This is a genomic window from Archangium gephyra (genome assembly GCF_049060025.1).
Lineage (GTDB): Bacteria > Myxococcota > Myxococcia > Myxococcales > Myxococcaceae > Archangium > Archangium gephyra_A.
Genome location: NZ_JBMEQQ010000002.1, coordinates 3,664,830 through 3,780,172, shown reverse-complemented (window position 1 = coordinate 3,780,172; position 115,343 = coordinate 3,664,830). Strand labels below are relative to the sequence as shown.

Below are 115,343 nucleotides of genomic sequence, written 5' to 3'. Positions count from 1 at the left end.
CGCCTTCATCATCGCCTCCACCTGGTCGTAGTGGACCTCCAGCTCCTGGCGGGTGACGGGCCAGTGCTCATAGCCGCCGGAGGCCCGGTCCTCGCGGACGAAGGTGTGCTCGTCCTTGCGGATGAGCACGTTGGCGTAGAGGAGCGAGCCGCCGCCCAGGCCGCTGGCCACCACGCCCCCCAGCCACCGGAAGGACCAGATGTTGAAGAGCCCGTGGAGGCCCCGGGCCGGGTCCCAGAAGCCGTGGCGGATTTCGCGGGGACTGCGCGGGAAGGATCCCGGCGGGTACACCTTGCCCCGCTCCAGCAGACAGACGCGCAGGCCCGCCTCGGCCAGCCGGTGACACATCACCGAGCCGCCGAAACCGGAGCCGACGATGATGGCGTCGAAGTGCTCGGGCCGAGGGCTCATGCGTAGAGCTCCCAGAGGTTGCCGAGGAAGAACTGGCCGAAGCGCACCAGCGCCTGGGGACCGCCCCGGGGCGAGCGCATGCTGGCCATGAGCGCGAGCAGCTCGCGCACGCCGACCGAGAGCACGCCCACGCTCACCAGCGGACCTCGCTCGTCGTGGCCCTCGTGGAGGGTGGTGTGCAGCCGGGTGGTGTCCGCCCAGAGGTCGGGCCCCGGATCATCCCGGAGGAACTTGGTGCCGGACAGGAACCAGGTGCGGCCCTCGTGCTCGAAGCGGGCGTCGTAGTGCATCAACCGCATGCGCGGGTCGTCCGAGGGCGAGAAGAGCTGGAAGCGGCCCTCGCGGATGGGGAGGCACTTGGAGAAGGGAGGGAAGGAGAGGTGTCCGCCCAACCAGGCCACGTGCTCGGGGTCCATGAGGAAGTCCTCCATGGAGTCGATGCGGATGGTGGCGTGCAGGGACAGCCGGGTGGTGCGGCCGTGACGCGCGGGGTACTCGCGGCCCTGCTTGCCCAGCGCCATGGGGCCGGACAGCGTCTCGTGGAAGAGCAGGTCAGGGGTGAAAGGCATGAGCGGGAGGGCTCCTCTTGGGGCTCGCGGTGGGTCGGGTCCTCTCTTGTTCAGAGTTGGGAAGTGGGGGCTGTGATGAGCGCGGGAAGGGGCCGGGGTGGACGCATGCGGGGGGAGGGCCGCATGCTGGGAGAGCAAGAGCAGGCCGAGGGGCTCGCGGAGCCGTCACAGAGCGCCAGGAGCCTGCTCGTCATGGGGCGTTGGACCCCGAGAGGGCAGGAAGACGATGAACGTGCTGGTCACGGGGGCCACGGGCCTCATTGGAAACGCCATTGCGCGGCGGCTGATGGTGCGGGGACACCAGGTGCGCGCGTTGGTGCGAGACCCGGAGCGGGCCGCGCGGCTGCTCCCGGAGGGCGTGGAATTGGTTCGAGGCGACGTGACGGCGCCGGACTCACTCCCGGCGGCCATGCGGGACGTGGAGTGGCTGTTCCACGCGGCGGGGATGCCCGAGCAGTGGCAGCCGGATGAGCGCATCTTCGACCGGGTGAACCGCCAGGGGACGGTGAACGTGCTCCGGGCCGCGCTCGCCGGGCGGGTGAATCGGGTGGTGTACACCTCGACGATGGATGTCTTCGCCGCGCCCGAAGGGGGCACGCTGGTGGAGACGAACCTGGACCCCGAGCCGAAGCCCACCGCCTACGAGCGCTCGAAGCAGGCCGCGGAGCGGGAGGCCGAGGTCCTCCGGCGCGAGGGGCTCGAGCTGGTCTACGTGAACCCGGGGGCGGTGTACGGGCCGTCCCCCGTGCACGTGGGGCTCAACTCGTTGTTCCTCCAGGTGCTCAACCGGAAGGTGCCGGCCCTGCCGCCCGGGGGGATGCCGGTGGCGTACGTGGACGGCGTGGCGGACGCGCACCTCGCGGCGGCCGAGCGCGGTGTCACGGGGGAACGCTACCTGGTGGCCGACACCCACGTGAGCAATGCGGGGCTTGCGCGGGAGATCCTCCGGGTGGAGGGCGCGGGAGCCCGGGTACCGCCCACCACGCCCGCGGCGGTGATGAAGGTGCTCGCCGCGGTGTCCGCGCCCCTGGCGAGGACGTTTGGCTTCACCCCGCTCATCGCGTCGGGGCAGTTGTCCTTCCTGCTGTGGAACGTGCGCGTGGACGCGAACAAGGCCCAGCGTGAGCTCGGCTTCAACCCCACGCCTCTCGCCGAGGGAGTGGAGAAGACGGTGGCCTTCCTGCGGGAGCAGGGGCTCGTCCAATCCAGACAGACACGGTAGGAATCGAGCGATTCAGGGCAGCTCGCCCGTGCCCGCGAAGGCTTGCATCCACGCGAGCTCGTTCCGGGCGCGGTGCTCGCAGGACTCCTCGCGCAGCCTGGCGATGGGCCAGCGGTCATAGGCCGCCTTCTTCACGGCGTCCTCCCAGTTGCCCAGTTGAATCCAGGCGGCGATGCACTCCTCGCGGGTGGGGACGTGCTGCATCAACTCGGAGCCGGACATCTGGAGCCGCAGCCCCATCTCCAATTCCAGACGGGAGGGTTGCGCGCGCAGGCGTGCGCCCACCTCATACAGCAGCCGTCCCAGCCACCGCAGCTCGTCCTCGGACAGGTGTGCCTTGCTGGCCCTGGCACGATCCAGGAGCCACGTGCCGTGGGAGGTGGCCTGGGCCAGCGAGGTCATCATCCAGGCATGGTGGGCGGGGCCGTACACGACGTCCATATGCCCTTGCATCTCCCGGAAGACCTCCTCGTTGGAGGGCTGCTTCCACTCGCGCAGCGCGACGAGCTTCTCGAGCGCCTCCAGCTCCCGCCGCTCGAAGGGCGCCGAGTACGAGGTGCCCGACAGGAAGGGGATGAGGGCGAGCTGGAGGGTGCGAGGAGCGGGCCCGGCGAGCTGCCCGAGCCGCTCCTCCACCGCCGCGAAGCAGGCCTGGCGCATGGGCGCCGCCTCTTCGAGGGAGAGCAGTTGCTCGCGCATCGCCATGAGCAGGGGAATCGACTGGCAGCCGAGAACCCGCTCGCGCATCCATGGCTCCTTTCCCGCCATCGTGCCTGGGGACACGATTCCCACCGGGAAGAGCCAGTCCTCGCCAGGATGCACCTGGGTGAGCATGGTTGAATTCATGCGATTCCACTCGATGGGGGCGGGGAGCACGGTGCTCTTGCGGAAGTCGGGCTGTCCAAGGGCCTTCCAGGCGTCGAAGAAGGCATGGCGCCAATCGGGCGAGCGGGGCAGGCGCTCGGTGAATTCCAATAACAGACGCGCCTCCGGGGTGTCGCGGAGGGCGGGGGCCGACAGATCTTCCCGCACCACCTTCCACGCGTCCTTTTGCATGTACCAGCAGGCCCTCACCAGCCGGGCTGGCGCGGAGGACGGAAAGGTGTCGAGGGCCAGTTTCGTGAAGGTGCTGGCGCTCGAGTCGCCCGCGAAGGAGTACCAGGCGGCTTCCTGGGCCAGCCGCGCGGCCTCGGCTTCTGGGTCCTCGATTTCCTCCGTGGGGCCCCCCTTCAAGACGCGCCCGCCCTCCACCTCCCACCCGTCCTCCGGCCCCAGTTCCTCCTCGTGCCTGCGCCGCTCGCGCTCGCCAAGCCACCGGACGGTGGTCCAGCCACCGCCTACCGTGGCGGGCACCAGTCCCAGGGCCCAGCGCAACACGCGGCGGCGAGGCCACCGGTGTGTTCCCGCTCCAGTTCCCTCTGGAGGCGTCCCGCTTTCTGGACTCTTTTGTCCGTCCCTGGTCGATGCGCTCATGGAGAAGCCCCATGTACCATGAGTCACCATGCCTCATTGCGCGCGGAGCAGGTTGCCGGGGTGGCTGATGCTCCTGGCCGTACTCCAGGCGGGGTGCCTGTCGGAACTGGACTCGGTGGAGGTGGTGGGGGAGTGCGGCCCGAGGGATCTGACGCCCGAGTGCTGCCTCAAGCAGAACCCCGGCCAGTGGGAGCGTTGCACCGGCTCGTCCGAGATGGCGCGGGTGGCCGAGACGGCGCAGCGCTCCGCTTCCTCGGGCATGAAGGCGGTGGCCGGCGCCACGGCGGCGGTCATGGGGGCGGCGATGAGACCCCAGATCAACTCGGCCGAGCGACGGGGCGTGGCGTTGGCCACGGACCTGCTCGCGAAGGTGGAGAGGGAGATCGAGCGGTGTGTGCGCCGGGCGGACCAGAAGGTCAACGACTACCACTTCAACGGCAGGAGCCCGAGCTGGGAGATCTGCCAGCAGGTGAAGGTGGGGGAGCGGACGACCTGGGCCGCGTACCTGGGGCTCTTCAAGCACGAGGAGTCCTGGCCTTGCCTGCGCGAGGCGTTGGACAAGCTGCTGCCCGAGCGCTACCTGCTGCACCCCCGTTTCCAGCTAGATGATGTGACTGGTTCGTGGAAGTTCTTGAAAGAACAAGAGGTCAAAGAGCTTGTGTCAAAGTACGGTTGGAAAGGGCTGTGGGGCACCATCGAGCCGGACGTCGTTCTCATGGATGCGAAGGGATTCATCGTCCATGTATACGATCTCAAGTTTCCCTGCCCCAAGGCTAATGACGCTCAGTGGGAAAGATACAGGGGAGGTCGTTGGAAGGATGAAACACAAGGCCGTGTCTATGATGATGCCCTTCAAGTGAAACCCAGGCTCGTTTCTCCACGACAGGGAGTAGTACGGAAGGAGTAGGAAGAAATGCCGCCCAAGCGATACCCGAGATTGCGGCACCGCGATTTTCGCGGTGGGCTGGTCACGAGCGATGCCGTGGTCATGTGCTTCTACATGCAGCATCCCAACGAGCGGATAGCACCCGCCGTCATCCGTACCATGGAGCTCTTCCGCGAACGGATACGTCCCTACCAACTCGCCTGGTACTCTGGTGATGGACAAGCCGAGTCACTCGATGACTCCGCATGGGAGGCAATCCGCAAGGAAACGCTGCATCCAGGCCCTGACATGGCCGCCTTCGTACAACTGTGGGAGGACCCCGGCAGGTTCGCTGGATTCCACGTGGACTATAGAGGGCTGGACGTCGTCCCTCTCCCCTGGCCGGACCGGAAGGATGACGTAAGCGTCCTGTACCTGCGCCTGCCCACGGAGTACCTGGAAGAGCAGGGCCCGGAGAGGGTCCGTACTCTGGCCCTCGACCTGGCGGTGGAACTGCCTTTCAACTCGGGATATGTGGATTTCGTCCTCTGCGCGGACACCGGAGAGTTCCATGAAGCCATCGAACTCATCCGGCCGCGCTACCCGGGGGTGCACCTCGCCTCGAACGAGGCGGAGCTGCGCATGAACACCTGGGTGGAGGGCGTGCACTGGATGAACTTCCTCGGGCAGCCGGTGCTCGGGAAGTTAGGCGGTGTGGCGGGGCTGCGTGAGCATCTGTCGCTCCCGGGCATCAGCCTCCAGGAGATGAGCGGGGACCGGGTGCTCATCACGCTCGGCGAGCAGCCGGAAACAGGCGACGTGGAGGCGGGCCAGACGCTCTCCCTCCACCGCGCGCTCGCCCGGCTCCTCGAACCCCATCTCCATCACCGCACAAGGAGGCTGGGCCCCATGCGCCCCGAGGACATGCTCCGCTGGGAGCGCCGCTTCCTGGACTGACGAGCCCCTCGCTCCCTCGTCCCCCTCCAGGCGGCCGGGCACGCCGGGCCTTCCCTGGCCCCCTTCCCGCCGCCAGACCTTGCCGCCCCCCCGAGGAGCCGTTAAAGCGGCGGGGTGCGCTCCCTCTGTCTCCGATGCCTGCGTCCCCAGTCCACGTGCTACTGCGCGCGCGTGCCCCAGGTGGACTCGCGCACGCGGGTCGTCTTCCTGCAGCACCCCCGTGAGCGGCGGGTGGCCATCGGCACGGCCCGCATGGCGCACCTGTCGCTGCCCAACTCCGAGCTTCCACATCGGCGTGGACTTCTCCGGCCATGCCCGGCTCGAGGCGCTCGCCGCCCATCCCGAGCGCGTCGCCGTCCTCTTCCCCGGCGAGGAGGCCATCCCCCTGGAGGAGGCGCGGCTGAACCCTCCCGAGACGCTCATCGTGGTGGACGGCACCTGGCCGCTGGCGCGCAAGCTGGTGAAGACGAACCCGCTGCTGGCCGGGTTGCCGCGCATCGGCTTCGTCCCGCGCCGCCCGAGCAACTACCGCATCCGCGCCGAGCCGGCCGAGCACTGCGTCTCCACCATCGAGGCGGTGGTCGAGGTGCTCGGCGCGCTCGAGGGCCACCAGGAGCGCTTCGACTCCCTGCTGCAACCCTTCGAGTTCATGGTGGACACGCAGCTCGACCGCCAGGAGACCCGGACGGATCCGCCGCGCAAGCGCCTCTACAAGTCCGCGTGGCAGCCGCCCCTGGAGCTGCGCACCATCGCCGAGAACTTCGAGCACCTCGTGCTGCTCTACGCGGAGGCCAACGCCCACCCCGCCGAGCAGGCCCTTCCCTCCGAGCTGGTGCACCTGGTGGCGATGCGCCCGGCCACGGGGGAGTGCTTCGAGGCCGTGCTCGCCCCGCGCCAGCCGCTGGCGCGCAGCACCTCCCTGCACGTGGAAATGCCGGAGGAGCGGTTGCTGGCGGGCGAGCCCGTGGAGTCCGGGCTCGCGCGTTTCCAGGCCTTCCTGCGCCCGGGCGACAAGCTCGCGGTGTGGACGACGTTCGCGTTGGATCTGCTGCGGCGCGACGGCTTCCCGGTGCCCGAGGCGGTGAACGTGCGGCTCGCGTGCGCGCGGGCGCTCAAGAACAAGACGGGCGGGGTGGAGCAGGGGGCGGAGCAGCTCGGCTCGCGGCTTCCCGAGCAGTGGGCCCTGGGGCGCGCCGGGCGGCGCATCGCGGCCCTGGAGGCGGTGGTCCGGGCCCTCGACGAGCGCGGCCGGGCCACCCAACCCCCGCCCCGGCAGCGGATGGCGTCGTAGCCACTCCCGCCGGGCGGAGGACCCCCGCGTCACCCAAGGGGGCGCGGGGGCGGGTACTTCAGGGGATTACGTCGGATCCGGCTTCGGCGTCTTGGGGCCGCTGGCCGGCAGCTTCGGCTTGGCGATGTAGCTCTTGGGCAGCTCGCCGGTGAGCGCGTCGAGGAAGGTCACGATGTGCTTCGTGTCCTCGTCGCTGATCTGCTTGCCGAACTGGTGCTGGGCCATCAGCTTCACGGCCGTCTGCAGATCCTTCACCGAGCCGTCGTGGAAGTAGGGCGCCGTCTTGGCCACGTTGCGCAGGGTGGGGACGCGGAACATCATCCGGTCCGACTCCTGCTTGGTGTGATCGAAGCGGCCCTGGTCCTTGGACTGGTAGGGCAGCACGAGGCCGAGCTTCTGGAGGGAGCCGCCCATGGCGGGGCCGCTGTGGCAGGTCTGGCAGCCCTGATCCATGAACTTCTTGAGGCCCACCTTCTCCGCCTCGGTGAGCGCGTTCTCGTCACCGGTCAGGTACTTGTCGAAGCGCGAGGGCGTGACGAGCTGACGCTCGAAGGCGCCAATGGCCAGACCGAGGTTGTTGTAGGTGACGGGATCGGCCTCGCCCGGGAAGGCCTTCTGGAAGGCCGTGACGTAGCCGGGGATGGACTTGAGCGTCTCGACGACGCGCGCCTCACTGGGCATCGCCATCTCGACGGGGTTGAGGATGGGGCCCTTGGCCTGCTCCTCGAGGTTGGGGGCGCGGCCATCCCAGAACTGCAGGACGTGGCCACCGGCGTTGTACACGGTGGGCGAGTTGCGGCCGCCGAGCTGCTTCTTGTGGCCCGGCGAGAAGGGCTTGCCGTCCACGCCGTACTTGTTCAGGTCGTGGCAGCTATTGCAGGAGAGGTCGTGGTTCTTCGAGAGGCGGTTCTCGAAGTAGAGCATCCGCCCCAGCTCCACCTTCTCCGCGGTGATGGGGTTCTTGGCGTCCTCGAAGCGGGCCGGCAGCGCCTTGAAGACGGTGAGCAGGGCGCGGTCGATGACGGCCTTCTGGACGGCCGGAGACGCGGGGGCGGCCGGAGCGGCCGGCTTGGCCGCCTGCGCGAAGGCAGCGGCGCCCGCGGTCGCGGCGACCAGGACGAGGGGTCGAACGAGGGTCTTGAGTTTCATGGGGTCTGCTCTCTCACTGAGCTTCGCGGCCAGAGAGTGGGGGGAGGCCGGAAGCCAACGGAAAGTAGCAGTCTCGGGGGCTCGGGGGAAACGCGGTGCGGCAGGGTGCCCCGGGGCTGAGCCCTCGGCCGGGCGGGAAGCCGCGTCCCTCGGCCTCGTGGGCGGGGACGCGGCACCGGGGAACTGCTACTCGCCGTAAACGATGGCGCAGTACTTGGCGTAGAAGCCGAGGATGTTCTCGAACCGGTAGTCGATGTGGCTGACGCGGTTGATGTTGGCCTTGCGCGCCGTCTCGTGCACGCCAGCGTCACCCGTGGTGATGATGCCGAGGATGGACGTCACGCAGCCCTCGCCGGACTTCGAGCCCAGCCGGGTCTGCTCATTGATGAAGTTGTTGCCGGTGACGTTGGCGTACAGGGTGGAGAAGCCGATCGCGCCAGGACCGGCGAAGGCGATGCCCGCGCAGCCGGACAGGCCGGTGGTGGCAACGCAGAGGACGGCAACGGCGGACAGCTTGCGCAGCAGGTGCATGTTTCCTCGCTTGAACTGCCTGGGAGTGAAGCGGCACGGCATCTACCCGTGCGCGGAGTGGATGTAAATCCCCTCTAGATGCGCTGGCCGGAACGGAGGGCGGCGCCGACCAGGGGGACGGGGCGTGCGCGCCACGTGGTGGCATCGGAGGAGGGGCGGCCCCCGCGCACCAGGTTCCACAGGCGGGCCACGGCGAAGCACACCGCGAGCAGTGCGAGGCCCACGCCCAGGGCGGGCAGCAGTCCCAGGGTGGGGCCCAGGCGCCCGGCGAGGCCCGCCGTGCCCGCCCAGCCGTAGACGAGCGGCAGGTGCAGCACGTAGACCCAGAGGGACGCTCGGCCCAGGGGAGCCAGCAGGCCGGAGATGACCCGGGGCAGCAGGTTGATGGCGCCCAGCACCAGGAATCCCTGACCCACGCGGAAGGCCACGAGCCACGCGCTGGTGGGGCTCCAGTCCGAGGGCAGCTGGCGCGTGAGCAGCAGCAGTCCCGCGCCGAGCGCCAGCAGGGCCAGGCCCTGGGGCCAGCCGGGCCGCAGCAGCCGCAGCAGGTGGGCCGCGAGCGCGCCGGCGAAGAAGAAGCCCGCCCACGGGAAGAGCGGGAAGCGCGCGCCCGGCATGCCCACCGCCTGCCGCAGCTCCACGGGCCAGCCGGTGGCGGCGCCCCACATCCAGGTGCTCGCCAGGGGGATGCCCACGGCGAGCACGGCGAGGGCCAGGGCCCGCGTCCAGGTACCGCGCGCCATCACCAACACGGCCGCGCCCACCAGCAGGCTCACCGCGATGCTCTGCAGCGCGTCGAAGGCGAAGACGAGCGAGCGCAGCGGCTCGCCCCAGCCGAGCGCATGGGCGGTGTCCCAGCCCGGCCAGTGCACCAGGTAGCCGAGGAAGAGCAGCAGCAGCGCGCGACGCGCCCGGCGGCCGAAGGTCCGGCCCGCGCTCTCCTGGGAGGTGCCGAGCGCGGCCACCACCGCGAAGCCGGCCACCAGCAGGAAGAGGGGAGCGGTGACGCCGCGCAGCTCCCAATAGCGCTGGATCCATTCGTCGGCGCGCAGCTCCGGCGAGAGCAGCGCGTCCAGCGTGTGCCCCAACACCATCGCCACCACGGCCAATCCTCGTGCCCCGTCGAGTCCGGGGTGACGCGAGGAGGGTTTGCGGAGATCGAAGAGGGAAGTACCGGGGCGGGTCACGGATCGTAAGCATACGTGCAAGCGGGCCGCTCGTCTCGAAAACGGCCTCCGGGACGCTGACGCGGGCCCCCAGGGGTGGTGTCATGGCGCGTCATATGACCGTCCGTGAAAACCTCCTGGCCGTGGTGTGTCTGTCGTTGCTCGTGCCTCTCTCCGCCCGGGGCGCGGAGCCCGGGAGGGCCTCCGGGGACGACTGGTTCGGGCAGGACAAGGCGCTGCACTACAGCCTCAGCGTGGGGCTGGCCGGCGCGGGGTACGCCGGTGGGGCGCTGCTCTTCGAGGCCCCCGAGGCACGGTGGCTCTCCGGCGCGGGCGTGGCGCTCGGCGCGGGCGTGGCGAAGGAGATCTACGACGCCGGGCGCGGGACCCACTTCTCCTTCAAGGACCTGACGTGGGACGTGCTGGGGACGGCCACCGGGCTCGGCCTGTCCTGGGCCGTGGACCGGCTCTTCTTCCAGCGCGACGCCGGGGCGCCTGCTTCCCAGGCGGACAGGGCAGGGCTCCCAGGAGGGAGGCGTCCCACCCTGGCCGTGTCGTTGAACGCGGGGGGTCATCCCCAAGGGGGGCGTGGTGATGGTAGGAATGGCGCGGTGGTACTGCTCCTCTTGGGAGGTGGGTGGTGATGATGCGGAATCGGTTCTGGCTCGGCGTCGGATTGGTATCCCTGGGCGCCTTCTCTTCCTCGTGCAGCAAGGAGCCCGCTCCGCCCGAGTCCCCCGCCGCCGCCGCGGCTGCTCCGGCGCCCGCGCCCGCTCCTGCTCCCGAGGAGCCGCCGAAGCCGAGGATGAGCTACGCGAAGCTCCTCTCCTTCTTCCGCCAGCCGGCCTCCGTGAAGGCCGTCAAGGCGGAGGACACCGAGGCGCAGATCGCCCTGGGGCGCCTGCTCTTCTTCGAGAACCGCCTCTCGAAGAACCACGACATCTCCTGCAACAGCTGCCATGACCTGGCCACCTTCGGCGTGGACGGCAAGCCCACCTCCGAGGGCCACAAGGGCCAGAAGGGCACCCGCAACGCGCCCACCGTCTTCCACGCCGCGGGCCACATCGCCCAGTTCTGGGATGGCCGCGCCGCGACGCTCGAGGAGCAGGCCGCCGGTCCGATGATGAACCCGGTGGAGATGGCCATGCCGGACGAGAAGCGCGTGCTGGCCACGCTCAACTCCATCCCTCAGTACGTGAAGGGCTTCAAGCAGTCCTTCCCGGGTGACAAGAAGCCCGTGAACGTGGCCAACGCCGCGCGCGCCATCGCCGCCTTCGAGCGCAAGCTCCTCACCACCGCTCGCTTCGACAAGTTCCTCGCGGGTGACGAGAGCGCCCTCACCGAGCAGGAGCGGCGCGGGTTGGAGCTCTTCGCCGCCTCGGGCTGCACCACGTGCCACAACGGGCCGGCGGTGGGTGGCACCTCCTTCCAGAAGCTGGGCCTCATCGAGGAGTACCCCACCGGGGACAAGGGCCGCTTCGAGGTGACGAAGAACGAGGAGGATCTGCACAAGTTCCGCGTGCCCACCCTGCGCAACGTGGAGAAGACGGGGCCCTGGTTCCACGACGGCTCCGTGACGGAGCTGCCCCAGGCGGTGCGCCTCATGGCCAGGCACCAGCTCGGCATGACCTTCAGCGACGCCGAGGTGGACGACATCGTGGCCTTCCTGAAGAGCCTCACCGGTGAGTTGCCCGGGCCCGAGGTGCTCGCGCCTCCCGAGCTCCCGCCGAGCACGCGCACCACCCCGAAGCCGGATCCGACGTAAAGGCTCGCCTCCCGGCCTGGGGGGCGCTAGGAAGCGCGGCCATGAGAATGCTCTTCTACGCCCACTCCGGGCTGCGCTACCTCGTGCTCCTGTTGGGGCTGGTTGCCGTCGCGTACTTCGCCTTCGGGCTCGCCACGAAGCGGCCCGTGGACAAGTCCGTGCGCATCCTCGGCTCCAGCTTCGCCGGTCTCCTCGACACGCAGATCCTCCTGGGGATTGCCCTGCTGGGCTCGGGCTGGCCCTTCTACCCGGCGCTCTCGGGCCACCTGGTGATGATGGTGCTGGCGGCGGTGCTGGCGCACGTGCTGCTGGTGATGAACCGGAAGCGTCCCAACCCCGGCTACCTGCTGCCGCTCATCGGCGTGGGCGGGGCGCTCGTGCTCGTCATCGGCGGCATCCTGGCCATCGGCCGGAGCCTGGTGGGCACCACCCCCATCGGCGGCTGACGGCTCTCCGGCAGAACGGCTTTCCTTCGTTTCAGCACGAATGTACCGTTCCTTTGTTGGCGGTTGGAGGTTTGACCGTACAGGGGAACTCCGTCATGGCTGAACTCGAGGGGATTGCCGTCGTAGGCATTTCCGGCCGGCATCCCGGTGCGGAGGACGTGAAGTCCTTCTGGGTGGAGCTGGTGGGGGCCGAGTGCTTCGAGCCGGGCTTCTTCGGCCTCCTGTCAGGGAACGCGGAGGGGATGGAGCCGCGGCAGCGGCACGTGCTGGAGCAGTGCTGGGCGGCCCTGGAGGACGCGGGGCTGCCGGGCTCGGCGTCCGGAGGCACGCGGGCCGGGGTGTTCCTGGGGCTGAGTCCCTCCGCCGGTGGTGGCACCGCGGTACTGTCCGCCTGGCTGTCCCGGTTCCCCGCGCTGGAAGGGTCCGCGCTCACCGTGGACGCGGAGTGCACGTCCTCGCAGGCCGCCATCCAGCAGGCGTGTCAGCAGCTACGCGCGGGGCTGGTGGACCTGGCCATCGCGGGCGGGGTCTCCGCCGGGTCCGTTCCCCCCGGGAGCGTGGGCGTGGTGGTGCTCAAGCCCCTGGCGAAGGCGCTCGCCGCGGGAGACCACATCCATGGCGTCATCAGCGCCCGAGGCCGCCGCGAGGTGCACCCCTCGCCCCTCTCCGACGTACCTTCCGCGCCACCGCGGCACCTGCCCGGCAACGCGGTCCTGCTCGAGACGGTGTGGCACGCGGAGGGGCCGCACGAGACTCCCGGCACGCCGGAGCTGCACGGCAACCTGATCGTGCTCGTCAATGAGGAGACGCTCTCCCTGGCCGACGCGGTGCTCGCGCCCTGGCGGGGGACGCGCCCGTTCCTGATCTCCGACCGGGTACCGACGAAGAGCCAGGGCTCCCGGGTGGATGCGATCCTGGACTTCGACAGCCACGAGGCCGGTGTCCGGCTCGGCCAGCAGTTCGACGCCCGGGGCGGGTGGATCGCGGGCATCATCGACCTGTCCGACCTGCGCACCAGCGGCGAGCCGCGAGGCGCCCTGACGGAGCGGGTGGCCGGACGGCTCGGTCTGCTCCAGACGCTGCTGCGGCGCTGCCGGAGCGAGTCCTTCCCCCTGCTGCACGTCACCCGGGGACTCCGGCCCTTCGCCTGGTCTGGTCCGCTCGACGCGGGTGGCGCAGTGATGGCCGCCCTGGTGGGCAAGCTCGGCGCCGAATACTCGAACCTCCAGGCGCGCACGGTGGACGTGGATTGCTCCCTCACCGAGCCCGGCGCGCTGGTGGAGGTGATCCGCCAGGAGCTCGCCACGCGGGATGTCCACGGGGAGGTGCTCCACCGGCTGGGCCGCAGGTACGTGCCGCGGCTGCGTCCGCTCCAGAACCCACCCGGAGCCGTGCCGCGCATCTCCGCCGACAAGGTGTACGTCATCACGGGGGGCGTGCGGGGGATCGGCCTGGAGGTGGCGCGCCATCTCGTCTCCAAGGGCGCACGGCGGCTGGTCCTCATGGGCGTGCAGCCGCTGCCGCCGCGGGAGCAGTGGCCCACGCTCCTGGGCGATCCCCAGACTCCGAAGAACCTGCGCGACCGCCTCGCGCCGCTGCATGCGCTCGAGTCCCAGGGCGTCACCCTGCGCGTCCACACGGGGGCCCTGACCGATGACGCCGCGCTCGACGCGCTCTTCCGGGAGGTCCGCGCCGGCCTGGGCCCCATCGCCGGCTGCTTCCACTCCGCGGGGGTGGTGTTCTTCGAGCCACCCGCCTTCACCAGCAAGCCCCCGGACACCCTGCGCCAGGTGCTGGAGCCCAAGGTGGCCGGCCTGAAGGCCCTGGAGCGGGCGCTCGCTCCGGATGCGCTCGACTTCTTCGTCCTCTTCTCCTCGGTGTCGAGCGTGGTGCCCGCGCTGTCGGTGGGCATCGCGGACTACGCCGCCGCCAACGGCTTCATGAACCTGCTGGCCGAGCAGCGCCGCGCCCAGGGCCGCACCGGCTACCAGTCCATCATCTGGCCCAACTGGAAGGAGGTGGGCATGGGCGAGGTGGGCAGCGTGACCTACCGGGCGCTCGGTTTCACCGCCCACTCCACGGCCGAGGGCCTGGCGATGCTCGACGCGGCCATGGCCTCCGGTTGTGCCGTGCCCCTGCCCGCCCTCGTGGACCCGGACCGGTTCGACGCCGGCTCGTTGCTGCAACTCCGCTCGCGGCCGGCACCTCCTCGCGCCGTGGCCGCCGCGCCGAAGCAGGCCGTCCAGCCCGTGCCCACCGTTCCCGCTCCCGCGGAACCGGTCCAGGTTCCAGCTCCGGTTGCAGTCGCGGCCGTGGCTCCGGCTCCGGCCGCCGCTCCCGCCTCCGTGGCTCCGGACCTGGGGGCCTATGCCCTGGATTGGCTCCGCACGCTCTTCTCCCGGGAGCTCAAGCTGTCCATGCGGCAGTTGGATCCGAACGCGAGCTTCGACTCCTTCGGCGTGGACTCCATCCACATCATCGACCTGATGGTGTTCATGGACCGGTGGCTGGGCATGAAGCTGGACCCGAGCCTGCCCCTCCTCCACCCGACGCTGGCGGAGCTGAGCGGCCATTTCGTGGCCACGTACCCCGGTGCCGTGCGGGCCGCGTTCGAGGCCGAGCATCCGGAGTTCTCCCGTGCGCGTCCGCCAGAGCCAGCGCCCGTTCCCAGGGTGGAGGCCGCACCTCCTCCAGCCCCCGGTGTCTCCTCCGCACCGCGAGCGGTGGCCGTGCCACGTCCGGCCGCCGCCGTGTCCTCCCCGGTGCCGCACGGCCTCGAGCCGATCGCGGTGATCGGCATGGCCTGCCACTTCCCGGGCTCGCCCGGCCTGGAGGCCTACTGGCACACCCTGCGCGAGGGGCACGACCGCATCACCGAGGTGCCCCCGGAGCGCTGGCGCATCGAGGACTTCCATGCCTCCACCCACCAGCCGGGCAGGAGCATCAGCCGGTGGGGCGGCTTCATCGAGGGCATCGAGCTCTTCGACCCGCGGTACTTCGGCATCGCCGAGCAGGACGCGCCGTGCATCGATCCCCTGATGCGCCAGTTCCTGGAGGTCAGCGTGCAGTGCTTCCAGCACGCGGGCTACAACCGGAGCGAGCTGGCCGGCAGGCCGGTGGGTGTGTTCGCCGGGTCGCGGATGAGCAGCTACGCCTCGCGCATGCCGGCGCCGACGCGCCATGGCGTCATCGGCTCGGGGCAGAACTTCATCGCCGCCCACGTGTCCCACTTCTTCGATTTGAAGGGGCCCGGCGTGGTGGTGGACACGGCGTGCTCGTCGTCGCTGATGGCGGTGCACCTGGCCTGTCAGAGCCTGCGCTCGGGTGAGTCCGAGCTGGCGCTCGCCGGTGGGGTCGACATCCTGCTCGACGAGTCCGTCTACCTCACGCTCAGTGAGAGCCGTGCCCTGTCCCGGGACGGGCGGTGCAAGACGTTCGACGAGAAGGCCGACGGCTTCGTGCCGGGGGAGGGCGCCGGGGTGCTCCTGCTCAAGCCCCTGCGCAAGGCCCTGGCGGAAGGAGATCGCGTCTACGGCGTCATCGACGCCACCGCCGTCAACAACGACGGGCACACCATGGGCATCACCACGCCGGATCCCGCGGGCCAGCGCGCCGTCATCCAGGCGGCGCTGCGCGCGAGCGGTGTGGAGCCCCGCACCATCAGCTACGTGGAGGCGCACGGCACGGGGACGATGATCGGCGATCCCATCGAGCTGAGGGCGCTCACCGAGGTCTTCTCCGCGTCCACGGCGCGCACGGGCTTCTGCGCGGTGGGCAGCGTGAAGAGCAACTTCGGGCACCTGTTGAGCGCGGCGGGCATCTCCGGGCTCATCAAGGTGGTGCTCTCGCTGATGCACCGCGAGCTGCCGCCCACGCTGCACTGCCACACCCCCAACCCCCGCTTCCGCTTCGACGCGTCGCCCTTCTTCCCCAACACGCGGCTGCGTCCGTGGGAGCCGCTGGAGGGCGTGCGCCGCGCCGGCCTCAGCTCGTTCGGCTTCGGCGGCACCAACGCGCATGCCCTGCTGAGCGAGGCTCCCGAGGGCCAGACTCCCGTGCGGGCGCCGCTGCCGCCCGTCGTCTTCTCGCGCAAGCGCTACTGGTTGGAGAAGCCCGGGCCGGCCGCGCCTCGCACCCGGCGGCCCCTCATCGCGCTGGAGTTCGACGCCTCCGCGTGAGAGGGGCCCCGAGGGGTGAGCCTCAGCTCCAGGCCACCGGGAACGTGGACAGGCCCCGGAAGCTGAGGTTCATGTTCCAGTCCTCGTGGCTGTTCTTCGGGCGGATGTTGGGGATGCGCCGGAAGAGCACCTCGAAGGCGATGGGGATCTCCATCCGCGCCAGGAAGGCGCCCGGGCACACGTGGTTGCCCGAGCCGAAGCCCAGGTGCGGGTTCTTCTCGCGGTCGAGCAGCAGCTCATCCGCCCGCTCGAAGACGGAGGCGTCGCGGTTGGCGGACACCACCATCGGCATCACGCCCTGGCCCTTCTTGATCAGCTTGCCGCCCAGCTCGATGTCGCACGCGGCGATGCGGGTGGGCGCCTGGGCCGGCGAGGTGTAGCGGTAGAGCTCCTCGGCGGCCTGCCGGTTGATCTCGGGGTTCTTCCTGAGGCGCGCCAACTGCTCCGGGTGCTTGAAGATCGCGAGCAGGCCGGTGCTGATGACGTTCTGCGTGGTGGTGTGGCCGCCCGCGAGCAGCAGCACCATCTGGGCCACCACCTCCTCCAGCGTCAGCTTGTTCTCCTCGCGCCAGGCCTTGACCAGGAAGGAGATGAAGTCCTCGCGGGGCTGGTCGATGCGCGACTGGATGGCCCGGGTGATGTAGTCCGTCATGCCCAGCAGGGCTTCCTGGCCCTTGAGCATGATCTCCAGGTTGTCGATGCGGCCGGTGGCGTGCGCCAGGTCCACGCTCCACTTCTTGAAGGTGGGCAGATCCGCGCGGTCCATGCCGAGGATCTCCACGGAGAAGAGGAGCGCGGGCAGGGCGTAGGCGTAGTCGTTGACGAAGTCCATCTCGCCCTGGTCCTGGACCTGGGTGATCAACCACTCGGCCGTCTGCCGGGCGCGGAGCTGGATGTCCTTGAGGTTCTCCGGGCGGAAGGCCTGGTTGATGAGGCCGCGCAGGCGCTTGTGCTCGGGGTTGTCCTTCATCACCGCCCACATGGAGAAGTGGGTGATGATGGGACGCAGGTGCTGCATGAACTCCTCACGCACCACGAAGGTCTCGCTGCTCTGGCTGGAGAAGCGCGCGGCGTCGCGCAGGCCGGTCTGCACGTCCTCGTAGCGCGTGAGCAGCCAGTGCCGGGTCTCCTCGCTCCAGTAGACGGGCTCCTCCTCGCGCAGCCGCTTGAGGAAGGGGTGGGGGTTGATCTGGAACTCCGGGCTCAGGATGTTGACGTGCAGCTTCTGTCCTTGGCTCATGGTGTGGTGCTCCTGCCGAGGGCCGCGCTCGGCATGGGTGAGGTGGACGGCCGTGAAGGGGTGGCTTCTGCCGGGCGGGGAGGACGGCTACCATGGAGCCTCCGCTCCACACGGTAGGGACTCCAGCCATGACGACGATCATCTTTCCGGGGCAGGGCTCGCAGAAGAGGGGAATGGGCAAGGAGTTGCTCGCGCGCTACCCCGAGCTGGCCGCGCAGGCCGACGCACTGCTGGGCTGGAAGCTGGCGGAGGTCTGCCAGGACGAGCGCCTGGATCAGACGCAGTACACCCAGCCGGTGCTCTTCGTGCTCAACGCGCTCGCATGGCAGGCGAAGCGGGACGAGGGCGCGCGGGAGCCGGACCACGCCGCGGGCCACAGCCTGGGCGAGTACAACGCGCTGCTGGCCGCCGGAGCCTTCGACTTCGCCACGGGGGTCCGCCTGGTGCGCAGGCGCGGAGAGCTGATGGCCCAGGCGCGCGAGGGCGGCATGGCCGCCGTGGTCGGGCTGTCCCCCGAGCGCATCCAGGAGGTGCTCACCCGGATGGGCGTGGACACCGTGGACCTCGCCAATGACAACTCGCCCACCCAGCAGGTGCTGTCCGGCCCCCGGGTGGACCTGGAGCGCGCGGCTCCCGAGCTCAAGGCCGCGGGCGCCAACGTCATCCTCCTCAAGGTGAGCGCCGCCTTCCACTCGCGCTACATGCGCCCCGCGCGCGAGGCCTTCGCGGACTTCCTGCGCGGCTTCTCCTTCGCCCCCCTGCGCTTCCCCGTCATCTCCAACGTGGAGGCCCGGCCCTACGAGCACGGGCGCATCGCCGAGCTGCTCGCCCGGCAGATCGACTCGCCCGTGCGCTGGACGCAGAGCATGCGCTACCTGCTCGGGCTGGGAGAGCAGGAGCTCGTGGAGGTGGGGCACGGCCAGGTGCTGAGCAACCTCCTCAAGCAGATCCGCCAGGCCACGCCCGTGCCCGTGCCTGCTCCGGCGCCTGCTCCCGCGCCGGTGGCGGCCCTGCCGAGCGCTCCACCGCCGCGACCCGCTCCCGCGGCCGAGGTGCGGGGGACCGGCGCCTGGCGCCTGGGCAGCGAGGCCTTCCGGAGTACCTATGGCGTGTACCTCGCCTACTACGCGGGCTCCATGTACAAGGGCATCTCCTCCAAGGAGCTGGTCATCCGCATGGGCCAGGCCGGCCTCATGGGCTTCCTCGGCACCGGCGGCATGCCGCTGGCGCGCGTCGAGGAGGACCTGCTCGCCATCAAGGCCGCGCTGCGCGGCGGCGAGGCCTGGGGGATGAACCTGCTGCACAGCATCGAGCGCCCCGCCCGCGAGGAGGCGCTGGTGGACCTCTACCTGCGCCACGGGGTGCGCAACGTGGAGGCCTCGGCCTACGTGCAGCTCACCCCGGCGCTGGTGCGCTACCGCGTCCAGGGGCTGCGCCGCCTGCCGGATGGCGGCGTCGAGGCTCCCCACCGCATCATCGCCAAGGTCTCCCGGCCCGAGGTGGCCCGCGTCTTCATGAGCCCGCCTCCCCCCGCGCTGCTCGAGGTGCTGGTGCGGGACGGCAAGGTCTCCACCGAGGAGGCCCGGCTGGCGCGGGAGCTTCCCATGGCCGGGGACATCTGCGTGGAGGCCGACTCCGGCGGCCACACGGACCAGGGCGTGGCCAGCACGCTGCTGCCCGCGATGATGAGCCTGCGCGAGCAACTCATGGCGGAGTACGGCTATGCCACGCGCATCCGCGTGGGCGCCGCCGGTGGCATCGGCACGCCCCAGGCTGCCGCGTCCGCCTTCATCATGGGCGCGGACTTCATCGCGACGGGCTCCATCAACCAGTGCACCGTGGAGGCCGCCACCAGCGAGCCCGTGAAGGATCTGCTCGAGACGCTCGACGTGCGGGACGTCGCATACGCGCCCGCGGGCGACATGTTCGAGCTGGGCGCGAAGATCCAGGTGGTGCGCAAGGGGCTCTTCTTCCCGGCCCGCGCCAACCGCCTCTACGCCCTCTACCAGCAGCATGGCTCGCTCGACGAGCTGGACGCGCAGACGCGGCAGCAGCTCCAGGAGAAGTACTTCCACCGCTCCTTCGAGCAGATCTGGGAGGAGACGCGGCGGCACTACCTGCGGGTGGACCCGGAGGTGGTGGAGCGCGCCGAGCGCAACCCCCGCACGAAGATGGCCCTGGTGTTCCGCTGGTACTTCGTCCACACCTCGCGGCTGGCCCTGAGCGGCAGCCGCGAGCAGCGCACGGACTATCAAATCCACTGCGGGTCGGCGCTGGGCTCGTTCAACCAGTGGGTGCGGGGCACGCCCCTGGCCTCGTGGCGCAACCGTCACGTGGACGAGCTCGCCTTCAAGCTCATGGACGCCACGGCCGGGTGGCTGGAGCTGCAGCTCCAGCCCCTGCTGGAGCAGCGGCTCCAGGCCCTGCGCGGGGCGGCGTAGCGGCCACCGCCCCGGGGCCGGAGCCTCACTGGAGGATGGCACCGAAATAGGCATCCAGGCTCTCGGGCGTCTCCAGGGGGAAGCGCGTGGCGATGTAGGCGTCGGGACGGATGAGCACGCAGCCGGCGCCGCGGGCTCCGAGCGCCACGTGGGCCCCGCGGTGTGGATCGCTCCAGGCCTGGCCCAGGCCGTGGGCGTCGAAGCCCGGGGGAATCCTCCCCTCGAAGACGAAGTGGAGGTCCAGCCAGTCCCCGTGGCGCGTGCGTGCGCGGGTACCCAGCGCCCGCATGGCGGCCCCGTCCGGCTGCCCGCCGCTCAGCACCAGGAGCGTGTGGCGCTCCGGCCGCAGCAGCGCGTAGAGCGGGAGGCGCCGCTCCGCGTCCAGGGTGAAGTGGGGCGCGCGATCCCCCGGCAGTGCCAGCGCGTTGCCGAAAGCCCTGCGGGCCGTCCGGACACCGCGGCCATCGAAGGCCGGCTGCACCGCCGGGCTGTGGCGGTAGTGCAGGCCGAGCTGCGAGGTTTTCAGCACGTTGTCCAGGTTCTGCCCGGGCAGGTTCAGCAGCCGCAGCCGCTTCCGGGCCAGGTAGCGGAGGACGGGGTTGGCGCCGAACACCAGCCGGGTGAGCCGGTCGTTCTCCTCGAACATCGAGCGCGCGGCCGCGTGGCGCTCCACGTGGTAGCTGTCCAGCAGCCGCTCGCTCGCCCTGCCCAGCACGCCCAGGCGCAGCTTCCAGGCCAGGTTGAGCGCGTCCACCACGCCCGTGTTGAGGCCCTGCGCGGCGATGGGCGTGTTCACGTGGGCCGCGTCACCCGCGACGAAGACGTTGCCCGCCCGGTAGCTCGTCACCAGGAACTGGCTGGGGTGGTAGTTCGTCAGCCACAGCGGCTCTTCCAGCCGCCAGTCCCCGAAGCCCAGCGGCGTCATGATGCCGCGGAACTCGTCGAGCGTGGGATTCTTCCCCTCGAGGGGAGAGCCGGGCGGGCGCGCGGAGATGAGCCGGTAGTAGCCGCCGCCCAGCGGCAGCACCACGAAGGGGATGCGCTCCAGGATGTAGCCATGGCGCTCGTCGCGGGGCAGCGTCATGTTGGGGATGCGCACGTCCGTCATGATCCAGTTGTCGGAATGCCGCTCGCCGGTGAAGCCGAGCCCGAGCACGGCGCGCACCCGGCTGCGGCCTCCATCGCAGCCCACGAGGAAGCGCGCGCGTAGCTGCTCGCGGGAGCCGTCCGCGCGGACCAGCCCCGCCGTGACACCCGAGGCGTCCTGGTGGAGCTCCTCCAGCCCGGTGGCGCGCTCCACGCGCACCTCCCGCTCCTCCAATACCCGGGCGAGCTCCCGCTCCGTCTGGCCCTGGTGCAGGTGCAGGTAGAAGGGAAACTCGCTCTGGAGCCGGTCGTAGCGCAGCACGGAGGCGCGCTCGGTCCCCACGTTCATGTTCATGCGGCCGGTGGGCACTCCGGCCTGGACGAGCCGCTCCGCCACGCCGAGAAGCTGGAAGAGCTCGAGCGTGCGCGGCTGGAGGGTGATGGCCTTGGACTCGCCGGAGAAGGAGGGGGCCTTGTCGATGAGGCGCACCCGCACGCCCTGCTGGTGGAGCGCGAGCGCGAGGCTGAGCCCCGTGGGGCCCGCGCCCGCGATGAGGACGTCCGTGGAGGGACTCATGCCCGCTCCGCCAGGGCCTTCTCCTTGGGGAGGCCGGACAGGAAGGTGAGCCGCGAGCCCAGGAAGCCCGGCAGGTAGCGCGTCTCCCAGGTGTAGCCCTCGTGGCCGTCCACCTCGCGGATGAGCGCCTCCCACTCCTCGGTGTGGTAGGCCCGCAGGTGCGAGACGATGCCGTCGAAGAAGAAGCACAGCGAGCCGAGCGGGGCCACCGCGCCCAGCAGCGTGCGGCGCAGGCTCAGCGGCCGGATGCCTCCCACGCTGAAGTAGAGGCTGAGCAGCGGCGCCGCGGCGGAGAAGCGCAGGATGGACAGCACATCCCTCTGCACCGGCTCCATGAACACGATGGGCTGCCGCTTGGCCACCGCGTCCGCCAGGATGGCGCGCACCATGGGCGCCTGGAAGTGGTGCACCGCGTTGACGATGAGGCGCAGGCCCGTCATGTGCCCGGGCACGTCCAGCACGTCCACGGACGCGGGCTCGTGCGTCAGGCGCCCGCCGCTCTCCCGCTCCCGCTCCTGGAAGCTCTCGAGCGAGGGGAACTTGTCCGAGAGCACGATGCGGACGTCGTCCCGCCCCATGTGCTGGGAAAGGGCGAGCATGAGCCCCCCATCTCCGGCGCACAGGGCCTGGATGGTCCGCGTCCCCGCCCGCTCCAGCACCTGCGAGATGGCGTCGAAGCCCGCGTCGTACAGCCGGAGCTGGACGGCCATGTGGTGGAGCTGCTCCATGAGCGTCTTGCGGACGGGCGTGGGCAGCCAGGGCATGTCGTTGAATTCGAAGAGGTGTGCGCGGTTCAAGATGCTCTCCAGTTGAAGGAGGGGGGGGGAGGGGGAAGGGCCGCGGCGATGCCCCGCAGCAGCCAGTCGCGGGAGGGGTCCGTGCGCAGGAAGAAGTGGCCGTCCGGCGTCACGTGCTTGTGGAAGGCGCCCGTGGTGAGCGCGCGCCAGGCTTGCGAGCCCTCTTCCGTGACCCGGTCATCCCCGGCACCGTGGAAGACGGTGATGGGGAAGGAGAAGGGCGGCTCGGGCTGGTAGCGGAAGTCCTCCATCAGCTTGAGATCGGCCAGCAGCATGGGCAGCAGGGCGCGTGCGAAGCCAGCGTCCCGGGCCGCCAGCGTCCGGCCTTCTTCCGTGCTCATGAGGATGTCGAGGAGGGGTCCGAGGGGCTCGAGCTTCCCAGGGCCGCGGAATGCCTGGCAGGCCGGCCTCCTGGAAGCGCCGCCGCACCGAAGCCAGGAAGGGCCCGGGGGCGAGGACGGGGGCGTTGGAGCCACCCACCAGCAGGTGCTGGGGCTGGGGCAGGCCGCGGGCCCGCAGCCGGCTCGCGGTGAGGTAGGCGAGCAGGGCGCCGAGGCTGTGCCCGTAGAAGGCGAAGGGTTGATCGAGCCTCGGGACGAGCGCGGCCTCGAGCTGATCCAGCAGCGCCTCGAGCGCGTGGAGGGGCGGCTCGTGGATGCGGCCCTCGCGGCCCGGGAGCTGGACGGGCCAGACCTCGAGGTGCTCGGGCAGCCGCTTCCAATCCAGGTAGAGCGAGGCACCGCCGCCGCCGTAGGGGAAGCAGAACAGGCGCAGGGCGGGCTTCTCGCGGCGCACCACGTGGGCGAACCAGGAGCCCGCGGAGGTGTCCCGGTTCGTCTGCTCCGCGGTGGCCGGGGCTCCCCCCGGGGCGAAGCTCCCGCAGCAGCGAGGTGGCGAGCTCCTCGATGCTGGGGCCCTCGAGCAGCAGCTCGGCGGGGACGTGCACGGAGAGCCGCTCCTGGATGTCCTTGCGCAGGGCCAGGCCGGTGATGGAGTCGAAGCCCAGGTCTCGCAGCGGCACCCCGCGCGGCACCGAGCCCCACTCCATCTCGAGGTGATGGGCCGCGCGCTCGGCCAGGAAGTCCTCCACGTGGGCCCTGTCCGCCGCCGTGCTCCGCCCGGCCAGGGGGCGGTCCTGGGTGGCGGGCGTTGGGGAAGGCGCGGGGGGGCGTTCGTGCAGCAGGGCCTGCTCGAGCGCCTCCACGCGGCTGGCGCTCAGCCGCTGCACCCGGTGCCCCCGGGCCTCGGCCACGAGGTTCCCCTCCGCGTCGAAGAGGCGGAACCCGCCGGAGACCCGGCCGCTCGCGTCCGGCGGCTCGGGGAAGACGACATGGCAGTGGAGCGTGCCGGTTCGCGGTGCCTGGTGGAACTGGAAGTGCTCCCAGCCCACCACCATGAAGCGCATGCGCTCCTCCAGCCATGCGGCCCCCGCTACCGCGAAGAGCTGTGCGCAGGCATCGAGGATTCCCGGGTGGAAGCCCAGCCCCGCCCGCTCTCCCGAGGCGCCGGGGTCATGGCGGAAGCGGGCCAGCGCCTCGCCATCGCGGAAGCGGACCTCCTCCACCCACTTCACACTCTCGCCGAGCCGGAAGGTCAGCGCGGCGAGCCGCCGGTAGAAGGTGTCGCCGTCCCAGACGAGTCCTCCCTCCAGGTGGGGGAGGCCCCGAGGCCCCACCGTCGCGGGCGCCGCCGCCTCCAGCCGGGCCTGTACGTGGAGCGTCCACTGGGCGCGCTTCGGCTCGAGGCCGTGGAGGCTCAGCTTCGAGGTGCCGTCTTCTCCCGGCTCCACCACGAGGCGTACCTCGCGCTCCTCGCCGGGAGCCACGTGCAGGGGGACCAGGTAGCGCACGTCCCTCAGCGCATGGGGCTTCAGGCCCAGGTGCTGGTGCGCGGCGCGGGCCATCAGCTCCTGGTGATGGCCGATGTGGGCGATGCCGTGGTTGTCGGCCAAGTCTGGCAGGCGCGCGTGGCTGAAGCGGTAGGAGAATTCCCGCTCGCGGCGTGGCGAGGCCAGCGGCGTCCCGTCGAACACGCTGTCCGGGGCGCTCCCGGCCTCCTGGGGAGGCCGCAGCCAGTGGGCCTTGCGTTGGAAGGGGTAGGTGGGCAAGGGCCGCTCCGGGCGCGGGTGGCCCTCGGTGAAGCGGCGCCGGTCCGGGGTGAGCCCCAGGGTGTAGAGGCGCGCCACGCAGGTGAGCAGCGCCTCCCACGGTGCCCGCGCCGGGGTGAGGGCGAGCCAGGGGGCCCCGGTGCCGTGAGCCGCTGGAGGCACGGTGTCTCCCAGCATCACCACCACCCGGCGCTCCCGGGCGTCCAGTCCGCTCAGGGCGGCGCTCCACTCTCCGGCCGGAGTCTGGGGCCGCTCCCAGGTGGCGGGAGCCGCCGCGGCCCGGGCGTCGAGGGGCGCTCCGGCACTCGCGCGCAGCAGCCGGAGGCGCGGAGCCGACAGCCGGCCGGGCTCCAGCGTCACGGCGCCCACCAGCCCCTGTCCGTGCAGGACGCAGCGCAGTGCGTCCCGGAGGCTCCATCACCCCGGCCACGTGCGCGGCGGTGAGGAGTCCTTGTCCATCGGCCAGCAGCGCGTCGGGGACGTAGCCCCAGTGCGCCAGCAGCGTGAGCAGCGCATGCCGGGTGCAGAAGGCAGCGGCCGGGCCTCGCACTTCCCGGAGGGACACGCCCAGCAGCTCCGCTGCCACCGAGGCACTCTCGTCGTGGGCCCGTGCGAACACGGGCTCCACCGGGTACAGCGCTTCCTTCAGCGTCGCGAGACCGTCCTCATGGGGGAGCGCGAATGCCAGCCGGGGCGCTCCGCCCTCGACGGTGCCGCGCAGGACGCTCCCATGCTCACGCCCCTCGGCGAGTGCCTCCAGCCCGGCGAGCAGGGTGGGGCGATCCGGGGCCACGAGTGCGGCGCGGTGCTCCAGGTGGCCGCGCTCCGCCATCGCCGCCGCGCACAGGCTGGCCAGGGTGTCTCCGTCCTCCCTCGCGAGGCGCTCCCTCCAGGCCAGGGCCAGCTCCCGGAGCGCGCGCTCGTCCCGGGCGGAGAGCGGCAGCAGGTGGACGGGACGCGAGGCCGTGGTGGTGGGCTCCGGGCTGGAGCGTGGCCTGTGCCGGGGCGCGGGTGCGGCGGGGGGCTCGCCCACGAGGACGTGGACGTTGGTCCCCGAGAAGCCGAACGCGCTCACTCCGGCCAGCCGCCGCTCCGCCACCCAGGGCCCGGTCTCCCTCGGGAGGCGGGCGCGCAGGCGCTCCAGGCGGATGCGCGGGTTGACCTCGCGCAGGTGCACCTGCCCCGGGATGGCCTGGTTCCGCAGGCACAGCACGGTCTTGATGAGGCCGGCGACTCCGGCCGCGGCCTCCAGGTGGCCCAGGTTGGCCTTCACCGCGCCCACCGTGAAGTCCCCCTCGGACGGCCGGCGCTGTCCGTACACCGCGCCGAGCGCCTGCATCTCGATGGGGTCCCCGAGCGCGGTGCCCGTGCCATGCGCCTCCACGAAGGAGACCTGTCCCGGCTCCAGCCGCGCCGACTCCAACGCCTTGCGCAGCAGGGCCTGTTGCGCGAGCCCGTTGGGCACGGTGAGCCCGCTGCTGGCGCCGTCGTGGTTGGCCGCGGAGCCCAGCAGCACGGCGAGCACCGGATCTCCATCGCGCCGCGCGTCCGACAGCCGCTTGAGCACCACCATGCCGCAGCCCTCGGCGCGGCCATAACCATCACCCGAGGCGTCGAAGCTCTTGCAGCGGCCATCCGGGGCCAGGGCACGCAGCCGGCACAGGGAGATGAAGGTGTACGGCGACAGCATCAGGTTGACGCCGCCGGCGAGCGCCACGTCGGACTCGCCGCGCAGCAGGCTGTCACACGCGAGGTGGACGGCCATGAGCGAGGACGAACACGCGGTGTCCACCGTCAGCGCCGGCCCCTGGAGCCCCAGCCGGTGGGCGATCCGTCCCGAGGCGATGTTGGTGGCCACGCCCGTGGCGGTGTAGGCGCCGAACTGCCGCGCGTCCCGGGGCAGCAGCCCGTACTCGGCGCCGCACATGCCCACGAACACGCCCACGGGGCTGCCCGCGAGCCCGTCCGGTGCGAGCCCGGCGCGCTCGAGTGCCTCCCAGGAGACCTCGAGCAGCAGGCGCTGCTGGGGATCCATCTCCGCGGCTTCGCGTGGGGAGATGCCGAAGAAGCGCGCATCGAAGAGGGAGGGCGCCTCCCGCAGGAATCCGGCCTGCCGTACGTACAGGGTGCCGGCCGCCTCGGGATCGGCGTTGTAGAAGGCGTCCATGTCCCAGCGCCCGGGGGGCATGGGGGTGATGGCATCCCCCCCCTGGACGAGGAAGCGCCACAGGGCCTCGGGACTGTCGCAACCACCGGGGAAGCGGCAGGCCATGCCGACGAGGGCGATGGGCTCCCGGACTGGAGCCGTATGGGTGGAGGACACGGCCACGCGCGGCGCCGGGGCCACGGGAGCCTCGGCGACGGGGGCCTCGTCCCGGGCCTCGATGGGGGACTCCACGGCGGGGCCGGAGGAGATGCCGAGCCGCTGGACGATGGTGTCGCGGGTGCCGTGGAACACGACGCGCTGGCTTCCTCCGAGTGCCAGGCCCTGCTCGAAGGTGGCGAGGCCCAGCGAGGTGGGCAGCGGGGTGAGGCCGGCGCGGCGCTCCATGAAGCGAAGCGTCTGGGCATCCACGCGCATGCCGCCCTCGGCCCACAGGGGCCAGTTGAAGGACACCGTGAGGCCGTGCCGCTCGCCGCGTGCCCGCCGGGCCTCGCGCTCGGCGGCGAAGGCATCGAGGAAGGCATTGGCGAAGGCGTAGTCGCTCTGCCCCACGTTGCCGGTGATGGCGGCCGTGGACGAGAACAGGGCGAAGAAGTCCAGCGGCAGGCTGGCGCACGCCTCGTCGAGGTGCAGGGTGCCGTGCACCTTGGGCCCCAGCACCTGGGACATCTGCTCCCACACCTTGGCCACCACGAGCGCGTCGCGCGTCACGCCCGCGGCGTGGATGACGCCGTGGAGCGTGCCCAGGTGCTCGCGAGCCTCGTCCACCACGCGGAAGGCCGCGCCGCGCTCGCTCACGTCGCCGCGCAGGTACACCACCTCCGCACCGGCCGCGCGCAACCGCTCCAGGCGCTGCTGCCGGGCCGCGTCGAGCTCACCCCGCCCGGCCAGGGCGATCCTCGCCTGGAACGTATGGGCCAGATGCTCGGCCAGGAGCAGGCCCAGGCCGCCGGCGCCGCCGGTGATGAGGTAGGCCCCGCCCTTGCGCAGGAGCGAGGGGCCCGGCGTCTCCGTCGCCAGCCCGGTCAGCTCGCGGACGTGCCGGCGGCCCGCGACGTAGCGGACCTCGAGCTCCGTGCTGGCGCTCTCGGCCAGCAGCAGCCGGGCCAGGGTCCCGGGCTCCCGCGCCTGGGTGTCCAGCGCCAGCGTCTGGCAGGAGAGCCGCGGCGTCTCCAGCCCGAGCGCTCGCGCGAAGCCGGCCACGGCGGCATGCCGCGGAGGCTGCAGCCCGTCCACGAGCGGGTAGACGTACCCCAGGCGCACAGAGCCCTCGCCCTTGTGGGCGAGCAGGCCCTGGGCGAGGCCCAGCATGTGCGCGAAGCCCCGGGTGGGTTCCTCTCCCGTGCCCGTGCCGAAGGCTCCCAGGTGGAAGACGTGGCCGGGCTGGAAGCCGCTTCGCGAGAAGGAGGCGAGCAGTTGCTCCACCTGGCGTGCATCCGCTGGATTCAACTCGAAGCCGGAGGCCGTCTCCACGAGGCGCTCACCCAGTTGGACGAGGCGCACCGGCACGTCGAGCCCGCGGGCCTGGAGCAGCTCGCGGAGGGCACGTGCGTGGGCCTCCTCCGCACCGAGCAGCAGGACACCCCGGAGGGCACCTGCTGGCGTCTGGGCGAGCGGAGCCTCCCGCCACGTCTGCCGGGCGAGCACCAGCTCTCCCCTGGACTCCTCGCGGGCCGGCGGGGGCGCCTCTGCCGCACTCTGGAGGGGGAGCCGCTCGAGCAGGAAGGCGGCCAGGGCGTGGAGGTTGGAGTGGTCGAACGCCAGGGTGGGGTAGAGCCTCGAGGCCGAGTGCATCCTCGAGCTGCTCCACGAGCTGCGTGGCCTGCACGGACTCCATGCCCATGTCGAAGAAGCCCTGGTGCGGCTCCGGCTGCATCGAGGGCGGATAGGCGAGGAGGCGGGCGACCTCCTCACCCAGCAGGTGGACGAGGAGGGTGTGCCGCTCGGCCTGGGGGACTTCGGCCAGCCGCTCCCGCATCGTCCGGCCGCGTCCCTCGTCCCGGGTGGGGGAGGGGGTGGGGCTCACCGGCTCGGGCGGCGGTGGAGGCGTGGGCGTGGTTTCAATCCAGAAGCGCTCGCCGGCGAAAGGGTAGGTGGGGAGGTGGATGCGCCGGGGCTGGCGTGCCGGGTAGAGCGCGGACCAGGGCCACGGGGTGCCTTCCACCCAGGCACGGGCGATGGCCTCGTGCCCACCCTTCGTGGCGAGCTCGCGCAGGGTGGACTCCGAGGCCTCCGCGGACGCGGCGGGAGGCCCGGAGAGCGTGCCCGAGAAGAGGCCGTGGGCCGGGAGCGCCGGAGTCCCACCGTCTCGCGCCAGCCACGTGCGCAGCCGCTCACGGCAGGTGTCCAGGTCCCTGGCCACGAAGGCCAGGCGCGCGGGCATGGCCTCGCGGCCCTGCTGCAGTGTGTAGGCGAGGGACTCGAGCTCGCCCGCGCCCCATTCCCGCCGGGCGTCGAGGAAGTCGAGGAGGCGGCGGGCCTGGGCGCGGAGCTGCTCGGGTATCCGGGCCGACAGGACGATGATGGCGGGCTCCTCCCGCGGAGCACTCGGGGCCTGCTCCCTGTCCCAGGACTCCAGCACGAGGTGCACGTTGACGCCGCCCGCGCCGAAGCTGCTGATGCCCGCGCGCAGGGGCTCTCCGGGACGCGCCCTCCACGGCGAGGCCTCGCGGTGGACCTGGAAGGGGGTGCTCGCGAAGTCGATATGCGGGTTGAGCCGTCCTCCATGAATGAGGGTGGGCGCGAGCCGCCGGTGCTTCATCTGCAGGAGCACCTTGTGGAGCTGGGCGATGCCCGCGGCGGACTCCAGGTGGCCGATGCTGGCCTTGACGGAGCCGATGGCGCAGAAGCCCCGCTCCCCGGTGTGGCGGCGGAACGCGTCCGTCAGCCCGGTGAGCTCGATGGGGTCTCCCAGGCTGGTGCCCGTGCCGTGGGCCTCCACGTAGGAGATGGAGCGGGCGTCCACGCCCGCGCGCTCGAGGGCGGTGAGGATGACCTCGGTCTGCGCCACCGGGTTGGGAACGGTGTAGCCGTGCGTCTTGCCATCATGGTTGTGCGCGCTGCCCTTGATGACGGCGTGGATGGCGTCGCCATCGCGCAGGGCCAGGGCCAGGGGCTTGAGCAGCACGGCGCCCACGCCCTCGCCCGGGACATAGCCGTCGCCTCCCTCGGCGAAGCTGCGGCATCGGCCGTCGCTCGAGGCGAAGCGGTTGGCGCACAGCATGACGTACTTGCCCGGGTGCAGCGACAGGTTCACGCCGCCGGCGATGGCGAGCTCGCACGCTCCGGAGCGCAGGCTCTCGCAGGCGAGGTGGATGGCGTTGAGCGACGACGAGCAGGCGGTGTCCACCGTGAGGCTCGGGCCGCTCAGGTTGAGCGAGTAGGAGACGCGATTGGCGATGGAGAAGGTCTGGGTGTTGAAGGGGATGCGGTTGCCCCGGGCCCACTCCTGCGCGCCGAGCAGGGCGTACTCATTATAGGTGACGCCCACGAACACGCCGACGGGGGCGCGCCGGTCTCCGGCGTCCGGCCGCGCCAGGCTCAGCCTCGTGTGGCCCGCGTCCTCCAGGCACTCCCAGGCGGTCTCCAGGAAGAGCCGCTCCTGCGGGTCCATGTAGCGGGCAATCAACGGGGAGATCTGGAAGAAGGCCGCGTCGAAGCGGTCCACGTGCTCCAGGAATCCGCCCCACTTGCTGTAGATGGATCCGGGCCGGCGCGCGGAGGGCTCGAAGAAGGGGCGGTAGTCCCAGCGCTCGGGAGGAATCTCCACGATGCAGTCACGCCCCGTCTCCAGGTTGCGCCAGTATTGCTCCAGATCCCGGGCCTGGGGGTAGCGGCCGCTCATGCCGATGATGGCGATGTCGGTGGGCCCGGACGTGTGGCGGGAGGCGGTGGCCCGTACCGGGGAGCGGTGTGGCGGCTCCTCGCGGGGCGCCTCGGGCACTTCGCGTGGAACCTCGGGCGCGGGCGCCTGGAGCGTGGCCAGCATCCGCCGCACGGGCTCGCCGTGCTCCTCCAGCAGATAGGAGGCCAGGTCCGCGAGGTTCTTGTATTTGAAGAACAGGGTGACGGGGAGCTTGCCGAACCTCGCCTCGAGCTGGTGGTGGAGCTCGGCGATGAGGATGGAGTTCATCCCGTAGCTCTCGAAGTCGGCCGTGGGCTGGATGGAGCCGGGCTCGAGCCGGGCCGTGGTGGCGAGGGCGTGGGTGAGGTAGCGGACCGTGGCGGCGTGGAGGTTCCCGGCGGCAACCGGCGCCTCGGGCTCCGGCGTGGGCGCGGGCGCGGGCGTGGGCTCCATGCGCGCGGTGGAGCGGGAGGTGAAGACGCGGTCGGCGGGAGCGGGCAGCAACCAGTGCCGGGTCCGGGTGAAGGGGTAGCCGGGGAGGGAGACGCGGCGGGGCTGGCGGCCGCGGTACAGCCGCGACAGGTCAGAGAGCGCTCCGGTCACCCAGAGCCGGGCGAGCCTGTCCAGCTCTCCGCCCGCCATCAGCGACTCCAGGAAGGCGGCGCCCGCGTCACCCTCGAGCAGCGACTGCTGGGCATTCGACGGGCTGGCGGTGCCCGTGTGGACACCCTCGGCGGAACCTCGCGCGAGCCAGTCGCCCAGCCGGGTGGCCAGCTCGTCCAATCCCTGGACCACGGTGGCGAGGCGGGCCTCCAGGAGCTCGCGGCCCGTGGTGAGCGTGTAGGCCAGATCCTCCAGGAGGGGCCGCGTGGGCTTGCCCAGGGCCTCGCGCAGCAGCGCGGCGGAGGCTCGCAGCGACTCAGCGTCCCGGGCCGACAGCACGACGAGCTGGGGACGTCCGGCGCTCGTCCCGGGGCGGGGCGGCGCGCGGTACTCCTCGAGGACGACATGCGCGTTGGTGCCGCCGAAGCCGAACGAGCTCACGCCCGCGCGCCGGGGGGCCTCCACGCCGTTGGCCTCGAGGAGCGCGGGCCAGGGGCGCGTATGGCCATTGATGAGGAAGGGGCTGCCCTCCAGCCGGAGCTGGGGGTTGGGCGTCTGGAAGTGGAGGCTGGCGGGGAGGGTGCGATGGCGCAGGGCGAGCAGCACCTTGAGGACGCCCGCGATGCCCGCGGCGGTCTCCAGGTGGCCGATGTTGGTCTTCACCGAGCCGAGCGCGCAGTGGGGCTGCGCGGGGGCGGGCCGGTCCCACTGCTGGTAGAGCTGGGAGAAGGCCTTGCGCAGCCCGATGACCTCGATGGGGTCGCCGAGGCTGGTGCCCGTGCCGTGCGCCTCGATGTAGCCGACGGTGGCCGGGTCGATGCCGGCGTCCTGGTAGGCGGCCACGAGCAGCTCGGCCTGCGCGTTGGGGTTGGGGGCGGTGAGGGCGTTGGCCCGGCCGCCGTGGTTGATGGCGGTGCCGCGGATGACGGCGTAGATGGTGTCGCCGTCGGCCTCGGCCCGTGAGAGGGGCTTGAGCAGGAGCGCGCCCACGCCCTCGCCGCGCACGTAGCCGTTGGCGCGTGCGTCGAAGGTCTTGCAGCGGCCGTCCTCGCACAGCATGCCGGCGCGGCTGAACGAGAAGTAGAGATGCGGGCTCAGCAGCAGGTTGACGCCGCCCGCGAGCGCCAGGTCACACGCGCCCTCACGCAGGGCCCGGACGGCCTGGTGGATGGCGACGAGGGAGCTGGAGCACGCGGTCTCCACCGGGAGGCTCGGGCCGTGGAGGTCCAACAGGAAGGAGAGCCGGTTGGGCAGCACCGAGTGGGCCCTGCCCGTGGCGGAGTGCGCGTCCGCGGGGAGCCCGAAGTCCCGCAGCAAGTCGTGGTAGTCGGTGGTGCCGATCCCCACGAACACCCCGGTCCTGCTCCCGGCGAGGGACGTCGGGCGGTAGCCGGCGTCCTCCAGGGTGTGCCAGGCGGTCTGCAGGAAGAGGCGGTGCTGGGGATCCATCAGCGCCGCTTCGCGGGGGGTGATGCGGAAGAAGGCGGCGTCGAAGTGCTCCACTCCGTCGATGAAGCTGCCCCACTTCACGTGGGTGCGATCCGGCTCGCTCAGCGCATCGCCGTGGACCGCGCGCCAGTCCCAGCGCGAGGGGGGAATCTCCTCGATGAGATCATTCCCCTGCTCCAGGTGCCGCCAGAAGGCGTCGAGGTCGGCCGAGCGCGGGAAGGTGCCGCTCACGCCGATGATCGCGATGGGCTCGGAGGAGGTCGCGCGGGGCTGGGGCCGGGGCTGCACGGGCTCGGGAGCGGGAGCCGGAGCGGGAGCCGGAGTGGGGGCGGGGGCCGGTGGAGGGCGAGCCTCGGCGGGCAGCCGGGAGGCGAGGGCCTCGGCGTGGTGGGCGAGCAGGTGCTCGACGAGGGCGCCCAGGCTGTCGTGCTCGAAGAGCATCGCGGCCGTGATGTCCACACCGAACGCTTCCCGGAGCGCGCTCGCGAGCCGGGTCATGGAGATGGAGTCGAAGCCGAAGTCACGCAGATCCGTGGTGGGGTCCACGTCCTCGATGTCCATCTTGAGGATGGACGCCGCCAGGCTGACGACCCGGGCCTGCACCTGCGTTCGCTGGGAGGACGCGGAGGCGCTGGGAGGAGGCGCGGAGGGAGTGGGTGCGTGCCGCGTGGACGCACCGGCCAGTGCCTGGCACAGGGAGCGCAGCGAGGAGTGCTCGGCGAGGTGGCTCGGCTTCAGCTCCAGGCCGAGGCGCTCCGACAACCGGCCGCACAGCATCGTGGCCGTGGCCGGCTCGAACCCGAGCTCCTCCAGGGACATGTCGAGGTCCAGGGCCGTGCGGCTCAGGGAGAGCAGCTCGGTGACGGTGTCCACCACGGTGTCCACCACGGTGTTCGTGCTGGAGGGCGCGGACCCGGGGACTTCCGGGGACGCCGGGGGCGGCTCGCGCAGCGAGAAGGCGCGATCGATGGCCGCGAGCTCTCCCTCCACCACCGCGAGCACCGGCTCGGTGGAACGGAGCGCGCGGGGGAGGAAGCCGAGCCCGGTCCCGGTGCGCAGCGGCTTCATGCCGAGTGTCCGCAGCAGGTGTTGCTCGGTCTGCTCGTCCACGCGCATTCCGCCCTCGCGCCACAGAGGCCAGGCGATGGACAGGGAGCGCCCGCTGCGCTGGCCCTCGCGGACCTGCTCCGTGCGCCTGCGCGCGAAGGCGTCGAGGAAGCGGTTGGCGAAGGCATAGTCGCACTGCCCCACGTTGCCGATGAGCCCGGCCAGCGAGGAGAACAGGACGAAGAAGTCGAGGGGCAGCAGGCGGGTGGCCTGGTCCAGGTGGACGGCGCCGAGCACCTTGGGCCGGAGCACGTCGGCCACGTCCTCGACGCGCTTGCTGGCGAGCATCCCGTCGCGCAGCACGCCGGCCGAGTGGATGACGCCATGGAGCGCGCCGAAGCGGCCCAGCACCCGGGTGACGAGCACCTCGGCCTCCTCGCGGCGGGAGACGTCCGCCCGCAGGTAGAGGGCCTCCGCGCCATGGGCGGCCAGGGCCTGGAGGCGCGCGCGCATCTCCGCGTCCTCCTCGGCACGCCCGGCGAGCACCAGCCGTGCCTGGTAGCGGCGGGCGAGCTCCTCCGCGAAGAGGTGTCCGAGCCCGCCGCGTCCGCCGGTGATGAGGTAGACGCCCTGATGCCGGAGCGCGGGAGACGGACCGTCCCCTGGCAGCTCCAGCCGCTGGAGGCACAACCGCGCGCGGCCCGTGCGGCCGTGGCGGACGACATCATCCGCTTCGCCCGGCCGGGAGAGCTTCCGCGAGCAGCAGCTCCGCCGCGGTCCCGGGGACGCGCACCGTCTCGTCCAGGAGGGACACCGCGCGGTAGCGCAGCGCGCGGTGCTCGCGGTTGACCGTCTTGCAGAACCCGGACATCGCCGCGTGGTGGGGATGGGACACCTCGTCCCCGGGCCACACCCAGAGCAGTTGCAGGCGGGGCACCGGCCGGTGGCGCAGCCAGGTGCGGGTGAAGTGGAGCAGGGTGTAGAGGCCCTGGGAGAAGCTCCTCGTCCAGGGCGGCCTCGCCGGGCTCGAGGGGACTCTGCCGGGACCAGGCATGGAGTGCGGCCGAGGGCATCATCCCGTCCTGGCTCAGTGCCTGGAGCAGGCGCTCCACGTCCTCGGGCCGGGCCGGGGCGATCTCATAGACGCCATCGCCGAGCGCGCGGAAGCCGGTGCCCGGCTGGACGAGCAGGACGGGGACACCGGCCCGGGAGCGGAGCGCGTCGCGCAGGGCGGTGTCGCGGCCGAAGAGCAGGAGGGGGCCCGAGGGGGCGGCCGGGGCGTGCGTGAGGGGCTCGGGCACCCAGGTCTCGCCGATGACGCGCGTGCTGCTGCGCGAGGAAGGGCCCGGGAGCTCGCGGATCGCGAAGCCCTCCAGCCGGACGAGCGGCGCTCCGTCCCCGTCGAGCAACTGGATGTCGAAAGACTCCACGTCCTCGCGCCGTGACTTGCGCACGACGTGGGCGAGACACTCGGCCGGCAGCGGCTGGTGCAGGTGTACCGCGCCCAGCGAGAAGGGCAGCCAGGTGCGCTCGCCCTCTCCGGAGGGGGCCTCGGCCAGCAGTCCGATCACCGCCTGCAGGGCACCATCGAAGAGGGACGGCGGGAGTGTCAGCGCGGGGGAGGAGGCGGCGGCCTCGGGCAGGCGCAGCTCGGCGAGCGCCTCGTCCCGTCCGATGTGGAGCGCGCGGAGGGGCCGCATGGATTCGCCGTACTCCAGGCCTCGCTCGGCGAGGGTGCGGTAACACGCCTCCGAGGAGAGGTGCCGCGGGCAGCGGGCCCGGAGCACCTCGGGGGAAGAGCGGGGCCCGGCATGGCGCGAGGGCTCGCCGCGCAGCAACTGGCCCTGGGCGTGGAGCGTGCCGCCGGCCCCGGTGAGCTGGAATTGGAGGTGCTCGCCCACGGGCCGCAGCTCGAGGGACACCTCGAGGGCGGGGCCCTCGGCGGTGGGAACCACGGGGCGGAGCCAGGTGATGTCACGCAGGGCCTGGACGGCCGGTACACCCGCGAGCCGGGCCGCGGCCAGGGCCATCTCCAGGCAGACGACTCCCGGCAGCATGGGCTGTCCACCGATGCGGTGATCGGCGAGCAGGGCCTCGCCGGCGGTGAATGCGGTGGTGAAGCGCACGGCCTCGAGGGTGGAGGTGTTGTGGCCCAGCAGCGGGTGCACGCGTCCCGGGGCGGCGGGAGTGGCCTGTTCCGAGCGGGGCAGCCAGTACGAGCGCCGGGAGAACGCGTAGGGGGGCAGGGGCGTGCGCCGGGGTGTCCCCTCGGGGTAGAGCAGCTTCCAATCCACCTCGGCGCCTTGCGTCCACTGCGCCGCGACGTCCCGCAGCGCCGCCGTGTCCACGCCGCGGATGGACGCCGGGAGTGCCTTCCGCTCGGGATGGGCCAGACCCTGGAGCACCTGGCCCGGCTCGCTCCGTCCCTCGAGGTATCGCTCCAGCTGGGTGCGCAGCACCTCCAGGCTCGGAGAGATCAGCGCCAGACGCGCGTCCATGGGCTCGTTGCGCGTCTGCAGGGTATAGGCGATCCGGGCCAGGTCCGCGCGTGGGCCCGGGTACGCCGGCGAGGCCTGGCGCTCCAGGCTGCGCAGGAGCCGCGCTGCCTGGGGCCGGAGCTGCTCCTCCTTGCGCGCGGACAGGACGACGAGGCGGGCGCGCTCCTCCGTGGGCGCCACGGGGTGCGAGGCCAGGTGCTCCTCGAGGATGACGTGGGCGTTGGAGCCTCCCGCACCGAACGAACTCAGCCCGGCGCGCCGGGGCGCGGGCCGCCCGTCGGACGTCCTGGGCACCGGCCACGGGCTCAGCTCTCGCTGCACGCGGAAGGGCGTGGCCGTGAAGTCGATGTACGGGTTGAGCTGCTGCGAGTGGAGGGACGGCACCAGCCGCTGGTGGCGGAACTGGAGGAGCACCTTGGTGAGGCCGGCGATGCCCGCGGCGGCCTCCAGGTGGCCGATGTTGGACTTGACCGAGCCGAGCGCGCACGTCCACGCGGGGGGCGTCCTCCCGTTGAACACCTTGCCCAGCCCGGAGAAGCTCGATGGGGTCTCCCAGGCTGGTGCCGGTGCCATGGGCCTCGATGTAGCCGAGGCTTCCGGGCTCCACGCCCGCGCGGGCAAGGGCCTCGGAGATGAGCGTGGCATGGGCGTCGGGGTCCGGGACGGTGTAGCCGTTGGCGCGGCCCCCGTGGTTGACCGTGGTGGCCCGGATGACGCCGTGGATGTGGTCCCCATCGGCCTCGGCGCGGGACAGGGGCTTGAGGAGGACGGCGCCCACGCCCTCTCCGGGCACGTACCCGCTGCCGCCCTCGCCGAACGCGCGGCAGCGTCCGTCACTGGCGAGCATCCGGTTCTCGCTCAGGAACAGGTACTTGCTGGGGTGCAGCATGAGGTTGACGCCGCCCACCAGGGCCTGCTCGCACTCCCCGCGCCGGAGGCTCTCGCAGGCCAGGTGCAGGGCGGTCAGCGAGGACGAGCACATGGTGTCCAGCGACAGGCTCGGCCCGTGGAGGTCGAAGAAGTAGGAGACCCGGTTGGAGATGGAGGAGGCGAACGACATGGGGGCGAGCGGGTTGCCCTTCAACGTCTCTTCCACGCCCAGCAGCGCGTATTGCCCCCACATCACTCCCACGAAGACGCCGACCCGCCGGCCCTTGAGCGCCCTGCCCCCGTAGCCCGCGTCCTCCAGGGCGTGCCAGGCCGTCTCGAGGAACAGCCGCTCCTGGGGATCCATGAGCTCGGCTTCCCGCGGGGACAGGTTGAAGACACGGGGCTCGAATTGATCGATGCCCTCGAGGAAGCCGCCCCACTTGAAGGCGCTCGTCCCGGGGTCCCAGCGCGAGCGGGGAATTTCGGTGATGCAGTCCCGCCCGGCCTGGAGGTTGTCCCAGAACGCCTCCAGGTCCTCGGCCATGGGGTAGCGGCCCGCGAGCCCGATGATGGCGATCGGCTCGGAGGGAGGGAGGGACGATGGGGACGGGAGGGGGGAGCGGAGGGGCGCCGCTTCCGGAGGGGGGGCCGGGGGGCTGCGGGTGGGCGAGGGGGAACGAGCCTGGTGCTCGCGGGCGAGCCGCCGCGCGCTCTCGGCGTGGTGCTCCTCGAGATAGGCCGCGAGCTCGGCGGGGGTGCTGTGCTCGAAGAGCAGGGTGGGGTAGAGCTTGCAGTCGAGGTCGCGCTCCAGGACCTGGACGATGTGGAGCAGGTTCGTCGAGGCGAGGCCCTGCGAGTAGAAGTTCTCCCGGACATCGAGCGCTCCGGCCTCCACGCCCAGCTCGGTGGAGAGCAGGTGGCGCAGGTAGCCGAGGAGCCCGGAGTCCTTTTCTCCGGTGGCCGGCGGGGAGGCCGGCGGGGAGGCGGGAGGGGACGCGGGACTGGGAGCCGCGGCGTGCTCCTCGCTCCCGGGTTGCCGCAGCCGGGAGATGAGCGCCTCGGAGCGGATCCGCTTGGTGGAGAGCTTGCGCATGGACGCGAGGCGCTCTCCCTGGGGGGAGTAGAAGTCGATGTCACTCAGGAAGAGATCGTCCGCGACGAGCCCGGTGCTCGACTGCCGCACCTGGACGAAGACGCGCTCGCCCAAGGGCTGGATCGCGCGGAACGACTCGATGTGGATGGGGATGAACGGTTGGCGGGCCGCGCCGGGCTGTTGCTGCAGCAGGTAGAGGAACGGCACCAGCGTGGAGCTGTCCAGGTGCGCCGGGTGCAACAGGAAGTCGTCCAGGTACTCGCGCGCGAGCGTCCCCAGGTGGAAGGCCGCCAGCACGCTGTCCTCGCCGAAGTACAGCCGCCCCTGGCCCTTCATGAATTCGAAGTGCTCGATGGAGACGCCGCGGGCGTACGCATAGGCGTCGTCCGCGTCCGCGGTCCGCTGGGCCCGCTGCATCAGCGCTTCCACCTCCAGCCGCCCCTCGAGCGGTGGCCTTCCCATGAAGAGCTCGCAGCGGAAATTCTCGGCGGGCGTGCTCCCGGCTCCATCCTCCGCCTGGAGGGGCCAGCTCCGCGCCGTCACCTGCCAGCGCAGCCCCTGGGCGTCGTGGGGCGTGAAGCTCAGGCTCACCTTCCTGTCGAACCGCTCCGTGGTGGCGATGGGCTCGATGAACAGGATGTCGCGCAACTCGACGTCCGCGATGTCGAACCCTCTGTCCCGGAGGGCGCGGAACACCATGTCGAGGAACACCACCCCCGGCATGATGCGGACACCATGCACCCGGTGGTCTCGGAGGATGGGGTTGTCGTTCTGGAGGATCGCGCTGCAGGTGAACGTCTTGGTTGGGCGGAGCACGGCGTTGGTCCTGTTTTCGACACGGCCGGCCATCCGCTCGAGCACGGGCGGGTGCTGGAGGTTGGCACGGATTCTGAAATCCGTTGAGAAGTGCAAAATTCGTACGTAGCCGTCAGGCGGGTGTTCGGCAGAGTACCGTGGGCGGCTGACGCAGGCGGTTGATGCCTTCCAGGCAACAAGGAACGGACGCGGGTGTTGCCTCGGCGTCCACACCCAGCCTCAAGGGCCGGAGGTTGCAGCGGCCACCATGAGGGGTGCCGCCACGAGCCGCACCGCCTCGACCACCGGCCCCCAGCGCCTGCCCTCCAGCACTCCGCCCAGCCCGCCGAGGGACGCGAGGAACCAACCCGCGAACGCGAGCTGCACGGGTTGGGTCAGCGAGCGGCTCCGGACGAGGAACAGCACCGTGAGGGCCAACGTCAGCAGGCCCACCACCCCCACGTAGAGCGCCACCCGGCGCGAGGTGCTCACCTCGAACCTGGGCCGGCCCTCCACGGCGTCCGTGGCCGCGGCGGCTACTCCCTGCGGGGACCACTCGGGCGGCATGAACCACACCTTGAGCTTGTCCAACGCCCGGGGGGCCTTCCAGGCGCGCGCCACGAGCTCTCCGAAGGGGGCCAGGGCCGCCACCAGCGGGTTGAACGTGCGGACCGGTTTGACCGTGCCGTAGGTGATGCGCTCCTCCTCGGGCTCGAAGGTGCCGAACAGCCGGTCCCAGAGGATCAGGATGCCGCCGTGGTTCTTGTCCAGGTAGCGGCCGTTGCACGCATGGTGCACGCGGTGGTGGGAGGGCGTGACGAGCACCCACTCGAGCGGCCCGAGCTTGCCGATCAGCTCGGTGTGCACCCAGAACTGGTAGAGCGTGTTGAGCGCCGCCGCCGTGGCGAACATGGCCGGGGGAAAGCCGATCCACGCGAGCGGCAGATAGAAGAAGCGCGAGACGAGCGGCTGGAGCGGCCCCTGACGCAGGGCCACGGCCAGGTTGTAGTCCTCGCTCTGGTGGTGTGGCGCGTGCGCGGCCCAGGCCAGATTCATGCGGTGCGAGGCGCGGTGGAACCAGTAGTAGGCGAAGTCGACGCCCAGCATCAGCACCCCCCACGCCAGCGCCGAGGACGGAGAGATGTCGAGCAGCCGGTACTGGTAGACGGCCAGGTAGGCACCGGCCAGCAGGCCCACCGTCACCGCGGTGAAGACCGTCTGCGCGGCCCCCAGTGAGAGGTTCGCGAAGACATCCGGTCCCCGGAACACGCTCCGGCCCCGAAGGCGTCCGCACAGCCACTCGACGCCCATCAAGAGGAAGAAGAGGGGGATGGACAGCGTGATGAGGTTCATGGCGTGCACTCCACCGGGCGAGTCTCGCACGACTCACCCGGGAGCGCTTCCGCCAGCCTCAGTCCCAGGTGAGGGCGATCTCGCTGTCCAGCCGCGCCGTCTGCCAGCTCCGCACGCCCACCTTGGTCGCGCCTCCGAGCCTCGAGCAGCACTTCCACCACACCCGCGTGGTAGGCATGCGGCAGGAACTCGCGCTTGAGGATGACGCGGCCCTGCTTCGGCCCCAGCCACTCGACCACCTGGGTCCCGAAGTTCACGGACACCTTGTGGGCGGACGGCAGGCTGTCCACCAGACGCTTCGGATCCTTGCGCGCCAGCGTCAGCAGCATCTTGCCCGCCGTGCTCCCCAGGAAGTCCATGACCGCGTGGCGGCCGAGCTGCCGCATCGCCGTGTCGTAGCTCCCGCACCGCGCCAGCAGCTCCGGCATCGCGATGGAGAGGAACTGGAGCTGCAGTGTGGCGGGGTAGTTGAAGACGTCCACGAGCCGCTCATGCCCGGTGGCCTCCAGGCAGCGCTTCGCCACGGCCTCTCCGGCCAGCGTGCGGATCGACTTCAACATGCCATTCAGGAACATGCCGCGGGCGGTGTCCTGCGGGGTGCACTGCGACATCCGCGTTCCGCAGTCGTGCTGCCAGTCGAACGGCGCCTGGGTCCACGAGAATTCCACGCTCTGCATCTGTCCCTCCGAAGGTATCGAGGACAACGGCGCACATCCGGATTTACAGGCTGTGTCCGGTCTCCACCGTGTCCATCACATCCCCACTTATAGAGGGACGCCCCGTGTGAGGCTGTGAATCGGCTCACACCTGTCGTGTGAATTCGTCACACCGGCCCGGTCGTACGGCCGTGTAGGTGTCTTGGCCCCCGGTGATTTTGCTGAACGAGCGGTGCCTACATCCGGCACATGAGGGTGAAGCTCGAATCCATGTTTTTGCTTGGAACGAGAGGTGTCTCTTCTTCATGCTCGTCCCGGCCTTCCTTGGCCGAGTGGCAGGCGAACGGCCGATCCATGGAAAGAGGGACGTGCATGACGATGAGGACCCGAAGCTGGTCGTGGAGACTCGCTGGTGCTCGGACAGCGCTGAAGGGCTCGGCGGTACTGACACTGGCGGCGTTGTCGGCGTGCAGTGAGGTTCGCGAAGAGGAACAACTGGGGCACGTTCCATCGGCCCAGGAAATCACCCGCGCCACGCCGTCCGAGGAGGCGCTGCCGTCCCCTGCCGTCCCCGCCACCGGCACTCCCGCTGCCACCGGCACTCCCGCTGCCACCGACACCGTCCCTTCCACGTCCACCGCTCCGGCCGCCGCCGGCCTCGCGGCGGAGCTGCAGTTCGCGTGGACGGGCAGCCCGGTGCTCCCGGCGCACAAGCAGGTGATGATGACGCCCGTGGTGGTGGACGTGAACGGGGACCGCATCCCGGACATCGTCTTCAGCACCTTCGACGGCGACTACTACAACGAGACCTATAAGAACGGCGGAGACGGCAACAGCAATGGCGTGCTCCGGGCCATCAGTGGCAAGGATGGGCACGAGCTGTGGGCCGCGACGGATGCGTCGGCCCGGGTGAAGCCCGCCGCCAGCATCGCCGCCGGTGACATCGATGGCGATGGCAAGGTGGAGATCTGCGGCATCCCCGAGAACGGCCGCGGCATCATCTGCTTCGAGAACGACGGCACCTTCAAGTTCCGCTCGGCTCCGGACGCCTACGATTACAACGAGTGGGGTGGCCCCTCGCTCGCGGACCTCGAGGGCGACGGCACCGTGGAGATCCTCGACGGCAACCGCGTCTACAGCCACACCGGCGCGCTGAAGTGGGTGGGCTCCGATGGCATGGGCGGCGCCCTGTACACGGGCCCCGTCTCCTTCGCGGCGGACATCGATCAGGACGGCATCCAGGAAGTGGTCAACGGCCGCGCCGTCTACCGCGCCGATGGCAGCCTCAAGTGCGCCAACACCGAGATTCCCCAGGGCTTCGCCGGTGTGGCCAACTTCGACGAGGATCCGGCGGCGGAGATCGCCGTGGCGGGCCACGGACAGGTGAGCCTGCTCGATGACGACTGCACGCTGCTGTGGACCCGCTCGGTCCACTACACCGACCCGGGGCAGCCCTTCCCCACCCAGCCGGGCCACGGTGGCCCGCCCAACATCGCGGACTTCGATGGTGACGGCCAGGTGGAGATCGGCCTCGCGGGTGACTGGAACTACACCGTCTACGCGGCCGATGGCTCCGTGAAGTGGACCCACTCCATCCAGGAGTACAGCTCCGGGAAGACGACCTCCACCACCTTCGACTTCGAGGGCGATGGCAGGACCGAGGTCATCTACGCCGACGAGCTCTTCCTGCGTGTCTTCGACGGTGTCACCGGCGCGGTGCGCTGGCAGACCCGTCACAGCTCCGGCACCGCGCACGAGCTTCCCCTCGTGGTGGATGTGGACGCCGACGGCAGCGCGGAGATCATCGTGGCGGAGAACAACCACGGGGCCCCGGGCTTCAACGGCATCCGCGTGTACGGCGACCGTGACAATGCCTGGGTGGGCACGCGCGGCATCTGGAACCAGCACGCCTACTCCATCACCAACGTCAACGACGACGGCTCCATCCCGGCGCAGCCGAAGGCCAACTGGCTCACCCCGGGCCTCAACAACTTCCGCTCCAACGCTCCGGGTGCCGCTCCCCTGTGCCGCGTGACGGGCTCCTGGGAGAACACCGGCAGCCTGGCGCTGCCTCGCATCCTGCACACCGCCGCGCTCCTGGAGGACGGCCGCGTGCTGGTGGCGGGCGGCTTCAACACCACCTCGGAGCTGTATGACGCGGCCACGGGCACCTGGAAGCGCACCGGCGACACGCTGGCCACGCACCAGTACCACTCGATGACGCGGCTGCTCGACGGGCGCGTGCTCATCGCCGGCGGCGGGACGTGCCCCGTCACGCTCGCCACCGCCGAGGTGTACTACCCGGCCCTGGGCCGCTGGAGGGCCACCGGCAGCCTGGTCGTCTTCCGCACCCACCACTCGGCCACGCTGCTCCCCAACGGCAAGGTGCTGATCGCGGGCGGTGAGGACACCTCCGGCGCCGCGCTGAGCTCCGTGGAGCTGTACGATCCGGCCACCGGCACCTTCTCGCTCGCCGGGAACATGGGCACGGCCCGCCGCGATCACACGGCCACGATGCTCCCCAACGGCAAGGTGCTGGTGGCGGGCGGTGGCAACGACTCCAACGACACCCTGGGCTCCGCGGAGCTGTACGACCCGGAGACCGGCACCTGGACGTCCGTGGGCGGCATGGGCACGCCGCGCCGCTTCCACTCGGCTTCGCTGCTTCCCAACGGCAAGGTGCTGGTGGCGGGCGGTGGGAGCTGGGACATCGCCAGCAGCTCCTCGGCCGAGCTGTATGACCCGGCCAAGGGCACCTGGTCGGCCACCGGCAGCATGAGCACGCCGCGCCGCTACCACTCGGCCACGCTGCTCCCCAATGGCAAGGTGCTGGCCACCGCCGGCTACCACCAGGCCACCGGCATCCTGAAGGCCGCGGAGGTGTACAACCCGGCCACCGGAACCTGGTGCCCCGCGGGCAGCCTCAACGTGGACCGCTACGGCCACACGGCCACGCTGCTCGATGATGGCCGCGTGCTGTCCACCGCGGGCGTCAGCAACACCGACCAGTCCTCCACCGAGTTGTTCAGCGTCGGCGGCAGGTAGCAGCGCTCCCACGGAGCAGGGGCCCCGGTCCGGTGGAATGTCCACCGGGCCCGGGGCCTCGCTGCTTCGTGAGGGAGGAGGGGCCCACCGGTGGGTGGCCGTCACGGCGCTCGGCGTCACATGCTAGGGTGACCGGCCTCCGCTGTGACGGGAGTATGACCGAGCCATGGATCGGAAGTCCCCCAAGCCGCCGCAGAGCACGGCCACCCTGACGCGTGGCGGTGCGGCGGTGGAGCCCACCCTCTCGGGTCCGGTTTCCGTTCCCTCTCCACGGCAGGCGTTCGCCGAGGGCACGGAGGTGGCCGGGCGCTACCGTGTGGAGCGCTTCCTCTCCCGGGGAGGCATGGGCGAGGTGTACGCGGCGGAGGATCTCTCGCTGCACGAGCCCGTGGCGCTCAAGACGATCCGCCCGGAGCTGGCCGCCACACCCGAGGCGCTCCTGCGCTTCAAGCGCGAGCTGCGGCTGGCGCGCCGGGTGACGCATCCCAACGTCTGCCGGGTCTTCGACATCGGAGAGCACGAGGTCGTCCCGGAGCGGGGCACCCCGTACCGGATCGTCTTCCTCACCATGGAGCTGCTCGCGGGGCGCACGCTGCATGAGCAGCTCGTCCGCCACGGGAAGATGCCGCCGGAGCAGGTGCTGCGGCTGGCCGAGCAGATGGCGGGCGCGCTCGATGCGGCGCATTCCGCGCAGATCATCCACCGCGACTTCAAACCCGGCAATGTGATGCTGGTGCCCGCGCCGCCCGCGGTGGGCGGCCTGCGCGCGGTGGTGACCGACTTCGGCCTCGCCCGTGGCGAGCTGCTCGAGGGCGATGGTACGGCCTCGCGCGAGGGCCATATCATCGGCAGCCCTTCGTACATGTCCCCGGAGCAGTTGGAGGGCCTGCCGCTCTCGCCCGCCTCCGACATCTATTCCTTCGGGCTGGTGCTCTTCGAGATGGTGACGGGACGGCGGCCCTTCGTGGCGGAGACGCCGACGGCCGCCTCGCTGCTGCGGCTGCGCCAGGCGCCTCCCTCTCCGCTCGCGCTGGCGCCAGAGCTGGCTTCGTCCTGGGAAGAGGTGCTGCTGCGCTGCCTGGAGCGTCAGCCAGGGGCGCGTTTCGCCACCGCGTCCGAGGCCATCGCCGCGCTGCGGAGCGGAGAGGCCACCCCGGCCCTCGTGAGCCGCGGTCCGGTCAGGAAGCGGCCCCAGGCGAAACAGCCTCCCCCGGCGGTGGCCCCCCCGGGAACGCAGCCGTTGGCACGGCGGGTGGTGGCGGTGCTCGCCCCGCGCAACCTGATGGCCAAGGCCAGTCTGGCCTGGCTGTCCACCGCCCTGGCGGAGTTGCTCTCCGCGGAGCTGGCGATGGGGGAACAGCTCCGCCTGCTGCCCGGGGAAGGCGTGGTGCAGATGCGCAGGGATCTCCTTCTCCCGGAGGAGGAGGGCTTCGCGGCGGCCACGCTGCAGCGCATCCGCGCGCACTCCGGCGTGGACCTGGTGCTCACCGGGGCGTACCTCGTGCAGGGGCGCGAGGAGGACGCGCGGCTGCGGCTCAACCTGCGTCTGCAGGAGGCCACCACGGGCGAGACGCTGGCCCACCTGACGGAGGTGGGCGCGGAGCAGGAGCTGCTGGAGCTCGTCTCGCGCGTGGGCGCCGCCTTGCGCAAGCGCCTGGGGCTGGCGCCGCTGACCACCGAGCAGGCCCACGGGGTGCGCAGCGCGATGCCCGCGGCGCCCGAGGCGGCACGGCTCTATGCCGAGGGGCTCGCCGCCCTGCGTGGCCATGACGCGGCCAGCGCCCTGGAGTGTTTCGAGCGCGTGGTGAAGCAGGAGCCTGCCTTCGCCCCCGCCCACTCGGCCCTGGCCGCCGCCCTCCAGTACCTCTACCAGGAGGAAGCGGCGAAGGAGGCCGCGCGCCGGGCCTTCGAGCTGTCCTCGAGCCTCTCGCGCGAGGAGCGCCTCCTGGTGTCGGCCCGCCATCACGAGGCCCAGGCCGAGTGGCCGCGAGCCATCGAGGCGTACCGGACGCTCTTCGAGTTCTTCCCGGACAACGTGGAGTACGGCACCGCGCTGGTGTTCGCACAGGTGTCCGCGGGGCAGAACCGGGAGGCCCAGTCCACCCTGGAGGAACTGCGCCGGCTCCCGCCTCCCCTGGGAGAGGACGCGCGCATCGAGCTGGCCGCGGCGGTGGCCACGAGCGCGACCGCGGACTTCATCGCTTCCCGGCGGCATGCCGAGGCGGCGGTGTCCCGCTCCCAGGCGGCCAGCCAGGGCCAGCTCGCCGCCTCCGCGCTCATCATGGAGGCCTATGCGGCGCGCAACCTCGGGGAGCCCCTGCGCGCCGTCGAGTTGCTGGAGGAGTCGGAGCGGCTGTTCCTGGGGGGAGGGGACCGGGGAGGCGCGGCGCGCTCGATGCTCGTGCACGCCATGGCGCTCATCGACATGGGACGGCTGCTCGAGGCCGAGCGCGTGTTCGTCTCCGCCATCGAGGCCGCCCGGGAGATCAAGGGCGCCTCGCTGGAGGCCGAAGCCCTCCTGTGCGCCGGTGGGTTGAGCTGCCGTCTGGGCCAGCTCTCCGAGGGCCTGAAGCGTGCCACCGGGGCCGAGGAGCTCTTCCGGCAGCGCGGGCGGCTCTCCGACATGAACTCCAGCACCATCCTGAAGGGCATGGTGCGGCGGCTCATGGGAGGGCTGGACGAGGGCAAACGCCTGCTCGAGGAAGGGAGCCATGCGGCCCAGGTGCTCTTCGAGGACGGCTACGCCGAGGCCTGGGGCCGCTACGAGCTGGGCTGTCTGTTGATGGACCTGGGAGAGCTGGCGCAGGCACGCCATCAACTGGAGCGCGCGCTGGCGTTGCGGCGGGCGCGGGGCCTCGGGGGCTTCGTGGCCGAGACCGAGCTGGGCCTGGCGTGTCTGTCCCTGGAGGAGGGGAAGCCGCAGGAGGCACTCGCGGTGGCGGAGTCCGCGCTGGCGGCCTATGCGGCGCTGAAGAGCCTGGATGGGGAAGGACGCTCGAACGCGGTGAAGGCCCGGGCGTTGATGACCCTGGGGAAGGCCGCGGCGGCGCGCGAGGCCCTGGAACGCGCCCGGACCCTCGCGGGTGGCAGCGAGGACGTGTTCATCGCGGCGGAGGTGCAGCTCACCGGCGCGGCCCTGTTGCGGCGGAATGGTGGGCCCTCGGAGCGGGAGGAGGCGGCACGGCAGCTCCAGTCACTCGCGGCGCGGGCGGCTCGCGGTGGCATGAAGCGGGTGGCGCTCGAGGCGCGGCTCCTCCGCGTGGAGCTCAACCCCGAGGCGAAGGCCGCCACGGTGCGCAAGGAGCTGCTGTCCATGCGCCAGGAAGCGAACCGGCTTGGCTATCGAGCCCTGCTCCAGAGAGCCAAGGCCTTGCTCGGAGAGAGCTGAGGCGCCCGCGCTCACTCAATCTGTGAGGAGCGTCTCAGCGTTCCGGTCTCGAGGTAGACCGGCTTGAGCTGGATGCCGTGCTCCTGGCTGGGAACGAGCTGATTCTCCCAGGGTCTCCAGTCCGCATCGGTATCGGGCATCCGCCCGACGACCATTCCAGCGAGGGCCTTGTCCTCCACGGTGAGGCCGTCCCTCAGCGAGGTGACCCTCACCGGGACATGGGCATGGTAGCCCGTCATCCAGCGGGAGATGCAGCTCCCTGGCTTGAGGACCAGCCGCTCGGACCAATTCCTCTCATCGTCCATGTACTGATAGGACAACACGGTGCCCGTCTTGTTGCAGGTCCTGAGCACCCGGAAGGCCTGCAGGTTGTTGTGGACGGCGGTGTCCAGCAGGGTCCCCTCCAGGAACTTCAGCGCCTGGTGCTGGAACTGCTGGAAGCTCCGTCTTGAGCTGCTCGTTCTGCTGGAGCTGTTGCAGGGCTCCCTGATTCCTGGCGTGCAGGTCCCGGGCTTCCGCCTCGGATCTCGTGGCCTGAGTCCTCGCGATGTCCAACGCCCGTTGGAGCCGCTGGGTGTCCTGCTGCTCCTGCTGGTAGCTCGCCTGGAGACGCTGGGTGTCCGCTCGGAGCTCGTGCAGGTCCCCCTGAGTGGACGCCAGCCCCGCGAACAACACGACCGACAGGCATCCCAGCAGGATCAACCCCGCGAGGAGCCCACGGCCGCGAGCAGCCGGTGCCGGAACCGGAACCGGAACCGGAGCAGGGGAGGGGACCGGGACGGCGGGCACCACCGGTTCTACCGGAGCTGACTTTGGCGCCGGCACCTCCAGCGCCTGCTCGAGGGCGGCCCGGAAGGCCGCGCAGTCCTGGAATCTCCCCGCCGGGTCCACCGTCATGGCCTTGCGGATGCATTGGCAGAGGCCCTCGGGCAGCTCGGGCACCACCTGCTCGGGCGGGGTGAAGTGGCCCTCGGTGATGCGCTTCATCATCTCGAAGTCACTGGCCGCGTCGAAGGCCACCCGGCCGGTGGCTGCCTCGTAGAGGATGGCGCCCAGGGCGAAGATGTCCGTGCGCGCGTCCACCTCGGACGCCCCGCCGATCTGCTCCGGGCTCATGTAGGGCCGCGTCCCGAGCAGCACTCCGGTCCGGGTGCGGTACTTCTCGCCCGGCTCCTCCTGGGTCACCTTGGCGATGCCGAAGTCCGTCACCTTCGGATGCATCCGCCCCGGGTGCCCCCGCGTCAGCAGGATGTTGCTGGGCGTCAGGTCGCGGTGCACCACCCGGTGGCCATGCGCCTCCTGCATCGCGTCCAGCACCGGCAGGAAGATCTGCCGGAGGGTGGGCAGCTCCACTCTTCCGCCCGGGCTCTGGCCGAGCAACTCCTCCAGCGTGCCGCCCTCCACGTACTCCATCACCAGGCCCGGCACCGGGCTGATGACGATGTCCGTCACCTGGGCGATGTGGGGATGGCGCAGGAGCGCCTGGATGCGGCCCTCGGTGGTGAAGCGGTGGCGCGCGTCGGCGCTGTGGAAGATGCGGGGATCCGGCACCTTGAGCGCATGCAGGCTCTGCAGCCCCAGGTGGCGCACCAGGTAGATGCTGGCCATGCCGCCCTCGGCGAGCTTGCGCACCACCTCGTAACGGTTGTCCAGGAGCTCCCCGGGCTCGAGCAGGCTCTTGTCTTCGCCCATGTGCAGGACCCTCTGGGTCGCCGAGTCTACATGATGGGGGCGGTTCTCCAGGGTCCGCTCGCCATGCGCCCGATGAGACGCCCGCTCGCCTGTCCGGTATCCGGCGGGGCTCCCCCTGGGGCTGTTCCGGCCGCATGGGTGGTCTCACCTTGTCCGAGGGAGGTCGTCCTCGATGATGCGTGAGCGGCTGCCGTGGACTCTCGGATGGGTGAGCCTGGGAATCGGACTGACGGAGCTGACCTTTCCGAAAGGCCTCTGTCGCATCCTGGGCGTCTCGAAACGTCACGCCGGGCTGGTGCGGGTTCTTGGCCTCCGGGAGGTCGCCAGCGGCTTGGGGCTGCTCCTCCAGCCGAATCGGCGGGAATGGGTCTGGGCCCGTGTCGCGGGTGATGCCCTCGATCTCTCGCTCCTGGGCGTGTCCTTCCGGCGCCCACGTGCGAACAGGGGCTGGCTGGGAGCCATCACCGCCGCGGTCACCGGGGTGACGCTCGTGGACATGTTCGCCGCCGTGGGGACGTGGCGCTCGCCCCGGCTCCGCTCGGGGACGGTGACGCCGTCGCTCGGGATGGACACGGCGAGCGGAGGTCCCGCCGAGAGCTGGCGGGGCAGCGGTCTGGCCGAGGACGTGGGCGCGAGCCCGCATCGGAGCGAAGACGGCCTCCCGGATGATGAGGAGAAGCAGCGGATGATGAGAGAGGCCGCGCGGGAGCTCGGGCTGCCGGATCGGGACGAGCACGGCACCCGGCGCTGAGTGCCGGGCCCACCTGGGATGTAAAAGACCCCCCGGGAAGATCCTCGGAACCACCCGTGACGCAATGATGCAAGCAGTACGGACGGAATTCCGGTGGCCCCATATTCCTCCCGGAACGGAGCGCGCGGATTCCAAGGTGGCTGCGGGAATCCGCGCGGTCTGCGCCACCCCGGCGTGCTGTCATAAATGACGTCGCGGTCATAAATGACTTCAAGGCGTTTACCGGGCTGCGCTGGCTTTACCCGGGCTCTGGCGCCACGGGTCAAGAAATTTCCCAGCCGCTTGTGGACGCGCTCCACCCGCCGGCCGGGGCACATGGCTTGCTCATCGGAGAACCCGCCAGGCCGCGGTGATGCCGATCAGACCTCCAGGGTGGCTGCCATGAAGAGACTGTTTGCGCTGAGTATGCTGGTGATGGGCTGTGGGGCTGGCAGCGAGCTCTCGCCGGAGTCGATGTCGTCGGCGGCCCAGGAGGTGCGCATCGAGGCCTCCGAGGGCGTGGAGGGCATCTCCCGCGGCGCGCGGGGCGCGACCTTCTGTGATTACAAGCTGCTCCCCACGCTTCCGGTGGACACGGCTCCGGCCCTCATCGAGCGCGACCGGATGTACATGGCGGCCCAGCCGGGCGTCACCTTCAAGTACCTGCCGCTGTCCCTGCCGACGGCCAGCGATCCGTTCATCTACAGTGGTGGGCGCTACCTGGTGGACACGGTGAAGCACGCCCAGGATTACGGGCACTGGATCCTCAACGAGTTCACGCTGGATGGCGTCCTGTTCCCGGAGCGCTCCTACTTCGTCAAGACCGAGTGCACGGCCTACAGCGTCATCGGCACCCAGGACATCAAGCCGCTGCGCTCCACGCACCACGTGATGCGGACCGAGCGCTTCAAGCTGCCGGCGGGCAATCACCGCGGCTATCTCGAGTCGCGCTGGAAGCAGTTGGTGGTGGAGGCGCAGGCGCGCGGCATGTCCAGCGTGTGGCTCGTCTACAACGCCGAGGAGCGGCTCGCGGCCTTCGTGTACACGCTCGAGCGCGGGGGCAAGCAGGTGCCCGGGGTGCCGGATTTCGGGACCTTCTCGGCGCTGGAGTCGGCGCCCTCGCTCGGGGCGCGCCTCGCGCGGCCGGGCTGGGTGAAGACGCAGGATGTGACCCATTTCGTGTGGGGGCTCTGGTTCCGGTTCGCCCTGGGGGACAAGGGGCTGCCCACCGTGTGGCCGAACGCGTCCTCGCTGCCGGCGCCGTTCGCCGGGGACGGGCTCTGCCTGGTGAGCGCGGGCGAGAACCATGTGAACAGCCCTTCCGATTGCCTCGCGACCTGCGGCAACGCGGTCGCGGATCCGGGTGAGACCTCGGTGAGCTGCCCGGGCGACGTGCGCGGCATCTGAGAGTTGGAGCAGGACGAAGCGCAGCGGCACCACGTGGGATTTCAAGCGACTCAACAAAGGTGAAGAACATGCGAAACCACATCGATTCCGCGCAGTTCCAGGTGCTGGGTGCGAATCTGCAGATCGTCATCGACGGGTTCGGCTCTTTCACGCTCATCGCCCACCGGATCCTCCTGGAGGAGGGCCTGGGCACCGATGATGGCTCCGGCACGGTGAAGTTCCAGGCGGACAAGTGGTACTCGCTCGACCTCTGGCTGAACGCGCTGCGGCGGATCGGCAACGAGTTCGGCCATGCGCTCCTGCATCAGTCGGGGATGACCACGCCGAAGAACGCGGTCTTCCCGCCGACGGTGACGGACATCCGCAGTGCGCTGCAGTGCATCGACATCGCGTACCACATGAATCACGCCGTGCTCGGCCAGCCCATGTTCAACCCCGGGACGGGCCAGATGTTCGAGGGGATTGGCCATTACGGCTATTCACACGCCGTGGGCACGAGCCTGATCACCATCGAGAGCACCACGCCGTATCCCTGCGATTTCGACCAGGGCATCATCATCGCCATGGCGCAGCGGTTCCAGACCTCGGCCGTGCTCACCCATGATGCCTCCCGGTGCCGCAAGCACGGGAGCGATCGCTGCGCCTACCACGTCACCTGGAAGGAGGCCTCGGTTCCGGTTCACACCTTCCGGGCGAAGACCGCGACGGCTCCTTCGGCCGCGAAGGCGGCGGTTCCGCCGTCGCTCCGACGCTCGAACGTGGGCTGAAGGCGGCCTCACGGAGCTCCATCGGCGCCCAGCCCGGTGAAGAGCTCCCAAGCTGCGGGGACGGGAGCGCCTCGGCCGGGCCATCGAGCCGGCACCGGATGGGGCCACTCCCGCGGTGAATCGCCTCGACCGGGCTTCCCTGGTACGAGGGAGTCGCAGGCGTGCCCCGGGCACTCCGGTCAGGGCAGGGCGGCCTTCAAGGGGGCGCAGCTACCCGTGCCCCCCTGGTCCGTGCCTTTCTGGAAGAAGCCGTCTCCCCAACCCCAGACCGTGCCATCCGTGAGGAAGGCCTCGGCATACCGTTCGCCGATGCTCACCCCCGATACCCCGGTCAGGCCAAGGATTGGAGCCGGGATCGCGCCGTAGTTCACCGTCGAAGACGCGCAGTTGGCCTGGAAACCGAAGTCCCCCCAGGTCCAGGGCGTGCCTTGGGTGCGCTCGAGCGCCACCGCGTGGGTCGGGCCCGCGAAGACGGAGAAGGTCCCCGAGTTCCACACGTACGTCCGCGCCGGCGTCGGATGGCTGCTCCAGGGGGCGTCCCCCAGCGGCCCACCGCCCCAGGCCCACAGCTCCCGCGTGCCGCGAATCGCCAGGGAGAAGGAGTCGCCCGCGGCGATGGAGGTCACTCCCGCCATCGCCGCCACCTTGATGGGAACGGAGCTCGAATTCGTCGTCCCATTGCCCAGGCACCCGTGGCTGTTGTCACCCCAGGTCCACACCGTGCCGTCACTCTTGAGCACGAGCGAGTGTCTCCGCCCCGCGGCGAGCGCCGTCACGCCCGTCAGGGTCCCCACCCGCACCGGGAGGGTCCGGTTGATGCGCGTGCCGTTGCCGAGCTGCCCGGAGCCGTTGGCCCCCCAGGCCCAGACCGTGCCGTCGCCCCTGAGCGCCAGGACGTGAGACCTGCCCGCGGCCAGCGCCGTCACGCCCGTCAGGCCAGACACCCGGACAGGGGTCGCGCTCGCGGTGGTGGTCCCGTTGCCGAGCACTCCCGTGCTGTTACCACCCCACGCCCACACGGTCCCATCCGTGCGCAGCGCCAGGGAGGAGTCGCTCGTCGCATGCACCGACTTCACGCCGGACAGGATCGTGGCCTGGACGGGAAGCGTGCTCACATAAGGACTGGCCCCCGCGCCGAGCTGGGAGGAGTAGTTGTCACCCCAGCCCCAGAGGGTCCCGTCCGCGCGCAAGGCGAGCGAGTGCATGCTCCCCGACGCGACGCTGGTGGCCTTGGCGCCGCTCACGTACGCCGGAGCCGGCGTGAAGACGAGATCATCGCGATCATCGTAGTCCCCGAGGGTGCAAGGACTCGCGGTTCCGCCCCGGCGCATGGCCGCGCGGACGGCCTGCACTTTCGAGCCCTCCGGAACCGTGTAGGTGGCCTTGAGGGTCTGTGAGTCGGTGCCCGTCGGCGTCAGGGTGGTGATCAACGTCCACGAAGGGCTGGTCACGGACGAGGAGGAGTAGAGGTCCAGGAAGTTGCCTTGCGGCATCGTGGGCATCTGGACCGTCACTTCGATGCTCGCCGGACGGCCCTGGGTCAACGGCGTCTGGTCCTCGGTGAAGATGCGCACCGTGCGGACCCACTCGCCGTCCATGAAGGAGCCCTGATTGCCATCCAGGCACGTCCCGCCCAGGGTGCTGGGAGCGTAGTGCTCGGTGATGACCTGCCCGCGGCCATCCAGATCCCTGCCCGGATCGCAATTCCAGGTCACACCGTCGCACTTGAAGGCCTTCAGGGTGGGATCGTAGGCCGCGTAGATCGTCTCGGCGAGCGGCGCCTGGGCCACGCCTGGCGAGCCGGGCAGCTCCTCGCCGGCGCCCGGACTCGCGAGGTCCGGCGCGCCACAGGCTGCCAGGAGGAACCCTCCCAGCAGTCCGGCCCACCTCTTCTTCTGAATGTCATTCCCGCTCGAATGCATGTGCCTTCCACGTAGATGCGGCGGACGTTCAAGGAACAATCCGCAATCGCGTTGAGTGCGGAAATCAACGGGAAAACCGGCGGAATATTCATTCAGCCGCGAGGCGGACGGCCGGACCCGCGCCCGGGTCATTACGCCACGGTCTTCTACGCCGGGTCGCGAGCGATCTTCGACCGGCACCTCTCCACCCTCCAGGCGATCGCCAAGAACTCGGTCTATGTCGACGAGAAAATCGGTTCCGCCGCGACGCTCGACTGCGCGATTCTCGAGGCGTACTACGGCAGCTCCCTGGCGTTCCTGCACGCCGCGGCCATGTGCAAGGCGGAAGGGCTCGATCCGAAGATCTTTTTCTCCCACAAGAGCTCCTTCCTCGGTCTGGTCTCCGTCACCGCCGACGCCGCGCAGGGCATGGTCGAGCGCAACGACTTCTCGGGCGACCAGTGCAGCCTCGATACCCACGTCGCGGCCATCGAGCACATCGTCCGGCTGAGCAAGGACGCCCGCATCAGTGCGCGCTTCCCGCAGGAGTTGCTCGAGAACTACAAGCGCGCTCTCAGCGAGGGTCTGGGCCGTCAGGAATTGCCGGCGGTGTTCCGGACCCTGATGCGGGATTGACGCCTGGGAACGGCCGCTCTCACGTCATCAGGTGGGCCCCTCACTCGCGATGCAGCGCGAGTGCTTCGTGGAAGCCAGGAGGGGGAGGCCCAACTCCACTCCTTACCGTTCATCCTGGCTCCTTCATGATTCGCCCGTGTTCCTTGGAGCTATTTCACTGGTGGCCGCGGAGCCCTCTTCCTTCGCGCACCCATCGCTCCAGACGCGGTGGCCCGCAGCATGCGGCGGAAGGTGGGGCATTCCATGTGGCTCGGCGCGGGGCAGGCAGCCGCGTGCCGTAGGCCATCACGCATGGCGCTGAGTTGGCGGATCGTCCTGTCGAGCTCCTCCGCCTTGGCCGCGAGCATCTGCCGGTCGATGCGCGGCCTCCCGTCCGGCGCGAACATCCGCGCGATCTCATCGAGCGAGAAGCCGGAGGCGCGCCCCAGCGCGATCAGCGCCAGCCGTTCCAGCACGCCGGAATCGAACAGACGGCGCAGGCCCCGCCTGCCGATCGAGGTGATCAGCCCCTTTTCCTCATAGAACCGCAGCGTCGAGGCGGGAACGCCGGACCGCCGCGCCACCTCGGTGATGTCCAGGTCTCTCAAACGCTTGACCTCAAGTCGACTTGAACTGGCACAGTACGGCTTTCGATTCTTGAAGGCACGCAAAAGGGGACGATCATGAATGTCACGCGCCAGCCCGATAACGAGCAGACGACGCTTTGGAATGGCCCGGCTGGACGCGCCTGGGTCGAGGCGCAGGAGGTGCTCGATCAGATGTTCAAGCCGCTTGAAGATCTGCTCGTCGAAGCGGTCGCCGGCTCCGGGCGCCAGGTGCTCGACGTCGGCTGCGGTACGGGCAGCACAACACTCGCCGTCGCGCGGTTGCTGGGCGCGAAGGGCCGCTGCACCGGCATCGACATTTCGGAGCCGATGATCACCGCCGCCCGGGCCCGCGCCGAACGGGATGGCACGCCGGCAAGCTTCATCCGCGCCAACGCGCAAAACCACGCCTTCGAGCCCGCGAGCTTCGACATGATCATCTCGCGCTTCGGCGTCATGTTCTTCGACGACTTCGCTCAGGCCTTCGCCAACCTGAAGCGTGCCGCGAAGGACGACGCCGAATTGCGGTTCGTCGCCTGGCGGAGTCCTTCGGAAAACCCGTTCATGACGACGGCCGAGCGCGCCGCGGCACCGCTCCTGCCGAACCTCCCCGCCCGCCGGCCGGACGCGCCGGGGCAGTTCGCTTTCGCGGACCAGCGCCGGGTCCACCGCATTCTGGAGGAGAGCGGCTGGGCCGGGATCGACATCCGGCCGATCGATGTGGCCTGCACCCTGCCCGAGAAGGAGTTGATCCGTTACCTGACCCGGCTCGGTCCCCTCGGCCTGATTCTTCACGAGGTGGACGACCGGACCCGCACCCAGGTCATCGAAACGGTCTGCGCCGCTTTCGAGCCCTATGTGCACGGAGCGGAAGTCCGCTTCAACGCTGCCTGCTGGATGGTGGGCGCCCGGGCGCCGTCCGCGCCGAAGGAGGCAACGCGTACCTGAGGGGGCGGACTCGCAGGTTTGCTCACCCCCGAGCCGCGGACAACGACAGGCTCCTCACGCCGGTGACGGCGGCGCCGGAGACGAGCGCCGCCAGCACCAGCAGCCCGAGCATCGGTGAGATCGGAAGGGAGGCGCTCGAGGGCCTGGGCTGATAGCGGGGCACCTGCTCGAAGTCGGCCTTCTGGAACGGCCGCTCATGGAACATGTACGGGTAGTAGAAGTCGCGAAGCCGTGTGTGGAACCGCTCGACGCTGCTCTGGTATGCCAGATGCGCCAGCAGATCGCTGTCCGCGGCCCGGTGGAGGAGCGTCTGAACGGCGGCCGCCGGCAGGAGCCAGCCGAGCCGGGCGGTCCACACCTCGCGGGCCCTCAGGCTCTGGCGGTAGTCAGCGACCTCGGCTGAGACCCCATCGTCGCCCACCTCGTGCATGGCGTAGTACCACTTCCAATGGAAGCGGCCGAGCACCGGCGGCGTGTCGCGCCACTCCGGATGTTTGACGAAGAAGGGACGGAAGGTCTCGTCCTTGGGAATGTCCCAGGCGCGGTGCACCAGCTCACGCTGGGCCAGGGTCAGGTCGATGCCCTTGGCCACGGGGATGGCGCGGGAGATCACGGCGTTGGCCAGCGCGGGCGCCAACAGGGTCAGCACGATCCAGCCTCCGACCAGCGCGGCGCCGTTGGCCGCCGAGCTCCGGCCCCGAGCGGCGACAAGAAGTGCCAACCCCAACCAGAACGCCACATAGAGCGCCGCCGCCAGGACGATCGCGAGGGTCCCCGCCACAGGGGCCCTGGAAATCACCGAGCCCATCACGAACGGCCCCAGCAGGGCGCCCAAGACCAGCAGATAGCGCAGGGCGCTGCGACGCACCCACACCCCCCGGCCGGACGCCGGCAAGGAGACCAGGAGCCGGAGCCGCCCGGCCTCTCGTTCGCCCGACACCAGATCGTGCATCAGGGCGATGATGACCAGAGGCGCCAGGTAGATCAGCACGAAAGCGAAGTCGAAGGCGCCCGGAAGCGCGAGCTTCCGGGTTCAAGGTCTCGGACTCGTAGAGCTGCGATTGGAGGCCCAGCAGCCGCACCCGCAGGACATAGGGCTGCACATCCCGCTGTCCGAGCGCCGCGAAGGCCAGGGGCGAGGGGGGATCCGTGGTGAGGTGGAAGGTGTAGTAGGCGGCGGAGCCCGCGTCTCCGTTGGGCTTGCCATGATCCTTGGCCACCGAGGCCAGGTCCATCCGCTGGGCGGCTTCCACCCGGCCAATGACGGCCTCCTGCCGAGCGGTCGCCGCGAGGCCGGCCGCTACCGACAGGGCCGTGAGGAGCAGGAGGAGCAGGAGCGCCCCCGCGCTCAACGGCGCCCGGAACAGCAATCTCGCATCCGCCTTCCAGGCACTCATCGCGCGACCTCCCCCAGACGACGGGCAGCCAAACCGCAACCGGCGAGCAGGGCCGCCAGCCAGCAGAGCAGAACCACGAGGTTGGCCCGGATCCGGTCGCCCGCGAGCTGGAGCACGTCCGGTTCCCGATAGGTGAAGCGCGGCAGCGCCTTCCAATGCTCGGCGGAGATCCGGGGGTCCGCTCCGGCGTTCTGGTTGGGGATCTTCGTCACCTGCAGCAGGTTCAGCGCTTGGACGAAGCGATAGCGGTGCTGTTCCACCTGCTCGAGGAAGTCCTGGTGGCTCTCGGTATCGGTAGCGGCCAGGCTCATGGAGAGCTGACGCATGGCGATGAGCGGGCTGATGCTCCCGAACTGGCGCACGAGCCGGTTCTGCTCGGCCTCTCTCTCGAAGGCTTCTCGCGCGTGGCGGTCGAACAGCTCGCTCGTCAGGCGCTCTCCTTCCATGCCCACCAGCCCCGCCCACTGGACTGGCAGGTCCTCCACCTTCTCGACGCCGTATCTGGCGAGGGTCTTCGCCTTGAAGCCCGCGAAGTACGGGTCGTCCGGATTGTGGCTGTCGCCGATCTGCTTGAGCTCATGATGGATCGCCACGTCCGTCTCGATGCGTGTCGGCGTCGAGATTCGCGCCAGCGCGAGCTCGGGCAGAATCCGGGGAACGAGGATGATCCCTCCCATCCAGGCCGCGACCAGGATGATCAGCGCGTCTCGGGCGCGCCCCACCAGCAGCGACACGAGCAGGGCCGCGGCCGCCCAGATGGACAGGTAGACGAGATAGCCGGACACCAGCAGCACGCTCGGAACCGGCGGCGCCCAGCCGGCGAGCGCCGCGGCCGCCAGCACCAGGAGCGCCGGCGCGGCGAGCACGGCCACCACTCCGGCATAGGCCGACAGCTTGCCCGTGGCGAGCTCGGACGGCCGCAATCCCTGGGCCAGGAGCAGCCGCAGCGTTCCCTGCTCACGCTCCCTCGCGACGGCGCCGAAGGCGAGGAAGACGATGAGCAACGGTGCCAGGGTCTGCAGCACGAAGGCCGGCGTCAATTGGCCGAACCGCAGCAGCAACGAGGATTGCCGCGCTTCGCTGAAGTTGGCGCTGTTCTGCCTGTGACCTTCCAGAAACACCGTGTTGCCGGTGAAGCCGTCCACCCCCGGATCGAAGAAGGCCAACGTCGAGAGAGGCCGGAAGACGAATTGTCCGTAGTGCACCATCCGATGCGGATGGCGGTCCGGCTGGGCGTCGAACGCCTCGTCCGACGCGGCCTGGTAGCGAGCCCTGGCCGCCTCCGTGGCGTTGCGCTGCTCCATCCCCAGGAGGGCGGAGGTCAGGATCAGGGCCACGAGCGTGAGACTGGCGATCATCGCCACCCGGTTGCGCCCCAGGGCCCGCCACTCCTCGGTGGTGACCCTCAGCACCTTCGTGCTTTGGAGGCTCATGCGGCCTCCCCTGCATGCGCATAGCGCTGATGCAGGGCCCTGACATCGAACCGTTCTTCACCGGTGGCGGCCAGCTCCTCCTCAAGCCGGCCCTGCGCCAGAAAGCCGATCCGGTCGGCGATCTCGGCAGCGCTCAGCAGGTCGTGCGTCACCATCAGCGTGGCCACGCCGCGCAGGCGGGCCGTGTCCAGCAGCCGGTTGAAGTCGCCGGTCGCCCTCGGGTCCAGGCCGGAGGTCGGTTCGTCCAGCAGGAGCACCGGCACACGGCGAGCGATGGCGAGCGCGATCGCCACCTTCTGGCGCATGCCCTTGGAGAACCCGCCCACGCGCTTTTCCCACGCCTCGCGTGCCAGTCCGACCGCCTCCAGCGCCTCGTCGATGTTCGCGGGTGACCGCTGCTCGCTTCCCGCGATGGTCAGGAAGTAGTCGATGTTCTCCCTCGCGCTGAGATGCTCGTAGAGGGCCACGTTCTCGGGGACATAGGCCAGCCGCGACCGAGCGGCCCGGGGATCGACCGCCACGTCGTGGCCACAGACCCGGGCCTGTCCCGCCGTCGGGCGAACCAGGCCAAGGAAGATGCTGAGCGTCGTCGACTTGCCCGCGCCGTTGCCGCCGAGCAGGGCATAGATCTGCCCAGGCTTCACGGTGAAGTTCAGCCCTCGAAGAACGGACTTCGACCCGTAGCGGTGCTCGAGTCCGAGCGCCTCCAAGGCGCCGGTATTCACAACGTCGGACATGCTTCCCTCGCTTCGCATCCTCCGCGGCAGCCCGCGGAACTCCACCGTCCCGGCACAGCATCTATATGCAACTCAGTGGCGATTGCAAAGCCCCTGGTCAAGGCAGGACACCCGTCCGCACGATTCGGGGTGAGGTTCCTTATCGGGTGGATGAAGTCTCTTGCGTGCGAGCCTGTCCAGGCGGGGCCTTCGTGGAAGCCCCGGCGGGCCCTCACATGCGCTGCTCGTGCCGCCGCGCCTGGGGCACGGGGTTCACCAACCGGAGGTCAGGAGACCTGCTCTCGAAGGCCCGCGCACCAGGACGGCCGCGCGGTGCGCCCGGGTCCTCGGCCCCGTCCACCCGGAAGAATCCCACCAACTGCAGCAGGCCCTCCGCTTGCGCCGCCATCTCCTCCGCGGTGCTCGACAGCTCCTCGGCGGCCGCCGCGTTCTGCTGCGTCACATCGTTCAGGCCGAGCATCGCCTTGTTGAGCTGTCTGACGCCCGATGACTGCTCGCTCGACGTGGCGGCGACGTCCTTCACCAGGTGCGACGTCGTGTCGATCGATGGGACGAGCGCCTGGAGCAGGTGGCCGGACTGCTCGGCGATCCTCACGCTGTCCGACGCGACCGTGCTGATCTGCCTGGCGGCCGTCTGGCTGCCCTCCGCCAGCTTGCGGACCTGGGACGCGACGACCGCGAAGCTCTTGCCGTGCTCGCCCGCGCGCGCCGCCTCGATAGAGGCATTCAGCGCGAGCAGGTTCGTCTGATAGGCGATCTCCTCGATGATGGAGATGTGCGAGGCGATCTGCTTCATGGCCTCCACCGTCGCGCCAACGGCCCGGCTGCTCTTCTCGGCGTCGACCGCTCCCTTGGCCGCGATCGTCTCCACCCGGCGGCTGCTGTCGGCGTTCTTGACGATGGACTCGCTCATGGTCTCCAGGTTGGTGGTCATCTGCTCGAAGGTGGCGGCCTGCTCGGTCGCGCGGCTCGAGAGCGCCTGGGACGTCTGAGAGAGCTGTGACGCGGCCGACGAGAGCGCCGCGGCCCCATCGCGGACATCGCCAATCACCTGCGCCAGCCGGTCGCGCATCGAGCGGAACGCGTCGGCGAGGACGCCAATCTCATCCTCCGAGTGGTGCTCGAAGCTTCCGGTGAGGTCGCCATTGGCGATGCGGGTGGCGACGCTGGAGATCGTCTCGAGCGGCCGGGTGATGCGGCGGATGACGAGGAGGACGGCGCCACCGAGCGCGAGCAGCGCGAGCGCCCCGAGCAGGAGCGTGAACTCGCGCAGCTCCCGAGCCGGCGCGAGCACCCCATCGAGGGGAGCGAAGACGGCGAGCGCCCACGGCGTCACGGTCTCACCGATGCTGATGGGGACCACCACCTCGATGGCGCCCGCCCCGAGCACCTCCGAGTAGACGCGGTCGGAGAGCGCGGTGCCGCTCGAGAGGGCGGTCTTCACCAGGGCCTCCGCGGGCGAGTCGCCGAGCTGCTTCGCGCGACGCTCCTGCGAGGGGTGCGCGACGAGCGAGCCATTGTTGGAGACGAGCAGCGCGTACCCCTTCTCGAAGGCGGTGATCTCCGAGACCTGCTTCTGGATCTGCTCGAGCGAGATGTCCGCGCCGACGCTCCCGACGAACTTGCCGTCGAGCAGGATGGGCACGGTGATGGTCGTGATGAGGGTGGGCCTGCCGCCGACGGGGTAGATATAGGGATTGACGATCGTCTCCCTCCGGGTCTTGCGCGCGAGGAGGTAGTAGTCGCCCGTGCCCTCCACCTCGTAATCGACGTTGGGCTCCAGCGCGATGTGTCCGGAGCCGCGGGACCAATTGGAGATGTAGCGCCCGGTGGCGTCCGAGCCGGGCGTGTTCACGTACTTCGCATCGAGCCCATCGAACGCATTGGGCTCCCACGTCGTCCAGATGCCGAGGACCTTGGGGTTGGCCTCGGCGACCTCACGAATGGCCGCATCCGCCAGCCGGCGATCGGCCAGACCGGCGGTCTTCTGGGCCGCCAGCGCCTGCGCGAGCGTCCGGACGGGCATGAACGCGGCGTCGAGCTCCGAGTTGACCATGCGCGCGTAGCGCTCGGCCATCTGCGTGACCATCTGGTTCGCCTGCTCTTCGGCGACCCGCGAGGACTGCCTGCTGACGACGAGAACGAGGATGCCGAGTGCGATGCTGATGACGCTGCAAAGAGCGACGAGGAGCTTCGTCGCGAGGCTCTTGCTGAATCCCATGGGCTCGCAAGTAGCACGGGGTTGCGTGTACGAGAGCGAACGGTCCCTGAGCCAGCGCTCGGATGCCCCCTCGCTCCTTGCTCCCTCTCTCCTGGAGCAAGCTACCGCGGGGACCTGGGCCGGGGGGCGTGAAGCCCCGGGGCCTCAACGCCCGCGCGGATAGCTCCACAGGCCCGGCTCGTCCGTGATGTCCACCACGAGGAAGCTCCATCTCGAAGGGAGGCGTCATCCGCGGCATGTGCCCGACGGCCACGGAGCGGCCATCCGGCCCATGGCGTCCCCAGGGCGGCGGCGTGGATGCTCGTGGGTCGAGTTGAGCGGGAACTCCGCCAAAGATGCTATGTGGCGTTCAATCGAACCCCGACACAACGGCTCGGGTGGGAGGAGACACATGATCCGCGGACTGCATGGGCTGTTCTATTCATCGGAACCGGAAGCGGCGCGCGAGTTCCTGCGCGACAAGCTGAAGCTCCCGCACACCGACGTCGGTGAAGGCTGGCTGATCTTCGATCTGCCCGAGGCCGACCTCGGCGTGCACCCCGTCGATCCGGGCCGGGCGGGCGGTAGTCACGACGTGTCGTTCTACTGCGACGACATCCACGGGACCGTCGCGGACCTGAAGTCGCGGGGCGTCCCGTTCGAGGCGGACGTCGCGGATCACGGCTACGGGTACGTGACGTACTTCACCATCCCCGGCGGCCTCCGCGTCCAGCTCTACGAGCCGAAATACCAGAAGCGCGCCGCGTCCTCGCCACGCAAGGCGGTGAAAACCGCGGCGAAGGCGGCGAAGAAGACGGTGAAGAAGGCGGCCACGAAGGTCGCGGCGAAGGCGAAGCAAGCCGTGGCCAAGGCGAAGACCCCCGCCAGGAACGCGACGGCCAGGCGTGGCACGGCGGCGAAGAAGCGCCGCTGACCAGGGTCGAGTGCCTGTGCCGCGCCGGTTACAAGTTCCCTCCCGTGAAGCTGGACCTGCTCAAGCCATACTGGATCTGACCATGCGAATCCCATTCCTGACGCTGCTCCTGATTTCCAGCACCAGCCTCGCCGCGGTGAAGAACGTCTCCACCGTCACCCAGTTGCAGTCAGCGCTCGCCTCCGCCCAGGCCGGCGACGAGATCGTCCTCACGGACGGCACGTACGCCGTCAACGCGAACCTGAACTGCGCGGCGAATGGCACCGCGTCCCAACCCATCGTCGTGAGGGCCGCGAACCGGCACGCGGCGCTCATCCGGTTCAACGCGACCGAGGGCTTCAAGGTGTCAGGCCGGTACTGGGTCTTCGACGGCCTGACCATCGAGGGGGTCTGCGCCCAGGACGTGAACTGCGAGCACGCCTTCCATGTCACGGGCCACGCGGAGAACTTCGTCCTGCGCAACAGCCGCGTCCGCGACTTCAACGCCCAGCTCAAGGTGAATGCGGTGCCGAACGCCAGCGGCGTCTACGAAATCCCTCACCGGGGGCTCATCGAGAACAATGAAATCTACGACACGCGCGTCCGGAACACGTCGACGCCCGTCACCAAGCTCAACATCGACACCGGTGACGACTGGGTCGTCCGTGACAACTACATCCACGACTTCTCGAAGGCCAACAGCGGCATCTCCTACGGCGCGTTCATGAAGAGCGGCGGCAAGCGCGGCGTCTTCGAGCGCAACCGCGTCATCTGCACCAAGGATGCTCCCGCCGGCAACACGCGCATCGGCCTGTCCTTCGGGGGAGGCGGCACGGGGAACGCCTACTGCGCGCCGGCCTTCGACGTGAACGTCCCCTGCAACCCCGAGCACTCGGATGGAATCCTGCGCAACAACGTCATCATCAACTGCTCGGATGTGGCTATCTACCTGAACAAGGCCGCCAACACGAAGGTGCTGTTCAACACGCTCATCGGCACCACCGGCGTGGACTTCCGCTTCGCCTCCTCCACCGGCGAGGCCCACGGCAACGTACTGTCCTCCGTCATCCGCACCCGCGAGGGCGGCACCTTCACCGCCGGCACGAACCTGATGAACGTGGCCTCGGCCACCTGGGATTCCTGGTACGTGGCACCGCTGGCCGGAGACCTGCGCATCGAGGGCAACGTCGCCCCGCTCATCGGCGGCGCCGCCGCGCGCGCCTCGGTGACGGATGACCATTGCGCCCGTCCACGGCCGTCGGCGGGGGCCTACACGCTCGGTGCGCTGGAGCATTCGCTGGGCGACTGCGGCACCGGCACACCCCCGGACGGGGGGACGCCGGCGGATGCCGGCACGGGGACGGGCGGTGACGGTGGCACCTGGGGCGGAGCGGATGGCGGCTTCGATGCGGGCACGGGCGGCGGGCTGGACGCCGGGGATGCGGAGCCCAAGGACGACGAGGGCGGCTGCAGTACCAGCCCCGGCCTCGCCGCCGTCTTCCTCTCCCTGCTCGTGCCCGTCCTCGCGCGCCGCCGTCCGCGCCGGGCCAGTGACGAGGGATAGGAGTCTCTCCACTCCAACCCCGCTCACGGCTCAGGGTGCCTGGAGGTACCAGCGCTGGCAGTTGGCACCCGAGTAGGGCCAGTGGATGACGTCCGCGCCATCCGCCGTGGAGCACCCCGCCACATCCAGCGCCTTGCCGCTGTGCCGGGCCAGGAGCCGGAAACTCACGCCGTCATCCGTGCGCTCCAGCAGCCACTGCTGGCAGCTCGCACCCGTGTAGGGCCACTGGATGACGTCCGCGCCATCCGCCGCCGAGCACCCCGCCACGTCCAGCGCCTTGCCGCTGTGGGCCGCCAGCAGCGCGTAGTAGCCGCCCCCCACGTGCTGCACCCGCCACTTCTGGCACTCCCCGCCCGTGTAGGGCCACTGGATGACGTCCGTGCCATCCGCCGGCGAGCACCCGCCGACGTCCAGCGCCTTGCCGCTGCTCTTGGAGATCAGCCGGTAGGTGCCGTCGGCGATCGCGCCTCCCGCGAGGGTATTGGTGGGGAACACGTCGATGCTGTCGAACTCGGCGTAGTGCTCCTTCTTGGTGAAGCGCAGCGTGTTGTTGCCCGCGAGCAGTTGCACCCGCGCCGTGGCGTTGCCCCACCGGTTCCACCCCGAGTACGCGATGAAGAAGTCCGTACCCGGACCGCCGTTGACCGAGAGCGTGTGCACCGCCCACGGCCCGCCCGAGGTGCCATTTCCCGTGCGCGCGGCGACGATGTACTCGCCCGCGCGGGGAACGGAGACGGTGAACTGCACGTAGCTCTGCGTGGTGTCGATATAGCTGAGCTTGGACCCTTCGGCCGCGGTGGTCTCGGCCACCACCCGGGGGCCATTGGCGAAGGCGGCCCGCTCGGCCTCGTAGTGGCTCCGGCTCGGCTCGCCGGACGGGAGCGGGATGGGCTGGTTGGGCGCCGCCGGCACACCGAGGTTCGGGGTGTTGTCCGCGTTCCAGGTGAACCGCTGGGCGCGGATGTTCCGGGTCCACCCAGCGCCCTGCCATCGCGCGGTGTGGTAGACGATCCAGTCCTCCGTCCCATCCATCGACTTCGTGAAGGCGTGGTGCCCCGGGCCGTACAGGCCGTTGCCACTGCGGAAGAGGGGAGTGGAGCGCTTCGTCCAGGAGGCGGGGTTGAGCAGATCCGTGCCCACCCGCGCCGTGATGAGTCCCAGGCAGTAGGTGTCCGTCCAGCTCCCACTGGCCGAGTACACCAGGCTGATGACGCCGTTGCGGACGATGATCTGCGGCCCCTCGTTCACCTGCGGCGAGGTGTTGGTCTCCCACGTATAGGTGGGGGTGGAGATGCGCACCCGGGCCGAGCCGAGGGTCCACGGGCTGCTCATGCGCGCGATGTAGAGGTGCTGCTTGTCGTTGACCGTGCCCTCCCAGCCGGACCACAGGAAGTACTTCTCGGTGCCCACCACCAGGACGGTGCCATCAATGGCCCAGCGGTTGGTCGAGTCGGTGATCTGCCCCTTGCTCGTCCAGGTGCCCTGGAAGGGGTCGGCGCTCGCGTTCTCGAGCACGTACATGCGGTGGTTGGCGTTGTTCCCGTCGTCCGCCGCGTAATAGACGTACCACTTGCCATCGAGGTAGTGGATCTCCGGTGCCCAGAGGCCCTTGCTGCCAGGGCCCGACGCCGGCGGGAACCAGATGGTCTTCCGCTCGCCCGCATCGACACCGGTGAGCGTGCGCGAGCGCCACAGCGTCACGTCCCCGCCCGTCGTCTTGGTGAAGTAGTAGTAGCCGTCCGTGTGCCGGTACACCCAGGGATCGGCACCGTCCTGCATGAGCACGTTGTAGAAGCCGCCCATGGTCAGCGGGCGTTCCAGACCCGCCTCTGTGGAGCCCGTGTCAGCGAGACTCTCGTCCGTCCGCGGCTCCTGCGGCCCACATCCCCACAACGTCAGCGCGAGCAGGGTGAACGCCACCGTGCGCGCGTGCATGCGTGTTCTCATTCGAGGCTCCATCAAGGCGTTCTATACCCCGGTGCCGGGGTTTCGAATTCTCCGCATCACACGTGGAGGGACGCTCAGGCCGACGAGACGATCCGGCCATCGCCCTCGAGGATGTCGTAGGCGGGGCCCCACACGTTGAAGTCCGTCTCCCCCGAGCCCCGGCGGAGGATCTCCGCCACCCGCTGGCCCTGCTCCCCGGACGCCTCGAGCGTCCGGAGGAGGTTCTCCTGGTACTCGGAGAGATCGCCCTGCGCCGCGCCGCGGACCGCTTCCGGCGAGTTGAGGAGCTGGACGAGGATGAACTCCAGCTCGTCGCTGTCCTGACCCGCGCGCAGCAGATCGATCACATCCTCGCCCTCCAATCCGAAGGCCGCGGCGTTCTTGAGCAGCACCGCCGTCTCCATCGACCCGAGGTCGATGCTGTCGTCCGTGGCCATTTCCTGGATCTGCTCGGGGGTGAGGCCCAGGCCGCGCAGGCGCTCGATGTCCTTGGCCCCGGCGTCGAGCAGCTCGTGCACCTGCTCCGTGTTCAGCCCGGTCACCTCGCGCAGCAGCTCGGTCTGCTCCGCGCGCAGCGCCTCCTGCTCGCGATTGCCGGTGATGACGTTGCTGATGAAGCCGCCGATGGCGTGGATGCCCGCGCCGATGGTGCCCAGCAGGAGGTCCGCCGCGGTGCCCAGGACGGGGACCGCGCCCGCCACGTCTCCCACGAGCGAGATGGTCGTGCCCAGTGCCTGGATCCACTTCCCCGCGTTCGCCGGATCATTGAAGATGCCGTGCACGTCCTGGGCGAACTGGACGGCGTCCACCACCAGGCCGAGCACCGGCGCCGCCCGCGCGGCGAACTTCGCGGCGTCCGTCGCCAGGCCGCTCGCGTTCCCGAGCGTCTTGAGCACCCCGGCCGTGAGCTCCAGCGCGCCGCTGGCGAAGGCCGCCGAGTTCTTGATGGCGTCCGGGTACCGGCCGTTGGCGAAGGCGTCCACTGCGCCGTAGGCGCTCTGGGCCACCGCGGCCACCCCGAGCGCCTTGCCGAAGGCGCTCTTCTCGTCCCACTTGCCGAGCAGGTTCTGGCCGACCTTGTCCCAGTTGCGATCCACCACCGCTGTCCGGGTGGCGTCGAGGAACTCGCCCACCTGGCCGGGCACCTTCGAGAGCGCCTTGGCCGCCTTGAGCGGCTCCAGCAGTATCTTGAGGTCCTCGAAGGCCGCCAGCGCGCCCTCTTCCGGCGTGCCCGGGTAGTCCCCGCCGAGGATCTCCGCCTGGGCGTTGGGCACCGCCGTGGCGAGCAGCTCGTTCTCGAGCTTCTCGTCGAGATTGCCCGAGGTGGCCTCGTCGATCGCCCGGAAGAGCGCGTTCTCGCCCGCGGGCTTCTGGGAGAAGCTCGGAGACCCAGCGGATGGCGTCATCCGCGTGCGTCGTGCTGCGGGCCAGCTCGTTGTAGCCCTCGTAGAGCGCCTTGGCCGCGTCCTCGTTGCCCTCGACGGCCAGCTTCTCCAGCGCCGGCCGGTTGGTCTCCAGCGTGGAGGCCAGCGCGTCCGAGGCCGCGCGCTCGGCGTCGTAGACCTCCTTGTGCTTCGCGCGGAACTCCGCCTTGTAGGCCTCCACCTGCTCGGGCGTGAGGGCCCCGCCGAACGCCGCGAGATCCTCGGCGAGCCGGGCCTCCATCTCGTCGCGCGCCTGGACGGCGTCCGCGTACGTGTCCTGGGCCTCCTGAACCTGATCCACCGCCAGCTCCGAGAGCTCCTGGGCGGCCTGGGGCTTCGTGCCGACGAGCGCGCCGAGGATCGCGCTGGAGAGCGCGTGGCCCTGGCCCGCATCGGCCAGATCCGAGAGCACGTCGTCGAACTGGTTGAGATCCGTCTGATCCGGCAGGCCCGCGGCGAGCGCCGTGCCGAGCTGCGCCCGCCCCTCGGGGCCGGCCGCGTCCGCCACCTTGGCCAGGGAGGTGAGGGTGTCGCGCGTCACCTTGTTGGAGCCCGAGTCATCCTGGTTGTCGCGCACCCGGTCGCCGAGCTCGGTGGAGATCTTCTCCAACGTGGGCTGGGCCTCGCGCAGCAGGGCATCGGCATACGCGGTATCTCCCGGGTGGTCCGCCACGAGGGTCTCCAGCTCCTTGGCGGCCTCCGTGGCGCCGCCCCGGGCATAGGCCTGCTCGACCCGCGCCGCGTCCTGCTGGGCCTGGGCCTGCGGTGTGGTGGCGGCGGCCGGGGTGTCGGTGGCGGCGGCGGCCGGGGTGTCGGTGGCGGCCGTGGCGGTGTGGGGGGCCGCGGCGGCGGGGTTCAACACCACGGGATCCGTCTTGCGCGAAGGCTCGAAGGTGTCCGCCCGAGGGGTCGCCGCCGGCTTCGCCGTGTTCGCCGCCGGTTTGGCCGAGGGCTGCTGGGGCTGGGTCGTCTTGGCGGTGACGGGCTTGGGGACGGGCCGGAACTTGTTGACGAAGGTCATGGGGCGGGACCGCTATCGGGCTGAGGGGGGACGCCGTGCGGGGATTCTCGGCCGTTGGGGTTCCGAAGTTTCGCTTTCTTGGGAAAAAATCGAAGTAGCCGGGTTTCCTGGTTCTATTACCCCGATTGGGCTGGGCCGGGGCCCCGCCTCAATCGCACTGGCAGGCGCTGGTGGAAAAAGCGTTGCCTGCAGACCAGCCCAGGTCCGTGCAGGTCTCCGTGCATGCCGCGGCCGTGACCTGGGCGGAGGCCGAGCCGCCCTCACAGAAGCAGTTCAGCTCGTGTGGAAAGACCTCGGCTCTCCCACTGGTGAAGCCGGAGGTAGTGCACAGGTCCGTACAGACAGCCGCCGGCTCTCCGCCTTTGTTGTTGTTGGGGCCGCAGGCGAGAGGCGCAGCGGCGAAGAGGCTGGCGAGGGAAAGCGTCGAGAGGATGCGCTTCATGGTGTTCTCCTGGGTGGGGCTAGAACCTGTCGAGACGCAAGAGGTGCTCGAATTTCCCTCACCGCCCAAGCGACGAGGGCGGCGGCTTGGCGCTGAACGAGGGCACGTAGCACTCCCCCTGGTACTCGAAGAGGTCCTCCGGGCACGGGGCCTTGATCTTGTGAGGCATCCAGCAGGCGCCGACGAGCTCGACCTCGGTGTAGCGAGTGCAGGGGGGACGTTTCTGTCCTTTGAAGGGCTCTTTCGGGAGAGGCCGGGTGAGCACGGGTTGCTCCTGGGGGGTGGTTTCCGCCAGCGCCGCGCGGAAGTCCGACGTCCCGGCTGCCGTGGGCGCCTCGTGGCTCAGGGGGGTGGGCGGGGCGCTCGGGGGTTGGGACACGGAGGCCAGACGCACCAGCGTGAGGAGCAGGGCGCACACCGTGGTGGCGCTCACCACGCCCCATCCCAGGCGCCACCGGAGGCGGGGCTCGTGGGTGTCGGACACGGCGCGGACCATGCGCCGCACTTCCTCGAGCACACCTTCCAACGTGAGCAGCAGCGACTCCGCCGACTGCCTGTCCTGGGCCCTGGCCCAGTCGGTGTGCTCCACTTCCATGGCGGAGTAACCCGGTGAGGCCCAGGAGCCGAGGAGCACTCGCCAGTCCTTCCGCGGTGCCGCGCTCTCCTCGGTGGCGTGCTTGCGCACCAGGGCCGTGGCCCCGCTCGTCTCGTGCGTGGCCAGATAGAGCCCCTCCTGGCTGTCATTGGACTGCTGTACCTGTTCCTGAATCAGGTACGGCCCCAACCGCTCCGGTTTCTCCCCGCTCGCTTCGGACTTCTTCTCCTCGTCCACGCGTGCCTCCTCGCTGGCCTCTCCGCCTGCTGGAGGCCAGATGCTCTTGTTCGCATGGACCGAGCCCGACTTCCAGGAGGTGCCTGGTTCGTCAGGTGGAGGCCTACTCACAGGTGCCCTGGAATCTCTGGTCCCCCACGCAGGTGCGGAGGAGGAGAGGGTGGCTCGTCATACGGGTGATGGAGGAGGGACGGGGAGATTCTCCGGCGTGGAGACATTCTGGAGACGCGGACGAAGCCTGCAAGCACCGAGGCCGGAAACCCCCTGATGGCTCAGCGGCTTCCGGCCTCGGCTTGTGTGTCCCCGACGGGATTCGAACCCGTTGGGCTTTGAAGGGCGGGGCGGCTGAGGCCATCCGCCAGGCGTCCGGGCAGGCATAAGGGTTGGAAGCCCGCCTCCCGGGTCCGCGGACCCGCGCAACCCTTGCGCCCGGACGCAGCCCTTGCACCCGAAAACCCCGTCAGGACGGGGGTTTCCGAGGGCACCCGGCGTTGGCACGGTGCTTGGAATGGCTCGGGACCGATGGTGGCATCCCTCGACATTCCGACTCCTTCCGAAGCGCTGATGCGCCGCTACGACGTCGCCGGCCCCCGGTACACCAGCTATCCCACCGTGCCCGAGTGGAAGCAGGACTTCGGCACCGAGCACTACGCCGAGCGGCTCGACGCGGCCGGGCGGGCGGGCGCCGAGGAGCCCCTCTCCCTCTACGTCCACCTGCCGTTCTGCCGCAGCCTCTGCTGGTACTGCGGGTGCAACGTCGTCATCTCCCAGGACCGCGGCGCGGCGGACGTCTACATCGACCATGTCCTCCAGGAGCTGGACCAGGTGGTGGACCGGCTGGGCCGCCGGCGCACGCTGTCCCAGGTGCACTGGGGCGGCGGCACGCCCACCTTCCTGACCGAATCGCAGATCGAGCGCCTGTGGAGCGGCATCACCCGGCGCCTCTCGCCCCTCCCGGACGCGGAGGTGGCCATCGAGGTGCACCCCGCCATCACCACGCCCGCCCAGCTCACCCTGCTGCGGCAGCTCGGTTTCAACCGCGTCTCCATGGGCTTGCAGGACTTCGATCCGAAGGTGCAGGAGGTGACCAACCGCCACCAGCCCTTCGCCCAGACGCGCGCCCTGCTGGACCACGCCCGCGGCCTGGGCTTCTCCGGGGTGAACTTCGATCTCATCTACGGGCTGCCGTACCAGACCCCGGAGAGCTGGGAGCGCACGCTGCGCCAGATATTGGAGCTGCGGCCGGACCGGCTCGCCGTCTACTCCTTCGCCTTCATCCCGGACGTGCTCAAGCACCAGAAGCGCATGCCGGCCGAGGCCCTGCCGGACGCGCGCACCAAGCAGGGGCTGTTCCGCGCCGCCTGGGCGGCCTTCGTGGACGCGGGCTACCTGCCCATCGGCATGGACCACTTCGCCGTGCCCGAGGACGAGCTGGCGCTCGCCCAGCAGCGGCGCGCGCTGGGGCGCAACTTCCAGGGCTACACGGTGAAGGCGGCGCAGGACGTGGTGGCGCTCGGCTCCACCGGCATCAGTGACGTGGGCGGGGCCTACGCGCAGAACGTCCGTGCCCTGCCGTACTACTACGAGCGCGTGCGCGAGGGCCGCTTCGCCACCGAGCGCGGCATCCAGCTCACCGAGGACGACCGCCGCCGCCGCGCCATCATCACCCAGCTCATGTGCAACTTCTGGGTGGACCTGGGCGAGGACGGCCCGCGCGACTTCGCGCTGGAGTTGGAGCGGCTCGAGCCGCTGGAAGACGATGGGCTGGTGCGGCGGGAGGGCAGCCAGCTCGAGGTAACCCCCCTGGGGCGGCTGTTCGTGCGCAACGTGGCGATGGTGTTCGACGCCTACCTGCGCCGGGCCGAGCGGCCCCGTTTCTCCCGGACGGTATGAGCATGGACGCGATCGATATTCTCGTGAATGAGCATCGCCACATCGAGCGCGTCATGGACGTGCTCGAGCGGGCCGTGGAGTACGGCCGCGGAGGTGGAGATGTGTCGCCGGTGCTCTTCGAGCGCGCTGCTCACTTCCTCCGCACCTTCGTGGACGGCAGCCACGATGCGAAGGAGGACGAAGTGTTCCAGGCCATCACCTCGCGAGGGCTGCTCCCCGGCGCGGGCGTGCTGGCGGCGCTCTCCGCCCAGCATACGGCGGGGCGCGAGCTGGCGGCGGAGTTGAGCGAGGCCGTCCGGGCCGTCACGCAGGGCGAGAAGGAGCCCGAGGCGCTGTTCACCCTCTCCGAGCGCTACGTGCGCCTGCACAGGGGCCACACCGAGGCGGAGGAGATGCGGTTCTTCCCCATGGTGCGGCGGCTGCTCCCGGTGGACGTGATGGAGCGGGTGCGGGCGAAGTTCGCGCGCATCGAGGCCACGCATGGGCCGCTGGCCGACGCGGCGGATGCCCTGGAGCTGGCCTTCCCCCTGCCCGTGCCCACCGTGCGCCGCCCGGGCAGCGTCCGTGCCCATCCGTGGGTCGGGCGATGAATACCCTGAAGCCCGTGAAGCGCATCCTGGTGGTGGACGGCGAGCCCGTGGCGACGGGCGCGCTGTGTGATCTCCTGTCGATGGACGGCTATGTCACGGTGGGCCTGTGCACGCCGGACGAGGCCGTCCAGCGCCTGCGCAGCGAGCTCTTCGACGCGGTCATCACGGATGTGGTGCTGCCCGGAGGCCAGGGGTTGGAGGTGGTGCGCACGGCCCGCGAACTCCGGCCGGACACGCCCGTGCTGGTGGTGACGGGACAGGTGAACTCGCTCGCGTCCGAGGTCGCCCGCTCGTTGGGCGCGAGCCGGGTGCTCGGCAAGCCGCTGCGCTACGAGACACTCGTCTCCGTGCTGCAGCGTTGCCTCCAGGGCGGCTGAGCGCTCCCGGCTGAACCCGGTGGACGCTGACTGACACACGGAGCGGCTTCTTGTTTCCTTTGTGCCCGGGTGGGCACATCGGCGTTGCGCCGCGCGTCCTCGGAGCGTAGGGAGTCCCATCTCCCATGTCCGCGACCGCTCAACTGCTCGAAGCCGTTCGAAAGGAAGCCCGCCCCGGCATCTGGACCACCGGGGTGAACCTCTCCCGCAATGGGGCTGTCTCGCTCCAGTCCCAGAAGCCCACGGAGCTGGAGCTGAGGGTCAAGGCGCCAGGCCGCCCGGTTGCTCTCACGGTCACCCTCTACCCGAACGACGCCGTCTGGGAGTGTGACTGCCCCGGCCGGGTGGATCCGTGCGAGCACGTGGTGGCGGCGGCCATCTTCGTCCAGCAGGCGGAGAAGCAGGACACCCCGCTGGAGACGGTCACCAAGAAGTGGTCCCGCGTCGTCTACCACTTCACCCGGGTCTCCGGAGGGCTGGAGCTCCACCGCACGCTCGCGCACCCGGATGGGAAGGAGGAGCCGCTCGAGGACAGTCTTGCCTCCATCGTCGCCAGGCCGGCCAAGGCCGCGACCCTCCAGATCGAGCAGTCGGATCTCCTCGCGGATCGTCTCCTGGAGAAACGCATCCGGGGCGCGCTTCCTCCCGAGCGGCTGGATGCGCTGCTCCAGGTGCTCCAATCCGCGCGCAACGTCCTGCTCGACGGGCGGCCCGTCGCCGTCTCGGACGAGGTCGTCCTTCCCCGGGCCCTCGTCGAGGACCGGGGCGGGCAACTGGTGGTGACGGTGGCGAAGGATCCCCGTGTCGTCGATGTCGTGAGCCCGGGGGTCGCGCTGCTCGGAGATGCGCTGGCGCGCCTGGGCGAGACCGCGATGACGGGCCCCTGGCTCCAGAACCTTCCGGTCGTCCGCACCTTCGCGGCCGAGCAGATGGGGGAGATCACCTCGAAGGTGCTCCCCGAGCTGGGCCGCCGCATGCCCATCGACGTCCGCAGCAAGCGGCTGCCCTCCATCGACCGCGACCTGAAGCCGCGCATCCTGCTGGAAGCTCAATCAGCTCGAGTCCGGGCTGTCCGTGCTGCCCACGCTCGTCTACGGCGCGCCGCCCTCGGTGCGGATCGACAACGGGCGGATGGTCTACCTGCGCGGAGCCGTCCCCCTGCGCGACGAGGCGGCCGAACAGCGGCTCCTCCATTCGCTGCGGGATGAGCTGAACCTGGTGCCCGGCCGGCGGCTGACGGTGCAAGGCCAGGAGATGGTGCGCTTCGCGGACAAGATCCGCCGCTGGCGGGGCGATCTTTCCGGCGACGCCGCGGGCATCGTGAGCCCGAACGTCCAGCTCCGGCCGAAGCTCGAGGTGCAGTCCACCGTCACCGGGCCCGGGATTCCCGACGTGCGCTTCACGCTCGAGTTCCAGGTGGAAGGGGACAAGGGCGCGACGCACTCCGTGGACGCGGCCGCCGTCATCCGCGCGTGGAACGAAGGGCTGGGGCTCGTCCCGTTGGAGGGCGGCGGCTGGGCGCCTCTGCCCCGCGCCTGGTTGGACAAGAACGGGCAGCGTGTCGCGGACCTCCTGGCCGCGCGGCAGGCGGATGGCCGCGTCTCCAACCACGCCCTGCCGGAGCTGAGCGCGCTGTGCGAGACGCTCGAGCAGCCGCCTCCGCCGGGGCTCGACAAGCTGGCGCCGCTCGTCGAGGGCTTCGAGAAGCTGCCCGCTCCCACGCTGCCCGAGGATCTCACGGCCACGCTGCGCCACTACCAGCAGCAGGGCGTGAGCTGGCTCGGCTTCCTCAAGAGCGCGGGCCTCGGCGGAATCCTCGCCGACGACATGGGCCTCGGAAAGACGCTCCAGACCATCTGTGTGCTGGGCCCTCGCACGCTCGTCGTCTGCCCCACCAGCGTGCTCCCCAACTGGGCCGCGGAAGCTCAAGCGCTTCCGCCCGTCGCTCAAGGTGTGCGTCTACCACGGGCCCGGCCGCGCCCTGGACGAGGCCGCCGATGTGACGATCACCACGTACGCCATCCTCCGGCTGGACGCGGCCGTACTCGGGGGGCGCACCTGGGACGCCGTCGTGCTGGACGAGGCCCAGGCCATCAAGAATCCCGAGAGCCAGGTGGCGCGCGCCGCCTTCGGGCTCCAGTCCCCCTTCCGGCTGGCGCTCAGTGGTACGCCGCTGGAGAACCGGTTGGAGGAGCTCTGGAGCCTGATGCACTTCACCAACCCGGGCCTGCTCGGGGGACGCCGGCAGTTCGAGGAGAAGGTGGCCCGGCCCATCTCCGACGGAAGCACCGAGGCGGCACAGCAGCTGCGCAAGCGCATCCGGCCCTTCGTCCTGCGCAGGCTCAAGCGGGATGTCGCGCCCGAGCTGCCGCCGCGCACCGAGTCCGTGATGCACGTGTCCCTGGATGAGAAGGAGCGCTCCGTCTACGACGCGGTGATGGCGGCGACGCGTGCCGAGGTGGTCGCCCTGCTCAACGAGGGCGGCAGCGTGCTCAAGGCCCTGGAGGCCCTGCTCCGGCTGCGTCAGGCGGCCTGCCACCCGGCGCTCGTCCCGGGCCAGCAGGCCAGCTCCTCGTCGAAGGTGCAGACGCTCGTGGAGGCGCTCGGCACCGCGGTGTCGGACGGCCACAAGGCCCTGGTGTTCTCGCAGTGGACCTCGCTGCTGGATCTCATCGAGCCGCACCTCAAGTCGTCCGGAATCGCCTTCGATCGCCTGGACGGAACGACGACGAATCGCGGGGACATCACCGCGCGCTTCCAGACGCCCGAGGGCGCGCCGGTGCTGCTGATGTCGCTCAAGGCCGGTGGCACCGGTCTGAACCTCACCGCGGCGGACCACGTGTTCCTGATGGACCCGTGGTGGAACCCGGCGGCCGAGGCGCAGGCGGCGGACCGCGCCCACCGCATCGGCCAGGAGCGTCCGGTGATGGTGTACCGCCTGGTGTCGCAGGGCACGGTGGAGGAGCGGATTCTGGGGCTCCAGGAGAAGAAGCGCGCCCTCTTCGAAGCGGCCCTGAGCGAGGCGGCGGGCGCGACGGCCATCACCCGCGAGGATCTGCTCGAGGCTCTTCTCCTGAGCCGAGCCCGGTTGCCCGGTGCCTGAGCGGCCTCGATGGGGTCCGAGGCCCTCTTCCGGGAATCAGGGAGGCCCAACCTGGTGTAGAGAGGCGGCATGGCCGACAAGCGCCGCTTCGACCTCTTCGCCCAATTCATCACCGAGCGCTTTCCCGCTCCGCGCATCTACGACATCGCCGGAGGGCAGGGCCGGTTGAATGAAGCCCTGTCCAAGCTGGGCCGCACGGTCACCACCTTCGACCTACGCCACAAGCACCTGCCCGTCCGCTACGAGCAGCGCATGTTCACCCTGGAGGAGCCGTGCGAGTGCGACCTGCTCGTGGGCATGCACCCGGACGGAGCCACGCGGATCATCATCGAGTACGCGGCGAAGCACCGGCTGCCCTTCGCCGTGGTGCCGTGCTGCTCGGACAACAGCATGCCGTACAACCCGTGGCGCCGGTACCTGGCGGACCTGGCGCGCGAGCTCGGCGTCCCTCACGTGGAGGAGCAGGAGCTCCCCATGGAGGGCCGGGCCCGCGTCGTCCTCGGGGACTTCCGGCCTAGTCCCAGCCCCTGAGCGCGACGCGCACGCCCCGGAGCCACCGGTCCAGTTCCTGACGGCGCAGGGTGGCGAACACCCGGCCGCCCACGATGGAGAGGCCGGTGAGCGTCATCACCATGAAGCCGATGCGGTGGTCCCTCAACCCGGCGTGCACGAGCGTGGCCGCCACGTCCAGCGTGAGGAAGAGCGTCCCCAGGGCCAGGTAGGCGCGGATGTGCAGCACCATGCCGGCCGCCACGCCCAGCAGGCACGCCGCGCCGAACACGAGGGCATAGGTGCCGTCCGCCGCCTGGCCCATCTGCAGCGCCAGCTTCGCCGCCGCGGGCACGTACAGCAGCATGCCGCCCAGGATGCGCACCGCGTTCCTCGCCGCGCGCGGCAGGCTGCCCGTGAAGAGCTGCCCCAGCATCAACAGCAGCAGGCCGAGCGGCGCCAGGTAGATTTCGATGCCCTCCATGTCCATGGAGAGCGCGCCGATGAGCAGCGCCGCGTTGCAGGCCGTGGCCGCGAGCGAGCCGAACAGGCGGCTGCGCTCCACCGCGCCCAGGGCCGCGTACAGGAGGCCCGAGCCACCCGCGAGCAGCGCGGCCTCCTGCGTGGCCTCGCCGGGCAGCACCAGCGCCATGCCCACGGGCAGCAGCGCCGCGAACCGGCGTGTCGCCCGCTCCACCGGCGCAACTCCTGCCCGCCGCGCCAGCACCGTCACCCCCACCAGCACGAAGCCGAGAGCCAGGGCGAAGAGGGCATCGTGCTCGGGCCGCAGCTCCTGGGCATGGAGGGCCCTCACGAGCGCGTACACGCCCACCACCGCCATCTGCACGAAGTACACGTGCCGGCCCGTCATCTCCCGCCACGCGCAGTGCAGCGACACCGCCACCGCCAGGGCGATGGCCGAGCCCGCCAGCGGGAGCGCCTGCTCGTCCGGGGTGCTCGTCCAGGCCGCCACCAGCGCGAGCAACCCACCCGTCGCGATGAGCCACAGGTCCCTGCCCCAGGTGAGCCCCCGGGCGAGATCCTCGCGTCCTTCCCGCAGCCCGCGGTTGGCCGCGTGTGCGAGCGCCGCCACTGCGGCCACGCAGAGCGCCAGGGCCGGGCCGTGCCGCGTGAGGAGGGCCTCGTACCCCGTCCCCTCCGCGCCCGCCACGAGCGCCACCGAGAGGCCCGTCAGCGCGGCGAGTCCCGCCAGCGCCGTGGCCCATCCGGCGCCCAGCCGCGCGAGCGCGCCCTTCCACTGGGACGCGCCGATGAACAGCGTGGCGGCCACGAGCACCGTGGTGAGGGGCAGGGCCACGGACCGCATCCAGTCCCCACCGAGGCCGTAGGCGCTTGAGAGCAGGAGCTTGGGAACGGCCGTGTCCGCGAGGGTGGCGCCACCGGCGGCCAGCGCGTACACCGCCGCGTTCAGGGCGTAGAAGAGGGCGCCCAGTTGCGCCCGAGCGCGAGCATGGCCCTCGTCACGTCCCCGCCGGCGGGCCAGCCACGGGCTCAGCGCCACCACGGCCAACCCCACGAGGGCGAGCACGGGGCCCGGCCAGGCGCCCACGGTGGGCTCGCGATGCGCCAGGGCATGGATGACCAGGAGCAGGCCGAGGCCCGGCACCAGATGACCCTGGGGCCGCGCCCGCGCCGCGAGCAACAACAGCCCGGCGCAGAAGGTGAGCCCGGCGGCCTCCAGCCCGGGCTGGAAGAACGCCGCCGCGAAGACGAGCCCCGCGGCGTTGCCGGACCAGCGGTGCAGCGCCTCCTGAAGCCCCGGGCCGAAGGAGTCGGAGCCGGACTCCCCGAACAGGAAGTTCCGCACGACGTTGACCCGTGCGCCCACCGCACTCAGCACGAACCCCGCGCCGGCATAGGCGAGCCCCGCGGCGGCGATGCCCGCGAAGGCCCGGTACCACAGTTGGGGAACCGTCTCCCCGGAGGCCAGCCACGCCTCGGACGCGAGCCAGTGGCCGGCCCGGGCGGCCTCCAGGAACTCGGCGCGCACCCACTGCGCCCCCGGAGGCACCGTCGCCACCAGCTCATGTCCGAGCACGGTGTGATGCACGGCCCACAGCGCGGCGCCCGGGAGCCCCAGGAGCAACCCCAGGTGGGCGAGTGCCGCGGCCCGGAAGGAGAAGGCGAGCAGCAGCGCGAGGAGTCCGGCGCCCAGCAACTGGAGCGGAGGCACCACCGTCAGCGCGCGCGAGAGGCGGGGCACTCCGGTGCTCCACGCGCTGACCGTGAGCACCACGGCCAGCGCGGCCACCCCGGCGTGCGGGACGAGGTGGTAGATGCGGCCGTGGCGCTCCTTCTCCAGCAGTCGCCCGAGTCCCGGCCCGAAGCGCCGGGTGGCGAGCGCCAGCAGCCAGAGGCCCACGCCAATGAACGGGAGGCGGAAGGCGCTCACGTCGGGCGGGAGCGGGCGTCCCGCGCGGTTGAGCACCGCCGTGAAGGCGATGAAGAGGCCCGCGATGGCGAGCATCCCCACCGTGCCCCGCAGGCGCCACGGGGTGAAGCCGCGCGAGAGGAAGGCGAGCCCCGCGCTCCCCGTGAGCAGGGCACCGGCGAGCACGGCGCTGGAGCGCTCGGCGTCCGCCGGGAACTGCATCCAGTTCGAGAGGAGGAGGAGGGTGAACGCCACCCCCACGGCCGACACGGCGGCGAAGCCATCCGTGTAGAGCGCGCGGCCCGACTCGGGGAAGGGCAGCCGGATCCATCCGATCAGCCGCCGGCCTCGCGGGGCGGGAGTGGGCGCCTCGTTCCCGCGTCCTCGCAGCGACGCGATGGCGGAGAAGCCGAGCACGATGCTCGCGAGCAGCAGGGCACGGTCCGCGAGGTCCGTGACGATCAGCCTCTGGATGAACACCACGGCGGAGAGCGCGAGACCCCATGCGGCCAGGGTGCTGACGAGCCGGCTGCGGTCCCGCCTCACACGCAGCAGGAGGAGCGCCGAGGCGAAGACGAGCGGCATGCAGCCGAGCGCGGCATTCAGGAAGCCCGGGGGCTCTCCGTTGACGCTGGTCTGAACGCCGGGGAGGGCGAGCAGGACCCCCGACGAGGCCAGGGCGAGCGAGAGGTCATCCAGGGGTTGGAATTCGTCGCTCTGGAGGAGCCCCGCCACGCCGTAGAGCGCCGCCGCCAGGGTGAGCACGGAGAGCTGCGCCCAGTCCCTCGGCTCCACGCCCAGGGCGTCGATGGCACCGAAGGCGCCGAAGACGGCGGCAACGCCTCCCAGGTAATGCAGCGCCCGCCAGCGGTAGCCGCCCGTGAGGTGCGCGGCCACGGCCACCAGCGCGCCCGCGGCGACTTCCGGCCACCCGGTGTCCGAGCCCCAACCCGTGACGCCGTACGACGTCAGCGGCAGCGAGGCCAGCGAGAGCACCACGCTCCAGCCGAGCAGCCAGAAGCCGAGCCTGCCTTGTGGGCCCAGCCGGGCCACGGCGAGCAGCCCCGCTCCCACGGTGGCGATGCCCACCATCCACCCGCGCGGCTCGAGGGGCATCATCAGCCGGGCCAGGAGGACACCGGCCAGGGCCAGGGCCAGCACGGCCGGATGGACGAGGGCCCGGCGCCGGGGCTCGAGCACGAAGAAGGTCAGCGCCGCCGCCAGGGGCGTGAGGGCCGACGCGAGGTCCACCCAGGCGTCCACCTCGGGCTGCACGGAGAAGGCCGCCAGTGCCGAGGCGAGTGCGCCACTGGCCAGCACCGCGTGCGCGAGCGTCTCCACCACGGGCGCCGCCTGCGGATGGGCCTCGCGCGCCGAGGGCTGGCTGCTCACGCCCGCGGCCACCGCGGCGAGCGCCATCGCCCACAGCGTCATTCCCGCGAAGAGCGGGCTTCCCGGGTAGAAGGCGTCAAAGCCAGACGGCGTGCTCGCGACGGAGAAGACGGCGAGGGCGGCCGCGCCATAGAGGCTCGTGGTCAGCACGGAGAGCCCGGCCCGTGCTTCCTCCTGACGGGCGCGCCACGCCGAGGCCCCGAAGGCCGCCACACCCGCGAAGGTACAGAGGGTGCGCGTCCAGGGCGCCTCGTCCAGCCCCATCAAGGGCAGTCCGGCCAGCAGCGAGGGCAGCAGCGCCACCCCGAGCGATACCGGGGAGGCCCCGTACAACAGCCGTCCCGTGGGCCTCAGGGTGAGCAGGGCGAGCGCGGCGACTCCGGCCGAGGCGGGCCAGCCCATCACCGGGGCCAGACCCACCAGGGAGGACAGCGCGACGAAGACGACGGGCAGCAGCGCGATACCGATGCTCGCGAGCACCCGTCCCGCCGAGGCCGAGCGCCGGGCGAGGAGCACCCCGAGCCCGACGAAGGCCGCGTGGTAGGCGAAGAGGGCGCCCGTGACGAGCAATTGCCGGGGCACGCCTCCGAGCGCGCGCCACGCCTCGCGCACACCCATGAGGGAGCCGCCGAGCACCAGCACCGCGCCGAGGAACCACCACACGTACTCGTGCAGCTTGGGCGCCGCGCCGCTCGCGGGGTCATCGAGCGCCACCATCGCATCCAGCCCGCCCCCGAGCGCGCCCGCGTCCCCGGTCTGGAAGAGCGCCTGCCCCGAGTCCGACGCCAGGCCGATGCCTTCCTCACGGGTGTGCGATCCGGCCTCGCGCTCGCGCTCCTCGCGCGCCGCGTTCTCCAGCGCCTGGAAGAACGACTGGCCCCACGTGGGGCGCCAGTCCTCGAGCTCCCCGAGCTTCCCGGCGAGCGCGTCGGCCTTCTGCTCCAGGGTGCTCGCGTCCTCGAGCAGCGGCACCGCGACGGCGGCGCTCGCGGCGGACGCGGCGTACAGGGACGCGGTGAGCTGGGTCGCGGTGGAGGGATCCAGCAGCCGCGTGGCCTGCCAGTCGGCGATCCGCCGCTTCAGCTTCTCGCGGACGAGCCTGTCCACCTGGGCTCGCGTCGCGGGCTCGAGCATGGCGCCGCAGTCCGGACAGGTGTCGCGAGTCTCTTCCTCGCGAAGCTCGGCACAGACCAGGCAGATCATTGGGGTCCCCATCTTCCCTATTGCATGCGTCCGACGTGTCAGGGCGGGTAGGCCCGGGGTGACGCATGACAGAGGGTGAGACTAGGCTGTTTCGCCTCCTCCTCGAAAGGGCCTGGCCATGAAGGCGTCCTACACGTTGAGCCGTCCGGTGCTTCCCGTCGGTACCTCCTCGAAGATCGACCTGCTGGTGTCGTTCAAGGCGGAGGCCCCGGCGGCGGCGGCGAAGCGCTCGCTCAACCTGGGCCTCGTCATCGATCGCTCGGGCTCCATGGCCGGACTTCCGCTCAAGCACGCCCTCCAGGCCTCGCGCCAGCTCGTGGAGCGCATGGGGCCCGAGGACTGGCTCTCCATCGTCACCTATGACGACTCCGTCTCCACCGTGCTCGCGCCCGTGCGCGTCACCGACAAGGCGGCCATCGGCGCGGTGCTCTCCAAGGTCCGCGCCGGCGGCTGCACCAACCTCAGCGGCGGTTGGCTCAAGGGCGTGGAGCACGTGAACGCCTACAAGGCGAGCGAGCGCATCAACCGCGTGCTGCTGCTGACGGACGGCCAGGCGAACGCGGGCATCACCCAGCCGGAGACGCTCATCGCCACGGCCCGGGAGAAGTCCGCCGCGGGCGTCATCACCACCACGCTGGGCTTCGGCGCCAACTTCAACGAGGACCTGCTCATCGGCATGGCCAACGCCGGCGAGGGGCACTTCTATTACATCCAGTCGCCCACGGACGCCGAGGGCGTCTTCGGCATCGAGATGGAGGGGCTCGGCTCGCTCATCGCGCAGAACCTGGAGGTGACGCTCAAGCCGGCGCCCACGGTGAAGGTGGCGAGCGTGCTCAACCGCTACCGCTTCGAGTCCCGGGGCCAGGAGGTGGCGGTGGGGCTGGGCGACGTGTACTCCAGCGAGGAGCGGCAGCTCGCGGCAGAGCTGTCCGTGGACGCGGGGGCGGCGGCCGGCCCCGTGACGCTGGCCACGCTGGTGTACCGGGCGCAGGCGGTGGTGGACGGCGCCATCCGGGAGATTTCCGGCGAGGTGCCCATCGTCGTCAACCTGGCCTCGGCCTCCGAGTCCGCGGCGGTGTCGGCGGACAAGAACGTGCTGGCCCAGACGAACCGCCTGCGCATCGCGCGCGTCAAGGACCAGGCCGTCGAGCTCGCCGACAAGGGGGACCTCACCACGGCCTCGCAGCGGCTGCGGCAGGTCATCGGCGAGCTGTCCGCGACGCTCGACAAGGCCTCCTATGACATCGCCGAGGAGGTGGAGCAGCTCGCGCACTACGCGCAGCGCCTGGAGTCGAGGAAGTACGACTCCGTCATCCGCAAGGAGCTGAGGGATCAGTCCTACCAGGCGGGCACGCGCAGCCGTGGGGACCTGGCGCTGCGAGGCACGGAGGGCGGCTCGGCGGACAGCCTGGAGGCGGTGGCCAGCGCGGGCAATGGCATCATCCTCGAGTGCGTGCGCGAGGGCGGCAAGCTGCGCATCCACGCCGCCTCCGAGGGGTACGACCCGGGCTTCAACGTGCAGTTCCCCCGGAGCGTGCGCGAGGAGGGCGTCACGTACGTGGTGGACAAGCTGGAGCTGTCGGGAGACGGCACCTTCTACCGCGTCAATGGCCTCATCAAGCGGCTGGTGCTGCCGGGGCAGGAGCGCGCGGCGCGTCCGGCGGGGGCCACCGGGGTGAAGAAGGGCAAGCCCACCGCGTCGAAGGTGACGGCGGGCTCGGCGGCGGATCTGCCCACCACGAGCTCCGTGGGCACGGGCGTCATCGTCCAGTGCATCAAGGAGGGCAGCAAGCTGCGCGCCCGCGTGGTGTCGGACGGGTACGACCCGAACCTCAACATCCGCTTCCCGCGCGACATCCGCGAGGAGAACGTGCTGTACGTGGTGGAGGAGATCACCACCACCGCCAATGGCGGCTCCTACATCGCCTGCGGTGACATCCACCGGCTCGTCCAGTAGCGGCTCAGCCGCGGCGGGGCTGACAGGCATTCGGGGCCAGGGACGGCTGCCTGGAATCCGGACGAGAGGTGTTCCCACGTCCAATGCCATTCCCGGTCTTCGTCCGCAGGGTTGTCATTGTGCGGTCTGAAAAGAAACAGAATGAGAGCGAGCGGCGGGAGCAGCTCTGGTCCGCGCTCGAGAAGCTCCTCGAGCTGCCGGCCGCCGAGGTTGTGTCCACGATGGGGAGTGTCAGCCAGCTCCTGGCGGAACTCTTCGCGGCCGACAAGGTGGACATCTTCTTCCTGGAGCCCTCGAGCCAGACGCTGGTGGCCGCCGGCGTCAGCGACACCCCCATGGGCCGCAAGCAGAAGAGCCTCGGGCTGAACCGGTTGCAGCTCGCCAATCGCGGCCGGATCGTCCAGGTCTTCGAGACGGGCAAGTCCTGGCACACGGGCCATCAGGACGAGGACCCCGAGGAGCTGCCCGGCATCAAGTTCGGGTTGGGCATCCGGTCCGCCATCGCGGTGACGCTCGACGTGGGGGGAGAGCGGCGCGGCGTGCTGGAGTGCTCCTCGGCCGAGGCGGAATTCTTCTCCCTGGATGACCTCCGCTTCCTGGAGGTGACCTCCCGGTGGGTGGGCATGGTGGCGCACCGGGCCGAGCTCGTGGAGTCCTTGACGAAAGCGGCCACCGAGCAGGGCCGCCGGGGCGTGGCCGATGAGCTCATCACCGTGCTGGCCCATGACATGGGCAACTACCTGGCCCCGTTGCGTGCGCGCATCGAGCTCATCCGCCGGCGGGCGGTCCGGGCGAAGGAGGCCGACGACCTGCGCGATGCCGAGGCGGCGCTCGCGAGCCTCGACGGTCTCGCACGGCTCACCGCGGATCTGCTCGACGTGAGCCGGCTGGACCAGGGGCTCTTCACCTTGCGCCTCCATCCCCTGGACGTGATGCAACTGGTGGAAGAGGTGCTGGCGGCCACCAGGACTCAGGCCCACGCGCTCGAGCGCCGGGGACCGGAGGAGTTCGTCCTCATCGGGGACCCCGAGAAGCTTCGCCAGGCGCTCTCCAACCTCGTCGCCAACGCGGTGAAGCACTCGCCCCCGGGAGGGGCCGTGACGGTGGAGGTGGAGCGGCAGACCCGCGAGGATGGGAGCTGGGCCGTCATCTCCGTCACCGACCAGGGGCCCGGAGTGCCGCCCCACCTGTTGCCCCGGCTGTTCGAGCGTTTCGCGCGGGGACCCGGCTCCTCGGGGCTGGGGCTCGGGTTGTTCCTCGCGCGGCAGATCGCCGTGGCCCACGGCGGGACGCTGGAGGTCCACTCGGCGCCGGGCAGGGGTGCCCGGTTCGTGCTCTCGGTGCCGGGGTACCGGACCGGGCCCGCCCAGTGAGCGGGGACGGGCCCGGGGGCCGGCTCAGCCGCGGGCGGCGCGGGCGAGCTGCATCTTGGTGGCGCGAGGCGCCTCGTCCTCGCCCTTCATCCAGCTCTTCATCGCCGGGACGACCTTCTTGCTCCAGTTGCGGCTGGCGCGCACCTGGAGGAAGGCCTGCACCAGCGTGTCCACCATCCCGGAGAGCTGCTCGGTGAGGTAGAGCCGCTCCAGCAGCCGGTCATCCTCCTCCTCGGCCATCAGCTCCGGCAGCCTGGCCGCGCGGATGTCGAGGAACTCGGCGTCCAGCGTCACCTCGTACACCTTCTCCCCGTGGGTGAGGCGCCAGCGGGCCTGGTGGACGAGCAGGCCGCGGTCCATGGAGTGCTTCACCTGCTCCGAGTAGGGAGCGAGCGCGCCGCGGGCCATCAGCTCGGTGACGTCGCCGTTGACGCCGCGCAGGGTGCAGCGGCCGGTGTAGAGGACGACGAGGCCGGTGCCCTCGAAGTCCACCAGCGCATCGCCGGACTCCGAGCGCCACAGCAGCCAGGTGAGGAACTCGCGGCCCAGGTAGGCCCGGCCGCGCAGCAGTTGCTCGCGGGCCTTGTCTCGTTCGACTTCCGCTTCGTCCCGCGTCTCTTCCTCGGTGGCCCCGCCGTCGACGCCCGTGTCGCCGCGCATGAAGGCCGCTTCGATTCTCGCCTGCTCACGCTTCCCCATGGCTCACCTCGCTGCTGGGAATCTCGTTGTGGGAAATCTCCATGCCGATGAGCTCCGGCGTGGGGACGAGCTCCTCGTCCTTGATGCCGGCGCGCGCGGCCAGGGAGGCGGGCACCAGCGGCTGGAGCTTCACCTCGAAGGCCGTCTCGATGGCCAGGAGGATTTCATCCACGGCCTTGCGCGAGGCGGCCCAGATCTGCACCTGCTGCGTCTGCAGGTTCCAGCTCACGTCGTGCACCTTGGTGGAGGGCACGGAGCGCTGGCGCAGCATGTGGCGCAGGGAGGCGCGGTTCTCCGCCTTCTCCCCGCGGGTGGGCTGACGGCCATTCTGCTTCTCGAAGGCGGTGGCCCACTTGTCCAGCTCGGCCTTGAGCTGCGCGGCGGGCACCTTGACGGTGTCGATGCGGAAGCCGAACAGCGCGTAGTCGCCGTACAGGATGCTGCCGGCGGAGAAGTCCGTGGAGTCATGGTTCTCCAGCTCCACGAAGCCCGCCGCCCGCTCGTCCTCGGTCTTCTTGAGGTCGATGGGCTCGAAGGCCCCGGACTTCAAGCCCTTGGCGAGCCAGCGTTTCGTATCGGAAGGGGCGTTTCCGGCCGGCTCGGACCGGAAGCGCGAGAAGGTCACTGCACCACTGAGGACTGGCATGAAGCCCGGCAACTTGGACAAGCCGGGCCCTGCCGTCAAGGCACTGCTGGTGCGGCCTGCGTCCGGGCGGCGCGCTTCTTCTTCCAGGCCTTGAATTCGGGGGACTTGACGAAGCCCTCGTACTGCTCGATGCCCTCCAGCTCGCTCAGCTCCACGCGGGTGTCGCGCTCGATGGCGTCCAGGTAGCGGGCGGTGTCCTTGTACTGCTTGTCCTGGAGCGACAGGCCGATGAGCACCCAGTGGGCCAGGGCGAGGGTGGGCTCCTGGGCCACGGCGGCCTTGAAGTGGCCCAGGGCCGTCTTGCGGTCTCCCTTGTCCAGCATCACGCTGCCGCGCAGGTACTGGAGGTAGGGGTCCTTCACGCGCTGATCCAACCGGTCGATCATCTTCATCACCGTGGCGTAGTCCTTGCGCATCATGTGGCCGTCGATGGAGATGAGATCCAGGCTGGGATCGTTGGGGAAGGCCTTCTCGAAGTCCTGGATGGTCTTCTGGTACTCGGCCTCCTCGAGCTGGGCGGTGGCGGTGAGGCGCAGGAGGAGGAAGGGCTTGCTCTGGCGCAGGGACCGCGGCAGCGCGTCGAAGGTCTTCACCACCTCGGCGAACTTCTGCTCCTGGACGAGCTGCTGCATCTCCTTGAGCTTGGAGGCGTTCTTGAGGAAGTCCTGCTCCTTGCCCATCATCTTGTCCACGAGATCGTAGCCGGCCTCCTTGGCGGCCTGGAGGTACATGCGGCGCATGGTCTCGCTGAAGAGCTCGCCGGTGATGTAGGGGTAGAAGTCGGCGATGACGACCTGGCCATCCGCCTTCCGGGCCAGCTCCAGGTCCAGGTAGTTGACGCCGCCCTGGGAGGTGATGACGCGGAAGAGGGCGTGCGGGGCGCCGCCCTCCATGCGCAGGCGCAGCATGCGGAAGGAGGACTCATCCTCCCGCGTGGCGACGAGCTGCTTGCCGAGCTGCATGCCCGAGCGGCGCATGCCCGAGGCGAAGCCGTCGTGGAAGGCCGGGGGGACGGAGGTGCCGCGCGTGGCGCGCGCGAGGAGCAGCTCCAGGTCGATGCGCGCGTCCAGGATGGAGGCATCACCCGCGTTGATGCCTTGCTCCAGTTCCGTGGTGTAGGCCACGTAGGCGGGCTCCATGGCGGGAGCCTTGGCGGGAGCGGGCGCGGCCGTGGGCTGGGCCGCGAGGACGAGGAGGAGGAGGGAGAGCATGATGCGCGCACGGTACACCGGGGGCGCACGCGCTGGCTGTCCAAATGCCCGCGCTGCTGGTAGATGGCCCGGGCCATGAGCGACTTCTTCCCGCAGATGACCTCCAACCTGGTGCTGGCGTTCCCAGGCTTCCGCCTCTACGCCCTGTGCGCCGTCATCCTTGTCATCAAGATGTTCGCGGTGGGTCTCTACACCGTCCGCACGCGCTCCCGGCTCAAGCTGGCGACGAACGCCGAGGACGCGGCCCGGTTCGGAGCCCAGCTCACGACCACCGAGCACCCGGACGTGGAGCGCGTGCTGCGCGCCCACCGGAACGATCTGGAGAACATCCCGGGCTTTCTCATCCTCGGCCTCATCGCCGTGCTGGCGGGCGCGCCGGTGCTCGGTCTGCGGATCTGCTTCATCGCCTACACGGCCGCCCGGGTGGCGTACAGCGTCGCCTACATCAAGGCCATGCAGCCCTGGCGCTCGATGACCTTCGGCATCGGGACGCTCTGCATGTTCGCGCTGTGCGTGATGATCCTCCTCCGCATCCTGTCCTGAGCCAGACCCCGCCCCCTCCGCAGGAGCCCCGCCCATGCCCCAGATGCTCGACAGCCTGCCGGTCCTCTACCGCGACCTCCTGCCCGACTTCTTCCGCGCGCAGATTCCCAACGAGGAGAAGGCCACGTGCTCCTCGTGCGCCATGTGCCCGTCCTCCGCGTCGGGGGCCGTCGAGTCCGTGGACGGGGTGAGCCGCCTCTTCCGGCCGGACACCAAGTGCTGCACCTACTACCCCAAGCTGCCCAACTACCTGGTGGGCGCGCTCCTGTCCGACACGCGCGACGAGCTGGGCGAGGGGCGGCGGCGCGTGGGGGAGAAGATCGCCGGCCACGTGGGCGTGACGCCGCAGTGGCTCCGCCCGTCGGCCCGCTACAACCTGCTCTACCGCAACTCGCGCCAGTTCTTCGGCCGGGCGCTCTCCATGCGCTGCCCGTACTTCGAGGAGCAGCAGGGCGGTTGCACCATCTGGCCCTACCGCGAGGCCGTGTGCTCCACGTTCTTCTGCAAGTACGTGGCGGGCGCCGACGGGCGCAAGCTGTGGATGACGTTCAAGACGTACCTGGCGCTCGCGGAGATCCAACTCTCGCGCTACGCCGTGCTCCAGTTGCTGCCCGAGTACATCCTCACCGGCCGTGACAAGCCGGACCCGGCGGAGACGCCGACGCTGGAGGACCTCGATGACAAGCCGCTGCCCGAGAAGGAGTACGCCGCGCTGTGGCGCCAGTGGGCGGGCCGCGAGGACGACTTCTACCGGGCCTGCTTCGACACCATCCGCGCCCTGTCGCCGGAGCAGGTGGAGAAGATCATGGGCCTGGATGGGGTCATCGAGCTGAAGGTGCTGGAGAAGAGCCTCCGGGATGCGGTCGCGCCCCAGCTCCCCAAGGTGCTCAAGCTCAACCCCGAGGCCACGGTGAAGTGGCTGGCGGATGGGAGCGTCGCGTTGGGGGCGTATAGCGAGTACGACGCCGTGGCGCTGCCCGGGCTGGCCTACGCGCTCCTCGTGGAGTTCACCGGCCGCGAGCCCGTCGAGGCGGTGCGCGAGCGCCTGCGCAAGGAGAAGCAGGCGGATCTGCACGAAGACATCCTGCTGGAGCTCTACCGGCACCGTATCCTCACGGAGGCCTGAGCCCTCCGGGCGGGTTCCTCCGGGGCGGGGCTCGGGCATCCAAGAGGGGAGAACGGATGCGAGCAGGAGTCGAGGCCGTGGGAAGGCCGTGGAGGCTGTCCTGGGTGCTGGTGCTGGTGTGTTCCGGGTGCGCGGAGCTGCGTGCCGCGTTGAATCCGCCCCCGGCGCCTCCGCCGCGGGTGGTGCAGGTGCAGGCGCGGGTGCCTTCGCCGAAGTGTCCGGAGCGCATCGCCCTGGAGGAGCCGCTGGAGGCGGACCTCGTGCGCTCGCTGGGGCCTCGCTCCTTCGTGCCGGGCCTGTCGCTGACGCAGCTCGGGCTGCTGGGCGCTTCGGACGGGCCCGAGGTGCGCGGCTCCTTCCAATCCCAGCTCACGCTCGCCGACGGGCCCGTGGAGCTGGTGGGGGTGACGCTCCAGAGCGGCGCGGGCCTGGTGCTGTTGCGGCCGGAGGCGGACGGCTACTGCGTGGTGAACACCTGGTCCACGTGGCAGTCCTCGGACACGCGGTACACGCTGGACTCCGCCTGGACGTCCCCCGACGGCAAGCTGGCCATCCTCCTGGTGAAGCTGGTGGTGGCGCCGGGCTCGGAAGGGGAGGAGACGCGGTGGGTGGTGCTGGGCACCGATGGAGGGCGCGCGTGGATCGCCCTCGGCAAACCGCCGGAGCACCAGCTCCTGGTGCCCTCGGTCCGCCTCGAGCCCAAGGGCAAGCGGCTCTACCTGGACGTGAAGCTGGAGCGCACGTCACGCTTCGCGCTGGGCAAGGACGGACACTTCATCACCGGGCAGTAGCGCGGTGCCTGGGCTCAGGGGGCTACCTGCCTCAGCAACTCCAGGGGTCCCAGCTCCTGGAGCCGCTGGAGCTGCTCCGTGTTCTTGACGAGCAGGGAGCCGGCGAAGCCCATGGCGTTGACGTTGATGCCGTGGGACTCGGCCCGGGCGCGAGGCACCAGCATCATCCAATCCCGTGTGGTGAGCAGGTTGTAGGGAGGCAGGGGCAGCGCGCGCCCGATGCCCAGCTCCGACATCAGCAACTGATAGGTCTCGAGCAGCCGGGCTCCGTCCTTCGCGGGGGAGGACGTCCACGGTCCGAGGCGCCTCACCGCGTGGGCGAAGTCCGGGGCCCCTGGCAGCACCTTTTCCATGGGAACCCGCAACCCGTCGGGGCCGAGCGGAGGGATGAGCTGGAGGTGCTTGTGGGGCTGGCTGGCCCCGGCCACCTCGCCGGAGTTGTAGAAGCCGAGCCCGTCCAGGCCGTCCATGCAGAGCGCGAGCGCCTCGAAGTCCGCGGTCGTGAGCAGGGACTCCTGCTCCTCGAAGGCGCGCGTCACGATGAGCAGGTGGTGCTCCACGACGTTGAACTTGTTGAGCAGGCACAGGTGCGTGGGCGAGAGCCCGCCCACCACGAGGTCCGGATCCGGGTTCTCGAAGGGATCGAAGGGCACCGTGCGGGGCTTCTCGCGCTTCGCCCGCTCGTCCTTGAGGTGGGCCCGGCCGAGCACGCGCACCTGGAAGGGGACTCCCCGGTGCTCCAGCGTCTGGCAGTCGGTGGCGATCGGCTGCAGGGCACCCGTGGCCAGTGCGTGCCGGGTCGTGGCGACGATCCGGGGCCACAGATCCTCGGGCCGCAGGGACGGCTCATGGGAAAGCGAAGGCGTGCTCATCACGTCGCGGATTATCGCAGGCAATCGCCCCGGGTGGGGGCCGTAAAGGGGCGCATGCGACACTCCGCGTCCCTCACCGTCCTGCTGGCCCTGCTGGGCACCGCGCCGGCCGCGCTCGCCGGGGCCCCCTCCGCCACCCCGGGCCCGCTCGAGAAGATCTCCATCGTCGAGTCCTCCAACCTCAAGCTGGACGACCGCTACCGCACCCTGAAGCTGCCCGAGAGCCCCGACAGTCCCGAGCTCCGCCAGCTCCGCGAGCACGTCCTGAAGCAGGTGGACCTGTCGCGCCGCTCGGACCCGGAGGTCATCCTGGCCGCGCTCGAGTGGGTGAGCATCCAGTGGGACCATGACGGGATGAACGAGCCCGCGCCGGGCACGTCGTCGTACCAGATCCTCCAGAACGTGAAGCAGGGGCAGCGCTACCGGTGCGTGGAGTACGGCACGGTGGTGTCGGACCTGCTGCTGTCGCTGGGCTACCCGTCGCGGCCGCTCGGCATCATGACGGCGGATCCCGCCTATGGGGGTTTCGGACAATCCCACGTGGCGTCCGAGGTCTGGTCCAACACGCTGGACAAGTGGATCTTCATCGATCCGCAGTTCAGCATGGCCGCCACCTACCAGGGGCGCTACCTGAGCTTCCACGAGATGTACCAGCTCAAGCGCGAGGGCCGGTTCGGGGAGATCCGCTTCACCCCCTCCCCACGCTACCTGGAGCGCCACAAGAAGACGCCGGAGGAGCTCGACACGCAGTACCGGGAGTTCATCGGCCGCTACTTCGGCTACATGAACATCCCCTACCTGCGGGACGGGAAGAAGGCCACGCTGGTGCTGCCGCTGGAGGGCAAGGGGCAGTTCGCGACCTTCCAGGGGTTCCACGCGGATGGCCTGCTCTTCACCGATGACCCACGGGAGCTCTACTTCCCGCTCAATCACACGCAGGTGCTGTTCACGTACAACAACGCGCGGCGGCCCATCGACCTCATCCAGGAACACGGCATCACCACCGAGCAGGAGTTCCTGAACAAGCGGCCGCTGTTCGCCGCCCGGCCGGACTACACGCTCACCCTCCAGCACGGCATGCCCTGGTTCGCGCACTACGAGCTGCGGGTGGACGGCGGCGAGTGGAGGCGGGTGCCCGGCGACACGGTGCCCCTGAAGCTGCACGCGGGGCTCAACACGCTCGAGGTCCGGGCGGTGAATCGGGCGGGGGCCGCCGGTCCCATCAACCGGATGAAGATCCGGTACGCGGCGGACCCCTGAGCCGTGGCACCGTTCAGCCGCGCAACAGCCGCTCCACGAGCGCCACGTACTGCTGCATGGCCGCTTCCTTCCCCAGGCCCTTGCGGCCCGCCCAGGCGTCGTACTTGGCGCGTCCCTTGAGGTCCAGCATCCCCGGGCGCTTGCCCTGCACGTCCCCCTCGGTGGCCTGTTTGAAGAGCGAATACAGCTCCAACAGCGTGTCGTTGGAGGGGCGCGTCTTGAGGGTCTTCACGCGCTCCTGCGCGGAACTGAAGTCATCTGTGAGTGCCATGTCGGTGTCTCCTCTACTTCATCAACTCTTCCATCCAGCGAGCGAAGGGCTCCGACGCCACTACCGGCCCCAGCCGCCTCCGCAGTGCTTCGCGGCCCAGCTCCTGGAAGGTATCGGACAGGCCGAGCTTCTCGAGCACCTCGCGCACCGGGCGCTTGCCGTCCCGCTCCATCACGCGGGTGAGCAGGCCCTCCAGCTCCGCGCTGGCGTCCCGCGAGGCGAGCCACTGGGTGAGGGCCTTGCGCACCACCGCCGCGCTGCCGGGCACGTCCGCGCGTGAGAGCTCGCGTCCGAGCTTCGCCACGGGCAGGCTCAGCACCCCATCGAGGATGGCCACGCGCATCTCCGCCTGATCCGCGGCCCGGCTCGGGTCGGTGAGCGCGTCCGCGAGCTGCTGGAAGATGCCGGTGAGCGCCGAGTCGGCGAAGTCGCGCGCCCGCTTCTCCACCTGGCGCTCGATCTCATCGGAGAGCGCGCCGGCGATGCCACCCAGGGTCCCGCCCGAACTCTTGGCCTGCTCGGCCGCGAACTTCGCCAGGCCGGAGAAGCCCTTGGCGAGGCGGTTCTCCGTCACGGGAGCGCTCACCTTGCGGCTGAACTCGATGAGCACGTTGAGCAGCAGCGCTCGCGCCAGCGCGCGGACGGGCGGACGGTCCAGCACGGTGAGCACCAGCGCCCGGTCCGGCGAGTAGCGGCGGGAGGCCAGCTCCGCCAGCATCTTGGGCAGCTCCGGTGGCACGGCCTCGCGCACGGTGCGCGAATCCCCGGTGAGCTGGTGCTGGAGGTGCTCGAGCGCGGCGGCGAGCTCACGGTCCGCGGTGTCGGAAGCGAGCCAGCCCTCGAGGGCGGCCCTCAGCGCGCGCGCCACGAGGGCGGGCGGCAGGAGGGTTTCGAGGGGCTGGGCGAGCTCGTGCTCCACGACGAGCGAGGCGAGGCGATCCAACGGACCGTCAGGAGAGGAATCCTGGAGTCTGGCGAGGAGGTCCTGGGCATTCATGGCGGCGCACAGTATGGCGCGGCTCGCGGCTTCCGCCTCCCGGAAAGCATCCGGGATGTCGACAGGTGGGCCCCGCTTCACGCTCGAGCTTTGCCTGGCCGCCTGCCCAAGGACTTCGTGGACGTGGGGCATACTCCCCGCCCATGAAGAGACTCCCTGCGTTCGCCCAGCTGGCCCTGGCCTCGGGCTTCTTGCTGTGGTCCGTCGCATGTGCCACCTCCGAGGTGCATGCGCCCCAAGCCGTCGCGGGGCGAGCAGGGGCCACTACCCTCCGGCCGCAAGGGCCGGTGGTCTTCGACAGTGGGGCTCCAGGTTCCTTGGCGCCTCGCTCGAGTGGCACCCAGGAGCCTGGAGGTGGACGCATCCAGGCGCGTCCGCTGCCCGTGGGCCTCCGCGAGATGGGCGACGGCCGGCTGAAGCTCTTCCGCCCCTGGTGGCCGCCCGACCTCACATTGGAGGTGCTGAGCGTGGAGGAAGTCCGCCCGCTTCTGACAGCCTTCGCGCCCTAGCACCCACCGCTGGGACCTCGGCTTCGCCTGTTGGAATCCCCGGGAGTGGGGCTGTCTCGGGGTGCCGCGACGCGGACCGAGACGAAGCTGCACGAGGAGTTTCTCAACCAATTCGGCCCCGCGTTGCTACCACTGCCCGAGTCGCTGGCGTCCAGCCGGCTGTTGCTCGCCCTGCAACTGTCCACCCGCTACATGGGGGAGGGCGTCCGCGAGGCGGCGCGGGAACTCTTCAATTCACCCGCCTTTGTCCTGGGCGTTGGCCTGTCCATCGGGGTGTACTTCGCCGCCTGGCTGGCACCGGAACCGTTTTTCTCCAAAGCATTCGCGGCAACCCTCACGCTGCGCCTGGCGCTCCTGGTGGGGTTGGTGGAACTGGGGCAGGTGGCCCAGGCGTGCCTGAGACTGTATCAGCAGGTGGAAGCGGCCCGGACGCCGCAGGAGGTGGAGGCGGCCTCGGCGCGCTTCGGCAAGGTGATGGGGGGAACCGGGCTGAGAGTCCTGGTGGTGGTGGTGAGCATGGGGATGGGACGGATGATTCCGCAGGTGCCAAAGGGCGGGATCTGGTCACTGCTGCCGTCCTTGGGCGCCACGTCGGAGGGAGCCCAGGTCATGCTGGGCACCATCGCGACAGCGGAGGTGGTGGCGGACGGCACCCTCATCGTCACCGGCACGGCGGTGGGAGAAGTGGCGGCGTCCGCATGCTCCAAGTCTGGGCTATGCACCATGATGACGGGCGGTGCTTTCAAGGAGGAGGCGCGGCTCTCCACCCGCTACGGTCCGCCACACACGCGCCAGAACCGGCCACACAACGAGGCCATTGAAAAGGAACTGGCTGCGAGAGAGGCAGCGGGGCACTCGAGGCTCGAGAAGAACAAGGCGCAGTTGGATGCCATGGGTGAGCGTGTCCTGGATCGCCAACCGGTCAACGGCGTTCGATTCCGGAGACCAGATGCCTCGTCGGTGAGACCTGATGGAGTGCGGCATAACACCAACTACGTCTCCAACCCGCGCAACCTGAAGGACGAGCTCGAGGCCTTCGAGTCCATGGTTCGCTCGGACCCGGGAGCCATTCATGAGCTGTATCAGCTCAATGGAACGCTGGTCAGACGTTTCGTCCCGCCAGGCGTGAGCTACCCTTAGGCGCGAGGACAGGGCGAGCTGATGGCACGTGAGCCAGACATGAATCAGTGGAAAGAGGAACTGGTCGCGGTGTTCCACAGTGGGGACGAGGCTCGAGCCCGTGCCATGGTGGCCCAATGCAGTGCGCAGCCTCGAAAGACCCGGGCTCTGTTGGAGGTCATGCTCGAGGACGCAGATGCACTCGTGCGCCAGACGGCTGCATTCGCGCTGGGCGAGCTGGGAGGAGCCGCCAGCGCCAGACGCCTCGAGCAGCAACTGGCCCTGGAAGAAGCGCGTGGGGACTACGATGGCGAGTCTGTCGCGACAGTCATCACCCAGGCGCTCGGGCGGCTCGAGGACGCAGGCGCTCGAGCGAGTCTGGTGCGCAGACTGCACCGGCTGGTGGCCAGCCCTGCACCCGAGCACTCGGATGTGAGCACGGTGGCGCGCTCTCTGTGGCGCAGACGCCACCCGGAGCTCATTCCCATCGTCCGGCAAGCCCTGCAGCGGCTCGCCCCCCCCGTCTCGCGCTCTTTGCACGGCCTGCTGGCACTCCTGGAGAAGTTTCCAGAGGAACTTCGCGCCTGGGCTCGAGAGCCCTCGGTGCCCGTCGAGCACAAGACGGGAGCCCTCACGCTTCTCGAGGAGGACATCCCGGACGAGCTGCTCGCCGTCCTACCCGCGTTCATCTCCGCGGCCCATGCCCTCGTCGAAACAGCCGTTGGGCAGAAAGGGACGGCTTCCTACTATTGTGACCGGCTCTTCACCCTGGTGCTCCTTCACCGGGAGCGCCTGCTGCCCGCGCTCCCAAGCGATGCTCGTGCCGAGCTGCGCTTCTTGGCTCGGCGTCTGGTGGCGGCCCTCTCCACCAACTGCAGCCTTGGTGCTGCCGTCGTGCTGCAGCACGTGGGCCAGCGCGAGGACGCTCCTCTTCTGGAGGCCAACCGGCCGACGGAGCCGATTCTTGCCAAGGTCTTCGACGAGGCCGCGCAGGTGTTGCGCCAACTCCCTCCCGACTGAATCACCACAAGTGTCGCGGTGCCCTGGGAACTCGGCGTAGCTGACCCGAGGCGCTGGCTACGCCCGGGCCACCTGGGCCGGTGGCGGCGCCTCGCTCGGGCCAGGCTGGGAGGCTTCGGCGAGCGCCTCGATGCGCAGCAGCAGCTCCTCGATGTGGCCGCGCTCGACGCGGGCGGCGGACGGGTTGCCCAGGCCGGAGAAGCGCAGCAGCGTGAGCTGGGCCGTCAGCTCCTCGACGAGCCCGATGCTGTGCTCCAGCTCGGCCGCGGCGTGCTCGTACAGCCGGGTGAGCCGCTCCTTCACGCTCGCGGGGGCATTGGCCAGCGCCGCCTCCATCTCCAGCAGCCGCTTCTCCTGCGCCCGCAGGCGCCCGATGAACCCGTCCAGCAGCCGGTGCTCGCGCGCCTGTTCCGCCGCCCACGAGTTCTCCACCGCCGCCTGCCTCCAGCACTCCTCGAGCCGTCCCGTCACCTCCTCCAGCCGCCGGGCCCGCTCGCTCCGGGCGCCACGCTCCGGGCGGAGGGCCGCGTCCCCCGGACCGAGGATCACGGGCAGCAGGAAGGGCCAGAGGACCAGGGCCTGCAGGGCCTGTCCGAGCCGCTCCGCCAGGGGGCTTCCCCGCTTCTGGACGAAGGCGCAGACCGCCGCCACCGCTCCGAGCACCGCATAGGCCGTGAGAATCACGAGTGCCGTCATGGTCCATCCTCCTCAGCCCAGCGCGTTGAAGGCCCAGAAGCCCAGGCCCGACGTGAACGCCACCATCATCCAGGACACCCGCGCGAGAATGCCCACGCGGTACGCGTCCTCGGCGGACAGCACGGCGGTGGCGTCACCCAGCGCGGTGCGGGTGACGGACTCGGCCAACAGACTCAGCAGCCGGTGGATGCGCGCGCCGGCGGCCCAGCCGGACAGGAGGAACGCCGCGGTGAGCAGCAACGGCCCCGCCCACTCGGCATCCAGCCTCCACAGCAGGTAGAGCGGAGGCGCGAGCCCCGCGAGCAGCAGCGAGCCCGTGGCCGCCGAGGCCAGCAGCGCCGCCACCAGCCGGGCGAGGGGCACGCGCGCCGCCACGAGGATGCTCGCCGCGTAGATGGGGCCCAGCGACGCCGCGAGTCCCATCAACACATTCGTCGAGGCCAGTGTGGCGGGCAGGACCCAGGACTCGCCATGGCCGCGCGCGGCGCTCGCGGTGGCGGCGAAGACGCTCGTGCACACGGCGATGACGCCCACCGAGCCGACCACCAGGCCCTGGAGCCGCGAGGCCTCGAGCAGCCGCTCCACGATGGCGGACGGCTCGCGCAGGAGCTCCACGAGGAGTTGCCGTTCGGGCTCGGCGGGGACGGTGGGCTCGGGGAGGGGGGCGCGCTCCTCCACGGACCAGGGCATGAAGGGCGTGAGGGGCTCGGCGGTGAAGGTGACACTCCGGGAGACCGCTTCCATGGGAGACCTCGTCAGGACCAGAAGGTGAGGAAGAAGGCGTGGACGCGCAGGAGGAAGACGGCGCCCAGGAAGAAGGCGAAGGCACGCGACATCCACCAGGCCGCCTTCGAGGAATCGAGCGAGGTGATGACGCGCACGGGCAGGGCCGCGAGGGTGGCGAGCGCGAGGCCGGGGACGAACACCGCGGGGAGGGCGAGGATGAGCGGCGCGTCCTGGGCGATGAGCACGAGGAAGGCCATGAGCGGCATGACACAGGTGGCCACCAGCCCGGCGGCGAGGAGCCCGATGGAGGTAGCGGCGAGCAGGACGCGGGTGGTGAGCCGAAGGCGCAGGTAGATGGCGAAGACGAGGGTGCCGGGGACGACGACGAGCAGGGCCTCGAAGACGGCGCGCAGGGCATCGAGCCTGGGGGCGAGCCGGAGACCTCCGGGGGAGACGAAGCCGGCGGTGGCGGAGGTGGCGGCCACGAGGAAGATGCCGAGCAGCGCGGGGGCGAGGGTGGCGGCGACTGGACGCCGGGCCATGTCGAGCGCTTCGCGAGCGGGCCGGTCCACGGCGCGCAGGAGAGAATTGACCAGGTCCAGGCGGCCCATCGCCGCCCCGGGAGATGCAGAGCCCATGAGGCCTCCTCAGGTGCGCGGAATCGCGCGACCCGGGAATGAGCAAGCCCCATGCCTCGGCCCCGAACCCATCACGCCCAACCTCCCCCGCTCACGCCCAATTTCCCCTCTCCCCTCGGGAGAGGGACGGGGTGAGGGTGCCCGTGCCCGTATTCCTACCCGTGAGCGCCGCCACCATGCCCAGGCCCACCTGGGAGCCGGGAGACAGAGGTATGTAAGGCGTTACACAGGCCTCCCCGGCGCGGCGAGCCCCTCAGCGGCTGCTCTGGATCGAGGGGCTGCCATGCGCCACTCGTAGTCGACTACGAGTGATGTCGGACAATGGCTTACATCGCTCGTAGTCGACTACGAGTGAAGGCCCCAAGCCACCACCCGCTCAGCCGATGTGGAGCTCCTCGCGGATGCCGTGTTCATGGATTTTGTTGAAGAGGGTCTTGTAGCTCACGCCGAGGAGCCGTGCGGCGGCGGTCTTCTGCCCGTCGGAGGCCTGGAGGGCGGCGATGACGGCGGCGCGTTCGGCGCTGGCGACGGCATCGCGCAGGGTCATCACGGTGGGCGCCGGGACCGGAGCCTCCGTGGGAGCCGAAGCTGGAGCGGGGGAGGAAACCCGAGCCGCCTGGGGAGCCCGGAGCGAGTCGGAATCGAAGTGGCCGAGGACGACGGCGCGCTCGACGAAGTTCTCCAGCTCGCGCACGTTGCCGGGCCAGGGGTACGCCGAGGCGCGGCGCAGGGTCTCCGCATCCGGCCGGGGCGCGGTGAGCCCCTTCCTCACCGCGTGCTTCTCCAGGAAGTGCGCGATGAGGCCGGGGATGTCCCGGGCGCGCTCGCGAAGGGGAGGCAGGTGGATGGGAATGACGGCGAGCCGGTAGAGGAGATCCGAGCGGAACTGCCCGCTGGAGGCCATGGCATCCAGATCCCGATGGGTGGCGGAGATGACGCGGAGGTCCACCTTCACCGTCTCTCGTCCGCCGATGCGGGTGATCTCCCGCTCCTGCAGCACGCGGAGGAGGCGGGCCTGGGCCTCCAGGGACATGTCTCCAATCTCATCCAGGAAGAGCGTGCCGCCGTCGGCCGTTTCGATGAGTCCCTTGCGCCGGGAGTGGGCGCCGGTGAAGGCGCCGCGCTCGAAGCCGAACAGCTCGGACTCGAGCAGGGAAGGGGGGAGGGCGGCGCAGTTGACGGAGACGAAGGGTCCATCGAGCCGGGGCGAGGCGGCGTGGATGGCGCGGGCGACGAGCTCCTTGCCGGTGCCGGACTCACCGCGCACGAGCACGGTGGCATCCGAGGCGGCCACACGGGGCAGGAGCGCGGCCACATCCCGCAACCCGCCATCCGCCCCGATGAGCGCGCGGCCCGTCTCCGTGTCCGGAGTGAGCGTGGGGGCGGCCAGCTCCAGCTCCACCAGCCGGCGCCCCGCTTCCAACGCGGCCTCCACGGCGGAGACGAGCCGCTCGTTGGCGAAGGGTTTGACGAGGAAGTCGGCCGCGCCCGCGCGCAGCGCCTGCACCGCGCGCTCCACGGTGCCGAAGGCGGTCATCACGATGACGGGCATGCGCAGCCCCTGCTTGCGCAACCGGTCGAGCAGCACCAGCCCATCCCCATCGCCCAGCTTCACGTCGAGCAGCAGGAGGTCCGGCGCATGCCGCGAGAGGTACGCCTCCGCGGCGGCCACCGAATCGAGCGGAACCACCCGCAGCCCCCGCGCTCCCAGCACGTCCTGGTAGAGCTTCGCGCAGGTTGCGCTCGTCCTCCACGAGGGCCACCTCGGGCCCGTCCACCGCGGCATCCACCGTCATCGCACGTCCTCCCTCGCCGGGCCGGAAGCCGCTGGCGCCACGGGCAGCTCCACGCGGGCCACCGCTCCTGGCCCATCCGGGCGCGGCAGGAGCCCGAGCCTGCCACCGGCGGCTTCGATGGCCGAGCGCGAGATGGCCAGCCCCAGCCCGGTCCCATCCGCCTTCGTCGTGTAGAAGGGCCGGAAGAGCCGCTCGCGATCCACGGCCTCGAGCCCCTTGCCCTCGTCGCGCACCTCGACGACCACGTGGCCCTCCTCACTCCGGGCCACGACCTCGATGCGCCCGGTGTGCGCCTCCTGCATGGCCTCGGCGGCGTTCTTCAACAGATTCAGCAGCACCCCGCGCAGCGTGTCCTCGTCACCCACCGCCCGCAGGTCCGGGTCCAACCGGGACACGAGCGTGGGGAAGCCCGGCTCGCCCTCGGCCACCGCCACCGCCTCCAGGACGATGCGCGACACGTCGAGCGGGCTCGCGCTCTTCTCTCCCCGCGGCGCCCGGCCGAGGCTCAGCAGCTCGGCGACCCGCGCGTCGATGCGATCACTCTCCTCGCGGATGATGCGGACCGCCTTCTCGAAGCGGGCGCGGTGCTCGGCGGAGACCTGCCCGGCCTGTCCGGAGAGCAGCTCGGCGTAACCGCGCACGGCGGCGAGGGGATTCTTGATCTCATGGGCAACCGAGGCGGCCAGCTCCCCGGCGATGGCGAGCCGCTCGGCGCGCTCCAGCCGGCCGCGCAGGGCCGCCGCCTCGGCGCGGGAGGCCGAGAGCTGCTCGGAGAGCCGCACCTGCTTGGGGAAGAGGAGCTGCTCGATGCCCCGGTTGAGCTGCTCGCCCAGGCCGATGAAGAGCAGGGAGGCCAGGAGCGCCACCACCACGGAGACGGAGACCTGGACGAGGTCCACCGGGTAGCCGAGCACCCGGAACACCGCGACGACGGCGCAGGCCACGGCGATGGCGAGCACCGCATGGGTGAGGGCCCGGGAGACCGGAAGCTGCACCGCGACCCGCTCGTGGAGGGTGTAGCTCAGCGTCGCCATCTCGGCGGCGAGCACGATGCACAGGATCATCCCATTGCCGGCGGGAGCCCCCTGGAGCAGCTCGAACACCGTGCGGAGCAGGCAGACGAGGAGCGAGACACCGATGAGCGCCGTCAGATGCCGGGAGAGCCGGCGGATGGAGGCGTTCTCGTGCCGGCACAGCGCGAGGCGGAGCACGCCGAGCAACCCCACTCCGGCGAGTCCCAGCACCTGCGGGAACACCGCCAGGAGCGGCTGGTCGAAAGCCGTGGCCACCCAGGCGGACAGCCCGAGGAGCGCCAGCCCGGCTGGCAGGAGGGCCCAGAGGAGCCGCTGGCGTGCGCGGGAAGGCCCCAGGTCGGCGAGGGCATCGGCGACGAAGCCGGAGACGGACATGAGCGCGGCGAGCCCGACGGCCACGCGGACGGACTCCCGGGCGCGGGGCTCCAGGAGGACGACGAACCACCCGGCGGCGAAGAGGGCGACGCCGGTGGGGCCGCAGGCGAAGAAGAGCTTGCGCCGCTCCCCACGCGCGGAGGCGAGCACGTAGCCTGCCAGCAGGCCGTTGAAGAGCGCCACGATGAGCGCGACGACGGAGGAGGCGAAGAGATGCGCCGACATACGGGCCCCCCGAGCGTACCACGCGCGGCGCGGTATCATGCCCGGGATGCCTGTTCTCGCCCTCGCCGTCCTCCTGGCCACCTCCGCGGCCACCGCCAGTGAGCCGGCCCTCGATGCCTTCGCCCAGCTCCCGGCGGATCCCGCCCCGCCCGCGCTCATCCGCGACAGCCACTACTGGATCTCCAACGAGGACCACCTCGGGCTCTTCCACGAGGCGGTGAAGGACAAGGGCGGCCTCTACCTCGGGGTGGGCTCGGATCAGAACTACCTGCTGGGCGCCTGGGCCCGCGCGGAGCTGCTCGTGCTGATGGACTTCGATCAGTCCATCGTGGATCTCCACCGCGTCTACCGCGTCATCTTCCTCGCGGCGGAGACGCCCGAGGACTTCCTGCGCCTGTGGCGGAGGGAGAACCGTGCGGAGCTGCGCCGCCTCATCGCCGAGGGCTACCCCGACAAGAAGGAGCGGGCCGGTGCGCTCCGGGCGCTCGGCACTGCCCGAGGCGCGGTGGAGCGGCGGCTGAATCGTGTGGTGGAGCAGATGGCGAAGGCGTCGCTGCCCTGCTTCCTGGTGGATGCCGCCGAGTACGCGCACATTCGCCGCCTCTACCAGGAGGACAAGGTCTTCATGGTGCGGGGAGACCTCACCGCCCGGCGCACGGTGAGCGCCATCGGCCGGGCGGCGGCGCGGGCGGGGAAGAAGGTGGGGGTGCTCTACCTCTCGAACGCCGAGCAGTACTTCCCCTATGAGGCGAAGTACCGGAGCAACATCCGCGCGCTGCCGCTGGACGAGCGCAGCGTGGTGGTCCGCACGAGCGGCCAGCGGGGCATCTCGCACGTGAGGGGCACCTACTACCACTACAACACCCAGTCGGGTTCGAGCTTCCTGGCCTGGCTGGCGGACGCGAAGACGCGGGATGTGCGCGGGATGCTCCGGTACGCGCCGGGGGGCGGCGAGGTGTACGGGCTGTCGCGGCTCGACATCGGGCCGGCCGAGGCGCGCGAGGTGATGAAGCAGAAGCTCCTCGCCAAGCGGCAGGTGAAGAGGGGGAAGCGGACGAGGGGCCTGTTCCGGCGGGCGGGGGCCGAGGCCGTGCAATGAGGGGCGGGAGCGTGTGCGCGCTCGTGCTCGGACTGCTGTGGGCGGGGGCTCCGGAGGCGGGGACGCCGTTCCCCGGTGCGCCCGAGGTGCTGCCCTGCCTCGACGCACCCGTGCCGGGTATGGCCTGCATTCCCGGCGGTCCCTTCCCGCGAGGCGTGAACACGGGGAAGCACGCACCGGCCCGGCCCCAGTCAGAGGTCTGGGTGCAGAGCTTCTACATGGACACCCACGAGGTGACGTACGGGGACTACCAGGCCTGCGAGAAGGAGGGCCGGTGCGGGAAGGGCGGGCCGCACTACCGCGACTTCGACCACCCGCGGCAGCCCATCAACGGGGTGAGCTGGTACGACGCGAAGGGCTACTGCGAGGCCCACGGCAAGCACCTGCCCACGGAGGCCGAGTGGGAGAAGGCGGCGCGGGGCACGGATGGGCGGCTCTACCCCTGGGGCAACGAGCCGGCCACCTGCGAGCGCGCGGTCATCCAGGACCGCCGGGGGCGGAGCTGCGGGAAGAAGCAGCGCTCGAAGACGCACGCCGACGTGGGGCGTCCGGAGCCGGTGGGCACGCGGCCTCCCAACCCCTACGGGCTCCACGACATGGCGGGCAACGCGTGGGAGTGGGTGGCGGACTGGTACACGCCCTCGTGGAAGGACTGTGGCGAGGCGTGCCGGGGAGTGGACCCCCAGGGCCCGTGCGAGGGACGCGAGCCCTGCCCGGGCCACACGCGGAAGGTGGTGCGAGGGGGCTCGTGGTTCTGGCCGGCCTCGTACGCGACGACGGTGTACCGGCGGCCCCACGTGCCCGCCAACCGGCCCATCTTCCACCACTTCGGATTCCGCTGCGCCGCGAGCGTCGAGCAGGCGCGGGCACTCGCTGCCCGCCCGCGGTGAGCCGCGCGGCCGTCAGTGGTGGGCGAGGGCGCCGGGCGTACGGGGGAGCCGCACGGTGAAGGTCGTCCCCAGGCCCTGTTCCGAATGGGCGGCCACGGTGCCCCCGTGCGCCTCCACGAGGTGCTTCACGATGTAGAGGCCCAGCCCGATGCTGCGGCTGGCCCGGTCCACCTGCGGCGTGCCGCGCTGGAGCGGCTCGAAGAGGCGGGGGAGGACGTCGAGCGGAATGGGCGGCCCCTCGTTGTGCACCGCCAGCTCCACGGAGTCGCTTTCGGTGCGCAGCTCCACGCGCACGGGCGTGGCCTTGGGGCTGTACTTGAGGGCGTTGGTCACCAGGTTGGACACCACCTGGGCCATGCGGTCCGAGTCCCACTCACCCGTGGCGGCGCCCCGCTGGCTCACCTGGAGGTGGCGCTCCGGCCAGGCCACGCCCACCTCGTCCAGCACCTGGTGGACGAGCTGCCGCAGATCCGTGGGCCGGCGCTCCAGCGAGATGCCTCCGCCCAGGCGGGCCTGGGTGAAGTCGAGCAGGTCGCGGATCATCCGCGCGGCGCGCTCGGCCGAGGAGAGGATGCGGCTGGAGGCCCGGGTGGCGCGCGCGTCGAGCTTCCTCATGCCGGAGCAGGGCGTGGGCCGCCAGGGTGATGGCGTGGATGGGGTTGCGCAGGTCGTGGCTGACGATGCCGATGAGCTGCTGCTCGAACTCCACGCGGCGGCGAAGCTCGGCCTCCTGCTCCTTCTGCCGCGTCACGTCCCGGCTGATGGCCACGCCCGCGATGAGCCGGCCCTCGGGGTCTCTCACCGGGCTGGCGCTCACCCGCACCGTGGCGCGGCTCCCGTCCCGGCGCTCCAGCTCCAGCTCCTGGTCCGTCACCACCTCGCCCTGGAGCAGCGAGCGCGACAGCGGCCACTCCTCGGGCTGGAGGAGGTGGCCGTCCGGGTGGAAGCCGCGGAACTCGGAGTACTCTGCCACACCGCTGGCGTGGTGCATGGGGCCACGCACCAGCTCTTCCTGCTGGTGGTTGAAGAACGCCAGCCGGCCCGAGGGCTCGGAGATGATGACGCCCGCGGGCATCTGCTGGAGCACCGCGTCCAGCAGCCGCTGCTTGGCCTCCAGCTCGGCCGCGTACCGCGCGGTGTCGACGGACGAGGCCAGGTGCCCGGTGGCCTGCTCGAAGAAGCTCCGGTAGGCCTCGTCCAGCGCGAGGCGCGGGGACACGCCCGCCACCAGCACCCCGTAGGGCGCCTTCTGTCCCGGCTGGGCAATGGGGAGCAACACCGCCGTGTGCGGCGGCTCGTCCCACGGTCCTCCCGGCAGGTCTCCGAAGCGCGCACGCACGTCGGTGACCACCTCCAGGCGCCCGGTGGCCGCCACGCGCGCCAGGGGCCAGCGGCTGGCGTCCACCTCCCCGTCCATCCCCGCGCTCGCCACCAGGGTGGCCTGGGCGCGCTGCTCGTCCCACTGGTACATCAGCGCGAACGGCACGTCCGCCGGGTTGGCCGACAGCGTCCGCGCGGCCTGACGGCACGCCTCCTCCGGAGACCGGGCCTCGCGGATGTGCCCGGCGAGCTGCCGCAGGGTGTACAGCCGCCGCTCGCCGATGACGCGCTCGGTGGTGAAGTTCACCGCGGTGAAGACACCTTCCACCCGGCCCGTCTCCAGGCCGATGGGGCTATAGGAGAAGGTGCGGTAGGTCTCCTCCAGGAAGCCGGCCCGGTCGATGAGGAGCATCAGATCATCCGCCCACGTGGCCTGGCCCGTGGCGAAGACGCCTTCCAGCATGGGGCTGATGACGTGCCAGATCTCCGCCCAGGCCTCGCGGCCCGGCCGGCCCAGGGCCAGCTCCGGGTGCTTGCGTCCGAAGTAGGGGATGAAGGCGTCGTTGTAGAGGACGAGCAGCTCCGGCCCGGCGTAGAGGAGGATGGGGAAGCGCGAGTTGAGGCAGATGCTCACCGCGCTGCGCAGCGACTGGGACCAGCCCTCCACGGGCCCGAGGGACGTGGCCGGCCAATCGAAGGCGCGCATGTGCGCGCCCATCTCTCCACCGCCCGTGAAGACGTCATCCGCGTCTCGGGGCAGGAGGGCAGGGGCCTTGTGGTACTCGGCTCGGATGGAGAGGGTCCCGTCGATGTGCTCGCTCATTCAGGTGTCGTGGAGTTCCTTCGCTTCCGGACGGAAGCCAACGCATTCGAAGCACCGGAGATTCTCTCTCGTGGGTCTCCCTGGCGGGCGGTCCACGGGGCTCCCCGGGCAGCCTGGCCAGGGACCTGGCTGGCAGCCACCGGGCCCCCTGCCACCCCCCGGCACACGGCCTTTCGAGCGCCCGCCAGGCAGAGTCGCCCTCACACAACCCCACAGGTCGTTCCATTCCGGAGAATGTCTCCAGTAACCTCCGCGCACCTTCGCACCACTTCCCAGGGCTTTTGAGTGTCCTCCATGTCTGACCGTGATCCGCCCCAGCAGGGCCCTTCGGAGAGAAGGCGCCCCCCCCTGTTCTCCCAGGGGGACACCGAGTATCTGCGCCTGCGGAAGCTGGCGAATGGGCCGGACGAGCTGAAGCGCTTCCTGTGCCTGCCTCGCACCGGGGGCCGGGAAGGGCCGCTGGTGGAAGTCGCGGTGCTGGAGCCGCAGGCGCATTGGAAGCGCCTCGCGCGCCTCGAGGATGCGGCGGCGTTGGGCGCGCTGTTGTCACACCCGGCGATTCCCCGCACCCACGGACTGTTCCGGCACGAGGACTCCCACTACCTGGTGACGGAGTACGTGTCCGGCATCAGCGTGAACATGGCCGGGCATTACGGCTGCGTGCGCCAGCGGAACCTGTCCGAGTCCTTCATGCTCTACGTCGCCTCCGAGGTGGCGGGCGTGTTGTCCTACGTGCATGGGCTCACGGACGCGGCGGGGCGGCCGCTGGGCGTCCTCCATCGCAGTGTGGACCCCTACAACATCATCGTGAGGCACGATGGCGCGGTGATGCTGGCGAACTTCATGTCGGCCTGCTCGCGGCTGCCCGGACGCGAGCCGGTCCCCCCGTATGTCCTCCGGGGAGAAGCTCGACTTCGCCGCCCCGGAGCGCCTGTTCCCCATGCCGGAGGGGGAGGTGGATGCCCGCGCGGATCTCTTCTCGTTGGGCCTGGTGATGCTGGAGATGACGACGGGCCAGCAGCTCTATGGCACGGACGAGGTGGAGCAGGCCGCCGCGGCGCTTCCTCCGGGCCACCCGGGTGGCGAGGGGGAGGAGCGCTGGGTGTCCGAGCTGCGAAGCTGGACGTCGGTGGAGGAGATGGCCCGGCGTGCCGCGGCCTTCCGTCCCGAGCACATCGAGCACCTGATGCGGAACGTGTCCGAGCCCATGCGGCGCATCCTCCACAAGCTGCTGCGCCGCCATCCCTCGGAGCGCTATGCCACCGCCGCCGCGTTGAAGACCGACCTGGAGGCGTGTCTCGGCGCGTCGGGCAGGCCCTACGGGGGCAAGGAGGCGCTCGAGGAGCTGCGGGAGGCCCGGGACGAGGCGGAGTCGGACAAAGGGCCCATCGAGCTCATCCCCTCCGACGAGGCCGAGCGGAGGGCGGGAGAGCGGCACCCGTGGACGAGTCACTGACGGGCGGCGTCAGCGGCTGGGGGCGATGACGGGCGGGCGCTCGGCGAGCCACCGCTCCAGGGTCTCCTGGAGCTTCCGCGCCCAGGGGGCGCGCTCGTGCTCGAGCAGGCCGAGCGCCTCGGTGATGAGCTGCCGGGCGCGGAGCCGGTCCTCGCCGGAGTCCCACAGGGCGCGGGCGAGGCGGAAGCGGATGTGGACCCGGTGCAGCTGGACGGCATGGGGGGACTTCTCGATGAAGGCCAGCGCGCGCTCCAGGGGGGCGATGGCCTCGCGGGGCCGTTTCGCCAACAGGTAGGCGTTGCCCAGGTTCATCAACAGCTCCGCCCGGGCGTTGTGGAAGTCGATGGGCTGGGCGCTGTGGATGGTGGCGGCGCGCTCGAAGTAGGGCAGGGACGCCTCGGCCCGGCCCTGCTGCTGCAACGCGTTCCCCAGCCCATGCAGCGGGGAGCAGAGCGTCACGTGCTCGGGGCCCCGTTTCGCCTCCAGTTGCGCGATGGCCTCGCGGAAGTGGTGCTCCGCCTCCGACAGGCGGCCCAGGCTCATCTCGACTTGCGCAAGGTTGCTGGTGAAGATGGCCGCGCTGGTGCCGTCGGGGCCCTCGGCGGTCTGGATGATGCGCAGCGCGCGCAGCATCAGCGGCATGGCCTCGTTCGCATCCTCCCTCGAGCCATAGAGCAGGTGCATCGCGTAGTCGTTGAGCGCGTAGGCCACCATGGGGTGGTCGGGGCCCAGGGCCTGCTCGAGCACCTGCAGCGCCTGCCGGGTGAGCCGCCTGCCCTCCGCCACCTCGCGCTTCACCCACGAGGCGGTCGAGAGCGCGAGCAGCGCCTGTCCGGAGTCCGGGTGGGCGGCGCCCAGCTCCCGCTCGCGCAGGGCCAGGGCGCGCCGCACGTGGACGAGCCCCTCGTCCACCTGGCTCTGGGTGATCAGCGAGGTGCCCAGCTCCACGAGGACGTCCGCCACCTCCAGGGACTCGGGCCCCTGGTGCTTCTCCAGCAACGCCAGGGCCTGCTGTTGCCGCTCGGCGGCCTCCGCGTAGCGGCCCTCGATGGCCAGCACCCGGCCCACGTTGTTGAGCAACCGGGCGCGCAGCACCTCATCACTCCCCATGCGGGTGAGGGCCGCGTCCGCGCGCTCCTGCCACAGGTGCGCCAGCTCGTACTTCTCCAGCCGCTCGCCGGTGATGCGCACCGCCAGGGTGGAGGCCCGCACGGCCACCGCGTCGTGGCGGCTGGCCTCGGCGGCCCAGACGGCCTCCTGGATGAGCTTCTCCGCGCCGCGGTAGTCCCCCGCCTGATCTCGCAGCTCCGCCACGAGCAGGAGGGCCTCCGCGCTGCCGTACCGGTCTCCGGCGGCGCGGGCCTCCTCGGCCACGGGGAGCACCCGGGCCGCTCCCTCCGCGTACCGGCCCGCCACGCCGAGCATGCGTCCCTCCATCAGCGCCGCGTGCAAGGCCTCGGTGCGCGCGTGCGCGGCGGCGTCTTCCGGCGTGGGCCCCGCGGCCTCGAGCACCGCGAGGTCGGAGCACCCGGCCAGGGGGGAGAGCTGCTCGGCGGTGCGCGGGGCGTGCTGCACCACGCGGGTGTCCGCCTGGGCGAAGAGGCGCGTCAGCGCGGCCACCTCGGCCAGCCGCTGGTCCAGGCAGCGCATGCGCCGGCCCAGCAGCTCCTCGGACTGTTCGCCGCGCATGCGGGTGGCCTCGCAGGCGGAGGTGTGCAGGGAAGCCCAGGCGGCGGTGTACGCGTCCAGCGTGCGCTGCGTGCTCTTCCAGGCCTCCAGGGCGAAGGGCCGGCCGGTGGCGAGGAAGGCCGTCTCCGCCGACTGCTTCTGCTCCGGGCCCCAGATGCCGGCCACCTTCTCTGCCGCGCCCTCGCAGGCCCGGGCCGCGCGCGTGTGCACCGCGTGGGTGACGCCCACCGAGAGCAACAGCGCCAGCGCTCCGCCGAGCTGGGGCCACCACCGCCGCCGCTTCGCCGGCTCTCCCTGGAGCGTGGTGAGCAGGGCCTCCATCGAGGGATGGCGCGCGGTGGGGTCCACCTCCAGTCCGCGCACCACCAGCCGGTGCAGCCACGGAGGCACGTCCGTCCCCTTCGGCACGGGGCGCACCCGGCCCGCGCGCATCTCCGCCACCAGCGTCCGCTCGGTGTCGCCCACGAAGGGGCGCTCGCCGTACAGGGCCTCGTACAGGGTGATGCAGAAGGAGAACTGGTCGCAGCGCGCGTCGGCGTGGCCGCCCGGGCCGAATTGCTCGGGCGCCATGTAGGCCGGGGTTCCGCCCACCGGTTTGAGGGCGTCCCCGGGCGCGGTGCGGCGGGCGAGGCCGAAGTCGGTGACGCGCACGCGTCCGCCCACCAGGAGGTTCTCCGGTTTGAAGTCCCCATGGACGAGCCCCGCGGCGTGCGCGGCGGCCAGGCCCTTGCCCGCGTCCACGAAGACGTCGCGCACCTCGCGCCAGGAGCGCGGCGCGGCGCGCATCCACTGGCGCAGCGTCTGGGCCTCCACGTACTCCATGGCGAGGAAGACCTGCTCGCCAAAGGTGCCCACGTCGAAGACGGAGACCACGTGCGGGTGGGAGACGCGGGCCATGGCCTGGGCCTCGCGCAGCAGGTGGGCCCGGCCCTCCTCGGCGTCCAGGCCGAGCGCCGCGACGCGCAGCAGCTTGAGGGCCACGCGGCGGTCCAGCTCGGGGTCATAGGCCGAATAGACGACGCCCATGCCGCCCGCGCCGAGCCGCTCCAGCACGAGGTAGCGCCCCACCGGAGTCCCACGTGGCAGCACGGCCTCCACGGAGGCGGCGGGAGCGGGGGACTGGAGGGTGGCGGGCTCGGCGAGGCCCGTGGGCGTCCGGGCGCGGAAGGCCTCCGCCACGAGCCGGCGGCAGGTGGGGCACGCGTCCAGGTGCCGGTCCACCTCCGCGGCACGCTCGGGCGGCAGGCCGCCGAGCATCAACTCCATGAAGGTGGATTCGTCGAGGCAGGCCATGGGGCTTCAGTCGATGCGCGAGCGCAGCAGCCGGCTGAGGCTCACGTCGAGCTGGCTGGAGATGAGGCGTAGCACGCTGTCGAGTTGGGAGCCGGTGAGGCGCAGGCGCTCGGTGAGCAGGCGTCGCGTCTCCTCGAGGAGCGCTTGCTGGGCGGCCACCACCCACCGGGCGGCGGTGGCGCGGTGCACGCCGTAGAGGGCGCCGAGCTGATCGATGCTCAGGCCATCCAGGTACTTGAGGCGCAGGGTGTTGCGCTCGCGGGGCGAGAGGTTGGCGAGCGCCTGGGTGAAGGCGGCGTTGAACTCGGCGCGGTAGGTCGTCTTGAGGTAGACGAGCTCGGGGTCATCGCCGGGGTCCACGAGGAGGGAGAGGGTGCTGTCCTCCATCGACACGTCCTGGTTGGAGCGCTGGCGCTGCATGTCGAGGGCGATCCACAGGGCGGCGGCGCGCACCCAGCCGGAGAGGGGGCCGGTGCCGGGGTAGGCGGCGAGCCGGGCGGGGGTGTCGGGGCCGGGGACGAGCATCTTCTGGCGCACGAGCTGGCGCACCTCGTCCACGGAGGAGGGGGGCAGCTTGAGGCGGGCCACGGCCACGTGCACCTCGGGGAGGACGCGGGCCTCGAAGGCGGCATGGGCCAGGGGGAGTCCTTCCGCGCACGCGCAGGCGAGGTACAAATCCGGCAGGTGCAGCCGCTCCAGGGCCTCGGCGGGGCTGTCGGCGGGCAGGTGCCGGGCGATGTGGGCGGCGAAGCGCGCACCGTCCAGCGCCACATCGGGCCAGGCGGCGCGGGCCGTGCTCAGCCCTCGGCCGAGCCGCTCCTCCAACGTGGCCAGCGGTTCCCCTACGAGAGAGCCCTCACGGGCGGAGACGAAGGCTTGAGCGAGGCCCGGTGTCACCGGGGATTCCTCCTGAGAGTGGGGCGGGCTGCGACGGACGGGGGACGATAACACCCTTGCCCGGCTCTCAGGTTTTCCGGTGCCCATCCGGCAACCATCGGTTCCCCGGCGCGTTGCAAGGTTGTTGCAAGACTACAGTGGGGACAGGGAAGCGGGGGCGGTGACCCGATTTTCGCGGTCAGGTCCGAAAACGGCCAGACAGGGGTGTGCGGCCACGCTACGAAAGCCCCGTGATGCGGACGCTGGAGACCGAAACCTGTTACCGGGCGCTGACCGCGCGAGACCGGCGCTTCGATGGGCTGTTCTTCGTCGGGGTGTCGACGACGGGCATCTACTGCCGGCCGGTGTGCACGGCGAAGACGCCCCGCCAGGAGCGCTGTGCCTTCTACCGCACGGCGGCCGAGGCCGAGCACGCGGGCTTCCGGGCCTGTCTGCTGTGCCGCCCCGAGCTGGCTCCGGGCAGCGCGCCGGTGGATTCCGTCCCGAGGCTGGTGGCGGCCGCGGTCGCGCGCATCGAGGGAGGGTGTCTCAACGAGTCGTCCTTGGAAGAGCTGGCGGGGGAGCTGGGCGTCACCAGCCGGCACCTGCGCCGGGCGATGGAGGCGGAGCTCGGCGTGTCGCCGGTCGAGCTGGCGCAGTCGAAGCGGCTCGCGCTGGCGAAGCAACTGCTCCAGGACACCGCGCTCCCGTTGGCCGAGGTCGCCTTCGCGAGCGGCTTCCAGAGCGTCCGGCGCTTCAACGCGCTCTTCCAGGAGCGCTTCGGCAGGCCTCCCTCGGCGCTGCGGCGCGCGAGTGACGAGGCGGTGGGCTCGCGCTCGCTCGTGCTCCGGTTGGACTACCGCCCGCCGCTCGATTGGGAGCAGCTCCTGCTCTACCTCCGGGGACGCGCCATTCCGGGGGTGGAGCACGCGGGGGAAGCCGAGTACCGGCGCACGGTGCGGCTGGGCGGCAAGACGGGCTGGCTCTCCGTCCGGAAGGATCCGAAGCGTCCCGCGCTCCTGGCCGAGGTCTCGCTGTCATTGGCGGGCGTGCTGATGCAGGTGTCGGCGCGGCTGCGGGCGCTCTTCGATCTGGATGCGCGGCCGGAGGTCATCACGGAGTGCCTCGGACGCGACGCGCTCCTGGCGAAGCTCGTCCAGGCGCACCCGGGGCTGCGCGTGTTGGGGGCGTTCGATCCCTTCGAGCTGACGGTGCGCGCCATCCTCGGGCAGCAGGTCACCGTCCGCGCGGCGACGACGCTGAGCGGGAGACTCGTGGCGCGTTTCGGCGAACCCGTGGACGGTCCGCACGCGGAGCTTCTCCCGGCTGTTCCCGCTGCCGGAGACGCTGGCGGCGGCGTCGGAGGACGACGTGGCGTCGCTGGGACTTCCCGGGGCACGGGCGAGGAGCCTGTTGGCGGTGGCGCGGGCGGTGGCGGAGGGCTCGGTGCGGCTGGACCGGCACGCGGATGTGGACGGGACGATGGCGGCGCTCGAGGCGCTGCCGGGCATCGGGGCCTGGACGGCGCACTACGTGGCCATGAGGGCCCTGCGCTGGCCCGATGCCTTCCCCGCGAGCGATCTCGGGATTCGCAAGGCGCTCGGCGGCGTGACGGCGAAGGAGGCCGGCGCGCGGGCCGAGGCCTGGCGGCCCTGGCGGTCCTACGCGGCGGTACACCTCTGGACTTCTCTCTCGGAAGGAGCAGGCGGATGAAGCTGTACACCACGACCTCGAAGAGCCCCGTGGGGCCCCTCCGGTTGTACGCGAACGAAGGGGCGCTCACCGCCATCTACCTGGAGAACCACAAGCGGGCACCCGTGCTCGTGGCCAGCGAGGGAGACGGCCACCCGGTGCTACGGGAGGCACAGCGCCAGTTGGAGGAGTACTTCGCGGGCGGGCGCGTGTCCTTCGACCTTCCGCTCGAGCCGGTGGGGACGCCCTTCCAGCACATGGTGTGGAAGGCCCTCCGGGAGATTCCGTTGGGCGTCACCTGGTCCTATGCGGGCCTCGCGCGCCACATCGGCCGGGAGGGGGCGTCGCGGGCGGTGGGGTCCGCGAACGCGAGGAATCCCCTCTCCATCGTCGTCCCCTGTCACCGGGTGGTGGGCACCAGCGGGAAGCTCACCGGGTACGCGGGGGGCGTGCCCACGAAGCAGTGGCTGCTGGAGCACGAGCAGCGGATGCGTGGCCACTCGCCGTCAGCCGGCTTCGACGCCCTCAGCTCAGACCGCCGAAGCGCTCCGGGTGCGCCGTGAGGTAGGCCACCGCCGCGGCGAGGGCGAGCAGAAAGGGCGCGGTGCTCGCGAAGACGCGGGGCCCGGCGCGAAGGGTGAAGCCCACGGGCACGCCGAAGAGGAAGCCGCCGAGGTGCCCGGCCCAGCTCACCCCGGGCAGCAGGCTGAGCACCGCCACCTGGGCCAGCCAGACGAGGAGGCTCCTGCGGGACTCCTGCGTGGCGGTGACGATCATCGCCCCCGCCCAGCCCAGAATCATCCCCGAGGCCCCCACGGTGGGCACGTCGAAGTTGAAGAAGAGGGCGAAGGCCGAGGAGCCGAGCGCGGCCATGAGGGAGAGCACCAGGAAGCGCCCGCTGCCGATGCTCCGCTCCAAGGGGAGGCCGATGGAGTAGCCCACCCACATGTTGAAGGCCAGGTGGAGGGGGCTTCCGTGCGAGAAGACGCAGCTCAGCACCCGCCAGTATTCCCCGGTCTGGACGAGCGGTCCGAAGAGGGCAATCCGCTGGAAGACGGGCCCGAGCGCTCCCGGGCTGGCCGCGGAGCGGGCGAGCAGGAAATCGAGGAGGTAGAGCGCCACCGAGCCCCCGATGATGGCCGCGCACACCGGAGGCCACGGCTGGCGCACCGGAGGAGGAGGGGCTCGCTCGGGCTCCGCCTGGTACGGACCTTGGGGGATGTCTTCGCGGTTCATCCAGGGGGAGGGTGGGCACCTCGCGGAGGTTGCGCAACCCAACCCCTCCCTGGGGCGTTCCCACGAAACAGTGGCGCCGGATTGTCCCTCGGGTGCGCCCACTCCAGGCTGTGCGTCATGCCCCAGCCCGGGCGGGCACCCCGCCCTTCACGCTTTTTACTGCCAGATGTTCCAGCGGATCATGCCCTGGAGCACGTTCTCCGCCTTGCCCGGGATGAGGTAGCGGTTGAAGGCGATCTGGTACTCGAGGCCCGCGTACAGCTTGCCCGGGGTGAAGGTGAGGACCTTGCCGAAGTCCCACAGGAGCTGGGGCTGGGCGAGGAAGAAGCGATTGCCCCGGGCGAGGTCGAAGGGGCCGGGGTTGCGGTGCACGCCCTCACCGAAGAGGCCCCACTGGAAGAAGCCGAGGAACTTGAAGTCCTGGCTGCCCAGCGAGAAGGACTTCTGCCAGGCGGCGCCGAGCTGGAAGTCCACGCCGCGGAACACGTAGTCGTCGCGGATGACCGTGGTGACCGTCACGAAGTCCAGGAACGGTACCGCGAAGTCCCACTGCAGGCCGTAGTAGTTCAGCATGCCGAACTTGGAGACGTGCTCCGCCTCGTACTTGAAGGAGACGTTGGAGAGCGGACCCCAATCGAGCTTCCGGTTGAGGAGCTTCTCGCCGAGGAACTTGCCCGACAGCGTCACCGTGATGCCGCCGAAGAAACCACCCTTCTCGTTGACGCTCGCGACGTCGGCCAGGGCGCTGTTGAAGGGGCCGGTGATGTCGTAATACAGGAACATCGTCCCGAACTCCCACGCCTGGAAGGCCTTGATGCTCAGCGTGTTGCGGGCGCCCCCTCCGTTGAAGTCCTCGTTGAAGCAGTCCACCGCGCCCCGGTAGCGGCCGCTGACGGGGTTGAGGTTGCTCTCATTGCCGGTGAGGCAGGGCGCGTGCAGGAGCTCGAACCACACTTGGGCGGAGGCGCTGGACGAGGACAGCAGGGCGGCGAGCAGGGTGATGAGGATCAGTGGTCTGCGAGTCATGGGGGGTCCCCTCGGGTGCGCGCGCGTTCTGAATGCTGGGAGCCGCGCAGTCAAGCTGCGAAAAAGAGTTTGCCCTGGCGAGCCATCCGCGCCGATGTTCCGCGTTCGCGTGGACGAGGGAGGGCAAGATCGCATGCGTGGGACGTTCGGACTCCTGATGGTGATGGTGCTGGCGGGCTGCACTTCGGTGAACGTGGCCCGGGTCCCGTCCATGGGCGACAGACGGGATGTCTTCGTCTCCACGGGGGACGTGAAGGGCCCCTACCAGAGCCTCGGCGTGGTGCAGACCACGCGGCGCGGGGTGCTGCTGTTCGGCTTCGCGGACCCCGCGGGGACGGACCTGGAGGCCGGGCTGCGCGAGTCGCTCATCCCCGAGGTCCGGCGCCTGGGTGGGGACGGCATCATGAACGTGCGCTTCCAGCAGACTCAGTACACGATTCCCACCCGCATCCTCTTCGCCCTGCTTTTCATCATCCCGCTGCCGAGCGAGGTCACCCTCACCGGCGAGGTGGTGAAGCTCGGTCCGGGCGCCGCGCCGCCGTCGGCGGGTACCTCGTCGCGTTGAAACCGCTCTGCTCCTGGAGAACCCGGTGAAACTCCCGCTGCTGCTCCCCCTGCTGCTGTGCGTCGGCTGCACCGCCGTGTCGCGCGGCTCGAAGCTGTCGGACCGTCCGCCTGATGGTGGGCGTGGCCTCTACCTCAGCACCGGCGGCTCGCCACGGCCCTACCGCACCCTCGGCTTCGCCCAGGTGCTGGGCTACGGCGTCACCGTCGCGGGCTACTCGGACATGGGGGATGCCGCCATCGACGGTGCCATCAAGAAGTCGCTCGTGGACACGGCCCTGCGGATGGGCGGCGATGGCGTCATCAACATCGAGTTCGAGGACGAGAATCCGCCCACCGGCGTGGAGCGCGCGGCGGAGCTGTCCGAGTCCATCTCCAACGTGGCGAGCGGCCGCGGCGGCGTGA

Annotated in this window: 82 protein-coding genes and 7 pseudogenes (2 of these 89 cut by a window edge); 40 read left to right on the top strand and 49 right to left on the bottom strand. The window is 70.6% G+C overall.

Annotated elements, in window-relative coordinates; translation table 11 throughout:
* On the bottom strand, nt 1-411 hold the start of the coding sequence (locus ACN28I_RS16320) for a GMC oxidoreductase (RefSeq protein WP_420942938.1). 1,329 nt of this gene lie to the left of the window's left edge; the window shows 411 of its 1,740 coding nt (coding positions 1-411); the start codon lies at nt 409-411; its stop codon lies beyond the left edge, outside the window.
* Nucleotides 408-980, bottom strand: coding sequence for a hypothetical protein (locus ACN28I_RS16315; protein WP_420942937.1), 573 nt, complete (start codon nt 978-980; stop codon nt 408-410). The genes ACN28I_RS16320 and ACN28I_RS16315 overlap by 4 nt, the downstream gene beginning before the upstream one ends.
* 226 nt (nt 981-1,206) lie before the next feature.
* Between ACN28I_RS16315 and ACN28I_RS16310 the strand changes: the two genes are divergently transcribed.
* Nucleotides 1,207-2,202: an SDR family NAD(P)-dependent oxidoreductase gene (locus ACN28I_RS16310; protein WP_420942936.1), complete on the top strand. Its 996-nt coding sequence runs from the start codon at nt 1,207-1,209 to the stop codon at nt 2,200-2,202.
* Nucleotides 2,203-2,214: 12 nt separating this feature from the next.
* Here ACN28I_RS16310 and ACN28I_RS16305 read toward each other — a convergent pair whose 3' ends face one another.
* Nucleotides 2,215-3,579: a hypothetical protein gene (locus ACN28I_RS16305; protein WP_420942935.1), complete on the bottom strand. Its 1,365-nt coding sequence runs from the start codon at nt 3,577-3,579 to the stop codon at nt 2,215-2,217.
* Between the two features lie 163 nt (nt 3,580-3,742).
* Here ACN28I_RS16305 and ACN28I_RS16300 point away from each other — a divergent pair, with 163 nt between their 5' ends.
* The 4 genes and pseudogenes from ACN28I_RS16300 (at nt 3,743) to ACN28I_RS16285 (ending at nt 6,788) form a co-directional block, all read left to right on the top strand.
* Nucleotides 3,743-4,582: a hypothetical protein gene (locus ACN28I_RS16300; RefSeq protein ID WP_420942934.1), complete on the top strand. Its 840-nt coding sequence runs from the start codon at nt 3,743-3,745 to the stop codon at nt 4,580-4,582.
* Nucleotides 4,583-4,588: 6 nt separating this feature from the next.
* Nucleotides 4,589-5,497: a type VI immunity family protein gene (locus ACN28I_RS16295; protein ID WP_420942933.1), complete on the top strand. Its 909-nt coding sequence runs from the start codon at nt 4,589-4,591 to the stop codon at nt 5,495-5,497.
* Between the two features lie 114 nt (nt 5,498-5,611).
* Nucleotides 5,612-5,722: pseudogene (locus tag ACN28I_RS16290) on the top strand (DTW domain-containing protein); the annotation flags it as partial.
* A gap of 70 nt (nt 5,723-5,792) precedes the next feature.
* The gene (locus tag ACN28I_RS16285) at nt 5,793-6,788 is read left to right on the top strand and encodes a DTW domain-containing protein (protein ID WP_420942932.1); all 996 of its coding nucleotides are present in this window, start codon (nt 5,793-5,795) and stop codon (nt 6,786-6,788) included.
* 66 nt (nt 6,789-6,854) lie between these two features.
* Here the strand turns inward: ACN28I_RS16285 and ACN28I_RS16280 are convergent, their stop codons facing one another.
* The 3 genes from ACN28I_RS16280 to ACN28I_RS16270 all read right to left on the bottom strand — a co-directional run bounded on the left by ACN28I_RS16280 (nt 6,855) and on the right by ACN28I_RS16270 (nt 9,562).
* Nucleotides 6,855-7,937: a cytochrome-c peroxidase gene (locus ACN28I_RS16280; RefSeq protein ID WP_420942931.1), complete on the bottom strand. Its 1,083-nt coding sequence runs from the start codon at nt 7,935-7,937 to the stop codon at nt 6,855-6,857.
* A gap of 186 nt (nt 7,938-8,123) precedes the next feature.
* Nucleotides 8,124-8,468, bottom strand: coding sequence for a TRL domain-containing protein (locus tag ACN28I_RS16275; RefSeq protein WP_420942930.1), 345 nt, complete (start codon nt 8,466-8,468; stop codon nt 8,124-8,126).
* Between the two features lie 74 nt (nt 8,469-8,542).
* The gene (locus ACN28I_RS16270) at nt 8,543-9,562 is read right to left on the bottom strand and encodes an acyltransferase family protein (protein ID WP_420948651.1); all 1,020 of its coding nucleotides are present in this window, start codon (nt 9,560-9,562) and stop codon (nt 8,543-8,545) included.
* 188 nt (nt 9,563-9,750) lie between these two features.
* On the opposite strand from ACN28I_RS16270, the gene ACN28I_RS16265 reads away from it, so the two are divergent.
* From ACN28I_RS16265 to ACN28I_RS16250, 4 genes are all read left to right on the top strand, one after another.
* Nucleotides 9,751-10,278, top strand: coding sequence for a hypothetical protein (locus tag ACN28I_RS16265; protein WP_420942929.1), 528 nt, complete (start codon nt 9,751-9,753; stop codon nt 10,276-10,278).
* Nucleotides 10,278-11,399: a cytochrome-c peroxidase gene (locus ACN28I_RS16260; RefSeq protein ID WP_420942928.1), complete on the top strand. Its 1,122-nt coding sequence runs from the start codon at nt 10,278-10,280 to the stop codon at nt 11,397-11,399. The genes ACN28I_RS16265 and ACN28I_RS16260 overlap by 1 nt, the downstream gene beginning before the upstream one ends.
* A 41-nt stretch (nt 11,400-11,440) precedes the next feature.
* Nucleotides 11,441-11,845: a hypothetical protein gene (locus ACN28I_RS16255; RefSeq protein WP_420942927.1), complete on the top strand. Its 405-nt coding sequence runs from the start codon at nt 11,441-11,443 to the stop codon at nt 11,843-11,845.
* Nucleotides 11,846-11,940: 95 nt separating this feature from the next.
* Entirely contained in the window at nt 11,941-16,023 is a 4,083-nt protein-coding gene (locus ACN28I_RS16250; RefSeq protein ID WP_420942926.1) for a beta-ketoacyl synthase N-terminal-like domain-containing protein, read from the top strand.
* A 22-nt stretch (nt 16,024-16,045) separates the two neighbouring features.
* On the opposite strand, the gene ACN28I_RS16245 is transcribed toward ACN28I_RS16250, so the two are convergent.
* Complete coding sequence (locus tag ACN28I_RS16245; RefSeq protein WP_420942925.1) at nt 16,046-17,263, bottom strand: cytochrome P450; 1,218 nt, start codon at nt 17,261-17,263, stop codon at nt 16,046-16,048.
* Nucleotides 17,264-17,391: 128 nt separating this feature from the next.
* Here ACN28I_RS16245 and fabD point away from each other — a divergent pair, with 128 nt between their 5' ends.
* Nucleotides 17,392-19,704, top strand: a complete 2,313-nt coding sequence (fabD, locus tag ACN28I_RS16240) for an ACP S-malonyltransferase (RefSeq protein ID WP_420942924.1) — start codon at nt 17,392-17,394, stop codon at nt 19,702-19,704.
* 25 nt (nt 19,705-19,729) lie between these two features.
* Here the strand turns inward: fabD and ACN28I_RS16235 are convergent, their stop codons facing one another.
* The 12 genes and pseudogenes from ACN28I_RS16235 to ACN28I_RS16180 all read right to left on the bottom strand — a co-directional run bounded on the left by ACN28I_RS16235 (nt 19,730) and on the right by ACN28I_RS16180 (nt 40,664).
* A complete protein-coding gene (locus ACN28I_RS16235) occupies nt 19,730-21,367 on the bottom strand; it encodes an FAD-dependent monooxygenase (protein ID WP_420942923.1) in 1,638 nt (545 codons plus the stop codon).
* A complete protein-coding gene (locus tag ACN28I_RS16230; RefSeq protein WP_420942922.1) occupies nt 21,364-22,164 on the bottom strand; it encodes a hypothetical protein in 801 nt (266 codons plus the stop codon). The genes ACN28I_RS16235 and ACN28I_RS16230 overlap by 4 nt, the downstream gene beginning before the upstream one ends.
* Nucleotides 22,161-22,505, bottom strand: coding sequence for a thioesterase II family protein (locus ACN28I_RS16225; protein ID WP_420942921.1), 345 nt, complete (start codon nt 22,503-22,505; stop codon nt 22,161-22,163). Before ACN28I_RS16225 ends, ACN28I_RS16230 begins: the two co-directional genes overlap by 4 nt.
* Before the next feature lie 175 nt (nt 22,506-22,680).
* Nucleotides 22,681-22,959: pseudogene (locus ACN28I_RS16220) on the bottom strand (thioesterase II family protein); the annotation flags it as partial.
* A gap of 106 nt (nt 22,960-23,065) precedes the next feature.
* A pseudogene (locus tag ACN28I_RS16215) lies at nt 23,066-23,737 on the bottom strand (polyketide synthase dehydratase domain-containing protein); the annotation flags it as partial.
* Nucleotides 23,676-27,908 carry an SDR family NAD(P)-dependent oxidoreductase gene (locus ACN28I_RS16210; protein ID WP_420948650.1) on the bottom strand — a complete coding sequence of 1,411 codons (4,233 nt, stop codon included), beginning with the start codon at nt 27,906-27,908 and terminating at the stop codon, nt 23,676-23,678. The pseudogene ACN28I_RS16215 and the gene ACN28I_RS16210, both read right to left, overlap by 62 nt.
* 7 nt (nt 27,909-27,915) lie before the next feature.
* On the bottom strand, nt 27,916-34,068 hold the full coding sequence (locus ACN28I_RS16205) for an SDR family NAD(P)-dependent oxidoreductase (protein ID WP_420942920.1): 6,153 nt from the start codon (nt 34,066-34,068) through the stop codon (nt 27,916-27,918).
* Between the two features lie 34 nt (nt 34,069-34,102).
* Nucleotides 34,103-34,432, bottom strand: coding sequence for a hypothetical protein (locus ACN28I_RS16200; protein ID WP_420942919.1), 330 nt, complete (start codon nt 34,430-34,432; stop codon nt 34,103-34,105).
* Between the two features lie 40 nt (nt 34,433-34,472).
* Nucleotides 34,473-36,449: pseudogene (locus tag ACN28I_RS16195) on the bottom strand (polyketide synthase dehydratase domain-containing protein); the annotation flags it as partial.
* Nucleotides 36,450-36,468: 19 nt separating this feature from the next.
* A pseudogene (locus ACN28I_RS16190) lies at nt 36,469-38,688 on the bottom strand (beta-ketoacyl synthase N-terminal-like domain-containing protein); the annotation flags it as partial.
* A 186-nt stretch (nt 38,689-38,874) separates the two neighbouring features.
* The gene (locus tag ACN28I_RS16185; RefSeq protein ID WP_420942918.1) at nt 38,875-39,987 is read right to left on the bottom strand and encodes a sterol desaturase family protein; all 1,113 of its coding nucleotides are present in this window, start codon (nt 39,985-39,987) and stop codon (nt 38,875-38,877) included.
* Nucleotides 39,984-40,664, bottom strand: coding sequence for a TIGR02265 family protein (locus ACN28I_RS16180; RefSeq protein WP_420942917.1), 681 nt, complete (start codon nt 40,662-40,664; stop codon nt 39,984-39,986). Before ACN28I_RS16180 ends, ACN28I_RS16185 begins: the two co-directional genes overlap by 4 nt.
* A gap of 351 nt (nt 40,665-41,015) precedes the next feature.
* Between ACN28I_RS16180 and ACN28I_RS16175 the strand changes: the two genes are divergently transcribed.
* Both ACN28I_RS16175 and ACN28I_RS16170 read left to right on the top strand, forming a co-directional pair.
* Nucleotides 41,016-43,688 (top strand): kelch repeat-containing protein, encoded by a 2,673-nt coding sequence (locus ACN28I_RS16175; protein ID WP_420942916.1) that lies wholly within the window; start codon nt 41,016-41,018, stop codon nt 43,686-43,688.
* 166 nt (nt 43,689-43,854) lie between these two features.
* Nucleotides 43,855-47,076 carry a protein kinase domain-containing protein gene (locus tag ACN28I_RS16170; RefSeq protein WP_420942915.1) on the top strand — a complete coding sequence of 1,074 codons (3,222 nt, stop codon included), beginning with the start codon at nt 43,855-43,857 and terminating at the stop codon, nt 47,074-47,076.
* 11 nt (nt 47,077-47,087) lie between these two features.
* On the opposite strand, the gene ACN28I_RS16165 is transcribed toward ACN28I_RS16170, so the two are convergent.
* Nucleotides 47,088-47,381, bottom strand: coding sequence for a hypothetical protein (locus ACN28I_RS16165; RefSeq protein ID WP_420942914.1), 294 nt, complete (start codon nt 47,379-47,381; stop codon nt 47,088-47,090).
* Nucleotides 47,371-48,768, bottom strand: a complete 1,398-nt coding sequence (locus ACN28I_RS16160) for a serine/threonine protein kinase (RefSeq protein ID WP_420942913.1) — start codon at nt 48,766-48,768, stop codon at nt 47,371-47,373. Before ACN28I_RS16160 ends, ACN28I_RS16165 begins: the two co-directional genes overlap by 11 nt.
* Nucleotides 48,769-49,099: 331 nt before the next feature.
* Here ACN28I_RS16160 and ACN28I_RS16155 point away from each other — a divergent pair, with 331 nt between their 5' ends.
* The 3 genes from ACN28I_RS16155 to ACN28I_RS16145 all read left to right on the top strand — a co-directional run bounded on the left by ACN28I_RS16155 (nt 49,100) and on the right by ACN28I_RS16145 (nt 51,672).
* Nucleotides 49,100-49,519 carry a hypothetical protein gene (locus ACN28I_RS16155; RefSeq protein ID WP_420942912.1) on the top strand — a complete coding sequence of 140 codons (420 nt, stop codon included), beginning with the start codon at nt 49,100-49,102 and terminating at the stop codon, nt 49,517-49,519.
* Nucleotides 49,520-49,900: 381 nt separating this feature from the next.
* The gene (locus tag ACN28I_RS16150; protein ID WP_420942911.1) at nt 49,901-50,905 is read left to right on the top strand and encodes a hypothetical protein; all 1,005 of its coding nucleotides are present in this window, start codon (nt 49,901-49,903) and stop codon (nt 50,903-50,905) included.
* Between the two features lie 68 nt (nt 50,906-50,973).
* Nucleotides 50,974-51,672, top strand: a complete 699-nt coding sequence (locus ACN28I_RS16145; RefSeq protein ID WP_420942910.1) for a hypothetical protein — start codon at nt 50,974-50,976, stop codon at nt 51,670-51,672.
* 179 nt (nt 51,673-51,851) lie between these two features.
* Here the strand turns inward: ACN28I_RS16145 and ACN28I_RS16140 are convergent, their stop codons facing one another.
* Nucleotides 51,852-53,594 carry an RCC1 domain-containing protein gene (locus ACN28I_RS16140; RefSeq protein ID WP_420942909.1) on the bottom strand — a complete coding sequence of 581 codons (1,743 nt, stop codon included), beginning with the start codon at nt 53,592-53,594 and terminating at the stop codon, nt 51,852-51,854.
* 15 nt (nt 53,595-53,609) lie between these two features.
* Here ACN28I_RS16140 and ACN28I_RS16135 point away from each other — a divergent pair, with 15 nt between their 5' ends.
* Nucleotides 53,610-54,209, top strand: coding sequence for a hypothetical protein (locus tag ACN28I_RS16135; RefSeq protein WP_420942908.1), 600 nt, complete (start codon nt 53,610-53,612; stop codon nt 54,207-54,209).
* A 149-nt stretch (nt 54,210-54,358) separates the two neighbouring features.
* Here ACN28I_RS16135 and ACN28I_RS16130 read toward each other — a convergent pair whose 3' ends face one another.
* Complete coding sequence (locus tag ACN28I_RS16130; RefSeq protein WP_420942907.1) at nt 54,359-54,796, bottom strand: helix-turn-helix domain-containing protein; 438 nt, start codon at nt 54,794-54,796, stop codon at nt 54,359-54,361.
* A gap of 75 nt (nt 54,797-54,871) precedes the next feature.
* On the opposite strand from ACN28I_RS16130, the gene ACN28I_RS16125 reads away from it, so the two are divergent.
* On the top strand, nt 54,872-55,741 hold the full coding sequence (locus ACN28I_RS16125; protein ID WP_420942906.1) for a class I SAM-dependent methyltransferase: 870 nt from the start codon (nt 54,872-54,874) through the stop codon (nt 55,739-55,741).
* Between the two features lie 22 nt (nt 55,742-55,763).
* On the opposite strand, the gene ACN28I_RS16120 is transcribed toward ACN28I_RS16125, so the two are convergent.
* The 4 genes from ACN28I_RS16120 to ACN28I_RS16105 form a co-directional block, all read right to left on the bottom strand.
* A complete protein-coding gene (locus tag ACN28I_RS16120) occupies nt 55,764-56,732 on the bottom strand; it encodes an ABC transporter permease (protein WP_420942905.1) in 969 nt (322 codons plus the stop codon).
* A gap of 402 nt (nt 56,733-57,134) precedes the next feature.
* Nucleotides 57,135-58,571, bottom strand: coding sequence for an ABC transporter permease (locus tag ACN28I_RS16115; RefSeq protein ID WP_420942904.1), 1,437 nt, complete (start codon nt 58,569-58,571; stop codon nt 57,135-57,137).
* Nucleotides 58,568-59,308: an ABC transporter ATP-binding protein gene (locus tag ACN28I_RS16110; RefSeq protein ID WP_420942903.1), complete on the bottom strand. Its 741-nt coding sequence runs from the start codon at nt 59,306-59,308 to the stop codon at nt 58,568-58,570. The genes ACN28I_RS16115 and ACN28I_RS16110 overlap by 4 nt, the downstream gene beginning before the upstream one ends.
* Before the next feature lie 211 nt (nt 59,309-59,519).
* Complete coding sequence (locus tag ACN28I_RS16105) at nt 59,520-61,529, bottom strand: methyl-accepting chemotaxis protein (protein WP_420942902.1); 2,010 nt, start codon at nt 61,527-61,529, stop codon at nt 59,520-59,522.
* A gap of 391 nt (nt 61,530-61,920) precedes the next feature.
* Here ACN28I_RS16105 and ACN28I_RS16100 point away from each other — a divergent pair, with 391 nt between their 5' ends.
* Nucleotides 61,921-62,442, top strand: coding sequence for a VOC family protein (locus ACN28I_RS16100; RefSeq protein ID WP_420942901.1), 522 nt, complete (start codon nt 61,921-61,923; stop codon nt 62,440-62,442).
* A gap of 82 nt (nt 62,443-62,524) precedes the next feature.
* A complete protein-coding gene (locus ACN28I_RS16095; RefSeq protein WP_420942900.1) occupies nt 62,525-63,985 on the top strand; it encodes a chondroitinase-B domain-containing protein in 1,461 nt (486 codons plus the stop codon).
* A 30-nt stretch (nt 63,986-64,015) separates the two neighbouring features.
* Here the strand turns inward: ACN28I_RS16095 and ACN28I_RS16090 are convergent, their stop codons facing one another.
* From ACN28I_RS16090 to ACN28I_RS16075, 4 genes are all read right to left on the bottom strand, one after another.
* A complete protein-coding gene (locus ACN28I_RS16090; protein WP_420942899.1) occupies nt 64,016-65,932 on the bottom strand; it encodes an RICIN domain-containing protein in 1,917 nt (638 codons plus the stop codon).
* Nucleotides 65,933-66,694: 762 nt separating this feature from the next.
* Nucleotides 66,695-68,377, bottom strand: a complete 1,683-nt coding sequence (locus ACN28I_RS16085; RefSeq protein ID WP_420942898.1) for a hypothetical protein — start codon at nt 68,375-68,377, stop codon at nt 66,695-66,697.
* 148 nt (nt 68,378-68,525) lie between these two features.
* Nucleotides 68,526-68,819 carry a hypothetical protein gene (locus ACN28I_RS16080; protein ID WP_420942897.1) on the bottom strand — a complete coding sequence of 98 codons (294 nt, stop codon included), beginning with the start codon at nt 68,817-68,819 and terminating at the stop codon, nt 68,526-68,528.
* A 58-nt stretch (nt 68,820-68,877) separates the two neighbouring features.
* Nucleotides 68,878-69,651, bottom strand: coding sequence for a hypothetical protein (locus tag ACN28I_RS16075; protein ID WP_420942896.1), 774 nt, complete (start codon nt 69,649-69,651; stop codon nt 68,878-68,880).
* Between the two features lie 522 nt (nt 69,652-70,173).
* Between ACN28I_RS16075 and hemN the strand changes: the two genes are divergently transcribed.
* The 5 genes and pseudogenes from hemN (at nt 70,174) to ACN28I_RS16050 (ending at nt 76,145) form a co-directional block, all read left to right on the top strand.
* Nucleotides 70,174-71,544 (top strand): oxygen-independent coproporphyrinogen III oxidase, encoded by a 1,371-nt coding sequence (gene hemN, locus ACN28I_RS16070; RefSeq protein WP_420942895.1) that lies wholly within the window; start codon nt 70,174-70,176, stop codon nt 71,542-71,544.
* Nucleotides 71,545-71,546: 2 nt separating this feature from the next.
* Nucleotides 71,547-72,134: a hemerythrin domain-containing protein gene (locus ACN28I_RS16065; RefSeq protein WP_420942894.1), complete on the top strand. Its 588-nt coding sequence runs from the start codon at nt 71,547-71,549 to the stop codon at nt 72,132-72,134.
* Nucleotides 72,131-72,511, top strand: a complete 381-nt coding sequence (locus ACN28I_RS16060; protein WP_420942893.1) for a response regulator — start codon at nt 72,131-72,133, stop codon at nt 72,509-72,511. The genes ACN28I_RS16065 and ACN28I_RS16060 overlap by 4 nt, the downstream gene beginning before the upstream one ends.
* A gap of 125 nt (nt 72,512-72,636) precedes the next feature.
* Nucleotides 72,637-75,614 (top strand): annotated as a pseudogene (locus ACN28I_RS16055) (SNF2-related protein).
* 69 nt (nt 75,615-75,683) lie between these two features.
* Entirely contained in the window at nt 75,684-76,145 is a 462-nt protein-coding gene (locus tag ACN28I_RS16050; protein ID WP_420942892.1) for a hypothetical protein, read from the top strand.
* Here ACN28I_RS16050 and ACN28I_RS16045 read toward each other — a convergent pair.
* A complete protein-coding gene (locus tag ACN28I_RS16045) occupies nt 76,129-81,090 on the bottom strand; it encodes a hypothetical protein (protein ID WP_420942891.1) in 4,962 nt (1,653 codons plus the stop codon). The two genes, ACN28I_RS16050 and ACN28I_RS16045, sit on opposite strands and share 17 nt — an antisense overlap.
* A gap of 118 nt (nt 81,091-81,208) precedes the next feature.
* Between ACN28I_RS16045 and ACN28I_RS16040 the strand changes: the two genes are divergently transcribed.
* Both ACN28I_RS16040 and ACN28I_RS16035 read left to right on the top strand, forming a co-directional pair.
* The gene (locus tag ACN28I_RS16040; RefSeq protein ID WP_420942890.1) at nt 81,209-83,047 is read left to right on the top strand and encodes a VWA domain-containing protein; all 1,839 of its coding nucleotides are present in this window, start codon (nt 81,209-81,211) and stop codon (nt 83,045-83,047) included.
* A 119-nt stretch (nt 83,048-83,166) separates the two neighbouring features.
* Complete coding sequence (locus tag ACN28I_RS16035; protein ID WP_420942889.1) at nt 83,167-84,420, top strand: GAF domain-containing sensor histidine kinase; 1,254 nt, start codon at nt 83,167-83,169, stop codon at nt 84,418-84,420.
* Nucleotides 84,421-84,444: 24 nt separating this feature from the next.
* Here ACN28I_RS16035 and ACN28I_RS16030 read toward each other — a convergent pair whose 3' ends face one another.
* From ACN28I_RS16030 to ACN28I_RS16020, 3 genes are read right to left on the bottom strand one after another with little or no spacing between them, the layout of a single operon-like run.
* Nucleotides 84,445-85,119 (bottom strand): hypothetical protein, encoded by a 675-nt coding sequence (locus ACN28I_RS16030; protein ID WP_420942888.1) that lies wholly within the window; start codon nt 85,117-85,119, stop codon nt 84,445-84,447.
* The gene (gene rdgC, locus ACN28I_RS16025) at nt 85,106-85,765 is read right to left on the bottom strand and encodes a recombination-associated protein RdgC (RefSeq protein WP_420948649.1); all 660 of its coding nucleotides are present in this window, start codon (nt 85,763-85,765) and stop codon (nt 85,106-85,108) included. The genes ACN28I_RS16030 and rdgC overlap by 14 nt, the downstream gene beginning before the upstream one ends.
* 35 nt (nt 85,766-85,800) lie before the next feature.
* On the bottom strand, nt 85,801-86,976 hold the full coding sequence (locus tag ACN28I_RS16020) for a hypothetical protein (RefSeq protein ID WP_420942887.1): 1,176 nt from the start codon (nt 86,974-86,976) through the stop codon (nt 85,801-85,803).
* A gap of 75 nt (nt 86,977-87,051) precedes the next feature.
* Here ACN28I_RS16020 and ACN28I_RS16015 point away from each other — a divergent pair, with 75 nt between their 5' ends.
* From ACN28I_RS16015 to ACN28I_RS16005, 3 genes are all read left to right on the top strand, one after another.
* The gene (locus ACN28I_RS16015) at nt 87,052-87,519 is read left to right on the top strand and encodes an MAPEG family protein (RefSeq protein ID WP_420942886.1); all 468 of its coding nucleotides are present in this window, start codon (nt 87,052-87,054) and stop codon (nt 87,517-87,519) included.
* Nucleotides 87,520-87,553: 34 nt separating this feature from the next.
* Nucleotides 87,554-88,645 (top strand): hypothetical protein, encoded by a 1,092-nt coding sequence (locus ACN28I_RS16010; RefSeq protein WP_420942885.1) that lies wholly within the window; start codon nt 87,554-87,556, stop codon nt 88,643-88,645.
* A 77-nt stretch (nt 88,646-88,722) separates the two neighbouring features.
* Complete coding sequence (locus ACN28I_RS16005) at nt 88,723-89,436, top strand: hypothetical protein (protein ID WP_420942884.1); 714 nt, start codon at nt 88,723-88,725, stop codon at nt 89,434-89,436.
* A 14-nt stretch (nt 89,437-89,450) separates the two neighbouring features.
* On the opposite strand, the gene ACN28I_RS16000 is transcribed toward ACN28I_RS16005, so the two are convergent.
* The gene (locus tag ACN28I_RS16000; RefSeq protein ID WP_420942883.1) at nt 89,451-90,308 is read right to left on the bottom strand and encodes an ATP adenylyltransferase family protein; all 858 of its coding nucleotides are present in this window, start codon (nt 90,306-90,308) and stop codon (nt 89,451-89,453) included.
* 54 nt (nt 90,309-90,362) lie between these two features.
* On the opposite strand from ACN28I_RS16000, the gene ACN28I_RS15995 reads away from it, so the two are divergent.
* On the top strand, nt 90,363-91,568 hold the full coding sequence (locus ACN28I_RS15995; protein WP_420942882.1) for a transglutaminase domain-containing protein: 1,206 nt from the start codon (nt 90,363-90,365) through the stop codon (nt 91,566-91,568).
* A gap of 13 nt (nt 91,569-91,581) precedes the next feature.
* On the opposite strand, the gene ACN28I_RS15990 is transcribed toward ACN28I_RS15995, so the two are convergent.
* Both ACN28I_RS15990 and ACN28I_RS15985 read right to left on the bottom strand, forming a co-directional pair.
* Entirely contained in the window at nt 91,582-91,839 is a 258-nt protein-coding gene (locus ACN28I_RS15990; protein WP_420942881.1) for an acyl-CoA-binding protein, read from the bottom strand.
* Between the two features lie 13 nt (nt 91,840-91,852).
* Nucleotides 91,853-92,836, bottom strand: a complete 984-nt coding sequence (locus ACN28I_RS15985) for a hypothetical protein (RefSeq protein WP_420942880.1) — start codon at nt 92,834-92,836, stop codon at nt 91,853-91,855.
* Between the two features lie 554 nt (nt 92,837-93,390).
* On the opposite strand from ACN28I_RS15985, the gene ACN28I_RS15980 reads away from it, so the two are divergent.
* Together ACN28I_RS15980 and ACN28I_RS15975 are read left to right on the top strand one after the other, a co-directional pair.
* Nucleotides 93,391-94,485: a hypothetical protein gene (locus tag ACN28I_RS15980; protein ID WP_420942879.1), complete on the top strand. Its 1,095-nt coding sequence runs from the start codon at nt 93,391-93,393 to the stop codon at nt 94,483-94,485.
* A 159-nt stretch (nt 94,486-94,644) separates the two neighbouring features.
* The gene (locus tag ACN28I_RS15975; protein WP_420942878.1) at nt 94,645-95,484 is read left to right on the top strand and encodes a hypothetical protein; all 840 of its coding nucleotides are present in this window, start codon (nt 94,645-94,647) and stop codon (nt 95,482-95,484) included.
* Nucleotides 95,485-95,541: 57 nt separating this feature from the next.
* On the opposite strand, the gene ACN28I_RS15970 is transcribed toward ACN28I_RS15975, so the two are convergent.
* The 5 genes from ACN28I_RS15970 to ACN28I_RS15950 form a co-directional block, all read right to left on the bottom strand.
* Complete coding sequence (locus ACN28I_RS15970; RefSeq protein WP_420942877.1) at nt 95,542-96,180, bottom strand: hypothetical protein; 639 nt, start codon at nt 96,178-96,180, stop codon at nt 95,542-95,544.
* Nucleotides 96,181-96,192: 12 nt separating this feature from the next.
* The gene (locus tag ACN28I_RS15965) at nt 96,193-96,924 is read right to left on the bottom strand and encodes a hypothetical protein (RefSeq protein ID WP_420942876.1); all 732 of its coding nucleotides are present in this window, start codon (nt 96,922-96,924) and stop codon (nt 96,193-96,195) included.
* Between the two features lie 11 nt (nt 96,925-96,935).
* A complete protein-coding gene (locus ACN28I_RS15960) occupies nt 96,936-97,544 on the bottom strand; it encodes a hypothetical protein (protein WP_420942875.1) in 609 nt (202 codons plus the stop codon).
* Nucleotides 97,545-97,920: 376 nt separating this feature from the next.
* On the bottom strand, nt 97,921-99,330 hold the full coding sequence (locus ACN28I_RS15955; protein WP_420942874.1) for a sigma-54-dependent transcriptional regulator: 1,410 nt from the start codon (nt 99,328-99,330) through the stop codon (nt 97,921-97,923).
* A gap of 6 nt (nt 99,331-99,336) precedes the next feature.
* A complete protein-coding gene (locus tag ACN28I_RS15950; RefSeq protein WP_420942873.1) occupies nt 99,337-100,974 on the bottom strand; it encodes a sensor histidine kinase in 1,638 nt (545 codons plus the stop codon).
* A 46-nt stretch (nt 100,975-101,020) separates the two neighbouring features.
* On the opposite strand from ACN28I_RS15950, the gene ACN28I_RS15945 reads away from it, so the two are divergent.
* Nucleotides 101,021-102,073 carry a hypothetical protein gene (locus ACN28I_RS15945; RefSeq protein WP_420942872.1) on the top strand — a complete coding sequence of 351 codons (1,053 nt, stop codon included), beginning with the start codon at nt 101,021-101,023 and terminating at the stop codon, nt 102,071-102,073.
* 11 nt (nt 102,074-102,084) lie between these two features.
* A complete protein-coding gene (locus tag ACN28I_RS15940) occupies nt 102,085-102,963 on the top strand; it encodes a formylglycine-generating enzyme family protein (protein WP_420942871.1) in 879 nt (292 codons plus the stop codon).
* A 12-nt stretch (nt 102,964-102,975) separates the two neighbouring features.
* On the opposite strand, the gene ACN28I_RS15935 is transcribed toward ACN28I_RS15940, so the two are convergent.
* Together ACN28I_RS15935 and ACN28I_RS15930 are read right to left on the bottom strand one after the other, a co-directional pair.
* On the bottom strand, nt 102,976-103,392 hold the full coding sequence (locus ACN28I_RS15935) for a sensor histidine kinase (protein ID WP_420942870.1): 417 nt from the start codon (nt 103,390-103,392) through the stop codon (nt 102,976-102,978).
* Nucleotides 103,337-105,106, bottom strand: coding sequence for a PAS domain-containing protein (locus tag ACN28I_RS15930; protein ID WP_420942869.1), 1,770 nt, complete (start codon nt 105,104-105,106; stop codon nt 103,337-103,339). Before ACN28I_RS15930 ends, ACN28I_RS15935 begins: the two co-directional genes overlap by 56 nt.
* A gap of 889 nt (nt 105,107-105,995) precedes the next feature.
* Between ACN28I_RS15930 and ACN28I_RS15925 the strand changes: the two genes are divergently transcribed.
* Entirely contained in the window at nt 105,996-106,562 is a 567-nt protein-coding gene (locus ACN28I_RS15925) for a hypothetical protein (RefSeq protein ID WP_420942868.1), read from the top strand.
* 9 nt (nt 106,563-106,571) lie between these two features.
* On the opposite strand, the gene ACN28I_RS15920 is transcribed toward ACN28I_RS15925, so the two are convergent.
* Together ACN28I_RS15920 and ACN28I_RS15915 are read right to left on the bottom strand one after the other, a co-directional pair.
* Nucleotides 106,572-109,544, bottom strand: a complete 2,973-nt coding sequence (locus ACN28I_RS15920; protein WP_420942867.1) for a protein kinase domain-containing protein — start codon at nt 109,542-109,544, stop codon at nt 106,572-106,574.
* Nucleotides 109,545-109,550: 6 nt separating this feature from the next.
* Nucleotides 109,551-110,441: a sigma-70 family RNA polymerase sigma factor gene (locus ACN28I_RS15915; RefSeq protein ID WP_420942866.1), complete on the bottom strand. Its 891-nt coding sequence runs from the start codon at nt 110,439-110,441 to the stop codon at nt 109,551-109,553.
* Between the two features lie 233 nt (nt 110,442-110,674).
* Here ACN28I_RS15915 and ACN28I_RS15910 point away from each other — a divergent pair.
* The 3 genes and pseudogenes from ACN28I_RS15910 to ACN28I_RS15900 all read left to right on the top strand — a co-directional run.
* Nucleotides 110,675-111,556, top strand: a pseudogene (locus tag ACN28I_RS15910) (bifunctional transcriptional activator/DNA repair enzyme AdaA); the annotation flags it as partial.
* Between the two features lie 190 nt (nt 111,557-111,746).
* Entirely contained in the window at nt 111,747-112,133 is a 387-nt protein-coding gene (locus ACN28I_RS15905) for a DNA-3-methyladenine glycosylase family protein (protein WP_420948648.1), read from the top strand.
* On the top strand, nt 112,130-112,675 hold the full coding sequence (locus ACN28I_RS15900) for a methylated-DNA--[protein]-cysteine S-methyltransferase (RefSeq protein ID WP_420948647.1): 546 nt from the start codon (nt 112,130-112,132) through the stop codon (nt 112,673-112,675). The genes ACN28I_RS15905 and ACN28I_RS15900 overlap by 4 nt, the downstream gene beginning before the upstream one ends.
* Here ACN28I_RS15900 and ACN28I_RS15895 read toward each other — a convergent pair.
* Nucleotides 112,638-113,348: a rhomboid family intramembrane serine protease gene (locus ACN28I_RS15895; protein WP_420942865.1), complete on the bottom strand. Its 711-nt coding sequence runs from the start codon at nt 113,346-113,348 to the stop codon at nt 112,638-112,640. The two genes, ACN28I_RS15900 and ACN28I_RS15895, sit on opposite strands and share 38 nt — an antisense overlap.
* A gap of 156 nt (nt 113,349-113,504) precedes the next feature.
* Nucleotides 113,505-114,374 carry a hypothetical protein gene (locus ACN28I_RS15890; protein ID WP_420942864.1) on the bottom strand — a complete coding sequence of 290 codons (870 nt, stop codon included), beginning with the start codon at nt 114,372-114,374 and terminating at the stop codon, nt 113,505-113,507.
* Between the two features lie 133 nt (nt 114,375-114,507).
* Here ACN28I_RS15890 and ACN28I_RS15885 point away from each other — a divergent pair, with 133 nt between their 5' ends.
* Nucleotides 114,508-114,939 (top strand): hypothetical protein, encoded by a 432-nt coding sequence (locus ACN28I_RS15885; RefSeq protein ID WP_420942863.1) that lies wholly within the window; start codon nt 114,508-114,510, stop codon nt 114,937-114,939.
* Between the two features lie 25 nt (nt 114,940-114,964).
* Nucleotides 114,965-115,343: the 5' portion of a hypothetical protein gene (locus ACN28I_RS15880; protein ID WP_420942862.1), read on the top strand. 65 nt of this gene lie beyond the right edge of the window; 379 of the gene's 444 nt are visible here — the first part of the coding sequence; the start codon lies at nt 114,965-114,967; its stop codon lies beyond the right edge, outside the window.

Coding starts and splice junctions, on each gene's coding strand:
- ACN28I_RS16315 (WP_420942937.1), bottom strand. CDS start 980: ATGCCTTTCACCCCTGACCTGCTCTTCCACGAGACGCTGTCCGGCCCC.
- ACN28I_RS16310 (WP_420942936.1), top strand. CDS start 1,207: ATGAACGTGCTGGTCACGGGGGCCACGGGCCTCATTGGAAACGCCATT.
- ACN28I_RS16300 (WP_420942934.1), top strand. CDS start 3,743: ATGCTCCTGGCCGTACTCCAGGCGGGGTGCCTGTCGGAACTGGACTCG.
- ACN28I_RS16295 (WP_420942933.1), top strand. CDS start 4,589: ATGCCGCCCAAGCGATACCCGAGATTGCGGCACCGCGATTTTCGCGGT.
- ACN28I_RS16280 (WP_420942931.1), bottom strand. CDS start 7,937: ATGAAACTCAAGACCCTCGTTCGACCCCTCGTCCTGGTCGCCGCGACC.
- ACN28I_RS16275 (WP_420942930.1), bottom strand. CDS start 8,468: ATGCACCTGCTGCGCAAGCTGTCCGCCGTTGCCGTCCTCTGCGTTGCC.
- ACN28I_RS16270 (WP_420948651.1), bottom strand. CDS start 9,562: ATGGTGTTGGGGCACACGCTGGACGCGCTGCTCTCGCCGGAGCTGCGC.
- ACN28I_RS16265 (WP_420942929.1), top strand. CDS start 9,751: ATGACCGTCCGTGAAAACCTCCTGGCCGTGGTGTGTCTGTCGTTGCTC.
- ACN28I_RS16260 (WP_420942928.1), top strand. CDS start 10,278: ATGATGCGGAATCGGTTCTGGCTCGGCGTCGGATTGGTATCCCTGGGC.
- ACN28I_RS16255 (WP_420942927.1), top strand. CDS start 11,441: ATGAGAATGCTCTTCTACGCCCACTCCGGGCTGCGCTACCTCGTGCTC.
- ACN28I_RS16250 (WP_420942926.1), top strand. CDS start 11,941: ATGGCTGAACTCGAGGGGATTGCCGTCGTAGGCATTTCCGGCCGGCAT.
- ACN28I_RS16245 (WP_420942925.1), bottom strand. CDS start 17,263: ATGAGCCAAGGACAGAAGCTGCACGTCAACATCCTGAGCCCGGAGTTC.
- fabD (WP_420942924.1), top strand. CDS start 17,392: ATGACGACGATCATCTTTCCGGGGCAGGGCTCGCAGAAGAGGGGAATG.
- ACN28I_RS16235 (WP_420942923.1), bottom strand. CDS start 21,367: ATGAGTCCCTCCACGGACGTCCTCATCGCGGGCGCGGGCCCCACGGGG.
- ACN28I_RS16225 (WP_420942921.1), bottom strand. CDS start 22,505: ATGAGCACGGAAGAAGGCCGGACGCTGGCGGCCCGGGACGCTGGCTTC.
- ACN28I_RS16200 (WP_420942919.1), bottom strand. CDS start 34,432: ATGCCTGGTCCCGGCAGAGTCCCCTCGAGCCCGGCGAGGCCGCCCTGG.
- ACN28I_RS16185 (WP_420942918.1), bottom strand. CDS start 39,987: ATGAACCTCATCACGCTGTCCATCCCCCTCTTCTTCCTCTTGATGGGC.
- ACN28I_RS16180 (WP_420942917.1), bottom strand. CDS start 40,664: ATGCAGAGCGTGGAATTCTCGTGGACCCAGGCGCCGTTCGACTGGCAG.
- ACN28I_RS16175 (WP_420942916.1), top strand. CDS start 41,016: ATGACGATGAGGACCCGAAGCTGGTCGTGGAGACTCGCTGGTGCTCGG.
- ACN28I_RS16170 (WP_420942915.1), top strand. CDS start 43,855: ATGGATCGGAAGTCCCCCAAGCCGCCGCAGAGCACGGCCACCCTGACG.
- ACN28I_RS16165 (WP_420942914.1), bottom strand. CDS start 47,381: ATGGACGATGAGAGGAATTGGTCCGAGCGGCTGGTCCTCAAGCCAGGG.
- ACN28I_RS16160 (WP_420942913.1), bottom strand. CDS start 48,768: ATGGGCGAAGACAAGAGCCTGCTCGAGCCCGGGGAGCTCCTGGACAAC.
- ACN28I_RS16150 (WP_420942911.1), top strand. CDS start 49,901: ATGAAGAGACTGTTTGCGCTGAGTATGCTGGTGATGGGCTGTGGGGCT.
- ACN28I_RS16145 (WP_420942910.1), top strand. CDS start 50,974: ATGCGAAACCACATCGATTCCGCGCAGTTCCAGGTGCTGGGTGCGAAT.
- ACN28I_RS16140 (WP_420942909.1), bottom strand. CDS start 53,594: ATGCATTCGAGCGGGAATGACATTCAGAAGAAGAGGTGGGCCGGACTG.
- ACN28I_RS16135 (WP_420942908.1), top strand. CDS start 53,610: ATGCGGCGGACGTTCAAGGAACAATCCGCAATCGCGTTGAGTGCGGAA.
- ACN28I_RS16125 (WP_420942906.1), top strand. CDS start 54,872: ATGAATGTCACGCGCCAGCCCGATAACGAGCAGACGACGCTTTGGAAT.
- ACN28I_RS16115 (WP_420942904.1), bottom strand. CDS start 58,571: ATGAGCCTCCAAAGCACGAAGGTGCTGAGGGTCACCACCGAGGAGTGG.
- ACN28I_RS16110 (WP_420942903.1), bottom strand. CDS start 59,308: ATGTCCGACGTTGTGAATACCGGCGCCTTGGAGGCGCTCGGACTCGAG.
- ACN28I_RS16105 (WP_420942902.1), bottom strand. CDS start 61,529: ATGGGATTCAGCAAGAGCCTCGCGACGAAGCTCCTCGTCGCTCTTTGC.
- ACN28I_RS16100 (WP_420942901.1), top strand. CDS start 61,921: ATGATCCGCGGACTGCATGGGCTGTTCTATTCATCGGAACCGGAAGCG.
- ACN28I_RS16095 (WP_420942900.1), top strand. CDS start 62,525: ATGCGAATCCCATTCCTGACGCTGCTCCTGATTTCCAGCACCAGCCTC.
- ACN28I_RS16090 (WP_420942899.1), bottom strand. CDS start 65,932: ATGAGAACACGCATGCACGCGCGCACGGTGGCGTTCACCCTGCTCGCG.
- ACN28I_RS16085 (WP_420942898.1), bottom strand. CDS start 68,377: ATGACCTTCGTCAACAAGTTCCGGCCCGTCCCCAAGCCCGTCACCGCC.
- ACN28I_RS16080 (WP_420942897.1), bottom strand. CDS start 68,819: ATGAAGCGCATCCTCTCGACGCTTTCCCTCGCCAGCCTCTTCGCCGCT.
- hemN (WP_420942895.1), top strand. CDS start 70,174: ATGGTGGCATCCCTCGACATTCCGACTCCTTCCGAAGCGCTGATGCGC.
- ACN28I_RS16065 (WP_420942894.1), top strand. CDS start 71,547: ATGGACGCGATCGATATTCTCGTGAATGAGCATCGCCACATCGAGCGC.
- ACN28I_RS16060 (WP_420942893.1), top strand. CDS start 72,131: ATGAATACCCTGAAGCCCGTGAAGCGCATCCTGGTGGTGGACGGCGAG.
- ACN28I_RS16050 (WP_420942892.1), top strand. CDS start 75,684: ATGGCCGACAAGCGCCGCTTCGACCTCTTCGCCCAATTCATCACCGAG.
- ACN28I_RS16045 (WP_420942891.1), bottom strand. CDS start 81,090: ATGATCTGCCTGGTCTGTGCCGAGCTTCGCGAGGAAGAGACTCGCGAC.
- ACN28I_RS16040 (WP_420942890.1), top strand. CDS start 81,209: ATGAAGGCGTCCTACACGTTGAGCCGTCCGGTGCTTCCCGTCGGTACC.
- ACN28I_RS16030 (WP_420942888.1), bottom strand. CDS start 85,119: ATGGGGAAGCGTGAGCAGGCGAGAATCGAAGCGGCCTTCATGCGCGGC.
- rdgC (WP_420948649.1), bottom strand. CDS start 85,765: ATGCCAGTCCTCAGTGGTGCAGTGACCTTCTCGCGCTTCCGGTCCGAG.
- ACN28I_RS16020 (WP_420942887.1), bottom strand. CDS start 86,976: ATGCTCTCCCTCCTCCTCCTCGTCCTCGCGGCCCAGCCCACGGCCGCG.
- ACN28I_RS16015 (WP_420942886.1), top strand. CDS start 87,052: ATGAGCGACTTCTTCCCGCAGATGACCTCCAACCTGGTGCTGGCGTTC.
- ACN28I_RS16010 (WP_420942885.1), top strand. CDS start 87,554: ATGCCCCAGATGCTCGACAGCCTGCCGGTCCTCTACCGCGACCTCCTG.
- ACN28I_RS16000 (WP_420942883.1), bottom strand. CDS start 90,308: ATGAGCACGCCTTCGCTTTCCCATGAGCCGTCCCTGCGGCCCGAGGAT.
- ACN28I_RS15995 (WP_420942882.1), top strand. CDS start 90,363: ATGCGACACTCCGCGTCCCTCACCGTCCTGCTGGCCCTGCTGGGCACC.
- ACN28I_RS15990 (WP_420942881.1), bottom strand. CDS start 91,839: ATGGCACTCACAGATGACTTCAGTTCCGCGCAGGAGCGCGTGAAGACC.
- ACN28I_RS15985 (WP_420942880.1), bottom strand. CDS start 92,836: ATGAATGCCCAGGACCTCCTCGCCAGACTCCAGGATTCCTCTCCTGAC.
- ACN28I_RS15975 (WP_420942878.1), top strand. CDS start 94,645: ATGCTCGAGGACGCAGATGCACTCGTGCGCCAGACGGCTGCATTCGCG.
- ACN28I_RS15970 (WP_420942877.1), bottom strand. CDS start 96,180: ATGACGGCACTCGTGATTCTCACGGCCTATGCGGTGCTCGGAGCGGTG.
- ACN28I_RS15965 (WP_420942876.1), bottom strand. CDS start 96,924: ATGGAAGCGGTCTCCCGGAGTGTCACCTTCACCGCCGAGCCCCTCACG.
- ACN28I_RS15960 (WP_420942875.1), bottom strand. CDS start 97,544: ATGGGCTCTGCATCTCCCGGGGCGGCGATGGGCCGCCTGGACCTGGTC.
- ACN28I_RS15955 (WP_420942874.1), bottom strand. CDS start 99,330: ATGCCGCGGTGGACGGGCCCGAGGTGGCCCTCGTGGAGGACGAGCGCA.
- ACN28I_RS15950 (WP_420942873.1), bottom strand. CDS start 100,974: ATGTCGGCGCATCTCTTCGCCTCCTCCGTCGTCGCGCTCATCGTGGCG.
- ACN28I_RS15945 (WP_420942872.1), top strand. CDS start 101,021: ATGCCTGTTCTCGCCCTCGCCGTCCTCCTGGCCACCTCCGCGGCCACC.
- ACN28I_RS15930 (WP_420942869.1), bottom strand. CDS start 105,106: ATGAGCGAGCACATCGACGGGACCCTCTCCATCCGAGCCGAGTACCAC.
- ACN28I_RS15925 (WP_420942868.1), top strand. CDS start 105,996: ATGTCCTCCGGGGAGAAGCTCGACTTCGCCGCCCCGGAGCGCCTGTTC.
- ACN28I_RS15920 (WP_420942867.1), bottom strand. CDS start 109,544: ATGGCCTGCCTCGACGAATCCACCTTCATGGAGTTGATGCTCGGCGGC.
- ACN28I_RS15900 (WP_420948647.1), top strand. CDS start 112,130: ATGAAGCTGTACACCACGACCTCGAAGAGCCCCGTGGGGCCCCTCCGG.
- ACN28I_RS15895 (WP_420942865.1), bottom strand. CDS start 113,348: ATGAACCGCGAAGACATCCCCCAAGGTCCGTACCAGGCGGAGCCCGAG.
- ACN28I_RS15890 (WP_420942864.1), bottom strand. CDS start 114,374: ATGACTCGCAGACCACTGATCCTCATCACCCTGCTCGCCGCCCTGCTG.
- ACN28I_RS15885 (WP_420942863.1), top strand. CDS start 114,508: ATGCGTGGGACGTTCGGACTCCTGATGGTGATGGTGCTGGCGGGCTGC.